111 protein-coding genes (2 of these 111 cut by a window edge) are annotated in these 114091 nt (G+C 46.8%); 58 read left to right on the top strand and 53 right to left on the bottom strand.

Translation table 11 applies throughout. The annotated features are described in order from the left end of the window. On the bottom strand, positions 1 to 961 hold the 5' portion of the coding sequence (locus L4C35_RS10450; RefSeq protein WP_428462807.1) for a glycosyltransferase family 9 protein. 101 nt of this gene lie to the left of the window's left edge; 961 of the gene's 1062 nt are visible here — the first part of the coding sequence; the start codon lies at positions 959 to 961; its stop codon lies off the left edge, out of view. A gap of 78 nt (positions 962 to 1039) precedes the next feature. On the opposite strand from L4C35_RS10450, the gene L4C35_RS10445 reads away from it, so the two are divergent. Then, entirely contained in the window at positions 1040 to 1741 is a 702-nt protein-coding gene (locus L4C35_RS10445) for a 3-deoxy-D-manno-octulosonic acid kinase (RefSeq protein ID WP_428462899.1), read from the top strand. A gap of 9 nt (positions 1742 to 1750) precedes the next feature. Here L4C35_RS10445 and waaA read toward each other — a convergent pair whose 3' ends face one another. The 6 genes from waaA to waaF all read right to left on the bottom strand — a co-directional run bounded on the left by waaA (position 1751) and on the right by waaF (position 7760). Beyond that, entirely contained in the window at positions 1751 to 3022 is a 1272-nt protein-coding gene (gene waaA, locus L4C35_RS10440; RefSeq protein ID WP_428462898.1) for a lipid IV(A) 3-deoxy-D-manno-octulosonic acid transferase, read from the bottom strand. Positions 3023 to 3098: 76 nt separating this feature from the next. Beyond that, the gene (locus L4C35_RS10435) at positions 3099 to 4403 is read right to left on the bottom strand and encodes a 3-deoxy-D-manno-octulosonic acid transferase (RefSeq protein WP_428462806.1); all 1305 of its coding nucleotides are present in this window, start codon (positions 4401 to 4403) and stop codon (positions 3099 to 3101) included. A gap of 27 nt (positions 4404 to 4430) precedes the next feature. Then, complete coding sequence (locus L4C35_RS10430; protein ID WP_048898836.1) at positions 4431 to 4841, bottom strand: GtrA family protein; 411 nt, start codon at positions 4839 to 4841, stop codon at positions 4431 to 4433. 5 nt (positions 4842 to 4846) lie between these two features. Beyond that, on the bottom strand, positions 4847 to 5650 hold the full coding sequence (locus tag L4C35_RS10425; protein ID WP_428462805.1) for a ChbG/HpnK family deacetylase: 804 nt from the start codon (positions 5648 to 5650) through the stop codon (positions 4847 to 4849). Continuing rightward, positions 5650 to 6660, bottom strand: a complete 1011-nt coding sequence (locus L4C35_RS10420) for a glycosyltransferase family 2 protein (protein ID WP_428462804.1) — start codon at positions 6658 to 6660, stop codon at positions 5650 to 5652. Before L4C35_RS10420 ends, L4C35_RS10425 begins: the two co-directional genes overlap by 1 nt. A gap of 71 nt (positions 6661 to 6731) precedes the next feature. Then, a complete protein-coding gene (gene waaF, locus L4C35_RS10415; protein WP_428462803.1) occupies positions 6732 to 7760 on the bottom strand; it encodes a lipopolysaccharide heptosyltransferase II in 1029 nt (342 codons plus the stop codon). Positions 7761 to 7900: 140 nt separating this feature from the next. Between waaF and L4C35_RS10410 the strand changes: the two genes are divergently transcribed. Continuing rightward, positions 7901 to 8968: a glycosyltransferase family 9 protein gene (locus tag L4C35_RS10410; RefSeq protein WP_428462802.1), complete on the top strand. Its 1068-nt coding sequence runs from the start codon at positions 7901 to 7903 to the stop codon at positions 8966 to 8968. 25 nt (positions 8969 to 8993) lie between these two features. On the opposite strand, the gene L4C35_RS10405 is transcribed toward L4C35_RS10410, so the two are convergent. From L4C35_RS10405 to rfaD, 6 genes are all read right to left on the bottom strand, one after another. After that, a complete protein-coding gene (locus L4C35_RS10405; RefSeq protein WP_428462801.1) occupies positions 8994 to 9797 on the bottom strand; it encodes a glycosyltransferase in 804 nt (267 codons plus the stop codon). Then, complete coding sequence (locus L4C35_RS10400; protein ID WP_428462800.1) at positions 9790 to 10479, bottom strand: glycosyltransferase family 25 protein; 690 nt, start codon at positions 10477 to 10479, stop codon at positions 9790 to 9792. The genes L4C35_RS10405 and L4C35_RS10400 overlap by 8 nt, the downstream gene beginning before the upstream one ends. A gap of 1 nt (position 10480) precedes the next feature. After that, complete coding sequence (locus L4C35_RS10395) at positions 10481 to 11683, bottom strand: O-antigen ligase family protein (RefSeq protein ID WP_428462799.1); 1203 nt, start codon at positions 11681 to 11683, stop codon at positions 10481 to 10483. A 2-nt stretch (positions 11684 to 11685) separates the two neighbouring features. Further along, a complete protein-coding gene (locus tag L4C35_RS10390) occupies positions 11686 to 12807 on the bottom strand; it encodes a glycosyltransferase family 4 protein (protein ID WP_428462798.1) in 1122 nt (373 codons plus the stop codon). Positions 12808 to 12814: 7 nt separating this feature from the next. Continuing rightward, positions 12815 to 13744 carry a lauroyl-Kdo(2)-lipid IV(A) myristoyltransferase gene (gene lpxM, locus L4C35_RS10385; RefSeq protein WP_428462797.1) on the bottom strand — a complete coding sequence of 310 codons (930 nt, stop codon included), beginning with the start codon at positions 13742 to 13744 and terminating at the stop codon, positions 12815 to 12817. Between the two features lie 64 nt (positions 13745 to 13808). Then, complete coding sequence (gene rfaD / locus L4C35_RS10380; protein ID WP_428462796.1) at positions 13809 to 14753, bottom strand: ADP-glyceromanno-heptose 6-epimerase; 945 nt, start codon at positions 14751 to 14753, stop codon at positions 13809 to 13811. A gap of 118 nt (positions 14754 to 14871) precedes the next feature. Between rfaD and L4C35_RS10375 the strand changes: the two genes are divergently transcribed. Beyond that, positions 14872 to 15519, top strand: coding sequence for a TetR/AcrR family transcriptional regulator (locus tag L4C35_RS10375; protein WP_428462795.1), 648 nt, complete (start codon positions 14872 to 14874; stop codon positions 15517 to 15519). 7 nt (positions 15520 to 15526) lie between these two features. On the opposite strand, the gene L4C35_RS10370 is transcribed toward L4C35_RS10375, so the two are convergent. Genes L4C35_RS10370 through gpmM form a run of 3 tightly spaced genes read right to left on the bottom strand, consistent with a single transcriptional unit; the run spans position 15527 to position 18968 of the window. Beyond that, entirely contained in the window at positions 15527 to 16237 is a 711-nt protein-coding gene (locus L4C35_RS10370) for a divergent polysaccharide deacetylase family protein (RefSeq protein ID WP_428462794.1), read from the bottom strand. A 23-nt stretch (positions 16238 to 16260) separates the two neighbouring features. Further along, positions 16261 to 17412 (bottom strand): peptidoglycan DD-metalloendopeptidase family protein, encoded by a 1152-nt coding sequence (locus L4C35_RS10365; RefSeq protein ID WP_428462793.1) that lies wholly within the window; start codon positions 17410 to 17412, stop codon positions 16261 to 16263. A gap of 17 nt (positions 17413 to 17429) precedes the next feature. Next, a complete protein-coding gene (gene gpmM / locus L4C35_RS10360) occupies positions 17430 to 18968 on the bottom strand; it encodes a 2,3-bisphosphoglycerate-independent phosphoglycerate mutase (RefSeq protein WP_428462792.1) in 1539 nt (512 codons plus the stop codon). Positions 18969 to 19451: 483 nt separating this feature from the next. Here gpmM and L4C35_RS10355 point away from each other — a divergent pair, with 483 nt between their 5' ends. The 4 genes from L4C35_RS10355 (at position 19452) to cysE (ending at position 22547) form a co-directional block, all read left to right on the top strand. After that, positions 19452 to 19892 carry a rhodanese-like domain-containing protein gene (locus L4C35_RS10355; RefSeq protein WP_428462791.1) on the top strand — a complete coding sequence of 147 codons (441 nt, stop codon included), beginning with the start codon at positions 19452 to 19454 and terminating at the stop codon, positions 19890 to 19892. 104 nt (positions 19893 to 19996) lie between these two features. Next, complete coding sequence (secB, locus tag L4C35_RS10350) at positions 19997 to 20467, top strand: protein-export chaperone SecB (protein WP_428462790.1); 471 nt, start codon at positions 19997 to 19999, stop codon at positions 20465 to 20467. Between the two features lie 18 nt (positions 20468 to 20485). Next, the gene (gene gpsA / locus L4C35_RS10345) at positions 20486 to 21502 is read left to right on the top strand and encodes an NAD(P)H-dependent glycerol-3-phosphate dehydrogenase (RefSeq protein WP_428462897.1); all 1017 of its coding nucleotides are present in this window, start codon (positions 20486 to 20488) and stop codon (positions 21500 to 21502) included. Positions 21503 to 21725: 223 nt separating this feature from the next. After that, on the top strand, positions 21726 to 22547 hold the full coding sequence (gene cysE / locus L4C35_RS10340; RefSeq protein WP_428462896.1) for a serine O-acetyltransferase: 822 nt from the start codon (positions 21726 to 21728) through the stop codon (positions 22545 to 22547). A gap of 78 nt (positions 22548 to 22625) precedes the next feature. Here the strand turns inward: cysE and trmL are convergent, their stop codons facing one another. From trmL to L4C35_RS10325, 3 genes are all read right to left on the bottom strand, one after another. Further along, positions 22626 to 23090 carry a tRNA (uridine(34)/cytosine(34)/5-carboxymethylaminomethyluridine(34)-2'-O)-methyltransferase TrmL gene (gene trmL, locus L4C35_RS10335; protein ID WP_428462789.1) on the bottom strand — a complete coding sequence of 155 codons (465 nt, stop codon included), beginning with the start codon at positions 23088 to 23090 and terminating at the stop codon, positions 22626 to 22628. Positions 23091 to 23186: 96 nt separating this feature from the next. Beyond that, positions 23187 to 24548 (bottom strand): envelope stress sensor histidine kinase CpxA, encoded by a 1362-nt coding sequence (gene cpxA, locus L4C35_RS10330; RefSeq protein ID WP_428462895.1) that lies wholly within the window; start codon positions 24546 to 24548, stop codon positions 23187 to 23189. Positions 24549 to 24600: 52 nt separating this feature from the next. Next, complete coding sequence (locus tag L4C35_RS10325; RefSeq protein ID WP_428462788.1) at positions 24601 to 25287, bottom strand: response regulator; 687 nt, start codon at positions 25285 to 25287, stop codon at positions 24601 to 24603. A gap of 216 nt (positions 25288 to 25503) precedes the next feature. Between L4C35_RS10325 and L4C35_RS10320 the strand changes: the two genes are divergently transcribed. Next, complete coding sequence (locus tag L4C35_RS10320; protein WP_428462787.1) at positions 25504 to 25986, top strand: CpxP family protein; 483 nt, start codon at positions 25504 to 25506, stop codon at positions 25984 to 25986. 570 nt (positions 25987 to 26556) lie between these two features. Beyond that, the gene (pfkA, locus tag L4C35_RS10315) at positions 26557 to 27519 is read left to right on the top strand and encodes a 6-phosphofructokinase (protein ID WP_428462786.1); all 963 of its coding nucleotides are present in this window, start codon (positions 26557 to 26559) and stop codon (positions 27517 to 27519) included. Positions 27520 to 27715: 196 nt separating this feature from the next. Here the strand turns inward: pfkA and tpiA are convergent, their stop codons facing one another. Beyond that, positions 27716 to 28486: a triose-phosphate isomerase gene (gene tpiA, locus L4C35_RS10310; protein WP_428462785.1), complete on the bottom strand. Its 771-nt coding sequence runs from the start codon at positions 28484 to 28486 to the stop codon at positions 27716 to 27718. Between the two features lie 378 nt (positions 28487 to 28864). On the opposite strand from tpiA, the gene L4C35_RS10305 reads away from it, so the two are divergent. After that, positions 28865 to 29212 (top strand): 5-carboxymethyl-2-hydroxymuconate Delta-isomerase, encoded by a 348-nt coding sequence (locus L4C35_RS10305; RefSeq protein WP_428462784.1) that lies wholly within the window; start codon positions 28865 to 28867, stop codon positions 29210 to 29212. Between the two features lie 63 nt (positions 29213 to 29275). Here L4C35_RS10305 and L4C35_RS10300 read toward each other — a convergent pair whose 3' ends face one another. The 4 genes from L4C35_RS10300 to glpX form a co-directional block, all read right to left on the bottom strand. After that, a complete protein-coding gene (locus tag L4C35_RS10300) occupies positions 29276 to 29641 on the bottom strand; it encodes a DUF3135 domain-containing protein (protein ID WP_428462783.1) in 366 nt (121 codons plus the stop codon). A 116-nt stretch (positions 29642 to 29757) separates the two neighbouring features. Further along, the gene (locus L4C35_RS10295) at positions 29758 to 30501 is read right to left on the bottom strand and encodes a ferredoxin--NADP reductase (RefSeq protein WP_428462782.1); all 744 of its coding nucleotides are present in this window, start codon (positions 30499 to 30501) and stop codon (positions 29758 to 29760) included. Between the two features lie 15 nt (positions 30502 to 30516). Continuing rightward, positions 30517 to 31134, bottom strand: coding sequence for a helix-turn-helix transcriptional regulator (locus tag L4C35_RS10290; RefSeq protein ID WP_428462781.1), 618 nt, complete (start codon positions 31132 to 31134; stop codon positions 30517 to 30519). Positions 31135 to 31340: 206 nt separating this feature from the next. Then, positions 31341 to 32348: a class II fructose-bisphosphatase gene (glpX, locus tag L4C35_RS10285; RefSeq protein WP_428462780.1), complete on the bottom strand. Its 1008-nt coding sequence runs from the start codon at positions 32346 to 32348 to the stop codon at positions 31341 to 31343. A gap of 188 nt (positions 32349 to 32536) precedes the next feature. Here glpX and L4C35_RS10280 point away from each other — a divergent pair, with 188 nt between their 5' ends. Then, positions 32537 to 32710 carry a hypothetical protein gene (locus L4C35_RS10280; protein WP_428462779.1) on the top strand — a complete coding sequence of 58 codons (174 nt, stop codon included), beginning with the start codon at positions 32537 to 32539 and terminating at the stop codon, positions 32708 to 32710. Positions 32711 to 32828: 118 nt separating this feature from the next. Here L4C35_RS10280 and glpK read toward each other — a convergent pair whose 3' ends face one another. Together glpK and L4C35_RS10270 are read right to left on the bottom strand one after the other, a co-directional pair. After that, positions 32829 to 34352, bottom strand: a complete 1524-nt coding sequence (gene glpK / locus L4C35_RS10275; protein ID WP_428462778.1) for a glycerol kinase GlpK — start codon at positions 34350 to 34352, stop codon at positions 32829 to 32831. Positions 34353 to 34469: 117 nt separating this feature from the next. Then, complete coding sequence (locus tag L4C35_RS10270) at positions 34470 to 35321, bottom strand: MIP/aquaporin family protein (RefSeq protein WP_428462777.1); 852 nt, start codon at positions 35319 to 35321, stop codon at positions 34470 to 34472. 742 nt (positions 35322 to 36063) lie between these two features. Between L4C35_RS10270 and zapB the strand changes: the two genes are divergently transcribed. Beyond that, entirely contained in the window at positions 36064 to 36306 is a 243-nt protein-coding gene (zapB, locus tag L4C35_RS10265; RefSeq protein ID WP_428462776.1) for a cell division protein ZapB, read from the top strand. Between the two features lie 146 nt (positions 36307 to 36452). Here zapB and rraA read toward each other — a convergent pair whose 3' ends face one another. From rraA to priA, 7 genes are all read right to left on the bottom strand, one after another. Next, entirely contained in the window at positions 36453 to 36938 is a 486-nt protein-coding gene (gene rraA, locus L4C35_RS10260; RefSeq protein WP_428462775.1) for a ribonuclease E activity regulator RraA, read from the bottom strand. 192 nt (positions 36939 to 37130) lie between these two features. Continuing rightward, positions 37131 to 38039 carry a 1,4-dihydroxy-2-naphthoate polyprenyltransferase gene (locus L4C35_RS10255; protein ID WP_428462774.1) on the bottom strand — a complete coding sequence of 303 codons (909 nt, stop codon included), beginning with the start codon at positions 38037 to 38039 and terminating at the stop codon, positions 37131 to 37133. 275 nt (positions 38040 to 38314) lie between these two features. After that, complete coding sequence (hslU, locus tag L4C35_RS10250) at positions 38315 to 39646, bottom strand: ATP-dependent protease ATPase subunit HslU (protein ID WP_428462773.1); 1332 nt, start codon at positions 39644 to 39646, stop codon at positions 38315 to 38317. 10 nt (positions 39647 to 39656) lie between these two features. Then, the gene (hslV, locus tag L4C35_RS10245; RefSeq protein WP_048898862.1) at positions 39657 to 40184 is read right to left on the bottom strand and encodes an ATP-dependent protease subunit HslV; all 528 of its coding nucleotides are present in this window, start codon (positions 40182 to 40184) and stop codon (positions 39657 to 39659) included. Positions 40185 to 40348: 164 nt separating this feature from the next. Beyond that, on the bottom strand, positions 40349 to 40948 hold the full coding sequence (locus L4C35_RS10240; RefSeq protein ID WP_428462772.1) for an SPOR domain-containing protein: 600 nt from the start codon (positions 40946 to 40948) through the stop codon (positions 40349 to 40351). A gap of 174 nt (positions 40949 to 41122) precedes the next feature. Beyond that, positions 41123 to 42127, bottom strand: a complete 1005-nt coding sequence (gene cytR / locus L4C35_RS10235) for a DNA-binding transcriptional regulator CytR (RefSeq protein ID WP_428462771.1) — start codon at positions 42125 to 42127, stop codon at positions 41123 to 41125. Between the two features lie 172 nt (positions 42128 to 42299). Beyond that, on the bottom strand, positions 42300 to 44501 hold the full coding sequence (gene priA, locus L4C35_RS10230) for a primosomal protein N' (RefSeq protein WP_428462770.1): 2202 nt from the start codon (positions 44499 to 44501) through the stop codon (positions 42300 to 42302). Positions 44502 to 44771: 270 nt separating this feature from the next. Between priA and rpmE the strand changes: the two genes are divergently transcribed. Next, the gene (gene rpmE / locus L4C35_RS10225) at positions 44772 to 44984 is read left to right on the top strand and encodes a 50S ribosomal protein L31 (RefSeq protein WP_048898866.1); all 213 of its coding nucleotides are present in this window, start codon (positions 44772 to 44774) and stop codon (positions 44982 to 44984) included. A 402-nt stretch (positions 44985 to 45386) separates the two neighbouring features. Next, on the top strand, positions 45387 to 46634 hold the full coding sequence (locus L4C35_RS10220; protein ID WP_428462769.1) for a malic enzyme-like NAD(P)-binding protein: 1248 nt from the start codon (positions 45387 to 45389) through the stop codon (positions 46632 to 46634). 123 nt (positions 46635 to 46757) lie between these two features. On the opposite strand, the gene L4C35_RS10215 is transcribed toward L4C35_RS10220, so the two are convergent. Then, on the bottom strand, positions 46758 to 46904 hold the full coding sequence (locus L4C35_RS10215) for a hypothetical protein (RefSeq protein WP_428462768.1): 147 nt from the start codon (positions 46902 to 46904) through the stop codon (positions 46758 to 46760). 809 nt (positions 46905 to 47713) lie between these two features. Between L4C35_RS10215 and L4C35_RS10210 the strand changes: the two genes are divergently transcribed. Next, positions 47714 to 50464: a cation-translocating P-type ATPase gene (locus L4C35_RS10210; RefSeq protein ID WP_428462767.1), complete on the top strand. Its 2751-nt coding sequence runs from the start codon at positions 47714 to 47716 to the stop codon at positions 50462 to 50464. 70 nt (positions 50465 to 50534) lie between these two features. Further along, entirely contained in the window at positions 50535 to 51698 is a 1164-nt protein-coding gene (locus tag L4C35_RS10205) for a cation:proton antiporter (protein WP_428462766.1), read from the top strand. 183 nt (positions 51699 to 51881) lie between these two features. On the opposite strand, the gene metJ is transcribed toward L4C35_RS10205, so the two are convergent. Next, a complete protein-coding gene (gene metJ / locus L4C35_RS10200; protein WP_048898870.1) occupies positions 51882 to 52199 on the bottom strand; it encodes a met regulon transcriptional regulator MetJ in 318 nt (105 codons plus the stop codon). Between the two features lie 270 nt (positions 52200 to 52469). On the opposite strand from metJ, the gene L4C35_RS10195 reads away from it, so the two are divergent. The 3 genes from L4C35_RS10195 to metF all read left to right on the top strand — a co-directional run bounded on the left by L4C35_RS10195 (position 52470) and on the right by metF (position 57317). Beyond that, positions 52470 to 53636, top strand: coding sequence for an O-succinylhomoserine (thiol)-lyase (locus tag L4C35_RS10195; RefSeq protein WP_428462765.1), 1167 nt, complete (start codon positions 52470 to 52472; stop codon positions 53634 to 53636). After that, positions 53637 to 56054 (top strand): bifunctional aspartate kinase/homoserine dehydrogenase II, encoded by a 2418-nt coding sequence (locus L4C35_RS10190; protein ID WP_428462764.1) that lies wholly within the window; start codon positions 53637 to 53639, stop codon positions 56052 to 56054. A gap of 357 nt (positions 56055 to 56411) precedes the next feature. Further along, positions 56412 to 57317, top strand: a complete 906-nt coding sequence (gene metF / locus L4C35_RS10185; RefSeq protein ID WP_428462763.1) for a methylenetetrahydrofolate reductase — start codon at positions 56412 to 56414, stop codon at positions 57315 to 57317. A gap of 83 nt (positions 57318 to 57400) precedes the next feature. Here metF and L4C35_RS10180 read toward each other — a convergent pair whose 3' ends face one another. Continuing rightward, the gene (locus tag L4C35_RS10180; RefSeq protein ID WP_428462762.1) at positions 57401 to 57964 is read right to left on the bottom strand and encodes a PadR family transcriptional regulator; all 564 of its coding nucleotides are present in this window, start codon (positions 57962 to 57964) and stop codon (positions 57401 to 57403) included. A 398-nt stretch (positions 57965 to 58362) separates the two neighbouring features. Further along, entirely contained in the window at positions 58363 to 60993 is a 2631-nt protein-coding gene (ppc, locus tag L4C35_RS10175; RefSeq protein ID WP_428462761.1) for a phosphoenolpyruvate carboxylase, read from the bottom strand. 628 nt (positions 60994 to 61621) lie between these two features. Here ppc and argC point away from each other — a divergent pair. From argC to argH, 4 genes are all read left to right on the top strand, one after another. Then, entirely contained in the window at positions 61622 to 62626 is a 1005-nt protein-coding gene (gene argC / locus L4C35_RS10170; RefSeq protein ID WP_428462760.1) for an N-acetyl-gamma-glutamyl-phosphate reductase, read from the top strand. A 12-nt stretch (positions 62627 to 62638) separates the two neighbouring features. Next, a complete protein-coding gene (gene argB / locus L4C35_RS10165) occupies positions 62639 to 63418 on the top strand; it encodes an acetylglutamate kinase (RefSeq protein ID WP_428462759.1) in 780 nt (259 codons plus the stop codon). Positions 63419 to 63524: 106 nt separating this feature from the next. Then, positions 63525 to 64733: an argininosuccinate synthase gene (locus tag L4C35_RS10160; RefSeq protein ID WP_428462758.1), complete on the top strand. Its 1209-nt coding sequence runs from the start codon at positions 63525 to 63527 to the stop codon at positions 64731 to 64733. A gap of 105 nt (positions 64734 to 64838) precedes the next feature. Next, positions 64839 to 66716 (top strand): argininosuccinate lyase, encoded by a 1878-nt coding sequence (argH, locus tag L4C35_RS10155; RefSeq protein ID WP_428462757.1) that lies wholly within the window; start codon positions 64839 to 64841, stop codon positions 66714 to 66716. 63 nt (positions 66717 to 66779) lie between these two features. On the opposite strand, the gene L4C35_RS10150 is transcribed toward argH, so the two are convergent. From L4C35_RS10150 to L4C35_RS10140, 3 genes are all read right to left on the bottom strand, one after another. After that, positions 66780 to 67028, bottom strand: coding sequence for a DUF3624 domain-containing protein (locus L4C35_RS10150; RefSeq protein WP_428462756.1), 249 nt, complete (start codon positions 67026 to 67028; stop codon positions 66780 to 66782). Positions 67029 to 67257: 229 nt separating this feature from the next. Beyond that, positions 67258 to 68721 carry a dihydrolipoyl dehydrogenase gene (locus L4C35_RS10145; protein WP_428462755.1) on the bottom strand — a complete coding sequence of 488 codons (1464 nt, stop codon included), beginning with the start codon at positions 68719 to 68721 and terminating at the stop codon, positions 67258 to 67260. Positions 68722 to 68792: 71 nt separating this feature from the next. Next, positions 68793 to 69524, bottom strand: coding sequence for a glutathione peroxidase (locus tag L4C35_RS10140; protein ID WP_428462754.1), 732 nt, complete (start codon positions 69522 to 69524; stop codon positions 68793 to 68795). Positions 69525 to 69704: 180 nt separating this feature from the next. On the opposite strand from L4C35_RS10140, the gene oxyR reads away from it, so the two are divergent. Then, a complete protein-coding gene (gene oxyR, locus L4C35_RS10135) occupies positions 69705 to 70604 on the top strand; it encodes a DNA-binding transcriptional regulator OxyR (protein ID WP_428462753.1) in 900 nt (299 codons plus the stop codon). A gap of 94 nt (positions 70605 to 70698) precedes the next feature. Here the strand turns inward: oxyR and L4C35_RS10130 are convergent, their stop codons facing one another. Then, positions 70699 to 73236 carry a penicillin-binding protein 1A gene (locus tag L4C35_RS10130; protein WP_428462752.1) on the bottom strand — a complete coding sequence of 846 codons (2538 nt, stop codon included), beginning with the start codon at positions 73234 to 73236 and terminating at the stop codon, positions 70699 to 70701. A 140-nt stretch (positions 73237 to 73376) separates the two neighbouring features. On the opposite strand from L4C35_RS10130, the gene pilM reads away from it, so the two are divergent. The 9 genes from pilM (at position 73377) to L4C35_RS10085 (ending at position 82146) form a co-directional block, all read left to right on the top strand. Next, a complete protein-coding gene (gene pilM / locus L4C35_RS10125) occupies positions 73377 to 74393 on the top strand; it encodes a type IV pilus biogenesis protein PilM (RefSeq protein WP_428462751.1) in 1017 nt (338 codons plus the stop codon). Next, on the top strand, positions 74390 to 74995 hold the full coding sequence (locus tag L4C35_RS10120) for a PilN domain-containing protein (protein ID WP_428462750.1): 606 nt from the start codon (positions 74390 to 74392) through the stop codon (positions 74993 to 74995). Before pilM ends, L4C35_RS10120 begins: the two co-directional genes overlap by 4 nt. Beyond that, positions 74992 to 75600: a type IV pilus inner membrane component PilO gene (locus L4C35_RS10115; RefSeq protein WP_428462749.1), complete on the top strand. Its 609-nt coding sequence runs from the start codon at positions 74992 to 74994 to the stop codon at positions 75598 to 75600. Before L4C35_RS10120 ends, L4C35_RS10115 begins: the two co-directional genes overlap by 4 nt. Beyond that, positions 75600 to 76133 carry a pilus assembly protein PilP gene (locus tag L4C35_RS10110; protein ID WP_428462748.1) on the top strand — a complete coding sequence of 178 codons (534 nt, stop codon included), beginning with the start codon at positions 75600 to 75602 and terminating at the stop codon, positions 76131 to 76133. Before L4C35_RS10115 ends, L4C35_RS10110 begins: the two co-directional genes overlap by 1 nt. Before the next feature lie 13 nt (positions 76134 to 76146). Further along, entirely contained in the window at positions 76147 to 77859 is a 1713-nt protein-coding gene (locus tag L4C35_RS10105; RefSeq protein WP_428462747.1) for a type IV pilus secretin PilQ, read from the top strand. 163 nt (positions 77860 to 78022) lie between these two features. Next, on the top strand, positions 78023 to 78541 hold the full coding sequence (aroK, locus tag L4C35_RS10100) for a shikimate kinase AroK (protein WP_048898886.1): 519 nt from the start codon (positions 78023 to 78025) through the stop codon (positions 78539 to 78541). Positions 78542 to 78562: 21 nt separating this feature from the next. Next, entirely contained in the window at positions 78563 to 79642 is a 1080-nt protein-coding gene (gene aroB, locus L4C35_RS10095; protein WP_428462746.1) for a 3-dehydroquinate synthase, read from the top strand. A gap of 47 nt (positions 79643 to 79689) precedes the next feature. Then, positions 79690 to 81219, top strand: a complete 1530-nt coding sequence (locus tag L4C35_RS10090) for an SPOR domain-containing protein (RefSeq protein WP_428462745.1) — start codon at positions 79690 to 79692, stop codon at positions 81217 to 81219. Between the two features lie 108 nt (positions 81220 to 81327). Further along, positions 81328 to 82146 (top strand): Dam family site-specific DNA-(adenine-N6)-methyltransferase, encoded by an 819-nt coding sequence (locus L4C35_RS10085; protein WP_428462744.1) that lies wholly within the window; start codon positions 81328 to 81330, stop codon positions 82144 to 82146. Positions 82147 to 82175: 29 nt separating this feature from the next. Here L4C35_RS10085 and L4C35_RS10080 read toward each other — a convergent pair whose 3' ends face one another. After that, complete coding sequence (locus tag L4C35_RS10080) at positions 82176 to 82373, bottom strand: DUF2970 domain-containing protein (RefSeq protein ID WP_428462743.1); 198 nt, start codon at positions 82371 to 82373, stop codon at positions 82176 to 82178. Between the two features lie 172 nt (positions 82374 to 82545). Between L4C35_RS10080 and rpe the strand changes: the two genes are divergently transcribed. The 3 genes from rpe to trpS all read left to right on the top strand — a co-directional run bounded on the left by rpe (position 82546) and on the right by trpS (position 85024). After that, on the top strand, positions 82546 to 83220 hold the full coding sequence (gene rpe, locus L4C35_RS10075) for a ribulose-phosphate 3-epimerase (RefSeq protein WP_428462742.1): 675 nt from the start codon (positions 82546 to 82548) through the stop codon (positions 83218 to 83220). A gap of 1 nt (position 83221) precedes the next feature. Beyond that, positions 83222 to 83911: a phosphoglycolate phosphatase gene (locus tag L4C35_RS10070; protein ID WP_428462741.1), complete on the top strand. Its 690-nt coding sequence runs from the start codon at positions 83222 to 83224 to the stop codon at positions 83909 to 83911. A 93-nt stretch (positions 83912 to 84004) separates the two neighbouring features. Continuing rightward, positions 84005 to 85024, top strand: a complete 1020-nt coding sequence (trpS, locus tag L4C35_RS10065; protein WP_428462740.1) for a tryptophan--tRNA ligase — start codon at positions 84005 to 84007, stop codon at positions 85022 to 85024. A 195-nt stretch (positions 85025 to 85219) separates the two neighbouring features. On the opposite strand, the gene L4C35_RS10060 is transcribed toward trpS, so the two are convergent. After that, entirely contained in the window at positions 85220 to 85606 is a 387-nt protein-coding gene (locus tag L4C35_RS10060; protein WP_428462739.1) for a RidA family protein, read from the bottom strand. A 429-nt stretch (positions 85607 to 86035) separates the two neighbouring features. On the opposite strand from L4C35_RS10060, the gene L4C35_RS10055 reads away from it, so the two are divergent. From L4C35_RS10055 to L4C35_RS10035, 5 genes are all read left to right on the top strand, one after another. Further along, positions 86036 to 86620 (top strand): aminodeoxychorismate/anthranilate synthase component II, encoded by a 585-nt coding sequence (locus tag L4C35_RS10055; RefSeq protein WP_428462738.1) that lies wholly within the window; start codon positions 86036 to 86038, stop codon positions 86618 to 86620. Positions 86621 to 87035: 415 nt separating this feature from the next. Continuing rightward, positions 87036 to 88253, top strand: coding sequence for an aspartate aminotransferase family protein (locus tag L4C35_RS10050; protein ID WP_428462737.1), 1218 nt, complete (start codon positions 87036 to 87038; stop codon positions 88251 to 88253). Positions 88254 to 88492: 239 nt separating this feature from the next. Continuing rightward, complete coding sequence (gene astA, locus L4C35_RS10045; protein WP_428462736.1) at positions 88493 to 89509, top strand: arginine N-succinyltransferase; 1017 nt, start codon at positions 88493 to 88495, stop codon at positions 89507 to 89509. Between the two features lie 15 nt (positions 89510 to 89524). Further along, positions 89525 to 91000, top strand: a complete 1476-nt coding sequence (astD, locus tag L4C35_RS10040; RefSeq protein ID WP_428462735.1) for a succinylglutamate-semialdehyde dehydrogenase — start codon at positions 89525 to 89527, stop codon at positions 90998 to 91000. A 100-nt stretch (positions 91001 to 91100) separates the two neighbouring features. After that, positions 91101 to 91895, top strand: a complete 795-nt coding sequence (locus L4C35_RS10035) for a DUF1338 domain-containing protein (RefSeq protein WP_428462734.1) — start codon at positions 91101 to 91103, stop codon at positions 91893 to 91895. 100 nt (positions 91896 to 91995) lie between these two features. Here L4C35_RS10035 and L4C35_RS10030 read toward each other — a convergent pair whose 3' ends face one another. After that, positions 91996 to 92190, bottom strand: a complete 195-nt coding sequence (locus L4C35_RS10030) for a hypothetical protein (protein ID WP_428462733.1) — start codon at positions 92188 to 92190, stop codon at positions 91996 to 91998. Positions 92191 to 92409: 219 nt separating this feature from the next. Further along, the gene (crp, locus tag L4C35_RS10025; RefSeq protein WP_068330579.1) at positions 92410 to 93042 is read right to left on the bottom strand and encodes a cAMP-activated global transcriptional regulator CRP; all 633 of its coding nucleotides are present in this window, start codon (positions 93040 to 93042) and stop codon (positions 92410 to 92412) included. Positions 93043 to 93314: 272 nt separating this feature from the next. Between crp and L4C35_RS10020 the strand changes: the two genes are divergently transcribed. After that, a complete protein-coding gene (locus L4C35_RS10020) occupies positions 93315 to 93719 on the top strand; it encodes an OsmC family protein (protein ID WP_428462732.1) in 405 nt (134 codons plus the stop codon). 94 nt (positions 93720 to 93813) lie between these two features. Here the strand turns inward: L4C35_RS10020 and L4C35_RS10015 are convergent, their stop codons facing one another. From L4C35_RS10015 to L4C35_RS10000, 4 genes are all read right to left on the bottom strand, one after another. Beyond that, the gene (locus tag L4C35_RS10015) at positions 93814 to 94683 is read right to left on the bottom strand and encodes a phosphoribulokinase (protein WP_428462731.1); all 870 of its coding nucleotides are present in this window, start codon (positions 94681 to 94683) and stop codon (positions 93814 to 93816) included. Between the two features lie 79 nt (positions 94684 to 94762). Continuing rightward, positions 94763 to 94981: a YheU family protein gene (locus L4C35_RS10010; RefSeq protein WP_428462730.1), complete on the bottom strand. Its 219-nt coding sequence runs from the start codon at positions 94979 to 94981 to the stop codon at positions 94763 to 94765. 88 nt (positions 94982 to 95069) lie between these two features. Then, positions 95070 to 96101 carry a hydrolase gene (locus L4C35_RS10005; protein ID WP_428462729.1) on the bottom strand — a complete coding sequence of 344 codons (1032 nt, stop codon included), beginning with the start codon at positions 96099 to 96101 and terminating at the stop codon, positions 95070 to 95072. Positions 96102 to 96111: 10 nt separating this feature from the next. Then, complete coding sequence (locus tag L4C35_RS10000; protein ID WP_428462728.1) at positions 96112 to 97515, bottom strand: aminotransferase-like domain-containing protein; 1404 nt, start codon at positions 97513 to 97515, stop codon at positions 96112 to 96114. Between the two features lie 156 nt (positions 97516 to 97671). On the opposite strand from L4C35_RS10000, the gene L4C35_RS09995 reads away from it, so the two are divergent. Continuing rightward, positions 97672 to 98289 (top strand): LysE family translocator, encoded by a 618-nt coding sequence (locus tag L4C35_RS09995; protein WP_428462727.1) that lies wholly within the window; start codon positions 97672 to 97674, stop codon positions 98287 to 98289. 65 nt (positions 98290 to 98354) lie between these two features. On the opposite strand, the gene L4C35_RS09990 is transcribed toward L4C35_RS09995, so the two are convergent. Both L4C35_RS09990 and L4C35_RS09985 read right to left on the bottom strand, forming a co-directional pair. Beyond that, on the bottom strand, positions 98355 to 98825 hold the full coding sequence (locus L4C35_RS09990) for a TIGR02444 family protein (RefSeq protein ID WP_428462726.1): 471 nt from the start codon (positions 98823 to 98825) through the stop codon (positions 98355 to 98357). Then, on the bottom strand, positions 98812 to 100737 hold the full coding sequence (locus L4C35_RS09985) for an ABC transporter ATP-binding protein (protein ID WP_428462725.1): 1926 nt from the start codon (positions 100735 to 100737) through the stop codon (positions 98812 to 98814). The genes L4C35_RS09990 and L4C35_RS09985 overlap by 14 nt, the downstream gene beginning before the upstream one ends. 302 nt (positions 100738 to 101039) lie before the next feature. Between L4C35_RS09985 and kefG the strand changes: the two genes are divergently transcribed. From kefG to slyD, 4 genes are all read left to right on the top strand, one after another. After that, positions 101040 to 101612 (top strand): glutathione-regulated potassium-efflux system ancillary protein KefG, encoded by a 573-nt coding sequence (gene kefG, locus L4C35_RS09980; RefSeq protein ID WP_428462724.1) that lies wholly within the window; start codon positions 101040 to 101042, stop codon positions 101610 to 101612. Continuing rightward, on the top strand, positions 101602 to 103440 hold the full coding sequence (gene kefB / locus L4C35_RS09975) for a glutathione-regulated potassium-efflux system protein KefB (RefSeq protein ID WP_428462723.1): 1839 nt from the start codon (positions 101602 to 101604) through the stop codon (positions 103438 to 103440). Before kefG ends, kefB begins: the two co-directional genes overlap by 11 nt. A 62-nt stretch (positions 103441 to 103502) precedes the next feature. Further along, entirely contained in the window at positions 103503 to 103712 is a 210-nt protein-coding gene (locus L4C35_RS09970; RefSeq protein WP_048898910.1) for a YheV family putative zinc ribbon protein, read from the top strand. 83 nt (positions 103713 to 103795) lie between these two features. Continuing rightward, entirely contained in the window at positions 103796 to 104377 is a 582-nt protein-coding gene (gene slyD / locus L4C35_RS09965; RefSeq protein ID WP_428462722.1) for a peptidylprolyl isomerase, read from the top strand. A gap of 107 nt (positions 104378 to 104484) precedes the next feature. Here slyD and L4C35_RS09960 read toward each other — a convergent pair whose 3' ends face one another. Continuing rightward, on the bottom strand, positions 104485 to 104706 hold the full coding sequence (locus L4C35_RS09960; protein WP_428462721.1) for a SlyX family protein: 222 nt from the start codon (positions 104704 to 104706) through the stop codon (positions 104485 to 104487). A gap of 16 nt (positions 104707 to 104722) precedes the next feature. Next, on the bottom strand, positions 104723 to 105700 hold the full coding sequence (locus L4C35_RS09955) for a WD40 repeat domain-containing protein (RefSeq protein WP_428462720.1): 978 nt from the start codon (positions 105698 to 105700) through the stop codon (positions 104723 to 104725). A gap of 129 nt (positions 105701 to 105829) precedes the next feature. Here L4C35_RS09955 and fkpA point away from each other — a divergent pair, with 129 nt between their 5' ends. The 11 genes from fkpA to nusG form a co-directional block, all read left to right on the top strand. Next, positions 105830 to 106636, top strand: coding sequence for an FKBP-type peptidyl-prolyl cis-trans isomerase (fkpA, locus tag L4C35_RS09950; protein WP_428462719.1), 807 nt, complete (start codon positions 105830 to 105832; stop codon positions 106634 to 106636). Positions 106637 to 106869: 233 nt separating this feature from the next. Continuing rightward, positions 106870 to 107592, top strand: coding sequence for a helix-turn-helix transcriptional regulator (locus tag L4C35_RS09945; protein WP_428462894.1), 723 nt, complete (start codon positions 106870 to 106872; stop codon positions 107590 to 107592). Beyond that, positions 107589 to 107981 carry a sulfurtransferase complex subunit TusD gene (gene tusD / locus L4C35_RS09940; protein ID WP_428462718.1) on the top strand — a complete coding sequence of 131 codons (393 nt, stop codon included), beginning with the start codon at positions 107589 to 107591 and terminating at the stop codon, positions 107979 to 107981. Before L4C35_RS09945 ends, tusD begins: the two co-directional genes overlap by 4 nt. A 96-nt stretch (positions 107982 to 108077) precedes the next feature. After that, a complete protein-coding gene (gene tusC, locus L4C35_RS09935; protein WP_428462717.1) occupies positions 108078 to 108434 on the top strand; it encodes a sulfurtransferase complex subunit TusC in 357 nt (118 codons plus the stop codon). Positions 108435 to 108441: 7 nt separating this feature from the next. Then, the gene (tusB, locus tag L4C35_RS09930; RefSeq protein WP_428462716.1) at positions 108442 to 108735 is read left to right on the top strand and encodes a sulfurtransferase complex subunit TusB; all 294 of its coding nucleotides are present in this window, start codon (positions 108442 to 108444) and stop codon (positions 108733 to 108735) included. Between the two features lie 179 nt (positions 108736 to 108914). Beyond that, positions 108915 to 109289: a 30S ribosomal protein S12 gene (gene rpsL / locus L4C35_RS09925; RefSeq protein WP_005417208.1), complete on the top strand. Its 375-nt coding sequence runs from the start codon at positions 108915 to 108917 to the stop codon at positions 109287 to 109289. Positions 109290 to 109382: 93 nt separating this feature from the next. Continuing rightward, positions 109383 to 109853, top strand: coding sequence for a 30S ribosomal protein S7 (gene rpsG, locus L4C35_RS09920; protein ID WP_303558049.1), 471 nt, complete (start codon positions 109383 to 109385; stop codon positions 109851 to 109853). 87 nt (positions 109854 to 109940) lie between these two features. After that, positions 109941 to 112037: an elongation factor G gene (gene fusA / locus L4C35_RS09915; protein WP_428462715.1), complete on the top strand. Its 2097-nt coding sequence runs from the start codon at positions 109941 to 109943 to the stop codon at positions 112035 to 112037. Between the two features lie 99 nt (positions 112038 to 112136). Further along, entirely contained in the window at positions 112137 to 113321 is a 1185-nt protein-coding gene (gene tuf / locus L4C35_RS09910; protein WP_428462714.1) for an elongation factor Tu, read from the top strand. 220 nt (positions 113322 to 113541) lie between these two features. After that, on the top strand, positions 113542 to 113919 hold the full coding sequence (secE, locus tag L4C35_RS09905; protein ID WP_107303052.1) for a preprotein translocase subunit SecE: 378 nt from the start codon (positions 113542 to 113544) through the stop codon (positions 113917 to 113919). Positions 113920 to 113930: 11 nt separating this feature from the next. Further along, positions 113931 to 114091 carry the 5' end (the start) of a transcription termination/antitermination protein NusG gene (gene nusG / locus L4C35_RS09900; RefSeq protein WP_048899793.1) on the top strand. It continues 385 nt past the right edge of the window, so only the first 161 of its 546 coding nucleotides appear in the window; the start codon lies at positions 113931 to 113933; its stop codon lies off the right edge, out of view.

Genomic DNA, 114091 nt, shown 5'->3' with positions numbered 1-114091 from the left:
AGCGCCATGATAGCTGCGTGATGTCTTTACCCGTTTCGGCTTCAATGGCTTCTTTATAGGCGCTGACCACATAATCACGGTATAAATAAGGCCCAGTTCGGGCTGGATTATGGTGCGCATAAAGGCCAATCACGGGGGTGTTCGCCGCGACAGCCATGTGGGCAGGGCCGGTATCGGGCGCAATAACCAGATCGGCTTGCTGTAGTAATGCCTGCATCTGGGTCAGTGAGCTGTTACCAACCAAATTAACGAGTGTGGCCTTAGAGTGTTGGCAAACTTGCTGCGCCAGTTCGGTTTCAACACTGGCTGGGCTGCCTGCTAACACGATATGAAAGCCTTTACTTTCAGCGTAATCGGCGACAGCTGCGTAGCCTTGTGCTGTCCAATTTTTGTAGGCTTTACTGGCACCTGGCACTATCACTAAATTCGGTTTGCTTGTGGACAGCTGTGCGTGTGCCCAGTCCATATCAACGGGTTGTGATTGAATGTTCCAGCTGGGTTCGCAGTGGGAAACTCCCAACTCAAAGGCAAACTGCATGAAACCATCAAGCACATGAGGTGATGTTGGGGATGGAACTGAGTGGTTAATAAAAAGCTGCTGTAGATCGCTACGGCGTGTTTTATCAAACCCTAATTTGTGGGTGGCACGGATCCCTATGCTCGCTATGCTGGCACGTAAGGCGGTTTGCATGTGTAGCAAGGCATCAAAACGTCGGCCCTTTAGGGTTTTCCACAGGGCTAGATAGCCTTTGAATCCGCTTTTTTTATCAAAAGGGATCACGGTGACATTCGGTAGATCGCCCAGTAATTTGGCCTCCATGGCACCCATCACCCAAGTAATGTGAGTTTTTGGCCACTGCTGTTGAATCGCATTTACCATGGCGCTGGCATTACATACATCACCAATCGCGGATAAGCGCAGTATACAAATAGAAGAGGGGGGAGAAGAAAATAAGGCCATGTTGGATTGCTCAATACCGAATTAACCTGCATTATGCAGCTGACACCTACAATTGTAAAATGGCGCTTTTTAAATACTATGCATGTGCTTTCTACCGCAAATAGCCGTATTTGGTTGAACCCAGATTTATTAATGACCCCACCAGAATCAAGCTTTGATGCTGAGTTTTGGCAGCAACGTGATGCTGTGATTGGTTCAGCGAAAGGGCGGGGTACAACTTGGTTTGTGAAAACCGATAAGCTTGAGATGGCGTTGCGTCATTATCGCCGTGGTGGCTTATTTGGCCGTGTGGTTGCCGATAGTTATGTATTTTTAGGGTGGGAGAAAACACGTTGTGCCCAAGAGCTTGCTTTACTGCAATTACTTGTTGATGGTGGTGTGAATGTTCCTCGGCCCGTTGCTGCCCGTGCAGTACGTCATGGTTGCTACTATCAAGCCGATATCCTGGTTGAAAAAGTCCCGAATGCGAGTGATTTGGTCGCAGTGTTAAAGCAACGTTCGCTCAGCCAAGATGAGTGGCTAAAAGTCGGCGCTCTGATCCGTCAGATGCACGATTTACAGGTGTGTCACACCGACTTGAATATCCATAATATTTTGATGGATGGTGATGGTGCATTTTGGTTGATTGATTTTGATAAATGCTATCAAAGTAACGGTGAAGGCTGGAAGGCGGGTAATTTACAGCGCTTACTGCGTTCATTGCATAAAGAGTTAAAGAAGTGTGGGATCCTCTGGCAAGAATCCCACTGGGCATACCTTGAGCAAGGTTATACGCGTTAAGCTTGTATGTTACTGACTGTATTCACCAAGGTAGGGGGTAATCTGCTCCAGTGTGCGTTGCACCGCCCCTTGGTTTTGTTTTACAACGGCGAGTGCGGCATTGCCTTGCTGTTGTTGTAATGCAGGTTGTGAGAATAGGCGAATAACGTGTTCTGCGATTTCTTGATCGTTATGACAAATAACGCATGCCTGCTGCGCCATTAATTGCTCAGTAATGATCTGAAAGTTATAAAAGCTTGGCCCTGTCAGTATCGGTTTAGCCAGCGCCGCTGGCTCTAGCATATTATGCCCCCCCACTTTATCACCGAGCAAACTTCCCCCCATAAAGGCAACATCCGCACAAGCAAATAGCAGCATCATCTCCCCCATGGTATCACCAAGATAGACTTGGGTTTGTGGGGTAACGGCTTCACTGTGGTGACGGCGACTTACTGTAAATTGCTGACTGATCAGATCGGCCACGCTATCGAAGCGTTCAGGGTGGCGTGGTACGAGCACGAGTAATGCGTCAGGGACTTGGCCAAGCACTTGTTGGTGAGCCTTGAGAATGATCGCATCTTCGCCACTGTGGGTGCTGGCGGCAATCCAAACGGGACGTTGGTTAAAGCTGGTTTTGAGCTCACTGGCTGCCGTGGTGATTGTCTCACTGACTGTGATATCGAATTTGACCGAACCGGCGATAGAGACTTTGTGTTGGTCAATGCCTAGTGCAATAAAGCGGTCTGCATCTTCTTTGTACTGGCAAATAACCTGATCAAGGTTGCTGCTGAGCAGATCAAACACGGTTTGAAATTGTTGATAACGCTGTTTGGAGCGTTCAGATAAGCGTGCGTTGAGTACGGTGATCGGCAGCCCGGCTTGATTCACGGTTGCTAGCGTATTGGGCCACAGCTCGGTTTCCATAATGAGCAAGGCGCGAGGCTGAATGCGTTTAAGAAAGCCACGCACCGTCCATGAAAAATCAATCGGCATATAGCGATGCTCAATCCCTTCACCTAACTGCATCGCTTGCTCTGCACCCGTTGAGGTTGTGGTGGTGATCAGCAGTGGCACACTAGGGTATTGTTCTCTGAGCGCTTTAATGATGGGTTTTGCTGCGATAACCTCGCCCACCGAAACGGCATGGATCCACAGTGGTTTTGACTGGCTTGATGTCGGGCTAAAGCCAAAGTGTTCAACCCATCGCTGACCAACACTGGGTTTGCCAGGCTTTTTCTTATAAAGGCCATACAGCAAAAAAGGCGATGCTAGGGCGAGAATGAATGTGTAGAGAGTACGTATCATGATGGTCTCTGTATCAATAAGCTGGATTCATTTTACGATCTAAATAAGAAGGGCTCCAATGGGAGCCCTTCGTTTATTTTATTAATTGTGCTTTATTTTGTTCGACATACTGTTCGACTTGTTGCGCGTAATCGACTTTGTATGAAAACTTATTGCTGTCATGGGCGGCAACAAGGTTGACCACTAATAAGAAGCCTGCCGCTATCATAAAGTACTGTTGGAACTTTTGTTGATTGCTTGGCGGCCATTGCTCGGCAAGGTACAAGATCGGTATTAGCCCAAATGGGTAAGCGATAATTAAGTGCCAGTACGAGAAGATAATTGGCGACAAAATAGCACTGATGAAAATACCAAAAATGGCGGAGAATGCAAAAAGCAGCAACCAAGTCATGTCATCGACTTTTTTACTATCACGCAGAATTTGCGGGCGGATCAGTTTCCAACAGCGCCAGTTGATCTTGGCTGAAACCACCACGGTTAAGCCGCCAACAACAAACAACACCGCTTGCCATAAATACTGCACTACCGTTTGTAGCCAGCCGACAGTGGTAAGCCAATCAAAGGTGGCATCAGTAATAATACGGTTAGAAAACAGGAATGAACCGTAGCGAACCCAATACAAAAATGCTTTTAAAACTGGGTAAACATGTACGCCACCCCAGCCAATATAGCGGTCACTTTCTTCTACTAGCGCTTCATTGGTCATCAACTCCGTCAGGTAAGGTACCAGTGACGCGATGATGACAACCATGGCGCTAATGATGCCAGCCCAAGAGACTTTAATAACACCGCGGTAGAACAGATACGATGACATTACCGCCAAAATTGGCCATGAGAAGTGCAGCTGCATCGCCATGCCGATCGACATGACATGAATAAAGCTGTAGATAAACGATGACTTATGGCGCATATGAAAGGCTGACCAAAAGTGCATGGATGCAAACAAACACAGATAAGCTGGGTTATACATCAAGGTATCGTACAGCAGCCAAGGGCTCAGCCAGTACAGCAACATAAAGAGTAAGCGAGTTGTAGAGCTAAAGACTTGCTTGATGATGCTATCAAACAAGAAAAACGAGACCACGCGTAATGCGATGATCAGCAGCATCGGCGCCCAAGGGGAGTCCCATACCATTAACGGCCAGCCAACTAGCCAAGCCGACAATGACCCCGGCAAGTTACCCACAGTACTGGCGAAGTTACCATAGTTAAGCCAAAGGTCGCTGTACGCACCCAAGTAGCCCTTAAAGAGCATTTGGGTTTGATCGCCACGCAGGATCTGGTGGTGGGCATAGATAATGGCTAACACAATGCCAAGAACAAAACCGAAACGGTAGAGCAAGGTGAAGTGTTTGGCTAAAAAGTGATTGGGTTTCATTCAAGCATCTCTGTAAGGGTTTTATTATCAATCAGCAGAATAGTCTGGTTTGGTCGAGTGAGAAAATGTCCACACTCTGTGTATGAGGTAAGTGATCATTGGAATAATGAACACAATCAAAACAATACGAATATAACTATTAATGTCAGCAAAGAGTTCACTCAAGAGCTGAGAAAGTAGCAGTGCTGAGAACTGCACCGTAAAAAAGCGTAAGGCATTTTTAAACGCAATCGGTGATTTGAATACGATTAATGACTGCGCAATATAGGAAAAAATAAACGCACAGCCAAATCCCGACAGGTTGGCAACAAAGACGTTATCAGCAATAAAGTGCAAGAAAAGGAATGCAACCGAGATATGGATACACGCCGCCATGCCACCAGTTAAGCCAAATCGAACAATACGAAACTGCAGCAGTTTATCTAAATAGTGACGCATTGTGATTATCCTTTGTGGGGCGTTGCGGTATCACTCGGATGATTAACCAAGTTGATATTTAGTTGATCGAGTGTGTCACCAAATTGATCACTGGCGAGGTATTGGTATTCACGAATGCGTGCCTGCGCGTGCTCATCTTGGCTTGTTTCGCTTGCTGGATGACACATGATTAATCCACCATGGGATAGCTGAGATAGCCACTGGACCATCATGGCAGGAAAATCAGCTTCAGGTGTTAACGAATACAGGCCTGCAAAAGAGCTGTTCGTATGGGTATGTTTATTCAGTGAGCGATGAAACCCGAGCTGCAGGGTACGTATGATAATGGCTTTGAGTAGTGAATCATGGCCTGTCAGCGGAGTGATAGGATCTCGAACCCAAGGCTGATTGTCACCGTAACGCTGCTGTAGCTCTGTCATGATAGCTGTTCGGATCCCTGGGAACGCGTGTACATGCTGGTGGCCATCAACAAATGTTGGCGCATAGCCTAGTGCATCTTCAAAGGCATCAAGCTGCTGGCGAAATGTCATCACGATATGATCGGTATTCATCTTGCCAGATAACGATTGCACTATTAAGCGATTGAGAGGCTGGCCGTGTTCCCCTTCAGTGAGGTTGAAGTGCAAGCCTATTGCTGCCTGGCTGCATTGATTATTTTTGAGTAGATGCGCCGCACTCTGCCAGTTTGGCATGGTGGTCATACAGCTTGTAGCTGAGAGTCGACCTAACTCAATCAGTTCAATAATGGCATGGTTGACGCTGTCAGACATGCCAAAATCATCAGCACAAAGGATGATCCCTTTTTTCATTATTCGCTCTCAGCGGACGTAGCTTGTTGCGGTTTGGCATCATGTTTCTGATGTTGTTCCACAATATACAGTGGACGCTTTTTCACTTCAGAGAAAACACGCGCTAGGTACTCACCCAATACCCCAATAGACAGTAATTGAATGCCGCCTAAAAAGAAGATACTGGCTGCAATAGTTGGCCAACCTGGGGTGTCGACGCCAAAAAAGAGGGTTTTAAAAATAATGCCGAGACCGTAAAGAAATGAGATGCCCGATGTGACAGCACCTACCACCATCCATACCCGTAATGGCACACTGCTAAATGCAGTTAAGCCCGTTAAGGCGAGTGATGATAGTTGTTTTAAGCCAAAGGTTGTCATGCCACTGAGGCGTTCATCAACATGGAAGTAAACAGGCTGACTTTTAAAGCCCACCCATGCATAGAGGCCTTTCATCATACGTGAACGCTCTGGTAGATCGCGCAGCGCAAGTACTACATTACGGCTCATCAAGCGGAAATCACCCGCATCTGGGTGGATATCAATATCCGCAATCTTATTCAGAATGCGGTAATACCATTTGGTGAAGTAGCGCTTCGCGGCAGATTCATTTTGGCGACAATCGCGCACGCCATACACCATGTCGTAGCCGTGACGCCAATGTTCGATAAACTCGCTGATCACATTTAATGGGTGCTGGCCGTCAGCATCCATAATGATAACCACTTCACCGTTGGCGTGATCAATACCCGCACTCAAGGCTGCTTCTTTACCAAAATTACGCGAGAACTTTACCAGTGATACAGGGTATTGCTCTGCGAGTTGTTGCGCGACTTCAACCGTGTTATCACGGCTACCATCATCGACCACCAGAAATTCAATCTCGCTACCAAATTGTAGGAGGTACTCGTACGCTTTCGGTATGACGACAGGTAAATTTTCGGCCTCGTTATAGGACGGTAAAATACAGGTAATAGACGCTGGGTTAGCCCGAGTAGTCGCGATAGGAGTACTGTTTGAGTTATCAGACATTGAATTTCTCTTCAAATACGGCTTATTAAATTATGTTTTTTATTTTGAACTGGGCATGATAGCAAGCCCTGCTAGTGCGTGAAACGATTAATCGCCGCAATAACTTGCTCTGGGGGTAATTCTTTTAAGCACTTCAAATGCTGATAAGGACACTCGCGCTTGAAGCAAGGTCGGCAATCAATATCGGTATGCACGATTTCGACCGTCTTTGACAGCGGTGGGGTATAGTCTGGTGATGTTGAACCATAGACGGCGACAACGTTGCACGATACGGCCGCTGCGATATGCATGAGACCTGAATCATTACTCACGACGGTTTCACATGCGGCAATCAAATCCACAGCCTCAATTAAATTGGTTTTTCCCGCCAAGCTATGGCAATGCTGTTGTTGCTCGGGGGCAACATGCTCAACAATTGACTGCGTTACAGCTTTGTCTTTTTGAGAGCCAAACAGCCAAACTTGATAACCTTGCTTAATAAAATGGGTCGCTACCTTGGCAAAGTATTGCTCAGGCCAACGCTTAGAGGGGCCAAATTCGGCGCCTGGACACATACCTATCACAGGGCGTTTTGTATCTAGAGATAGCCTTGCCAGCGCAGAGGCTTGCACTGCGTTATCGACAATCAGTTTCGGGTAGGGCAATTCTGGAATTTGATCACCATGCGTCATCGCTACTTTAGGGTAGGCAAGTGAACAGTAGCGCTCGATGACCAGGCCAAAGTCTTTTTTATTGGTACGAATGTCATTAAGTAAACCGTAGCGTGATTCCCCTTTCCAACCTGTACGAACAGGGATCTTAGCAAATAGCGGGATCAGAGCCGATTTCGCTGAATTTGGCATGATAATCGAGTGGGTGTATTTGGCTTCACGAAGCGATTTACCGAGCTGATAGCGACCTTTTAGGTTAAACGAACCATGGCCTATCGGCATTTCGATGGCTTGGTTAACCTCTGGCATACGCTCAAGAATCGGTTTGCACCAAGCGGGAGCCAATACATCAATCAGCGCGTTAGGGTGACGTTTTTTTAAAGAGATAAACAGTGATTGTGACATCACCATATCGCCAACCCACGAAGGGCCAATAATCAGAATTTTCACAATAAGCCTACGATTTACATGTCTAAAGATAACACTAGATACTCTAGCATAAAGTCAATCTAGGGTAACTTGTTAGGTGGTTATCAAAGCAATAAGTCAATATACTAAGTTAAGTGCACGAACAGGAAATGAGAATCGAGATGGGTTTTAAAAATATAATTCATAAAATAAGGCTAGGGCGTGATTTACTTCGTCGACGTATTGGTCTTTGGTTGTTTGATAAAAAAACAGTACCTGTATTTCAAAAAAAAGAACTAAAAGAAATTGTTGTCGTACGCTGGGATGCGAAAATTGGTGATTCTATAGTGTCTTCATTTTTCTTTCGTGAAATAAAAAAAATATTTCCGAATGTAAAAGTGAGTGTTATTACTACACCTGAAATGCAGGAAATGTATAAAAAAGACTTTCTTGTAGATAATGTTTATTTGAGTAAAAAAAGACCTTCATATTCAGATCTAAATGAATTAGCGAGAAAAACAAAAAACGCAGATCTTGTTGTTCATCTTTCTAAAATACTAAAAATGAAAGATTTGTTCTTTTTAAGTCGTTTTAAAAATGCAAACATTGCTGGACTTGATGATAGTGTCAACCTTGTTGATTTAAAACTAGGAAAAAGCACTGCGGGTGAGCATTTTTCTTATAAGTATAAAAAGCTTATTAATGCCTACTCAGATAGTAATGTCAGCGAGGAGTATATCATACCAAGCCGAAGTGACATTTATGACCGTTTATCAAGTCAGATTAAATGTGATAAAAAATTGATAGCCATTAATCCATATGGTAGCTCGACGGTTCGTCGATTATCAAATGATAGTATTAGGGAAATACTTAAATTACTTCAAGAAAATATTCATGATTTTAAAGTCGTGTTTATTTGCGCACCACAGGATAGGGTAAACTTGAAAGTAATTGTAGATGAATACCCAAACCTGTGTTTAGACGGTGAGTTTGGCGATTCAATTTATCATGCCATAGAGCTAGTAAGATTAGCAGATTATGTTATTACTGTTGATACATCTATAGTTCATATTGCGAGTGGTTTGAATAAGCATTTACTTAGTTTGTATAACCCGAACATGATCAATCACAAAGAGTGGTCGCCAAAATCAGAGAAAAACGTAACCTTATTTTCGTTACAAAATGATATTAATTCATTAGATGAAAGTGAGATAGGGAAAGTTATTTGTGAGCAGTTTAAAAAGAGGTAGAAACCTCTTTTTAATTGTTATGGCATTATCGATTAATGCCATTTTTACAATATACGATACCTGCATTCTTTTTTGATTCTATTAGTTGCAGAGACTCTTTACTTTCTTGTTTTACAGGGTGGTCTAAATGATAGAGCGCACAGCGACCTAAAACACATTTACTCGTTAGCCCCGACTTATGCAAACGCCACATTAAATCGGTTTCTTCAAAGCCATAGCCTTGAAAGTCATTATCAAAGCCATTCACATTGAGTAAGGCCGCGCGGCTGACTGCCATATTCGCGCCAATTGCCTCTCGGATCTTCTTATTCCATAATTTATAGACAAGAGAGGGTACTCGTAATCCCATCTCTGGGCGTTTCAGACCTTTAATATATGATTGATAAATCAACCAAACAGGATTTTCTAGTTGTTTTAAAGATAGTTCACTTTGTCGTAATGCATTAGAGACAGGCGAGTATAAATCAACTCGACGTCCAATGATTACTTTATCATGCTCTAATTCAAGCATGTAGTCTGCGATAAAGTGTCTCGAGGGTATGCAGTCATTGTCAGTAAAAATTATAAATTCAGCATTACTGCTCGATATTGCTTTGTTGATTATTTTTGCTCGTCTGTAGCCTTTATCTTCATGCCATAGATGGCGAATATTCAGACCTAACTCTTTGTAAGTATCAACAAGCGCTTTAACTGCTGGACGAGAGCCATCATCTGCAACGCAAAGTGAAAAGTTAGGAGCTGTCTGCTGTAAGTAGCCGTCAAGTACTAATTTCATGTCTCGGATGTTATTATAGGCCGCCATAATAACTTCAATTTTTGGTCTAGTCATTTGAATGTCCGCCATAATTACGTTTAGTGACACTATCGATATCGGATTTAAATCCAGCTAAAGATAGGCATGGTGGTTCTACACCATAGGTGTTTAGTTTATTAAATTGCAAACAGCCTAATAAATAATCTGCGGGTAGTCTGATCGGGTATGCAACCTGTAATAATTTTTTTGCACCTGATAGGGTTAAGATGTATGCCGCCGCATATATTATTAATCTTTTGGATGTTTCACTTTGCGGGATATATCTTGCCAGTTTGAAGTTATGGCCTATTTTTTTACGCCAAGGCCATGATTTAGCTTTACCATGATATAGGTAGGTTAACTCCATACTGTTAGGTGTTATATCTGCTAATTTTAATATGATATTTTTGAATTCACTATTAATGATAATGTCATCTTCCAAAATAATAGCTTTATCAATGTTATTTTTCACTATGTATTCATAAGCTTTCACATGACTAAACGCACATGCATACTCACCTTTATTCATTGGGTGATTGAAAGTCTTTGAGCAGTAATTATGGTCAAATATTTCGTTGTTAATATCTAATGTTGAACCATCAACCGCATCAAAAAAAGTGAAGTCTAGTCCATACTTTTCCATTTGTCGCGTAACACTTTCTCTTCGTTCGAGCGACCATTTTAAGCTAATGACAATAATCGGAGGTAAAGAGTTCATATTAATCGCTCGACTTATTAAATTTAACAATATAGGTTAGTGATACCAAATAGAGATATAGTGTTATATGGTGTTTAAAAGGCACATCGGTAAGAGAGAAAATCATAAATGATAAAATAATACTATACCCGAGTGATTTTAACTCAGGTGTGGCGTGAGATTTATTGATGGCAATGTAAGATGCCAGAAATAGAGCCAGAAATGTGAAAAGACCAACGCTGCCTCGAGTGACTGCTGTTTCGACATATTGATTGTGTGTGTGTACCCACTGGTTAATCATCGGCGGGAATAAGCCCTTATTGACTTGCTCTTTTCTATCGTCTTTATATTCATCACCGCGACCTATAATTGGTGAGGTTTTGAATATTTGGTATGAGCTATCCCACAGCATCAATCGGATACCAATGGATGTGATTGGGTTGCCACTATTATATTGGTTGATATCACTAATTGCTTGGTCATATCGACTAATGATTCTATCTTTAAATAAAGCAGTAGCAGGCAACGATATTAAGCAAAAAACTAATATTGATAGAGTAACTGCTTTTTTTGAATGATATTTATTTAAGTAAATAAGGAATACAATAATGTTTATTGGAATTGCAATCCAAGCTCCTCTTGAATCACTGAGTAACGTACATGTTAGTGCTGTGATAACGGCAATAAAGTGCAAAGTTTTTTCTGTTTTTATCTTTGACGTAAAAATAAAGTAAAGGTTAAAAAGAGCAATGACAATTGTGCCATAAGAATAAGGGATTGCATTGGTAAATGCATCTATTCTTAACTCTTTATTGATAATAAGCTGATACAGAGCAATGGCTAACATAGCAAAACTACCAATGATGGCAGAGAACTGTATTGGTTTAGTATTTGTAAATAAAGGTGTACATACTAAAAAAGTAAGACAAATAAAACCACCTCTAATTAACCCCTTGTCATCACCATGAAAGTAAACACTAAACATTCCCCATAGGAGATATACGAGTATTGAACCAATAAAAAGAGTAAGGCTTTTATTATTGAATAATGGATATATTTTCTTTCTAAAGAAAATCAGAAAAAGCAAACTTGAAATAACAAGTAATTTACTTTCGATAGATCTTCCATTTGGAAGGTTATATAATCCCAGCATAAGGAATATTACTGGAAGGTATATAATGATATTTTCCAGTTTGTTTTTATGTGAACTAAAGAATTTTATCATTTTCATTTCTTGTTGTAATAAATTTCACTTAACTTAGATAAGTGTACTTTTTGGCTGAAATTGTTCATTGCTCTTTGGTATGAAGCATCAGGAAGATCATTAATCGGCAGTGACTCCAAAATATGAGCAAGTTTTATCGCAATATTGCTCATATTTTGGGGATTCACAGTAAAAGGATACCCTTCTCCTAAGATCTCAGGAATCGCACCTGTATTTGATCCCAATATTAACTTACCTGCTGCCATGGCTTCAATTACCGTCAGGCCAAACGCTTCGTTGTGCGACAAAATAGCCACGATATCCATCGCGGCTAGCATGTTTTTGGTATCTCGACGAAAACCGCTGAAATGGACAAATTCACTCAGTTGATGTTGTTTGGTCAGTGATTGTAGCTTTTGCACTACGTCTTCATTTGAGCCCTCATCCTTGCTTAGTCCACCGACTATCAATAAATGAGCATCAGGGTGCGCGCCATCGGCTTTCAATTGAATGAAGGCTTCCAATAGCTCAAGCTGACCTTTTCCTGGGCCAATTCGCCCCAGTGTGCCAATTACTTTTGCATTTGCAGGTATCGACAATTCTTGCCGAATGCTATTAATCACCTGAGGGTCAGTAATCGGGGGGGTGATCTCAGTGCCTAACCAGAGGCGCTGAATTTTAGCCGCAGGAACTGGGAGTGCTTTTAGATTACGCGCTTTTGTTTCATCACTGATCGACAGTATTTTATCAACATGGCTGTAGACCCATTGATGATAAATATCTTTTTTCGGTCGAGTGACTCCCATATGCTCAGTAAAAATAATACGGTAGCTGGCGATAGTATCGAGCAGTGCCGCAAAAACAAGATCCCCTGACTTATGGGCGTGGATCAGCGTGGTATTATGTTCTTTAAGCCATGCGTTCACTTTGGTGATTTTTTTTAACAGATCCCATTTAGAGTCGACTTCAAATGTGATCATGCCAGCTTCTTTCATGCCCTGCGCGACACGGGTGCCTTTTAGGCATAGCCCCAGTACTTGCCAATGTTGCTCTAGCAGCGCTTTACCTGTGCGGATAGGGTACATCTCTAAGCCGCCCCAGCCGTCAGAAAGGCAGATGTGTAATACGGCGTTGTTCGTATTCATCGAATCGTTAATACCTTTGTGAGCCATCGGGATGCGAGCGTAGCAGATTCAGTATCCACATATATTGCGCGGGGTGGCGATGGACAAAAGATTCGATGCGCTCATTCATTTTTCTGGCATCGATATGCTCATCATTGCTTGGGAAGTCTGACAACTCAGGTTGTACTTCGATGGTGTAGATGCCCGTGCTGCGATCGTAATAAGGCAGCACAGGGATAACTTTAGCTTTGCTTAAACGAGCAAGTTTACCTAGACCAGCCAGCGTTGCTTTTTGCGTACCAAAGAAAGGCACAAAGACGCTATTGGTAGGGCCGTGGTCTTGATCGGGCAGGTAATAGCCTAGGTAGCCGTCACGAATTGATTTAATGAAAGGTTTGATACCATCATTACGTTCGTGGGTGCGGCCGCCATACTTGAGGCGCTGGACATTCATCAGCCAGTCAATGACCTCGTTACGCTGCTTTTTCATCATAGCAGCCACATGCATGCCTCGTGAGGCAAAAATAACCCCAGGGTAGTCAATCGCCCAAGTATGCGGTACTAGCAAAATAACATTTTGGCCTTGCTCGATGGTTGCCATCAGCTGTTCTTCACCATGAAAGGCGGAGCGCTTTTCAACGTAGTGGCGACTACGAACCAGCAAGGTCGCAAAGCTTAATATATTACAAGCAGCATTCACGTAGGTTTCAGCCAGAATATCGTCACGCTGTTGTGGCGTAAATTCTGGGAAGCATTCTTGTAAATTGATGATGGCGCGTTTTTTAGCACTGCTATTTATTTTGATTGCGACCTTGGCCAAGCCCACCGCTAACTTATCGCGCAGGCGGTAAGGCATGAAGGCGAGTAGCGTCGCAAAAAATACACCAATCCATACACCCCAATGTTTAGGATGTAAAAAGTGCAGTTTAAATTTTGGGTTATAAGTCTTTGCGCTCATAATCTAAACATTGTTAGGTATAGCTAACCTGTTTCAGTTAGCTATACAGAATTGGTGTCGACGGTTATTTATTAATAAGCGCCATGTACTCAGCAACGCCTTCAGCGACAGATTTGAAAGGTTCGTTGTAACCTGCTGCGCGAACTTTAGTCAGATCCGCTTGCGTATAAGTTTGGTAACGACCTTTTAGGTGCTCAGGGAAAGGTACGGTTTCTACGCCGCCTTTGCCGTGGTGTTTGATCACTGCATCAGCCACCGCTTGGAAAGATTCCGCGTTACCCGTACCACAGTTAAAGATGCCTGATACGCCGTTTTCTAAGAACCACAGGTTCATTTTAGCGACGTCACCCACGTAGACGAAATCACGCTGGAAGGTCTCAGAGCCTGCGAATAACTTAGCGTTTTCACCTTTGTTGATTTGGCTGTTTAGGTGGAAGGCAACGGATGCCATGCTACCTTTGTGCTGCTCACGCGGGCCATAAACGTTGAAGTAACGGAAGCCTGTTACTTGTGATAGTTTTTCGCCATGCTCTTCAGCATCTTGCCATACACGACGTACGTAGTTATCGAACTGTTGTTTCGAGTAACCGTAAACGTTCAATGCACCTTCGTATGCTTTTTCTTCGATGAAATCGTGATCACGACCACCGTAAGTGGCGGCTGACGATGCGTATAGGAATGGAATTTGACGCTCTAAACAGTAGTGAAGTAGCTCTTTTGAGTACTCGTAGTTGTTTAGCATGATGTATTTTCCATCCCACTCAGTGGTCGCTGAACACGCACCTTCGTGGAAAATAGCGTCAATTGGACCAAACTCGTCACCCGCCATGATTTGCGTGATGAAGTCTTCTTTGTCCATGTAATCAGCGATATCAAGATCAACCAAGTTGGCGAATTTGGTGCCATCTTTTAGGTTATCGACAACTAAAATGTCGTTACGACCTTGTTCGTTTAGTAGTTTTACGATGTTGCTGCCGATCATGCCGGCACCGCCAGTTACAATAATCATGAGTAGTCCTATTGCTAAAACGTTGATCTTACGGCCGCGATGTCGCCACCGTACAAGAATTCTGTCTATCTTATGATAACATCAACAGAGAGCCTAAGTGCGAAGGAAGTGAAGACAAATGAAGACCCGAGATCGAATCATCATGGCTGCGCTAGAGCTTTTTAACGAGCGCGGTGAGCCCAATGTAACTACCAACCATATTGCTGCGCATTTGGGGATTAGCCCAGGCAATCTCTATTATCACTTTCGTAATAAAGAAGAGATTATACACAGTATTTTTGATGAATACGCGAGTGATTTACGGATCCGCTTTCAACCCCAAGCTGAGTTTGATGCCACGGCCGAGAGCCTTTTGCAGTATCTCGATGCTGTCTTTATGTTGATGTGGCGTTACCGTTTCTTCTATGCCAACTTGCCTGACATCTTGCGTCGTGATGAGGGCTTACAAAGTAAGTACTTGGCTGCGCAGGAAAACTTACATCAGAACATGATGGCCTTGATGGAAAGTTTTAAGCAAGGCGGTCTGCTGGATTTAGATGATAGAGATCTATTGAGTTTAACCAATACCCTAAAGTTAGTGGCCTCAAGTTGGATTTGCTACCAAACCACCCAAGTACCAGGCGCTCAGATCACCAAAGCGGTGATCTACCAAGGTGTCCTTCAAGTGCTTAGCATTGTTCGTCCTTTAACGACAGAGAAAGGTCGTGAGCGGGTACTGCAACTTGAAACCCACTATGTTGACCAAGAGCGACAAGATATCGCGTAAAAACAACTTAAAACAAGGCTGATAGCGGCACCAGCTTAATGTCGGTGTCGAGCAAAGGAAGTTGCTGCTGCAATGTAGTTAATGTGACTGGGTAAGGGTGGCCAATTGCCACGGCATAACCATAACGTTGAGCGCGTTTGACTGCCATTTTAAGTTGTTGGGTGACAAACTCCTGGGTACGGAAGTGGTCGAGGAAAACATGGCGGCGCAAGGTTGGAAGTTGGTATGTATGTGCCCGTTGCTCTGCCACACTGTGGACACTGGTACGGCTATCTAGAAACCCCAAGCCTTGTTCATTTAATACCGTCATTACCCAATCCATACGGGTAACATCTTGAGTGAGCGCACTGCCCATGTGGTTGTTAATCGCAACAGCATGAGGCACCCGCAGCAGGGCATAGCGTAAGGTATGCTTAAAATCTTTTTCTGACATCTGCTTGGTCAGGGTGATGGGTTCGAGTGGTGCAATGCCTTGGGGTTGCATTGGCATGTGCAATAACACATCACGCTGTTGCTGATGAGCCAATTCTGCGGTGGCAATATCAAACGGCGTATCAGGTAGAATCGACAAGCTGATTTGTGAGGGCAGGGCCGATAACGCAGCAGGCATGGCGTTATAGCCCAGATCATCAATCACAATCGCCAGTTTAGCCGCGATTGTGAAGGGAGAGAGGAGTAGAAAAAGTACCCCTAGTGTGGAAGTTGCGATCCTTTGCATGCTTCACCTAGTCGATTATGGCGTTATTTTTTGAGCCAGGTTCTCGGATTGGTTGGGGTGCCTTTACGACGAATTTCGAAATACAACCCTGATTGGCTTTGACCGCCACTATCACCCACCAGTGCAATAGCTTCGTTTGCTTGCACATTGTCACCCACTTTTTTTAGTAAGGTTTGGTTGTAGCCGTAGAAAGTCATGTCACCTTTGCCATGGTCGATAGCGAGCATCAAACCATAACCCCGCAACCAATCGGCAAAAATCACTTTACCTGGATATACCGCGTTGACTTTACTGCCACTGGCTTTGGTGATCACCATGCCTTTCCAGCGCAATTCGCCTTGTTGTTTGGTGCCATAGTTGTGCAAGACGCTGCCTTTTACCGGCCAAGGGAGTTTACCGCGGTGTTTGGCTAAGCCGTCCATTGGCGCTTGGCGTGCAGCGCGTTCAGCTTCAAGTTTTGCTTTGGCAATTTCTTTGATCAAGCGACGTTCATTGACTTTGAGTTCGTTAATGTAGCTGCGATCATTGTTCATTTGGCCTTTAATACTCGCCAAAGTGCGCTTACGTTTGGTTTGTTCTTTAGCCCGTTTTTTATTTTCAGCTTGTAGTTCATTAACTAATGTTTGTTGCTGCTGACGTTGCTGGGCTAATTCATGTTTCTTTAATTGTAATTCGGTGTCGATTGCACTTAGTGCGGTCAGGGCGTTAATACGGGCTCTGCTGATCCGCTCGGCATACACAGTATAGCGATCTAAGGTATGACTATCTTGACCACTGAGCAGGTTGGCCAGCTGGCTGTCTTCACCTTGGCGATACTGGGTATTAAGCAGCTCACGTAACATCTCTTGTTGGCCAAGACGCTGTTGTTGAAGGTTTTGTTGTTCTTGGTTGAGCTTAGCGATTGAGGCGATGAGTGTTTTTAGTTTCTTTTCAGCCTGATGGATCTTCTTGGTCGCATTGGCAATGGTGAGCTCGCGCTGCTTGAGATCATTTTGCAATGCCACATAGCGTTTCTGCTTGTCTTGGAGTTGATCTTGCTGGCGTGATAACTCGTGCTTAACGCCATCGAGTTGATTATCACCCGAGGCATAGAGTGGCTGGCTAATGCACAGACATAACAAAGCGCCAGTGCATAAAGCACTGGCGCGGAAGGTCTTTGTGAGGTGTTTGATCATATCCCGCATGGGGTTGATTATTTCAGATCAAACAGCACCTGACCAGTCATCTCTGCAGGGATTTCGATATCAGACATTGCCAACATAGTTGGTGCAAGGTCAGATAGCTTACCGCCTTCTTTCAGCGTCAGAGATTTATTACCAACATAGATCAGTGGAACTGGCAGGTTGGTGTGCGCTGTGTGAACACCACCAGTCTCTGGGTTGATCATCATTTCAGCGTTACCGTGGTCGGCAGTGATCAGCAGTTGACCATCCATTTCACGGATAGCTGCAACAACCTGACCAATGCAGCTGTCTAGTGCTTCACAGGCTTGAACAGCGGCATCGTAAACACCGGTGTGGCCAACCATATCGCCATTCGGGTAGTTACAAATAATGGTATCGAATTCGCCAGATTTGATCGCTGCAACCAGTTTTTCAGTTAGCTCTGGTGAGCTCATTTCTGGTTGAAGGTCGTAAGTGGCGACTTTTGGTGAAGCAACCAGTGAGCGAGACTCACCGTCGAACTCGTCTTCTACACCACCGTTAAAGAAGAAAGTGACGTGCGCATATTTCTCTGTTTCAGAGATACGTAGCTGTTTCTTCCCTTTCTTCGATAGCCACTCACCTAGGGTGTTTTCTAGGCTTGCAGGTGGGAATGCCGCTGCTAAATCAATGTTAGCCGCGTATTGCGTTAGCATCACAAACTCAACCGCAGGGAACGTATTACGTTCAAAACCAGCGAAATCAGCAAGGAAAGCACGGGTGATTTCACGCGCACGGTCAGCACGGTAGTTCATAAAGATAACCGCATCGCCATCTTCCATCGCAGCAGACGCTTGGCCTTCAGCTCGGATTTCTGTTGCTTTAACGAACTCATCGTTTTCATCACGCGCGTACGCCGCTTCTAAGCCTTCAACAGCTGTTGCTGTTGTAAACTCAGCGTTCGCTTGAGTCAGTAGGTTGTAAGCAACTTCTACACGATCCCAGTTGTTATCGCGGTCCATTGCGTAGTAGCGACCAACCAGCGATGCGGTACGACCTTTGCCTAGTTCAGCAAATAGCGCATCGAAACGCTCAAGAGATGCTTGTGCACTGCGTGGTGGTGTATCACGACCGTCTAGGAAGCAGTGTAGGTAAATCTTTTCTGCGCCACGTTTTGCTGCCATCTCGATAGCGGCGGCAATGTGGTCTTCATGGCTGTGAACACCGCCTGGTGACATAAGACCCATGATGTGAACAGCTTTGCCTGCTTGGATTGCTTTATCCATTGCATTGACTAGCGCTTCAGTTTCAAAGAAGTCGCCGTCAGCAATAGACTTAGTGATACGAGTCAGGTCTTGGTAAACCACGCGACCCGCACCAATGTTGGTGTGACCCACTTCAGAGTTACCCATTTGACCATCTGGCAAACCCACATCCATGCCTGATGCAGAAATCAGCGTGTTCGCTTCATTTGCAATTAGGCTATCCATTACCGGTGTTTTTGCGTTTGCGATCGCGTTGTTTTGCGCGTCTTCGCGGTAACCCCAACCATCTAGAATCACTAGAGCCAATGGCTTCTTAGCAGACATAAGCTGTCCTCTTGTATGTCATAAGTGAAAAATCAAAACTAATCACCTTAACGCTTTGATTTGTCCAAAGTAATTAACGTCATGAGTTTTGAATGTTGGTAATTTTACTACAACTTCACCCGAAAACTGTAGGGTAAGATCAAACAATGCTGTAAATAAATTGTTAGCTTTTCCGTAAAATATATTCATTTATTGGTGAGAAGGTAAGTCTTTTTCCATTGTTTTTTACTATTTCAACGGTAGGTTAGCTCTTATAATAGCAAGTGAGTTATCACACGGATTATCTGTCTGTCGCTGTACTTGGCAGGCAACGTGGGTATACTCGGTTTCTTTGTTACGAACATGCACTTTGCCGCAGAGCCTTGCTTACCCCGCTGGAAACAGTGGCATGAGTGAAATCTGCATAACAAGAAGTATGGGCGTTTTTATATGAGCTTAGCGCCAATGGTGGGCTAAGGATTAAGCGAGAGTAGAGCGAAGGCCATGCAACAATACATTGAATTTCTGACAGGCAACCCAATTTTATCTTTAGTGTGGATTGGTCTGGTTGTCGCGATCATCACATCGTTTGTGAAGCAAAAAACCGCCGGCTACCAAATTGTTACCCCAACCCAAGCGACGGCATTGATGAACCGTGAAAACGGTGTGGTTGTCGATATTCGTTCACGTGACGAATACCGCCAAGGCCATATTGCGGGTGCACATCACATTTTGCCGAGCCAAATTAAAGAACATAACTTTGCTGAGCTTGAAAAGTACAAAGCTGCCCCAATCATTGTGGTATGTAAGACTGGTCAAACGGCGCAAGAAAGCGCAAATGAACTTAATAAGGCTGGCTTTGAAAACGTGAGCGTATTAAAGGATGGTTTGATTTCTTGGAACGAAGGCAACTTGCCACTTATCCGTAGTAAGGGTAAAAAATAAGTTTCAATTGTCGCAATTTCTGCCGAGTGGATGGCGATAACATCGGCTCGGTAACATGTTTTATTTCATCACTCGATGAACACGGTAAATAAAAGGATTCCAACATGGCTGAAGCAGCAAACAACGAAGCGCAACAAAACTTCCAAATCCAACGTATCTTTCTAAAAGACGTTTCTTTTGAAGCGCCTAACTCGCCAGACATGTTCCAAAAAGAATGGAACCCAGATGTAAAACTGGATCTTGATACGCAAAGCCGTGAACTAGGTGAAGGTGTATTTGAAGTTGTTCTTCGCCTAACTGTGACTGTTAAAAACGCAGAAGACACAGCATTCCTATGTGAAGTTCAGCAAGGCGGTATCTTCTCTGTTGACGGTATGGAAGCACCGCAACTTGCACATTGCCTAGGTGCATTCTGCCCGAACATCCTATTCCCATACGCGCGTGAAACAATTTCAAGCCTAGTGGTTAAAGGTACGTTCCCTCAACTGAACCTAGCACCAGTTAACTTTGACGCTTTGTTCATGAACTACCTACAAAACCAAGCTGAAGCGAACCAAGAGAACGCTGAAGCGTAATCAATGCGCGAAGTCGATATGAATCAGAATGCGAAACAAAATGTTAGCATGACAGTGTTAGGTGCCGGTTCATACGGCACCTCACTCGCGATTGCTTTGGCACGAACAGGGGCCAATGTGGTGCTGTGGGGCCATGAGCCTGAACACATTGCCCAGCTCGAAATTGATCGTGCTAACGAGGCTTTCTTACCCGGTGTTGCTTTTCCTGAGTCATTAATTTTGACCTCGGATTTAGCACAAGCCGTTGCTGCGAGCCGTGACTTATTAGTGGTAGTACCGAGCCATGTTTTTGGTGATGTGCTGACGCAAGTGAAGCCCCATTTACGTGAAGATTCACGTATTTGCTGGGCAACCAAAGGCCTTGAGCCTGAAACGGGACGTTTGCTTAAAGATGTCGCGCAAGAGGCGCTGGGTGACCAAGTGCCACTTGCGGTGTTGTCTGGCCCTACGTTTGCGAAAGAGCTGGCGGCGGGTATGCCGACGGCCATTGCCGTTTCATCGCCAAACCCTGAGTTTGTACGCGATCTGCAAGAAAAAATTCACTGCAGTAAGTCATTCCGTGTTTACAGCAATACTGATTTTATCGGCATGCAACTTGGCGGCGCGGTTAAGAATGTGATTGCGATTGGTGCAGGTATGTCTGATGGTATTGGCTTTGGTGCCAATGCGCGGACTGCATTAATTACCCGTGGCTTAGCGGAGATGTGCCGTTTAGGTGCTGCGCTAGGGGCTCAGCCAGAAACCTTTATGGGGATGGCTGGTCTTGGTGATTTGGTGCTGACATGTACTGATAACCAATCACGTAATCGTCGATTTGGTTTAGCCTTGGGCGAAGGCCAAACGGTTGATGGTGCGCAAGAAGTCATTGGCCAAGTGGTTGAAGGCTACCGTAATACCAAAGAAGTTTGGGTATTAGCGGAGCGTCATCAGGTTGAAATGCCAATCACAGAGCAAATTTATCAGGTGTTATATCAAGGTAAAGATGCCCGTGAAGCGGCTAAAGATTTGCTCGCCCGTGAGAAAAAAGATGAATAGTGTCAGTAATTAAGTGCAACTGAGCATATTTGCTGGATAGCACTAATCTGCTGATATTGATAACGCGAGCTTATGGCTCGCGTTGTTTTTTTTTGAGAGCGCGTTACAGTTAGAGCTATATAGTGTGACTAAATTCATTCGTTATCTTGCTATATCACAGCCCAAGATAACGAATGGAATGAGTCGATGGTTCATTTCTAATAAGAAAACAGCAGAGGGTGATGTGAAGGAGTGTAAGCAATATAGTCTTTGGCAATCGGTCAAGCAGGAAGCGAGAGATCAGTCAGAGCAAGAACCTATGTTAGCCAGTTTTTATCATGCCACGATTATCAAACATGATAATTTAGGCGCGGCGCTGAGCTATATTCTCGCGAATAAATTGGCAACACCCTCAATGCCTGCAATGGCGGTGCGTGAAGTGATTGAAGAAGCCTATGCGGCGGATTGTATGATCACTGAATCTGCGGCTTGTGATATCCAAGCGGTAGTTGAGCGCGACCCAGCGGTGGGCATGTATTCTGTGCCATTACTGTACCTGAAAGGCTTTCATGCGCTGCAAGGCTACCGTGTGGCTAACTGGTTGTGGAAACAAAACCGCATTGCACTGGCGGTGTATTTGCAAAACCAGATCTCAGTGAGTTGCCAAGTGGATGTTCACCCTGCGGCGAAAATAGGTCAGGGTATTATGTTTGATCATGCCACTGGGATCGTGATTGGTGAAACCGCCGTGGTTGAAAACGATGTCTCTATTTTGCAAGACGTGACCTTAGGTGGGACGGGTAAAGCTGGCGGCGATCGTCACCCTAAGATCCGTGAAGGGGTGATGATAGGCGCAGGGGCGAAAGTCTTGGGTAATATTGAAGTAGGCGAGGGAGCGAAGATAGGTTCCTGTTCTGTCGTACTCAATCCAGTACCGCCACACACCACCGTCGCGGGTGTACCTGCGAAAGTGGTTGGTCGGCCAAGTACCGAAAAGCCAGCCATGGACATGGATCAGCAATTTAACGGCAGCTCGCAAACTTTTACCGCGGGTGATGGCATTTAATATCTACCATACTGTCACCTAAATAGTAAAAAAGCAGCCATTGGCTGCTTTTTTCATTTTATGGCCCGTGAAGAGAGCTTACAGCGCGCCTTCAAAACCCAACTGACGCCATGCTTCATAACCGATGATAGCAGCAGCGTTAGAGAGGTTTAGGCTGCGGCTGTCAGGGTGCATTGGAATGCGCAGGCGCTGTTCTAGCGGTAAGCTTTCAATCAAATCAGCCGGTAGGCCGCGAGTTTCTGGGCCAAATAACAAGACATCACCTTGTGCAAATTGTGCATTGGTGTGGAAGTTAGTGGTTTTAGTGGTGCAGGCAAAAATGCGACGCTCACCAATGGCTTCCATAAATGAGGCAAAGTCTTTATGGCGATGGACGTGGGCAAGATCGTGATAATCCAAACCTGCACGACGCAGTTTTTTCTCTTCTAAATCAAACCCAAGTGGTTCAATCAGGTGTAAGTTGGCACCACAGTTAGCGCACAGGCGAATAATGTTGCCAGTGTTTGGGGCAATTTCAGGCTCGTATAACGCAATATCAAACATAATCACTTCGGTCTGCAAAGATAAACTGAGGGTATTGTAACGAATATCCCCCACACTGTTCTAATTTCTTCTGCGCTTGAACGATAGGCTTGAGTATTACGTATCGAGCGGCAAAGTGATGCTCATGCGTAACCCGCCCAGTGGACTGCGGCTGGCGACTATCGTACCGCTGTGCTGACGAATTGCACTTTCCGTAATCGCTAGCCCTAAACCTGTGCCACCACTGCTGCGATCACGCGCGGTCGAAACCCGATAGAAAGGCCTGAAAATGTCATTCAATTCATCATCAGGCACGCCTTCTCCATTATCATCGACAGTAATTAGAAGTTGGCATCCTTTAGGTTCTATCTGTACCTGAATCACATCGTCACCATACTTGATGGCATTACGTACCACATTCTCAACTGCGCTGATTAACAGATTAGGGTTGCCACTGATTGGCCATGCTTGCAGTGGATTGTAGCTAAGGGTCTTTTGACATTGCTCTGCTTCAAACTGGGCATCTTCTAACATCTCGAACCACAGTGTATAGGCATCGGACGTTTCACGCAGCTGGTGGCTGTTTACTTGCATCCGTGACAACTCAAGCAACTCGCTGATCATCTGCTCTAAGCGCTCAGCCTCAGTATCGATACGTGACAGTTCTTTGCTTTCGCCTTGTTTGCGCTTTGCAAGCGCGGTGGCCATGCGTAAGCGAGTGAGTGGCGAACGCAATTCATGAGAGATATCGGATAGCAGCCGTTGTTGGCCACCAATCATCTGATTGATTGCCTGTACCATTTGATTAAAGCTAGCGCCAGCTTGTTGAAATTCAACTGAGCCCTGTTCTAGCTTGGGGTCGGGAGCGAATTGCCCCGTGGCCACACGTTCAGCAGCTTGTTGTAAACGGCGGGCAGGACGACTAATCGCCCAAGCGAGCCATAGCAGTAGCGGGGTACTCACCAGCATGGTTAGTAACAGTAATTGGAAGGGTTTATCCAATATTTGAATAAAGAAAGGCGGTTTTTCACGCCAGAATCGGCCGACATACATCAAGGCTTGTTGGTCATTATCGCTAATGGCAAAGGGCCCCGCCATCATCCAGCGACCATAGAGTTTTTGCCGTGGCGTGTCGGGGCTATCGGCAATGGTCACAAAGTTTCGTAGTGCTTTATTGCGACCGTGGGGCGCGATCACTTCGCCCTCAAGGGTGGTGAAGTAGACGCGGGCACCATCGTGGCGTTCATGACGGGTGATCGGTTTTAACTTACGGCTCAGATCGCCGGGCATGGTGCTAATGCGGTCTGATATTCGGGCGGCAACTTGGTTGAGTTTAACTAATTGCACCTCAGGGATCGTATGTTGCGCTCTCGGGTCGAGGTTGGGCAGCAATAGCAGCGTAATAACAACTAAAAACAAAGTAAGCCAAAATACGGCAAAGATCCGACCATATAAGCTGGAAAATAATGGACGACGCATAAAGCCACCTTTCATCGTAGTTAAGCCTGTTGCTGGTGAAACAGTATGATGGTTACTGATCATCAACCAGTAAATAACCTTTGCCACGCAATGTTTTTATTCGCGCTTTGCCGTCTTCGCGCTCGGGAAGCTTCTTGCGTAAATTCGACACATGCATATCAATGGCGCGATCAAAAGGCGCCAAGCGTTTGCCGAGCACTTCTAGGCTGAGCTCTTCCTTCGCGATGATTTTGCCTGGGTGCTGAATTAAATAGCTAAGCAGTGCCAGCTCCGTTCCCGTCATCTCAATCAATTGGCCTTGGCAAACCACTTCCTGACGACCAGGGTAGACTTCAATCCCTTGGCTACGTAAGCAATCAGACTGAACGTGTGCGGTGTTAGTTTGGGTACGGCGCAAAATAGCCCGCATACGCGCAAGCAGTTCGCGGTCGCTAAAAGGTTTAGGTAGGTAGTCATCTGCGCCAAGCTCTAAGCCAATAACCCGATCTATCTCTTCGCCTTTGGCGGTGAGCATCATGACTGGAATGGCGTAATTCTCTCGCAAGCGGCGCAGCATCTCTGTGCCATTGAGTTTAGGCATCATGACATCCAGCAAGATCAGGTCGATGCTGTCATCCACCTTGGCCAGCCCTTCTTCACCATTATTGGCTTCGCACACCTCAAAGCCTTCCAGTTCTAGAATATCGGTGAGTAGGGAAGTCAGTTCAGTATCGTCATCAACCAGTAGAATTTTTGCCATCGTTATCAGCCTTCTCTGAAGCAGTGTCCTGCAAGTCAAAATGGTAAGCAAACACTCAACAAACAATAAAGTGCCTAACCTTAGTATCTCTAAACCCTTCGCAACAGCCAAGTTCTCAGATCTTGATTTACGCAGCTTTACGTTAGCAAGACAGCACTTTACCTTGCGCGAGTTATGATTAAGTCATACCGAGAACGGCATACCTGGAGAAGACAAATGAAAAGCTTTAAGAAAACCTTAGCCATGGCAATCGTACTTCCTTTAGCGCTGGGCTCTGCATCAGCAATGGCTTACGGTGGCGGTAAAGGTCATCACGGTGGCAAAGGTGGTTGCGGTATGGATGGTGGCAAAAAAATGTTCCGTGAATTGGATCTGACCAGTGAACAAAAAGCGCAAATGAAAACATTGCGTGAAAGTCACCGTGAACAGCGCCAAGCTAACAGCGATAACCGTGATGCACGTCGAGCATCCCATCAACAAATGCAGCAACTGCTACTGGCTGATAGCTTCAACGAAGCCGAAGTACGTCAGCTAGCACAGCAAATGTCAGAGCAGCAGCTGGATCACCGTGTCGCTATGCTAAAAAACCGTCATGATATGTTGAACATCCTAACGGCAGATCAAAAGGCTAAGCTGCAAGAATTGCAAAGTGAGCGTATGGCGAAGTGTGAAGCTTACCGTGACGCTAAAACGAACTGATTGAAGGTTCTATAAATTCGTTATACAAGCCGTAGTTATCGCTACGGCTTTTTCATTTTTTCAACATATCAAAACATTTTTGTTATTAATTTTCGTCGCAAAACAGCTATACTCCCGACTAAGAAAATCATTGGTTGCTAAACTACAAGAGTGAACCAATGCGCAAGGTAGCCTTGCACCACGTTGTAGGACACAATTTGTTGGGATTATCATGGACGACAATTCATCTTAGCCACGGTTATCACCTAAAAATTGTGCGTATTTGGTAGCAATGAACGCTACAAACAGATATCTACATATTCATGGCAACAGCGACAACCGCATTGCGGCTGAGCTGGCGCGATGAATGTTTCGTATTACGCCTTGTGTACGGCTTGTTGAATAATGTGAAGTCACAAGCGTTCGTGATGTGAATCAACGAATTTTTTTATCAAGATTGTAATACTCCTACATTAGTAGGAAAGTTACAGTTTTCGCGAGCATAGGTTTTGACCTGTGGCGCCGAGAGGGGGAACCTCGGCAACTCGTGTCTGGATTTGATTTTTCAATTCCCAAAGTCAGAGGGTAACCATGATTAAGAAGATTGGTGTTTTGACCAGTGGTGGTGACGCACCTGGTATGAATGCAGCGGTTCGCGGTGTTGTTCGTGCAGCGCTATCGGAAGGCCTAGAAGTATATGGTATTTACGACGGCTACCAAGGCCTTCACCAAAACCGTATCGAGCAATTAACACGTACTAGCGTTTCTGATGTGATCAACAAAGGCGGTACATTCTTAGGCTCAGCACGATTCCCTGAGTTCAAAGATGTGAAAGTTCGTGAGCAAGCCATTGAGAACTTGAAACTACACGGTATTGACGCTTTAGTTGTTATCGGTGGTGATGGTTCGTACATGGGGGCGAAGAAGCTAACAGAAATGGGCTACCCATGTATCGGTATTCCAGGCACCATCGATAACGATGTTGCGGGCACGGATTACACTATCGGTTACTTAACAGCACTTAACACTGTTATTGACGCGATTGACCGTCTACGTGATACATCGTCTTCTCACCAGCGTATTTCGATTGTAGAAGTCATGGGCCGTCACTGTGGTGACCTAACCCTAATGTCTGCGATTGCAGGTGGTTGTGAGTACATCATTACCCCTGAGACGGGCCTAGATAAAGAAGCTTTGATTGCTAAAATCAATGAAGGCATCGCAAAAGGTAAAAAACACGCTATCGTTGCACTGACAGAACTGATGACAGATGCCAACGAGCTGGCTAAGTACATTGAAGATCAGACTGGCCGTGAAACACGAGCAACAGTGCTTGGTCATATTCAACGTGGTGGTCAGCCAACAGCCTTTGACCGTATTCTTGCATCACGCATGGGTGCTTACTCGGTTGATCTGTTGCTTCAAGGCGAAGGTGGTCGTTGTGTGGGTATTCAAAACGAACAAATGGTTCACCACGATATCATCGATGCGATTGAAAACATGAAGCGTCCAGTACGTACAGATCTTTACGCAGTGGCAGACAAACTGTTCTAAATTGCGGATTGATATCACTCAGGTTTAGCGTGCTGGATGTGAGTGAAGAAATGAAAGCCGACATACGTGTCGGCTTTTTTATGACGGTTATTTGACTTCTAAAGTGGGGCAAATGCTCTTTGCCACGATTAGATAGCGGGTACAAAAAAGGCCACCTAAGTGACCTTTTATTAAGCTAATCTGTGATTACACGAGATTATGCTTTAGCTTCAGCAGCTGCTTTAGCGATAGCGGCAAAGCCTTTCGCGTCAAGTGCTGCACCACCTACTAGCGCACCATCGATGTCTGGTTGTGCGAAGTATGATGCTGCGTTTTCTGGCTTAACAGAACCGCCGTATTGGATAACAACTTTCTTCGCGATTTCTTCAGATTTCTCTGCGATGTGAGCACGAATTTGCGCGTGGATGCGTTGTGCATCTTCAGCTGTCGCTGCTTTACCAGTACCGATCGCCCAGATTGGTTCGTAAGCGATGATAGCACCTTCAAGAGCTTCAACGCCTTGTGTGTTGATCACAGCGTCGATTTGGCGTGCACATACTGCAACTGTTTCGCCAGCTTCGTTTTGTGCTTCAGACTCACCGATACAAAGAACAGGTGTTAGGCCGTTTTCTTTTAGGAAAGCGAATTTCTTAGCAACGAACTCATCAGATTCAGCGTGGTATTCACGACGCTCAGAGTGACCGATGATGATGTGGCTTGCACCGAAGTCTTTCAGCATTGCTGGAGACATATCACCAGTGAAAGCACCGCTGTTGTTTAGATCAGTATTCTGTGCACCAAGAATGATCTTGTTACCGCCCGCTGCGATTTCACGCTCAGCTAGGTCGATGTATAGCGCTGGTGGAGCAACGGCTACGTCAACACCTTCAACACCTTCTAATTCAGCGTTAAGGCCTTTAAGAAGGTCAGAGACCATTTCCTTGCTACCGTTTAGCTTCCAGTTACCCATAACTACAGGATGGCGCATAGCATTTCTCCAAATTTAATAGATGTAAATTAAAACAAATCGGTTTAAGTAACCGCGAGTATTGGCAGGTTGCCAAGATAAATTACTTAATTCGATTGGTCTCAATTACGTAAAAATATAACAGAATTCTGAATAATTTTACTGTCCAAAATCATTATCGAGCTTGGTTGTACCTTTTTCGTGAAGAAAAGTGAACAGTGAAAGCGTAATTAATCATAAATTCAGCGTAAATTCTATTTTTGAACGGTAAATTAGACAGTGATCTTTGGTTGAATTTTCACCTATGTAACTCGCCTTGGCTGGTCAAATATCGTACTGTGATGGCGAGGTGTTAGCAGATTGTGCTGGCGCTAAGGATGGAATTTTTAAGGAGGAAAAATGCCAAATCTTGTGGTGGAGTATGCCGATCCTGTTGCTGAACGCGTCAATGTGGCCGGCTTGCTGGATGATTTACACAGGGTAATGTTGGCCAGTGGTTTATTTGAGGCCGATGCCGTTAAAACGCGCGCCTATCCTTGCCATAACTGGTTGATTGGTGAAGATGGTGTTAAACAAACGTTTATTCATATCGAGCTCAGCTTGCTCTCTGGACGAACGGTTGAGCAAAAGCGGGTGTTAACACGGGAGGTGATGGCAGAGCTGGAAAAGCATGCTGCTGATATCAATAGCCTAACGATTGATGTGCGTGATATGGATCCCGAGACTTTCTTAAAAGTCAGCGCATAAGCTTTGCTGAGCACCAAGGGAGCGGTTTAAGCTGAGCTTTTCCCCTTAATCGATGAGTAAACGCTAAGATGATGAGCTTGGGCGGCAGAACGGCTTAATGTCGGCTTGCTGACATGTGATTGTCTCTGGTGCTGTTAGGGCTTGTGAGAAGCGAATAAATTGCTTGTGGAGTTCTTTTCGCAGCAGCACATTGACATGATTGGGGTTTTTACCTGATGCAATTACTTGATTGATGTGGCTGAGTTGAGCTTGTAGGCGAGGTTGCATCGCTGAGCTCGCGTTATCAATAATATGTTGGCTCATGGTGATACGCAGGGCTTCTAATGCCTCAGGATCTTGCTCGGCCATGGCTTTGAGTTCATCAAAACTGGGCAGGGATTGTGAAGTATTGGTTGAGCAAGTGGAATAGTTGGGTGTATGGACTGGCATTATCGACCTCCTTTTATCACCGTCTCTTCTTACCCTAGCCAGTCAGTTGAGATATTGACTGGCTCAGAGTTGAGACAAGCGTGATAAAAGGGATCGACTTCCACGCTGTAATGCAATTACCAGTAATGTTCCATCGTAATTTGCCCAGGCGCTCGACGTAAATTTTTCGCTAAGCCTTTTTGTTCCAATGCGGCTTTGGTATCTCGTACCATTTCTGGATTACCGCATAGCATGACTTGGCTTTGTTCGGCATTGAGGGTTAACCCGACATGGCGTTCAAGCAGTCCATCCGCAATGGCCATCGGGATCCTGCCTGGGAGCGATAGCATTGCGGGCTCACGGCTCACAAAAGGCTGTACGATCAATTGGTCGGGGTATTGCTCTTTTAGTGCGTTAATTTCAGCTTGGTAACTCAGATCAGCGGCATAGCGGACCGCATGAACCAGTACAATTTTACGAAAGCGTTGCCAGACTTCTTTTTCTCGCAGCATCGATAGGTAAGGGCCAATGGCAGTGCCTGTGGCCAGCAACCACAGATGTTCACCTGGTGGGACTTCATTTAAGGTGAAGTAGCCAGTGGCTCGGGCTGAAATATAGACTTGGTCACCCGCTTCAAGTTGGTGGAGGCGGGGAGAGAGTAAGCCATCAGCGACGCGCGTGGCGTAAATTTCGATGGTATTGTCGCTGGGTGGATTAACAAAAGAATAAGCTCGCTGGATCATCTTTCCTTCGATTTCTAAACCGAGTTTTGTAAATTGCCCCGCTTTAAAGGGCTCGATATTTGCACGCAGCGTTAGACTAAACAAATCGTTATTCCAATGACGATTGTTGACAACTTCCGCGGGGATCCAGTCAGCCATAGTTGGCTCCTTATTCTAATTGTTCATGATTCGATAAGCGCAACGCCTCTCTCCGGCGATAATGTGGTCGTTCCTTTCGACAAGGTATTCATTTCCCAATAAACGTTGGAAGACATTCAATTCTGACTGGCACAGCGATGGACAGCGTTTTGCCGCGTGACAAATAGGGCAGTGGTTTTCAACCAACAGGTAGCCTTGCTCATCGTGTAGCAGCTCAGCCATGTAGCCTTCCTGCTCCCTGAGTGTAGTCAGTAATTCGAGTTTTTCTTTTAAATTTTCACACTGTGCTAATGCTTGTTGGTATTGCACAAAGGTGTGTTGTTCACGTTGGTTGATCACTTTTTCTAAACCGCTTGCACCAAATAATGCTTCAACCGAGTCCAGCATTTGAATGATTAAATTGCCATGGCGATCGGTGAATTGGCTGTGGCCTTGCGGGGTTAAACGCCAATGACGAGTGGGGCGTCCCACTTTGACTTTGACATCGTGAAAATCAACCAGACCAGATTCTTCTAGCCCTTGGAGGTGCTGGCGCACGCCCATGGTTGTTAGGTTGAGTTCTTGTGCCAGCTCCTTGGCAGTGACATCACCTTCACGCTTCATTCGTTGAAGAATTTTATCGATTGTTTTCATAGCAGCATCTTCCTTTGTCATTACTATTATGTAATCAGTGAGCTAAATAAAGCAACGACTTTACAAATTAAGCATAGAGGATGAATAATGCTTTAGGTGAGAAATGCGGCAGGATGTTTGATCGCGGTAAGCGGTGGTACGGGGTGCAATAAAAAAGCGCACCGAAATAGGCGCGCTTTGATGATTGGGGTAACCCCATAATCGACTTAGATGATGTGACCTTTAATCGCATCGTCTTTACGTGATAGGTAGTGCGTTGATTTAATACGGCGAATGGTACGGCACTTACCACGGATCAATAGGGTTTCTGTGGTTGCCATATCACCTTGACGGCTGATGCCTTCAAGTAGATCACCTTTGGTGATACCTGTGCCAGCGAAAATCACGTTGTCGCTTTGCGCCATGTCTTCCATACGCAGTAACTTGTTCGGCTCGATACCCATTTCACCACAACGGTCAATTTCAATTTGACCAAGACGACGATTTTCTTCGTTGTCTTCTTTCACTTGATGACGTGGGATCAAGCGACCGTGCATGTCACCACCCAGCGCGCGGATAGCAGCGGCTGAAACAACCCCTTCAGGTGCACCACCAATGCAGTACATCACATCAACTTCGCTGTCTGGCATACAAGTTAGGATTGAAGCTGCTACGTCGCCATCAGGGAAAGCGAAAACGCGGACACCCATAGCTTGCATGTCGGCAATCACTTGATCATGACGAGGCTTAGCCAGCGTAGTGACAACTAATGAATCCAGTGTTTTACCTAATGCCGCAGCAATGTTCTCTAGGTTTTCTGCTAGTGGCTTATCAAGATCAATCGCGCCTTTCGCGCCAGGGCCAACAACCAGTTTTTCCATGTACATGTCAGGCGCTTTTAGGAACGTGCCTTTTTCGCCCGCAGCAAGCACTGCTAATGCGTTGTTTTGACCCATGGCTGTCATGCGAGTGCCTTCGATTGGGTCAACGGCGATATCGACAGCATCACCACCTAAACCGACTTTTTCACCAATGTAGAGCATAGGTGCTTCATCGATCTCACCTTCACCAATAACGATTTCACCTTCAATCTCAGTTTGATTAAGAAGGGTACGCATAACTTCAACTGCTGCGCCATCGGCAGCGTTTTTGTCACCACGGCCAAGCCATTTGTAGCCAGCCAGTGCGGCACCTTCAGTGACACGGGAAAATGCCATCGCTAAATCGCGTTTCATGGTTACTCCGGAAATAGAAATCAGTGGGCTTTTGAACTGGCGGGGATTTTATCACAGCTTGAGTGAAACGTTTGCGTTAATTTAATTCTGTGCACTATCAAGTAGTAGGCGTGAAAAAGATCACGATAATAAATATGGCTTTAGGTCAAAATATCAGCATAAAAATATAACAGAAATAGAGAGATACGATGCATAGGTTGATTAAGCGCTTTCGCCGCGAGGTAGAGCAAGAAAACCAACAATTGAATAAGCGCCAGCAACACCGAGCCCACAATCAATTACTGCGGCTTGAGTATGGCTTGTTAATTTTACTGATAGCGATCATCGTGGTGCCGATCTTGTGGCACAGTTTAATTGCTTAACCTTTGCAGCATGCGTCTGTAGTGGACGAGAAAATAAAGATTTAGGAAAAGAAAAGGTCTGCGTGTGCAGACCTTTTTTGAGGGGGAACCTTTAAAGAGGGGGCGTGATCACTGAGGATTATTCGTCGTCATAATCTTCGTCGATAGCCCAGCCTTTGGCACATTCCACCGCACGTTGCCAGCCACGGTAGCGGCGATCACGTTTTTTGTCGTTGGCGCAAGGTGAGAAGTTACGATCGAGTACCGCTTTGTCTTGTAGCTCATCGATACTGTCCCAGAAACCCACCGCAAGGCCAGCAAGGTAAGCTGCACCCAGCGCTGTGACTTCGGTGACGACAGGGCGGTGTACTTCAGTGTTAAGGATGTCTGATTGGAACTGCATCAAGAAGTTGTTAGCAACGGCACCGCCATCAACACGTAGGCTTGCGAGCTTGATGCCTGAATCCGCCTGCATCGCATCCAGTACGTCACGAGTTTGGTAGGCCACACTTTCTAGTGTGGCACGAATGATGTGGTTTGAGTTAACACCACGTGTTAGACCCACAATCGCACCACGCGCATACGGGTCCCAGTAAGGGGCGCCTAATCCTGTGAAGGCTGGTACTACGTACACGCCATTTGCACTGCCCACTTTCTCTGCAAAGTATTCAGAGTCGCTAGCATCGCTCAGAAGTTTCACTTCATCACGTAGCCACTGCACCGATGCACCGCCCATAAAGACCGCCCCTTCCAATGCGTAAGCCACATCGCCTTTCGGTCCGCAGGCGAGCGTTGTCAGTAGACCATTGTGCGAGGTTACTTTTTCTTTGCCTGTATTCATCAGCAAGAAACAGCCTGTCCCATAGGTGTTCTTTGCTTGGCCTTGTTCCACACACATTTGACCAAATAGTGCGGCTTGTTGGTCACCAGCAATGCCTGAGATTGGAATACGGGTACCGCCTTTACCACCAATGTTGGTTTGGCCATAGACTTCAGAAGATGGTTTCACTTCTGGCATCATAGACAATGGAATGTCGAGTGCTTTGAGTAGTTTTTCATCCCACTGTAGGGTATTAATGTTGAACACCATGGTGCGTGACGCATTGGTGTAGTCAGTCACGTGAACACGTCCCTGAGTCATCTTCCAGATCAGCCAAGTATCCACGGTACCGAACAATAGGTTGCCAGCTTCTGCTTCTTCGCGTGCACCTTCAACGTTATCTAAGATCCATTTGATCTTGGTACCCGAGAAATACGGGTCAACCACCAGGCCGGTGTTTTCACGGATATACTCTTCTAACCCTTCACCTTTCAGGCCTTCACAAATATCAGCTGTACGGCGGCATTGCCATACAATCGCATTGTAAACAGGCTTACCTGTATTCTTATCCCAAACAATGGTGGTTTCACGTTGGTTAGTGATACCGATACCCGCGACTTGGTCGGAACGGATACCCGCTTTGGCTAGCACTTCCACTAAGGTTGAGCTTTGGGTTGCGTAGATCTCGAGTGGATCGTGCTCAACCCAGCCCGCTTTAGGGTAAATTTGAGTGAATTCACGTTGGGACGTACAGACGATATTGGCGTTGTGATCCAGCACAACCGCGCGGGAACTAGTCGTACCCTGATCAAGTGCAACAATGTACTTTTGCTCAGTGGTCATAACATTTTCCTCGATATATTTTTATAGGGTAGTAGAGATGGACGCTATCTTCAGCCCGAGCACAGACGCAGAGTCGGGCTGGCATCCTATTTTTATGTTTGTTGCATGCGAATGCGTTTAAGCACTGGCCGTTTCTTGCTCGGCATCGCCTTCGCATTTGTTTGGTAACGTACAGTTGTTGCCCGGTAGGTAGGTACCAATCACTTTAGGGTATAACCAGCCACCAAAACATGCACCGAAGATAGGCGCTAGAATTGGGACTATCATGTATGGGATATCTTTACCGCCCGTGAGCGCCATGTCACCCCATCCCGCCATAAAGGCAAAGAATTTAGGGCCAAAGTCACGCGCTGGGTTCATTGCAAACCCAGTTAGTGGACCTAAAGAGCCACCGATAACGGCGATTAGAATACCAATCAATAGTGGGCCCATAGCGCCACGTGGTGCACCGTTCTTATCATCGCCAATCGCCAGAATGGCAAACATCAGTACGGCGGTGATCACGAACTCAACCGCAAATGCGCCACCAAAAGACAGGGCTGCATGCGGGTAAGTTGAGAAAACCCCTGCGGTTGCTAGGCTGGCTTCACTGCCTCGGACGATCTGATTCGCGGCTTCGAATTCTGTAAAGAGGTTGCTGTAAAGTGCGTAGATAAGCGCCGCCGAACAGAAAGCACCAAGAACTTGGGCCACAATGTACGGACCGACTTTGCGTTTATCAAAGCCGTGGAAGAGTGCAAGTGCGATGGTAACTGCTGGGTTGATATGAGCACCGGAGACACCTGCTGTACAGTAGATAGCAAGTGCAACCCCAAGGCCCCACATGATACTGACTTCCCACTGGCCGAATTCCGCACCAGTTAACACAAGTGCTGCGACACATCCGACGCCGAAGAAGATCAGCAAACCTGTTCCTATAAACTCAGCGATACACTCTCCGAGGAGGGTGTGTTGTTTTGAGTTGGTCATCTTTCAGTCCTTTTATCGATATGTTGTAGGGGTATCGTTTTTTATAGTTATTTCACAGCCAGGTGCTGTGTGCCGATATTATGAAAATATTTCCGCGCGAATAATGTGCGTTCGAGCATAAAAGGAAGATAGCAATGCGTAAACGCGCAAGCGTTTGCGTGTTTTATGATTGAAATCTCATTTTGACTAAATGAGTATTTAAATGCGCGAAAAGCAACATTACAAACTACCACTTTGTGGGTATGTGGTTGAATTGACATAAAAAATCCGACCTAAAGTAGGTCGGATGTGCCAGAGAGGGCAAATCTTGGATAAATCCAAGAGAGATACGATCAAGATAAAAAGTAGCATGGTGAGGCTGCATGAAAATAGATTGAGATCGCAATTCTACGCATTGTTTAAGCGACTTAGACTGAATTATTACACTGGCCTGCCTGCCTATTCATGCAGGTTAGAGCCATTTGGGGTGAGCGAAAGGCGCGGATGAACATTCAGAACCATGTCACCTGTGGATTGCACAAAGGTGCACAGTTAATGACAGAGTGAATAACACGGCAGCGGTATGCAAAATGATCATCAAAATTGTTCTTTTTTTAATCACTTGCAAAAAAGCACAGTATTAGGGGATGCTTGATAGCCTCTGCGTGGTTAGAATAGATTTCAACATCGCATATTAAACACGCTCGTGCCGCGTCTTATAAGGGTTTAGGCGAAGGGGCGAGCCTACAATCAGGTGAACTTTATGTCATTAGAAATGTTGGAAAAGCTAGAATCAAAAGTACAGATGGCGGTTGATACAATTTCTCTGCTACAAATGGAAATTGAAGAACTAAAAGAACAAAAAGATAGTCTAGCAATGGAAGCGCAGGAACTACGTTCAGGCCGTGAAGAGCTAATGCAAGATAACGAAAAACTTCGTAACGATCACAATGCTTGGCAAGATCGCGTGCGTAACCTACTAGGTAAAATGGAAGGCGTAGAGTAATTGATTACCAATCTTCCCCAGATTGGAATAACTCTAGCTTTGACATGCAGCCCAGCTGGCTGAGCTGCATCTTGTGATCACGATGGAGGGTGTCACTCACCATCGTGATAGTTTCACTAACGGCTGTTGTCCCGCTAGTGGTGCAGTTAGTCGATATCGAGCGGGTCTTGCGATAAGATCACACCGGTATTATCGGCATAGATATGATCTTCGGGTAAGAAGGTAACGCCACCAAAGTTCACTGCCACATCCACTTCACCCACACCTTGCTCATCTGCTCCCACTGGAATAGACGCTAATGCGTGGATGCCTAAATCGAGCTCATCAAGTTCATCGACATGGCGAACACTGCCATACACAATAATACCTTCCCACTCGTTATCCGCTGCCAGTTGGGCCAGCTCCGCATCAATCAACGCTCGGCGTAATGAACCACCACCATCGATCAGCAGCACGCGACCTGCGCCTTCTTGCTCTAATACGGTATGGATCAGCGCATTGTCTTCAAAACATTTTATGGTGGTGACTTGGCCGCCAAACGAGCTGCGGCCGCCGTAAGAGCTGAACATCGGCTCTACTACATCTACTTTATCGAGGTAGATATCGCATAGCTCTGAGGTGTTGTATTCCATAAGTTCACTTCTTGTTGTGGCGAATGGTGCGAAAGGCTGATTGGGTCAATCAGGTGATCAATAAAGGATTATCAATATTGTTCTAACGTGTTGAAAGTATAACCAGCTAGAAGGGCATTGCAATAAGTGACTAACGGCCAAAACGCACTTTGAAGGCGCGATCTCACCGTTAGTTATATACGGTGTGATGCACTAAGACAGCATAACCCCTGCCGCAAATAAGATATTGGTTAGCAGGGCACATTTAACCATGGTTGCCATCATAGGGCGAAGGGCTGCACCATCAGCAGATTGCAGGACTTTCTTACCGTGGCTAAACAGCAGGGGTGTACTTAATACGAAGAGCCAGCCAAACGGAGAATGCATCTCTAGTAAGGCAAATAAGGCTAAACAAAGTACACTACCACTCAGTAAAAATAAGTGATATTTGCGGCCCCATTCTGGCCCCATGCGTACTGCCAACGTTAGTTTGCCGCAAGCGCGATCGTTGTCGATATCGCGCAGATTGTTAATATTGAGCACGCCCACCGCCAGTAAACCACAGGCTGTCGCGGGTAGCATGATCACTGAATCGATTTGTCCAGCTTGAAGGTAGTAAGTGCCAGCGACACCCAGCCAACCAAAGAACATTAAAACCGATAAATCGCCCAGTCCACGGTAGCCATAAGGCTTATTGCCAACGGTATAGGCGATAGAAGCGGCAATCGCCATTAAGCCCAGTAGCATAAAGCCAAACATGTCTTGTAAATTATTACAGGCTAAAAAGATCAAGGTTAACCCGCTAACAACGGTTAACACGATATTTAAACCCATGGCGGTGCGCATGGCTTGTGGCGTGACAAGACCTGACTGAATCGCGCGCTGAGGCCCAAGGCGGTCATCGTTATCTGTCCCTTTGACCGCGTCTCCGTAGTCATTGGCCAGATTGGATAAAATTTGTAGTAACAGCGCTGTCAGTAGTGCCAGTGCTGAGATTGATGCAGAAAAACTTCCTTGCCATCCTGCCACTGCGCTACCACAAACTATGGATGCAATCGCTAACGGCAGTGTTTTCGGCCGAGCTGCATCTAACCAAATCGCGAGTGAAGAAGATGATTTCATAATGTCGTACTTAGCTATGTATCGAATGGCTATTATGGCGCAATTCGCTCGTTGGGCAAATTTATCGCAACAATGTTTGTTTCAGAACAAAAATTGTGAGCTATATATGACATTCATTCCATGTGCTCTCCCTGTATTTTGTGGGTAAAAGAGTGGGCTTAGTGTCGTGATAGATTCGGCCTAGGGGAGTGTGGTGAGGTAAATAAATTTCGGATAAAAAAACGGCGCAGTCAATGCGCCGTTGGGTGTGGTATTACGTGTCGTGTGAGACGGTATTATAAAATGAAGCGGCTTAGATCTTCGTCTTCAACCAATTCACCTAAACGCTCAGTCACGTAAGCTGCATCGATCACCATGGCGTCACCGGCTTTTTCAGAGGCATCGTAAGATAGCTCTTCCATCAAACGCTCCATCACAGTGTGTAGGCGGCGAGCACCGATGTTTTCAGTGCGCTCATTCACCTGCCATGCCGCTTCTGCCAGTTTATCGATGCCGTCTTCAGTAAACGAGATCTCAACCGATTCTGTCGCCATCAGAGCACGGTATTGCTCGGTAAGCGATGCATTTGGCTCCGTCAGGATACGCTTGAAGTCATGGCTTGTTAGGGCTTCTAACTCAACACGGATCGGTAGACGACCTTGCAGTTCAGGGATCAGATCTGAGGGTTTTGCAACTTGGAATGCACCCGAAGCCACAAACAGGATGTGATCGGTTTTTACCATGCCGTGCTTGGTTGATACTGTGCTGCCTTCAACAAGTGGCAGTAGATCGCGCTGAACACCTTCACGTGACACATCTGGGCCTGATGATTCACCACGCTTACAGATTTTGTCGATCTCGTCTAAGAACACGATGCCATTGTTCTCCACCGCGAAGATAGCCTGTTCTTTTAGCTCTTCTTGGTTGACCAACTTGGCCGCTTCTTCTTCGGTTGCGGCTTTCATCGCGTCTTTGATTTTCATCTTACGCTTTTTCGAGGTGTTACCCGCCAGGTTTTGGAACATACCTTGCAGTTGGTTGGTCATGTCTTCCATACCTGGAGGCGCCATGATTTCCACACCCATTTGCGGCGCAGCAATATCAATTTCAACTTCTTTGTCGTCAAGTTTACCTTCGCGCAGTTTCTTGCGGAAAGATTGACGAGTGGCCGAGTTGCTATCGCCTTCTTCATTTTGTCCCCATGCATCGCGAGCAGGTGGCAGCAAGATATCAAGAATACGATCTTCAGCTTGTTCTTCAGCGCGGAATTTTACTTTTTCCATCGCTTGCTGGTGAGTCATTTTTACTGCAACGTCGGTTAAGTCGCGGATAATGGTTTCCACTTCTTTACCTACATAGCCCACTTCGGTGAACTTGGTTGCTTCAACTTTAATGAAAGGGGCGTTTGCCAGTTTGGCTAAACGACGGGCGATTTCGGTTTTACCGACACCTGTAGGACCTATCATTAGAATGTTTTTTGGGGTGACTTCAACACGCAGCTCTTCTGGAAGCTGCATGCGACGCCAGCGGTTACGCAAAGCAATAGCGACTGCGCGTTTCGCTTTATCTTGACCGATAATGTGGCGATCAAGTTCGTGAACAATCTCGCGTGGAGTCATCTCAGACATGGCAACTTCCTTACTTGGTCTCTAGTTCTTCAACGGTATGGTTATGGTTGGTGAATACACAGATATCGCCAGCAATGTTGAGCGATTTTTCTGCGATTTCACGCGCACCTAAATCGGTGTTTTCAAGCAGTGCGGTTGCGGCTGCCTGTGCAAAGTTACCACCAGAACCAATCGCAATCAGATCGTTTTCAGGCTGAACCACGTCACCGTTACCCGTGATAATTAATGAGCCGGTTTCATCGGCCACGGCCAATAAGGCTTCAAGTTTGCGTAGCGCACGATCGGTACGCCAGTCTTTTGCAAGTTCCACCGCCGATTTCAGCAGGTGGCCTTGGTGCATTTCCAGTTTGCGTTCAAAGCGCTCAAATAGCGTGAATGCATCAGCAGTACCGCCAGCAAAACCTGCCAGTACTTTATTGTTATATAAACGGCGGACTTTGCGCGCGTTACCTTTCATCACAGTATTGCCCAGGGAAACCTGACCATCACCTGCGATAACGACTTTTCCGTTTCGACGTACAGATACAATAGTTGTCACGGGGAAACCTCTTTGGTTTGCGCCGGCCTTCAGTGCCGGTTTCGATATCATTCTAATCTTGGGTTGGTGGTGGGAAATTTCAAGGTGGTCACGGTGCGGGGGATCAAAAAAGGATGCCGAAACATCCTTTTTTATTGTAAATCAGAGTGGGGAAATAGTGCCTATTACCACTCCCAATACCAAATGGCACAGGGCTCGATACCGCCACGACGTAGTTGGTTGCGGTCACTTTCCGCTTTACGTTTTTGTGGGTAAGGGCCAAGTACCACACGATACCAGTCACCTTTTTCGCCTTGTGCGACTTTTATTTGGCTGGTTAAGCCTTGGAAAGCGATCATCGCTTTACGTTCTTCAGCTTGTTTCAATGTGCGATAGGCGCCACATTGCATTAAGTAAGGGCGACTTGGTTTTTGCTCTTTTTTGGTTTCAACTTTCACTTCTTTGTTTTCAAGCTCTTCGATATAGCGCCATTTCTCTTCCGGTTTTGGCGGTAAATCAGCTTTCGGCTTGGTGGCTGATTTTGGGGTAACCACAGCAGGTTTGGCAACTTGTGGTTTCACCTTTTTCGGTTGGGTGATTTGTGGTTGAGCTGGCGCAGGATCGCTGGTTGCTAAAAAATATAAGCCATAGCCTAATGCGCCCACCAAAAGTATGGCAATGATTGCCCATTTGATAGGAAAAGAACGGGTCGCAGTTGATTTACGACGGTTATTAGCTGGCTTTTTTGGCGCGCGCCCGCGCTTTACATAATCTTTAGTGGCCACAATGCTGACAGTACAAAGAAATCGGTATCGCTATGGTACAAACTTGGGTGGATACTGACTAGTGGCAGAGTCAATTTAGGGCTGAAAGAGGGGGATAATTGACGTGATAACTGTGAGCTTATACGCAAAACGATAAGCTCACAGTGTTGAGTCTGCGGTTACGACAGGCTTGGCTTATGCCGGAGGTGGTGCCGCACTTTCGCGGATAACCAGTTTGGCATCCAATAAGCGTGAACCTGCTTGCACATCTTTACCTTTCAGTAACTCCAACAACATCAGCATGGCTTGGCGGCCAATTTCGTAGCGAGGCTGCGAGACGGTTGTTAGTGGTGGATCGCAGTATTCGGCAAATTGAATATCATCAAAACCGACAATCGAAATATCGTGAGGAACCCGTAAGCCGAGACGTTTAGCTTGCTGCATGGCACCAATTGCCATCACATCGCTGTGACAAAATAGCGCGGTAGGTGGCTCAGGTAACGATAATAGTGCGGTTACAGCGCGCGCGCCTGCGGCAAACGAAAAATCGCCTTTCACAGTATATGCTGGGTTAAGTTCAATCCCTGCTCGGCGTAGTGCTTGCTGATAGCCTTGCGAGCGGAAATGACACAGTGGTGCAGTGTCTGGCCCTGAAATTTGGGCGATACGATGATGCCCCATTTGCGTCAGGTAATTAACCGCCTCAAATGCTGCTGTTAGGTTGTCGATTTGTACGGTTGGCAGTTCGAGCTCAGGTGAGTATTCGCAGGCCATTACCAGTGGTGGCAAGTTTTTCTGTTCAGGTTTGCTGACATCAAATGGCAGGTCGGTGCCTAATAACAGCATCCCATCTGCTTGCTTGGTAAAGACCAGATTGACGAATGAATTTTCGCGGTTTTTTTGTTGGCCGCTATCACCCAATAAGACCAAATAACCATGCTCCATCGCCGCTTCTTCGATACCTCGAATGAGCTCGCTGAAATAAGGGTCACAAATATCAGGCACAATTGTGACGATGGTTTTTGATTCGTTACGACGGAGATTTCTTGCTAGTGAATTCGGTGAATAACCAGCTTCCATGACAGCTTGCTCAACTTTTTTACGGGTTGATGCCGACACTTTTTCCGGGTTCATTAAAGCACGGGATACCGTGGCTGTAGATACGCCGGCGAGCTGGGCAACATCCTTCATTGTCGCCATAGTTGCACTTCCTCTCTATGATTTCTCTCATAAAATTGTCGGAGGACCATAGCCAAAGCGGGCAGATACCTAAACCGACAAGCTCATTATTGTAGGCATTTCTACATAAATTAAACATGGCTATCATGGCATAAATTACATTCGGTATGTGATCTAGCTCGCATTGCCTATTTTAAGTCAAATCTTGAGGTTCAACATCTATCGACCACCGAACCTTTTTGGCTAGGGGTAATAATTGCACCATCGGCTTGGCAATACTGAGTAGCTGCTGCAAGGTTTTTCGATCGGGAGCTTGCAATAATAATTGCCAACGGTAACGCCCCGCGCGACGTGCTAATGGGGCTGGGTTGGGGCCCATAATGCATACATCTTGATTAAACCTCGGGCTTGCTTCAAAGGTGTTTCGGACTTGCTGCAAGAACTGAAGTACTTGATCATTATCGTTAGATTCGGCCCGCATCAAGGCTAAGTAGGTATAAGGTGGCAACCATGCTTGTTTGCGTTCATTAAGCGCGGCAGTAGCAAAGCTGTCGTAGCCTTTGTGCAGTAAATCTTGTAACAAAGCATGGTCAGGGTGGTGAGTTTGCAGCATCACTTCACCTGGCTTGCTGGCACGGCCTGCGCGCCCTGCTACTTGGATGAACAGTTGGGCTAAGCGCTCGGAGGCACGAAAATCATTACTAAAAAGGGCGCTATCCACATCAATCAAAGCCACTAAGGTGACGTTAGGGAAATGGTGTCCCTTCGCCAACATTTGAGTGCCAATTAAAATTTGGTATTCGTTATTTTTGATCGCTTCTAAATAGTTCTCTAGTGCTCCTTTACGGCGAGTGCTATCGCGGTCAATCCGTACGGCTTTGTATTCAGGAAATAAGGTAGCAAGTTGTTGTTCAAGTTGCTCGGTACCGACACCGACAGGGATCAGCTGGGTTGAACCACAATCGCCACACTGCGGCATGATCGGACGTTGTCCACCACAGTGGTGGCAGCGCAATTCCCCCGTTTGCTGGTGGAAGGTGTAGTGAATGTCGCAGCGTTGACAGTCGGCGAGCCAGCCACACTCATGACACATGATGGCTGGTGAAAAGCCCCGACGGTTTAAAAATAGGATGACCTGATTACCTGCCTGCAGGTGTTTGCGCATTTGCGCGATTAACGGTGCCGATAGTCCTGACTCTAAATACAGCCCTTTGATATCCAGTACGCCGTGACGGGCTTTTTGGGCCGCTCCTGCACGTTGGGTCAGGGTGAGGTGGTGATACTTACCTGTTTTGGCATTATGCAGGCTTTCTAATGCGGGCGTCGCAGAACCTAACACCACTGGGATATTTTCTTTGTTGGCGCGGAGCACGGCAATATCACGGGCGTGATAACGCAAGCTATCTTGCTGCTTGTAAGAGACGTCATGCTCTTCATCCACAATGATGATGCCAAGGTTCGCAAAGGGGGTGAATAACGCAGAGCGTGTCCCTATGATGATACCTGCTTGGTTATCGCGTCCCGCTAGCCATGCTGATAAACGTTCGGTGTCATTGAGGCCAGAGTGGATAGTCTCTAATGGCACATTAAAGCGACGCTTAAAGCGGTTAATGGTCTGTGGGGTTAGGCCAATTTCTGGCACTAAAATCAACGCCTGTTTGCCTGCGGCTAAAATCGGTTCTAACAGGTTGAGATAGACTTCGGTTTTCCCTGAACCTGTCACCCCTTCCAGTAAATAACAGCCATAATCTGGATTGCAATTAACGGTCGCAATTGCCAGGGCTTGCTCTTCATTCAAGCGCGGCTTTTCTTCTGTCACTTCAAAATGTTTTAGCCAATGATTTTGCTTGGGTTGTTCAACTCTTTCTTCAATCCAGCCTTTCTCTGCCAAGGTTTTTAAGGTGGCGGAGCTAACTTCTTGCGCTAGCAGATCTTCATGGCTGGTCACCCCCTGTTGAAGCACAGTAAGCACTTGGACTTGGCGTGGGGCGCGTTTAAGGCTCGTGAACGGCTGGTTTTTCCCGGCTTCCGTTAATGCCCAACTCTTTAAGGCGGTAGGTGAGGCTTCACGACCTTTACGCAATAGGGCTGGCATCGCATTGGCTAGCGTATCGCCGAGCGGGTATTGGTAGTATTGGCTTGCCCACTTTAATAACCCAAACAGTGCAGGGGACCATAGCATTTCGCTGTCGATAACGGTGCCAAGAGGCTTGAGTTGCGCCCGTGGGAAGTCGGATTGGTCACTCAACGCCACCACGATACCAATCAAGTGCTGGCGGCCAAAAGGTACGCGTACGCGCCCGCCAATCACAGGGTAGGTATTAGGTTTGATGAGGTAATCAAACGTTTTGTCCAGAGGTACTGGTAGTGCCACTTTGGCAATATCGAGCGTCATCGTAAACTGCAAATCCGCATTAGTTTTAGCGTGAATAAGGTAGGCAGTGTACCTTGCCTAACGGGGTATCCCAAATGCTTGATGAGTAGGCTGTTAAAAGGGTAGTGCGACTTTTAGTGGGGAATAATCCATCATTAGTTGATCTGTGCGGTGCGATTGATTACTATACGCCGCCTGAATTATCGCCTTGTGCGGTAACTATTTTTTAACGCGTGTGGTGCCCGGCTTTGGATCGGGAGAGCGACACGGCCTTTATTTGAGGTTATCCCAATGAAAGTAGGTATTCACCCAGAATACAAAGCTGTAAGTGCTCGTTGCTCTTGCGGTAACACGTTTGAATTTAACTCTACAATGAACAAAGACATCAACCTTGATGTTTGTGACAAATGTCACCCGTTCTACACTGGTAAGCAACGTCAAGTTAGCACTGGTGGTCGTATCGACAAATTCAACAAGCGTTTCGGTGCGCTTACAAGCAAATAATTTTTGCTTGGATAATACCGCCAAAAGGGACGCGCAAGCGTCCCTTTTTGTTTTCTACGATACCTCTTTCCCCGCTGAACTATCACGTCGCACTGGTAATAATTTGATTACAAATGTGCAAACTTACCCCGAATAAAACCACACAGAAAGTAATGCTATCTATCGGTTTTTAGACGAAAAAACCAAGGTGGAGAATTTGTGACACGCTTTCTACCCCTTTTTTCAATCTTGTTAGCGAAATTCGTAATTCGATTGGCTCGACCAGCTTTGCTGAGCTAGGATTTTTACTCGCTATAGAATATGATCTGGCTCGCACGAATTCTAAACTGACGTATTATTATAACGTCAGGTAATTGTTCAGCATCGTATCTTTACCTCCATTATCATCAGGACCAGAACATCATGTCTGAAGATTTCCGCCAACAAGCACTTCATTACCACGCATACCCAGTTCCAGGTAAAACTGCTATTTCTCTGACGAAACCTGCCGATACGGTAGAAGACTTAGCATTAGCATACAGCCCGGGTGTCGCTGAGCCTGTGCGTGAAATCGCGCAGAATGCTGAAAATGTTTATAAGTACACAGGTAAAGGCAACATGGTTGCTGTTATTACCAATGGTACTGCGATCCTTGGCCTAGGTAATTTAGGTCCACTGGCATCTAAGCCAGTAATGGAAGGTAAGTCGCTACTATTCAAACGCTTTGCTGGCTTAGATTCGATTGATATCGAAGTGAAGCATCGCACTATTGATGAGTTTGTCGATACCGTTGCTAATATCGCCGACACCTTTGGTGGTATTAACTTAGAAGATATTAAAGCACCGGATTGTTTTGAAATCGAAAAACGCCTGATTGAGCGCTGTAATGTGCCTGTATTCCACGATGACCAACACGGTACTGCGATTGTCACCGCTGCGGGTATGTTGAATGCACTGGACTTGCAAGGTAAAACAATCGAAGAGTCTGTGATTGTTTGTCTCGGCGCAGGCGCAGCCGCTGTTGCTTGTATGGAGATGCTGATCAAGTGTGGTGCCCAGCGTGAGAAGATCTATATGCTGGACCGTAAAGGGGTGATCCATACCCGTCGTGATGACATCAACGAATACAAACAGTTGTTCGCGAACAACACAGACAAGCGTACCCTAGAGGACGTGATTGAAGGCGCGGATATCTTTGTCGGCGTTTCAGGTCCTGATCTACTGTCGCCAGATGCATTAAAACTGATGGCTGATAAGCCTGTGGTATTTGCATGTTCAAACCCAGATCCTGAAATCAAGCCAGCACTTGCCCATGCGGTTCGCGATGATTTGATCATGGGGACGGGCCGTTCGGACTACCCGAACCAAGTCAACAATGTGCTGTGTTTCCCATTCATCTTCCGTGGCGCACTGGATGTACGTGCGAGCCAAATTAATGATGAGATGAAACTGGCGGCGGTGAAGGCGATTCGTGAACTTGCGAAAGAGCCAGTGCCTGCTGAAGTGCTGGCGGCGGCAGGTGTTGAGAGCCTGAGCTTTGGTCCAGAATACATTATTCCAAAGCCAATGGATCCTCGTTTACTGCCTCGCGTAGCAAAAGCGGTGGCGGTGGCTGCGGTTGAATCGGGTGTCGCGCAAATTGACATGCCTAAGGGCTACATGGAAAGTTAATGTAACCCTGCTATACAAACGATAGACCATCGAAAGCCAGCGGCATGCAGTGTTGCTGGCTTTTTGCTTTTTGCTTTTTGCTTTTTGCTCTTTGTGCCTTGTGTAACGATTTATCCGTTTGGATCACTCTGCTGGCTGTACGCCTGGTACCATCATCAGCTCAAAACTTGCTGCGCCAGAAAAGAACGCCATACCTGCCAGGATGATCATTAGCATATACTTCCCGCCGATTAAGCACATTCCAATTGTATTAATAACAGAATCTAACATATACCACCTCTCTGAATGCCAAAAATAAAATAAATGATGAATGGATATTCGTATTGCATTTAGCTAATGCACTTATCATATAAATTAACAGCAGAGGGGAATTGATTACGATCACTTTTCTATCCAGCATTTAAATAATGGAGAGGATTAATATTTAAAATAATAAGTAAGTGTTGTTTTTACAATTTATAGCAAATTAAACAAATTTGAAATAACTGTTTCTTTGTGAATATCGATTATTAATTTATAACTAACGGAAAATAAAATGAGAGGTTATTTGTATTTTCTGATCTTTCTTACCTGGTGAAATCATATTTAATAAATGCAGATCTTTTGAAATATAAACTTACATTCAGTTGGGTTATGGAATGGTTGTCGTTTGGAAAGCAAATAATAGCACTTATCTACCGCTAAACGCTACTTATTGCTTGATTGGTAAGGGGAGGTTTGGCGAGCATCTCTTATGTGATGCATCTCGCTAAAAGCACCTTTAGATATGATAAAACCTACGTATTGGCTGTTATCTTTCGGTTTTTCCGATGTTTTGAGGTGGTTATCATTAGGTCTTGTTTATACCTATTTACATTGTTTTTAATAATCCGAGCTAATATCGGAATGAATGTTGATAATAATCAAAAAAAATCCCGAATAAGAATTTCCAATACCGAAAATAATTTCATCATTTATGTGAATATTATAATTTGGACGCGCTCTAACAATTCTGTTTGAGTGTCAGATATAAACAAAGTTTAGGTTTTGCTAATTATTTGGCTAGATTCGTTCGCCTTTATTTTGTTGGAGATTATTGTATGCGAAAAAAGTGGTTTACAAAGACAGCGGATAATACGCTTTCAGAATTAGAAACAACACGTTCTGGATTATCATCAAAAACAGTGAAAGATCGCCAGCAAGAATACGGCCCTAATGAATTGCAAGAGCAAGAAGGCAAATCTGCTTTAGCAATGTTTTTAGATCAATTTAAAAACCCTCTTATTTTTATTTTAGGAGTAGGCGCTTTAGTCTCATTCTTTACGGGTCACAATGTGGATGGCATTGCGATTACAGTGATCATTTTCATCAATGCTTTGATTGCGTTCTGGCAAGAAATGAAAGCCAAAAAAGGCATGGATGCCTTGAAAGAGATGGCAGCCCCCAGCGCCCAAGTAGTGCGGGATGGGGATGTATTATCGATACCTGCTCGCGAGTTAGTACCGGGTGACATTCTTAAAATCAACACCGGTGACATCTTAGCAGCCGATGTGCGGATCATTGAAGCCAATCGACTATCAATAGATGAAGCCGCGTTGACGGGGGAATCTGAGCCTGTTGATAAGCGCATTGCAGAGCTTGAAGGTGACAATATTGGCTTGGGAGATCAGGTCAATATGGGGTTCATGACTACAATTGTTACCTCTGGCAATGGCTATGGGGTAGTGGTTGGTACGGGAATGCAAACCGAAGTTGGCCACATTGCGGACATGATGACCAACACCGAAGAAACGAAAACACCAATGCAAGTGCGCATGGATACCATCGCGCATACATTGATGATTGCCGCCCTTTCCGTGGTTGCTGTGGTGTGTGCCATTGGTCTGTACCACGGTATGCCATGGTTAGAAATTTTAAATACGGGTATCTCGTTATCTGTTGCTGCTATTCCTGAAGGCCTACCTACGGTTGTGTCGATTGTATTGACCATGGGCTCGACCAAAATGGTGAAGAGCAACGCCTTGGCAAAACAACTTTCTGCCATTGAAACTTTGGGGTCAACCACGGTTATTTGTTCTGATAAGACAGGGACGCTGACCCAAAACCAAATGCAGGTGATGCAAGCCTATGATGCGGCTGGTCGTTATTGGAAAGTGACAGGTAAAGGCTTCGATCCTAAAGGGGAGTTTGAACCACAAAAACACCAAGTGGCCGTTACAGATAGCCCTGAAATGATGCGTGGCCTTACTGTTGCGACCTTATGTAACGATGCTCAGTACTTGCAAGAGAAAGGTCAATACGCTGTTCGTGGTAACCCAACTGAGGGCGCATTGATTGTTGCTGCTGCCAAAGCTGGCTTACAGCAGGGCAATATGCTGGCATCGGGTGAGTTTACGATTGTTGAAAAATTCCCGTTTGATTCTGGTCGTAAGATGGCTTCTGTCATTGTGCGAGATAAAGCAGGCCAACACTTCCTTGCTGTAAAAGGTGCACCCGATGTGATCCTGCGTAATGCATCAGGCTTTATGATTGATGGCACGGTTGTCGCACACGCTGAGCAAGAAATGCAAGGTAACCTCGCACTGGCAACCAGCCCAGCTGAGCGACACATCGCCAACTATCAACAAGCGATTAAAGAGTTCGCAGACCAAGCGTTGCGTACCCTTGCTGTGGGTTTCCGTCCATTAACCGCTGCCGATTTAGATCGTGACCATCACGAGCTTGAGCATGACATTACCATCCTTGGTCTCTACGGCATCATGGATCCGCCACGTCCAGAAGTGCGCGATGCGGTAAATAGCTGTTTTGATGCTGGTGTGCGTACCGTGATGATCACTGGTGACCATGCCTTAACGGCAGCTGCAGTTGCTCGTGATATCGGTATTATCCGCTCTGAAAACGACAAGGTGATCACGGGCGCTCAGCTTGATGAGATGGACGATGAAGCATTGCGTCGTATCTGTCCAGAGGTGGCGGTGTTTGCACGGGTTAGCCCTGAGCACAAATTGCGTATCGTGCGAGCGCAGCAAGACAATAATGAAGTACCCGCCATGACAGGTGATGGTGTGAATGATGCCCCAGCACTTCGCCGCGCAGATATTGGTGTGGCAATGGGGATAGCGGGTACCTCGGTGGCCAAGGACTCTGGTGATTTAATCTTGTTGGATGACAACTTCAGCACCATAGTCAAAGCCGTACGCCAGGGTCGTCAGATTTTCGATAACTTACGTAAGTTTATCCGTCAGGCATTAACAGCCAACGTGGGTGAAGTGGCGGTGATCTTGATTGCCTTCCTGATGATGGGGCCAGAAACTATTTTGCCGCTGACGCCACTGATGATCTTGTGGATCAACTTAGTGTCAGATGGTTTACCTGCCTTAGCATTGGGGGTTGAACCTGAAGAAAAAGATGTGATGTCACGTAAACCGCGCAAACGTAATGAGGGTTTCTTTGGCGACAGCCTAGGCGCCAAAATTGTGATCCGTGGTTTGGCACTGGGTGGCATGAGTTACATGGCATTTAGCTGGGCATTGAATGCTGGTCATAGTGCGGAATACGCACAGACAGTTGCTTTTGCCATGCTGATCTTTGCCCAACTGTGGCACCTATTTGATTCACGTAGCTTTACAACGCTATACCGCAAAAATCCATTCACCAATAAGTACCTACTAGGCGCAGTCGCCTTGTCTGCAACCTTATCACTGAGCGTGATGTACACAGGCTTAGGTCAAATGATTTTTAATACCGAAGCCCTGTCGTTTAGTCACTTAGTGGCTGTGGTTATTGCCGCATCTGTACCGACCTTCGTACTGTCGGGTATCAAAGAAATCACGAAAGTGAAATTCGTCTAACCCAACTGTCAGCCCTCTTTTTAGGGGGCTGGCGATTTCTGATGAACAATGCAATCCAAGAGGTTATGACGTGAAAAAAATCATTATATATTCCGCATTACTGTTGGTGGGGCTAGTGTGCTCACAACTGCTGCCATCATTCATAGTCGGTTACGGCCAACTGCAACCGACCATTCTGTTACTGACCATGTCAGCGCTGGCCTACATCATGATCAATGTCGGTCGTGAGTTTGAAATTGATAAGAACAATTTAAAGCAATACCGCTGGGACTACGTGGTTGCAATGACAACGGCAACCTTCCCGTGGATAGGCGTTGTACTGTATTTCATTTTTGTCCTGATGCCGCCAGAGATGTGGAGCAACTTAGATGCATGGACGGAAACCTTAGTCATTGGTCGCTTCGCTGCACCAACCTCTGCGGGGGTGCTGTTTGCCATGCTGACGGCTGCGGGGTTAGGGGCGACCTGGATGTTTAATAAAGCCCGAGTGCTGGCCATCTTTGATGATCTCGATACTGTGCTCTTGATGATCCCACTGTCTATTTTAGTGGTGGGCTGGCAGCCCGCATTAGGTGTGACACTCGTTTTAATGTTTGGCTTGTTAGCGCTGGGTTACCGCTATTTACACCTTTGGTCTATTCCGTCATCTGCGGGCGCTGTGATGGGCTATTCCGTCATTATTGCGTTGCTGTGTGAGTTGTTTTATTTACGCAGTGGCGTCCATTTCGAAGTTTTGCTCCCCGCTTTCGTGCTGGGCTGCATGATGAAATCGCAGCATGAATCTAGCGCGGATCAGCAAGTCTCAAGCTTTGTGGCTGGGGTGTTCATGGTGCTGGTTGGTCTGAGCTTGCCACAAATCTTTGGGGGAGTAACAACCACCTCAACAGAGAGCGTCACTCTGGCAATGCCAGCGATGTCGTTAGCTGAAATTACTTACCACGTTTTGATCATTTCTGTGATTGCCAATCTCGGCAAGATGTTCCCACTGTTTTGCTATCGCAAACAAGCAACGTTGAAAGAGCGCTTGGCGCTGTCGATCAGCATGTGGCCACGTGGAGAAGTGGGTGCAGGGGTGTTGATGATCAGTATTGGCTATGGCTTTGGTGGGCCGATTGTCACCATCAGCATGCTGTCGTTAGCACTGAACTTAGTGTTAACCGGTGTGTTCATTATGGTGGTGAGAAAACTTATTTTGAGTGAGAAACAGCAAGGAGAGAGTTATGAAAAAGCGTGAACTTAAGTTACTTGGCATTGTTATTACGATTTTTCTTTTGACGCTGGTGGTAGGACGTACCGCATAAGACTGATGAAAGTAAAAGCTACCACTATAAAGATCTAGAAGTAGCGCGTTTCCATATTTACTGACTGTGGTTCCAATGTTGTCGCCACAGTCAGTTTTTTGCCCCTCGCGACGAGGTTACTCGTTGATGTCTTCGTAAGTAATACCCATCGCATCCATCAAAGCTTTCGCCTCGGCTGGGAGATCATCAGGGCGATCTTTACGAATATCGTCATCGGTGGGTAACGGTTGGCCAGTATATGCATGCAAAAATGCTTCACATAGCAACTCACTATTGGTCGCATGGCGCAGGTTATTCACCTGACGACGTGTACGCTCATCAGTCAGAATTTTTAAGACTTTTAATGGAATCGACACCGTAATTTTTTTTACTTGTTCGTTTTTCTTACCGTGTTCCGCGTATGGACTGATGTACTCGCCATTCCACTCTGCCATGTTTTACCTTCTCAGCGTTGTTGTTTTTACCGCCGCTCAGGTTATTTCACGCCATGACTATACTGAGAAAACCTCAGAAAATATGGGGTCATACGAAATAACTGCGAGTAGGGCAGTGAGTCATAATTAAAGTTTGGGTGAATTTTAGCGATATTTACCGCCATAAGCAAAGACATATAGACGTCTAGAAGTGTTGACGTCTCAGTTTAATGTGGTTAATGTTGATGAAGGAATTTTATTCGGCATTAAACCGAAACAAGGAAGGTTAATATGAGTGACAAGAAACTTGCCACTATTGCAGTTCGTACCGGCATTGAATCCGATTCTCAGCACCACGCTGTTGTCCCCCCTATCTATCTCACATCAACCTACAGTTTTCCACAGCTGGGTGAGGTGCCACAATACGATTATTCCCGTTCTGGTAACCCGAGTCGCAATATGCTGGCCGACGCACTGACAGAGCTAGAAGGTGGTGCAGGTGGTGTGGTGACAAGTTGTGGAACCGCCGCCATTAACCTTCTTGTTTCTGCATTACTAGGGCCCGATGATCTGATCATAGCACCGCATGATTGTTACGGCGGTACTTACCGTTTATTTAATACGCGCGCCAATAAAGGTGATTTTAAGGTTGAGTTTGTCGATCAATCTGATCCTCAAGCCTTAGCAGATGCCTTGGCAAAACAGCCTAAAATTATTTGGGTTGAAACCCCCTCTAATCCTCTACTCCGCGTGATTGACGTAGAAGCTTTGTGCCAGCAAGCCAAAGCGGCAGGGGCGCAGGTGGCGGTGGATAACACTTTCCTTTCGCCTGTCCTGCAGCAACCTATCGCACTGGGCGCTAACTTTGTGGTGCACTCGACCACCAAGTACATCAATGGCCATTCTGATGTCGTTGGCGGTATTTTGATTTCAGCGGATGCTGAACAAGCGGAAAACATTGCATGGTGGGCCAACTGTATTGGCGCAACTGGCGCTCCTTTTGATGCTTACCTAACCCTGAGGGGCTTACGTACCTTAGTGCCGCGCATGAAGATGCACGAAGAAAATGGGGCGCAAGTATTGGCTTTCTTAAAAGACCACCCGCAAGTTGCCGCGATTTATCACCCCAGTTTGCCGAATCACCCAGGCCATGACATCGCGAAGCGCCAGCAAAAAGGGTTTGGTTCTATGATTAGTTTTGAGTTGGCGGGGAGTTTCCAGCAACTTGAAGTGTTTGTGAAAGCCCTGAAATGTTTCTCGCTGGCGGAATCGTTGGGTGGCACTGAAAGCCTGATCGCCCATCCTTCGAGCATGACACACCGTGCAATGTCCGATGAAGCACAGGCAGAAGCTGGCATCAACACAGCACTACTGCGTTTATCTGTGGGGCTTGAAGACCCATCTGATCTTATTGCCGATTTAGTACAAGCTTTCCAGCAAGCAGCTGAGGTGGGATAAATGAGCCAAGTTCAACCGCGTCAATTACATAAATTTGGTGGCAGTAGCCTCGCAGATGCCGAATGCTATCGTCGTGTGGCGACAATTTTACAAGAGTACTCGACCGCCGAAGATCTGATTGTCGTATCAGCGGCGGGTAAAACAACCAACCGATTGATTGAATGGTTAACCCTGTTGGCGAAAGACGGCCGCCATGCGCATGAAGTGCTGCAAGAGCTACGTCAGTACCAACAAGAGTTGATCAATGATCTGCTACCTGAGCCCGCAGCGGACGAATTACAAACTCAGCTTCACCTGGAGCTGAGTGCCTTATCAGCGCTGAGTGAATTAGAACTTGATGAGGCGGCTCGTGCCAATGTATTAGGCCACGGTGAGTTGTGGTCGGCTCGGCTATTAGCCGCTGTGCTTAATGCCAATGCTTTGCCTGCTTGTGCGCTTGATTCCCGCCAGTTTTTACGGGCTGAACTCGCCGCGCAACCTGAAGTTGATTGCGCTGCTTCACGGCCTTTACTGCAACAACAACTGGTGCAGCATAGCCAGCATCGGATTGTTATCACTGGCTTTATGGCCCAAAACCAAGCAAGACAAACGGTATTGCTTGGGCGTAATGGCTCAGATTACTCGGCAACCGTCATTGGTGCATTAGCTGATGCCGCCCGAGTGACCATCTGGAGCGATGTGGCAGGGGTTTACAGTGCCGATCCGCGCCAAGTAAAAGATGCTTGCCTGCTACCCTTGTTACGTCTTGATGAAGCCAGTGAATTGGCACGTCTTGCTGCGCCTGTACTCCATAGTCGTACTCTTCAGCCTGTTGCCCAGAGCACTATTGATCTCACCTTGCGTTGCAGTCATCAACCTGAGTCGGGGTCGACGCGGGTGGAGCGCGTATTAGCTTCTGGCCGTGGTGCTAAAATTGTAACCTCATTAGATGATGTTTGTCTGATCGAGCTGGATGTCTCTCGTGCCAATGATTTTGAGCCCGTCCGTAAAGAGTTAGCACGCACCTTACTCCGTGCGCAGTTACCACCGTTGGCCCAAAGTGTGGATGTAGAACAAGGGCGTATTTTGCTGGCTTACACTGGCGAGGTTGTTAATGGCGTATTAGGTTTACTGCAAGATAGCGGTATTGCGGCCGAGTTGCGGTTACGTGATGGCTTTACCATGGTGGCAGTTGTTGGTGCGGGGGTGGTTAATAACCCCGTCCATTGTCATGGTTTCTATCAGCAACTGAAAGGTCAGCCGGTTGAATTTCTGGCAGAAGCCGAATCAGGCTTGAGCCTCGTGGCGATTTTACGCCATGTGAACCCTGAAACCTTGATTGGTCGTGTCCACCAAAGTTTGTTCCAAGCGCAGAAACGGATCGGATTAGTGCTATGCGGCAAAGGCAATATTGGTAGCCGCTGGCTCGAGTTATTTGAAACCGAGTGCGAACAACTGAGTAAACGCCATGGTAAAACATTTACCTTAATTGGTGTCGCTGACAGTAGCCGTCATTGGATTGATTATGAAGGTATCGCCCCTGCGCGTGCTTTAAATTGCTTTAACGATGAAGCGATTGAGTACGCCGAAGGTGAGTTGCTCACAACATTAGCGGCTCATCCATACGATGATGTGGTGGTGTTAGATGTGACGGCCAGTGCTGAGCTAGCGGCGAAATACCCACAGGTAGCAGAAAATGGCCTGCACCTGATTTCAGCCAATAAAGTGGCTGGCTCGGCATCGAGTGCTGATTACCATGCGGTACAAGATGCGTTTGCCAAAACCAGCCGCCATTGGTTGTATAACGCCACTGTTGGGGCTGGGTTACCCGTTAACCATACGGTGCGTGACTTACGAGAGAGTGGTGATGACATCATTGCAGTCTCTGGTATTTTCTCTGGCACCTTGTCATGGTTATTTCAGCAATATGATGGCTCGGTGCCGTTTTCAGCCTTGATTGAGCAAGCGTGGCAGCAAGGGCTCACTGAACCCGATCCTCGCCATGACTTAGATGGTAGTGATGTGATGCGCAAATTGGTTATTTTGGCGCGTGAGTCAGGGCTTAGCATCGAGCCAGAGCAGGTTAAAGTGGAAACTCTGGTGCCTGAATCTTTGGTTGATGTCAGTCTCGATACCTTTTTCGAACAAGCCGGAGAGCTCGATACGCGTTTGGAAGAGCGATTGGTGAAGGCGAACGCGGAAGAGAAAGTACTGCGCTATGTGGCTCGATTGGATAAAAAAGGCAAAGCGGTGGTTGGGGTAGAAGCCTTGCCCAAAGAACATGCCCTGGCGAACCTACTGCCATGTGACAATATTTTTGCGATTGAAAGTCGGTGGTATCGCGATAATCCGCTGGTGATCCGTGGCCCAGGCGCGGGGCGTGATGTGACGGCAGGGGCATTACTATCGGACATTAATCGTCTTGCCGCTTTGTTGTAAACAGGCCTTGGCGTCGGAGATCGCTGTCGTTGGCGATTGGTGGTGATTGTGAGATCGGCTGCTATGATTATTTATGGCAGTTGAATATAGCGGTATAAACCAAGCCAACTAGGATGATTAGTTAACGATGTTCTTATCGCTAGAAACATGCACTATTCCTTTTAAAACCTGCCTTTGGCAGGTTTTTTTATTGTGAAAATTATGCAATATGAACTTGAAAAAAATTCATGATTAGTAGGTTGACATTAAATTGGTATCACGACATTCTGTAGACATATAGACGTCTAAATGGTTATTTAAAGACGTTCACTTTTAAGGATAGATGGGCCACGGTGCCAGGATAGGAAGGGATGAACTATGGGGTATTCTCACGCAAGCCATTTAGATGCGCTAAACCAAAATATTGTGGACCTTAAAGGTGACCTCAATGTGTCATTTGAGTTTTTTCCGCCTAGCAGCGAGCAAATGGAAAAGACCCTGTGGGCATCTATTCACCGATTGAAAACACTGAAGCCAAAGTTTGTGTCTGTCACTTATGGTGCCAATTCCGGTGAACGAGATCGCACTCACTCGATCATTAAGGATATCAAAGATCAGACAGGCCTAGTGGCAGCGCCGCATTTAACCTGTATTGATGCCAGCCGTGATGAGTTACGTACTATCGCCCGTGATTACTGGAATAGCGGTATTCGCGATATCGTGGCATTGCGGGGCGATTTACCGCCACAAGGTGGTAGGCCAGACATGTATGCATCAGACTTGGTGGAATTATTACGCAAAGAAGCCGAGTTTGATATTTCTGTCGCGGCGTACCCTGAAGTACACCCTGAAGCCAAAAGCGCCCAAGCGGATTTGATCAACCTGAAACGAAAAGTGGATGCGGGGGCGAGCCGTGCGATTACCCAGTTTTTCTTCGATGTTGAAAGTTATCTGCGCTTTCGTGACCGTTGTGTCGCGGCAGGCATTGATGTTGAAATTGTACCTGGCATTTTACCCGTATCGAACATGACCCAAGCGAAGCGGTTCGCTTTGGCAAATAATGTCAAAATTCCTGGCTGGTTGGAAAAGCAGTACGAAGGGTTAGATGATGACTTGCTAAGCCGCCAAATGGTTGGAGCCAGTAATGCGATTGATATGGTTCGGGTACTGAGCCGTGAAGGGGTGAAAGATTTTCATTTTTATACCCTTAACCGTGCGGAATTGACCTACGCTATTTGTCACACCTTGGGTGTGCGGGCAGAAGTTGAGATTGCGACTTCGTAGAATATGTGAGAGCCAGTGCAGTTGACCTAGGCGCAACAAAAAAGCCGCTATTGGATAGCGGCTTTTTGATATGACAATGAAGCTTATAGTGCGATATCGCTACCTTCGCTATCCATGTCTTTTAGTTCAGCTAACACTTCTTCAGCCCAAACAATCCAAGCTTGACGGTTGTGCATGCCACGACGAAGCGTAAGGCGATCAAGGCGCTCTTGACGGCTCATTGCTTTGTAATCGCTAAAGTGTAGTTTCTCTAGCTCGTGGTAATGGCTCATTAAGCTGTGTGATTCATCGATCAATGCTTCAAGCTGCTGCTGCATAGGGAGTGAGTTATGCACTCCACAGACGAGTAGCTTCGCTGAGAATTCATCACGAATCGTTGGGTTACGTGCTGGTTCTTGGAACCAGTTAAACAGTGCCTGGCGGCCTAAATCGGTAATGGAGTACACCTTACGATCGGGCTTGCCATCTTGTGGCTCAAGGCGACAAGTTACTTGATCGTGAGTGGCCATTTTATTCAGTTCACGGTACACCTGCTGGTGGCTCGCTTTCCAAAAATAACCGATGCTGTGTGAAAATTCTTTGGTAATGTCGTAACCGGTTGCGTCGCGAGTGCTCAGCACGGTTAAAATAACGTGTGGTAGTGACATCTCTTCTATCCGTTAAAATACATCAAAATAAACCGATCAAACCAAGCTCACCCTTCCGCTCTTTGGCGTTATTATAATCAACTTGTTTCAGTGCCTGATCGAGATCACATAGAGTATCATCAATACACTCAATACGGATACCTCAATGGGGTAGTATTCACCTGAATAAGCTATAAATTGCTCATCTTGTGACATTAGTCCATTCAGTTATTCGCGCTTGCAGTGCAATTAGTTGTGATACATCCGCTTTCACAAGAGGATATAAACATCTTAATGCGTATTGTTTAATGAGGTTTGTCTCAAAACTGATAAAAGTAACAATGAAACCGAACGAGTATTTACTGTGCACATAAAAAAAGGCCGCAAGGCGGCCTTTTAGGTATCGATATAATGACGGATTAACCGGTATTGCGCATCCCAGTTGCAATGCCTGCAATGGTCACCATTAAGGCTTCTTCAAGCATCGGAGAGATCTCACCTTGCTCTCGAGTTCGATATAGCAGCTCAGCTTGCAGCATGTTGAGTGGTTCAACATAGATATTACGCAAGCGAATCGCTTCTGCACCCCAAGGATCTTGTTCCATCAGATGATCGTTATTATCAACATTCAGGACGGCTTTAATATCAGACTGCAGTTGATCACGCAGTTTCTGACCCAATGGCCATAGGGACTTATCTGTCAGACGTTGATCATAGTATTCCGCAATCTTAGTATTGGTCTTGGTAAAGACCATTTCCAGCATACCTAGGCGCGTTGAGAAGAATGGCCACTCGCGGCACATTTCTTCCAATAAGGCTTCATGGCCTTTATCAATCGAGTACTGAATGGCTTCACCTGCACCTAACCATGCTGGCAGTAGCAGGCGGTTTTGACTCCAGGCAAAGATCCATGGGATCGCACGTAAGCTCTCGACACCACCGTTTGGATTACGTTTAGCTGGGCGAGAACCTAATGGCAGTTTACCCAGTTCAAGTTCTGGTGTTGCTGCGCGGAAGTAAGGCACAAATTCTTCATTGCCACGTACCACGGCGCGGTAGGCTTCACACGATACTTCTGACAGTACTTCCATCAGGTCACGCCATTCTTGTTTTGGTGCCGGTGGTGGTAGTAAGTTGGCTTCCAAAATCGCACTGGTGTACAAGCTCAAGCTGTTGACGGCCACATCTGGAAGGCCCAGCTTGAAGCGGATCATCTCACCTTGTTCTGTTACACGTAGGCCGCCTTTAAGGCTACGTGGTGGCTGTGATAACAGTGCAGCGTGCGCTGGCGCACCACCACGGCCAATGGTACCGCCACGGCCATGGAACAGCGTAATATCAACGTTAGCGCTCTCACACACGTCAACCAAGGCTTCCATCGCGTGGTACTGGGCCCAACCAGCTGACATCACACCAGCATCTTTGGCTGAATCTGAGTAGCCAATCATGACCATTTGGTGGTTTTGAATAAAGCCGCGGTACCAGTCAATATCAAGCAGTTGCTTAATGACGCCTGCGCCATTGTTCAAATCTTCAAGTGTTTCAAACAGTGGACACACATCCATGCGGAATGGACAGCCAGCTTCTTGCAGCAACAAATGTACCGCCAGTACATCTGAAGCCGTACGTGCCATCGAAATCACATACGCGCCAAGTGCTTCACGTGGCTGCTCTGCAACTGCTTGGCAGGTATCAATAACTTCTTGTACTTCAGGTGACGGTTGCCAGTCACGAGGCAGTAGTGGACGTTTCGACGCCAGTTCACGAACAAGGAAAGCGACTTTGTCTTGCTCGCTCCATTGATCGTAGTCACCTAAGCCCAAATAACGGGTTAACTCAGAAATGACGTCTGAATGACGGGTACTTTCTTGACGAATATCCAAGCGAACAAGGTGAACACCAAAACACTTCACGCGACGCAGTACGTCAAGCAGAAGGCCATCAGCGATAATACCCATGCCACACTCATGCAGGGACTGGTAACACGCGTGTAATGGCTGCCATAGTTCGTCAGCGTCGTTAATGATAGCGCCAGCAGGTACATCAGTGCCTTTAATGCGCGCATCAAGTACATCACGTGTGTGGGTTAGCTTGCTACGTAACTGTTTAACGATAGCGCGGTAAGGTTCGTGCTCTTCACCGGCAAGCTCACGAACCTGGTCGTTGCATTTGACCATCGACAGTTCGCTAACTAACTCTTGGATATCGCCCAAGTAAAGATCGGCGGCTTTCCAGCGTGATAGTAGCAGTACTTCACGGGTGACCGCTGAGGTGACAAACGGGTTACCATCGCGGTCACCGCCCATCCAAGAGGAGAATTTCACCGGCGCAGCATCAAGCGGTAAGCCTTCACCTAAGTGATTGGTTAGCTTGTCATCAAATTGGCGCAAGAATTCAGGTACAGCTTGCCACAGTGAATTTTCAACCACAGCAAAGCCCCACTTCGCTTCATCGAGTGGTGTTGGGCGTTGCTGGCGGATCACATCGGAGTGCCATGCTTGTGCAATAAGCTGCTCAAGACGCTGCTCGACACGTTGGCGCTCAGCCGCTGAAAGCTCACTGAGTTCTAGGTTAGAAAGACATTTATTAATCTGTACCAGTTTGTGGATCATGGTACGGCGCGCAATTTCAGTTGGGTGCGCGGTAAGCACAAGCTCAATATTTAATTCGCGAACGGCTTGAATGGAATCAAGCTGGCTAATGTCTTTGTCTTTTAACTTACCAAATAGTGAGTCAATGGAGTCTGGGCTACAGATATGCTCGTCACAATGACGCGATACTGTGTGGTATTGCTCAGCAATATTGGTCAGGTTGAGGAATTGGCTAAAGGCACGGGCTACAGGAAGTAACTGGTCATCCGGTAGGTTCTGTAACTCATCAATCAGTTTGGTACGATCGTCTTCATTTCCGGCGCGAGCGGATTTAGACAGTTTCCGTATGGTTTCCACTTTATCGAGCAGTGGCTCACCGTGAGCGTCTTTAATGGTATTACCTAGCAAATGGCCAAGCATACTGACGTTACTTTTTAGCGCGCTGTACTTTTCATTCATATCGCATCCATCTCGTAATTTTTTTACATCCAGTGCATCAATGCTGACCAATAATCTAGCCGTGATCCCGCTTTCAGGTCAACTTTCATCATAACTGCGGGCAAAAATCCGATTCTACTTTGATTTTTATCATGTCCTTGACGCTATTTTGTAACAAATTTCCGTAATAAACCCGTCTTTTAGCACATTTACTGCGTGCTTTGTCAGCAGAAAGAGGTAAAACGCTTTAATTAAGCGCGATGTAACGTTATCGAGTTGTGATACTTGTTGCATTTAAGGCGAGCTGATAGTTTGGTTTAAGGGGGAAATAGCCAAATTTTAATTAAAACCAGGAAATGCCTGAGAAGTGTTGACAGCCATTCGATAAAACTGTAAACATAGAAATGCAGCTTTATTGAATAATAATTTATTTTCAATCTTTGGGTTAGGAAGACCGAAAGAAATCGAATTAAGCAGGAATTTGTTAACATGAACCAAGCGAACCTTTTAGTTTTACACTCCCTCCGACGACGCTAAGTCTCATCGCTTGGTGCCTCTGCTGCACCCTCATATTTTGGCTGCTTCAGCCAGCATGCTCTCTGACTATTCAGATTGATACTCCAAACAAAGCGTAAAATGGATTTACATTATGTTGAACACCCACATTATCGGTGCTAGCGGTTATACCGGAGCGGAACTCGCTAAAATTGTCCATAACCACCCATCTTTAAAGCTGGCAGGACTACACGTCTCCGCGCAAAGTGCAGATAGTCATACTGCTATCAGTGAATTGCATGGCCAGCTGAAAGGGATTGTTGATTTACCGCTATTACCGCTGACGGAACCACAAGCTGTCGCGCAACAAGCCGACGTGGTATTGCTGGCAACGGCCCATCAAGTGAGCCACGATCTGGCGCCAATCTTTTTAACTGAAGGTTGTCAGGTATTTGATTTATCGGGTGCATTTAGGGTTCAGAGCAATAGTTTTTATACCGACTTCTATGGCTTTGAACATCAACACAAAAACTGGCTGGAACATGCGGTCTATGGGTTAGCAGAGTGGAATGCTAGCGCCATTGCAGAGGCACAACTCATCGCGGTACCGGGTTGCTATCCAACGGCGTCGCAGCTAGCGCTTAAACCTTTAGTTGATGCCAATTTACTCGATGCCCAGCAATGGCCTGTTATTAATGCGGTGAGCGGCGTATCAGGCGCTGGCCGTAACGCGTCGATGACTAATAGTTTCTGTGAAGTCAGCCTTCATGCCTACGGTATTTTTAATCATCGTCATCAGCCTGAAATCGCGACTCATTTAGGCTGCGATGTCATCTTTACCCCCCATCTTGGTAACTTTAAACGCGGAATTTTAGCCACTATTAGCGCTAAATTGGCCCAAGGTGTCTCGGCGGATCAGATCACTCAGGTTCTGGAGAGCGCTTATGCTAACCAGCCTGCGATTCGTTTACTGCATAACAAAGCGGCTCAGCTTGATAGCGTGGTGAATACCTGTTTCTGCGATATAGGCTGGCAAGTACAAAACGGTCACATAATTTTAACCTCTGCGATTGATAATTTGCTGAAAGGCGCATCGTCGCAAGCGGTTCAGTGCATAAATATTCGTAATAATTTCCCGCCGTTATCTGGCTTGCTATGAGGATAAGTCACCATGAATAACATGCCTTTAGTAATAAAACTTGGCGGAGCGGTACTTTCTTGCCATGACACCCTGACTAAATTATTTGCTGCAATTAATCAATATCAGGCAAAAGCTGCGCGTCCACTGCTGTTAGTGCACGGCGGCGGCTATTTGGTTGATGAACTTTTGGCCAAGTTACAACTGGAAACGGTGAAAAAGGAAGGGCTACGCGTTACGCCACAGGCACAAATTCCGCTAATTACAGGGGCTTTAGCAGGAACAGCTAACAAGATGTTGCAAGGCCATGCAATTAAATCAGGCATCAGTGCTGTGGGTTTGTGTTTGGCTGATGGTGGCCTGTGTCAGGTGACAGAGCTAGATCCTGAGTTGGGAGCGGTGGGTAAAGCCGCGCCAGGAAATGGTGCACTGGTGAGTCAAATTATGGCGGCAGGGTGCTTACCGATTATCAGCTCGATAGGTTTAACTTCTGAAGGCGAAATGATGAACGTCAACGCGGATCAAGCGGCGGTAGCCGTGGCAGCAGCGCTCGATGCGGAATTGGTCTTGCTCTCGGATGTGAGTGGGGTCCTTGATGGTAAGGGGCATTTAATTCCAACCCTGACAGAAGCGCAGTCGGAAGCCTTGATCCAACAAGCGGTGATCACCGATGGCATGGTTGTCAAAGTACGGGCTGCGTTTGAAGCGGCAAAAGCATTAGGGCGCCCGATTGAAGTGGCGACATGGCGCTACCCAGAAAAACTCGCTGATCTATTTGATGGTAAGAGTATCGGCACTAAGTTTTCAGTATAGAGAGCGAAGGCGCTTTATATCTGGTTTCAGATTGAATTTTGATAGTACACCAATGACAGAAAAGCCAGTGCGGTGAGACCGCCGAAAGGGCAAGCAGGAGAGCAGTATGAGTAAGGTAACGAAAGTAGTTTTAGCGTATTCAGGCGGTCTAGATACATCGGCGATCATTCCATGGTTGAAAGAAAATTACGACTGCGAGGTGGTGGCGTTTGTAGCGGATGTCGGCCAGGGAGATGCCGAGTTGGACGGTATTGAAGCAAAGGCGATCGCATCGGGCGCATCTTCTTGTTACATCGCAGATCTGAAAGAGGAAATGGTCGCAGATTATATTTACCCAAGCTTAAAGACAGGGGCGATTTACGAAGGTAAATACTTACTGGGTACCTCCATGGCGCGTCCTATCATTGCCAAGGCACAGGTTGAGTGTGCACTTGAAGTTGGGGCTGATGCTGTGTGTCACGGCTGTACCGGTAAAGGTAACGATCAAGTCCGTTTTGAAGGCGCCTATGCGGCTTTGGCGCCGCAATTAACCGTGATTGCACCTTGGCGTGAGTGGGATTTGCGTAGCCGTGAAGCCCTCCTCGATTACTTAGCTGAACGTGATATTCCATGCACTGCCTCGTTGGAGAAAATCTACTCGCGCGATGCCAATGCGTGGCACATTTCAACGGAAGGCGGTGTGCTTGAAAATACCTGGAATCAACCGAACGACTTGTGTTGGGTATGGACCAAAGATCCTGAAAAGGCGCCAGAGCAAGCAGAAACGGTATCGATTGTGGTCGACAAAGGTGAAATTGTTGCGGTTGATGGCGAAGCCATGACCCCGTTTAATGCGCTCACTTACCTCAATGAGAAAGGAGCAGAGCACGGTGTTGGTCGTATTGATATCGTTGAAAACCGTTTAGTGGGGATCAAATCGCGTGGCTGTTACGAAACCCCAGGTGGCACCATTATGAACGAAGCGCTACGTGCGGTTGAGCAGTTGGTGCTGGATAAAGAATCTTACGAGTTCCGTGAAAGCATTGGCCTCAAAGCCTCGCACCTTATTTACGACGGTCGTTGGTTCACGCCCCTGTGTAAATCTATTTTGGCTGCCGCCGATGAACTTGCCCAAGATGTGAGCGGTGAAGTAGTCGTGAAGCTGTATAAAGGTCAAGCTACGGTGGTGCAGAAACGTTCACTTAATAGCTTGTACTCAGAAGAGTTTGCGACCTTTGGCGAAGATGAAGTTTACGACCACAGTCATGCTGGTGGCTTTATTCGTCTTTACTCGCTAGCGAGCCGTATCCGTGCATTAAACAGCCAGAAAAAATAATAATCATGATGTCTCGGCCTTTGCTGTTGTCTCCGAATAACAGCGCAGGTCGAGCAAGCCAACAAGCATTGAGCAAGTCGAGCAGTAAAGGACAGGAGAAAGACCATGGCATTATGGGGTGGACGTTTTAGTCAGGCAGCTGACACACGGTTTAAAGAATTTAACGATTCCCTACGTTTTGACTACCGCCTTGCGGAGCAAGATATCGTTGGTTCTATTGCATGGTCGAAAGCATTGCGCCAAGTCGATGTGATCACAGATGCTGAGCAGCAAAAGCTGGAATTAGCATTAAATGAACTGAAATTGGCAGTGATGGAGAATCCTGAGCAGATCTTACGCTCGGATGCTGAAGATATTCACAGCTGGGTGGAACAGCAGCTGATCAGTAAAGTGGGTGACTTAGGTAAAAAGTTACACACTGGCCGTTCACGTAATGATCAGGTCGCAACGGATCTGAAGTTGTGGTGTCGTCAGCAAGGCCAACAGCTGCTCCTGATGCTCGATAAACTGCAAAACCAAATGGTCATGGTCGCGCGTGACCATCAGGCGACGGTTTTACCTGGGTATACCCATTTGCAGCGGGCACAGCCTGTAACCTTTGCCCATTGGTGTTTGGCGTATGTCGAAATGTTTGAGCGTGATTACTCGCGGTTAACCGATGCATTGGCAAGATTAGATACTTGTCCGCTGGGTTCTGGGGCATTGGCGGGCACCGCGTATCCGATTGATCGTGAAGTGTTGGCCCATAGCTTAGGGTTTCATCGTGCAACCCGAAATAGCCTTGATTCGGTGTCGGATCGAGATCATGTGATGGAGCTGCTTTCAACCGCCTCCATCTCTATGTTGCACCTGTCGCGGATGGCTGAAGATTTAATCTTTTATAACTCAGGTGAATCGAACTTTATTGAGCTTGCCGATACGGTGACCTCGGGTTCGTCCTTGATGCCACAAAAGAAAAACCCCGATGCGCTAGAGCTGATCCGTGGCAAGTGCGGCCGTGTTTATGGCGCAATGGCAGGCATGATGATGACAGTCAAAGCCTTGCCGCTGGCGTACAACAAAGACATGCAAGAAGATAAAGAAGGCCTGTTTGATGCGCTAGACAGTTGGCATGACTGCATGGAAATGGCGGCACTGTGTTTTGATGGTATCCAAGTCAATAAAGACCGTACCTTGGAAGCAGCAATGCAAGGTTACTCTAACGCGACCGAGCTGGCTGATTACTTGGTGGCGAAAGGCATTCCATTTCGTGAAGCGCACCATATTGTTGGCGTGGCAGTAGTCGCGGCGATAGAAAAAGGCTGTGCACTGGAAGAGCTGTCACTGGCTGAAATGCAGCAATTTTCTACCGTGATAGATGAGGATGTGTATCCCATCTTAACCATCGACTCCTGCCTCGATAAACGTTGTGCCTTAGGTGGTGTGGCGCCGAATCAGGTTGATTATGCGATTGGCCAAGCCGAGAAGCGGTTAGAGAAGCGTTATTCGCCAAGTGTCAAAGTGCGTGGGGCGCGGCTAACTGATCTCGATGCGATTGAAGGCATGGTGTCGTATTGGTCGGGTTTGGGTGAAAACTTACCGCGTAAGCGTAATGAACTGGTGCGTGACATTGGCTCGTTTGCCGTGACTGAGCATCATGGCGTTGTCACTGGTTGTGCTTCTTTATATGTCTATGACTCAGGGTTGGCAGAGATCCGCTCGCTCGGTATTGAAGCGGGTTGGCAGAACCAAGGGCAGGGCAAAGCCATTGTTGATCACTTGATCGAGAAAGCATCCCAAATGGCGATCAAACGGGTATTTGTTCTGACGCGTGTACCAGAGTTCTTTATGAAGCAAGCTTTTGTGCCAACCTCGAAATCTTTGCTGCCTGAAAAAGTGATGAAAGACTGCGATCGTTGTCCACGGGTGCATGCCTGTGATGAAGTGGCGTTAGAAGTTCGAATGGACAATGAACAGCAAATTCCAACGGTAAACGTGGCTTAACCTATCCCCTCATTACCGAGTCGAACGATGAGTCGATGAGAAGCTAAAAACCTGATGCGTGCGTCAGGTTTTTTTATGGCTGAGCTTCAATTTTAGTGCGACCACAAAGTGTGCCAGTAACAATAGGCTGAAGCTACTCGCGGCAAAAATCAGAGTAATGGACTCCACTGACGTTGGATGTGCTTGATAGCGATAGCCCCAAACGGTCCAGCTAAACAAACTCAATAGGGTGAGTTGCCACATGCATTGGCGGCAACGTCCTAGCTTTTGCTTAAAGCGATTGTGTGTGTCGCGGCAGGTTGAGCAGGCCATGAGTTACCTTGAAGTTAAAGCGAGGGCAAACCTCTAATGTATCAGAGTGTACCGTGCAGCATCAGGTGTGAAAAGCGGGAATAAAAAAGCCCTCACGTGTGAGGGCAAAATGTAGGGGACGGTTCGGTGGAGAGTGAACCGAGTAGTGCATTGTTATTATTCTTGCTATTGGCGCGTAGCAATTTTATACGGATGTGCTCTTTTGTTTCTCTGTCAGTGCTTGGTGTTATTAACAACCTGGGCCACAGTCTAGACAGTGTTTAATCATTTCAGGGCCTAAGTGCAGTTTCGCATTGAGGTCACGCAGCGCAGTACGAACCCCTTCTTCGATCACTGGGTGGTAGAAAGGCATATCCAACATTTCTGAAACCGTCATCTTGTTTTGGTGTGCCCATGCTAATAGGTGCGCTAAGTGTTCTGCGTTTGGCCCCATCATTTCAGCCCCCAAGAAGCGACCTGTACCTTGCTCGCCATACACGTGCAGAATACCTTTGTTTCTTAGCATAACGCGTGAACGACCTTGGTTTTCAAACGATACTTCACCGGTTGCGAAACAACCACAGGTGCCTAAACGAGTGGTAATTTCTTTGTACGTTTCACCGACCATCGCAATTTGCGGGTCAGAGAAGACGGCTGAGATTTTAGAGCGGCGAAGGCCTGCACGGATCTCAGGGAAGCGGCCTGCGTTGTCACCCGCGATACGGGCTTGGTCGGCAGCTTCGTGCAGTAGTGGTAATTGGTTACTTGCATCACCGGCAATGAAAATGTTTGGCTGTGATGTTTGTAGTGTGTAGTGATCGGCTGTTGGTACGCCACGCTCATCTAATTCTAGCGAGGTATTTTCTAATCCAAGTTTGTCGGTATTAGGGCGGCGACCTGTTGCTGCCAGTACGTATTCAACTTCGATGGTTTCGAGTTCACCTTGTTTATTCATGAACTGGATTTCAACCATATCTTGGTCGCCAGAGGTAATGCGCTTCATGCTTTCGACTCTAACATCGGCATCAAGGTAAAACTCTTCATTGAATGCTTTGTTGGCATAAGCCATCACTTCAGGGTCAGTCACAGGACCTACTTGACCACCTAAACCAAACAGTTTGGTTGTTACACCTAAGCGGTGCAGTGATTGACCTAGCTCTAGGCCGATAACCCCCGGGCCAAATACGGCGACTGATTTTGGTAAATCATCCCAGTTAAACACGTCGTCGTTAATGATTAAGCGATCGCCAAGCTCGTTCCAAACACCTGGGTAGGCAGGGCGAGAGCCTGTCGCAATCACGATGCGTTCGGCGTTGATAACAGTATGATCATCAACTTGCAGCGTGGTGTCGTTTAAGAAGGTTGCGTAGCCAGCAATTTTATCTTCGGCTGGGATCTCATCGACACCTTCCAAAACAAAGCCAACGAAGCGATCGCGTTCGCGTTTTACTCGGTCCATCACTTCGCGGCCGTTGATAACAATTTCACCCTGTGGATGGACACCAAAAGCGGGCGCTTTTTCAATGTGGTGAACGCTTTCTGCTGCGGCAATTAGCAGCTTAGAAGGCATGCAACCAACACGGGCACAGGTTGTACCGTAAGGGCCGCCTTCAATCATCACAACGCTATCAGTATGTGCTTTTGCTGCACGGTAAGCGCCTAAACCTGCTGTACCACCACCGATCACAGCTACATCTACATTTAACGTTTTCATTGTTTCTCTCCACATCCACACGGTTGGTGGGGCTAGGCCCCACCTTTTGTTATCAGTTTTACTTTGCAGGCTTACTTGTTTAGGTAGATTTCTAGTTCTTCGCTGCCACCGATGTGCTTACCACCGATGAAGACTTGAGGCACGGTTGTGCGACCAGTAATTGCACGTAGGCTAACGGTTGTTGCATCTTTGCCTAGTACGACTTCTTCGTACTGCAGACCTTCATCAATCAGGTTTTGCTTCGCTTTTGCACAGAAAGGACAGCCAGGCTTAGTGAATACTGTGATTGATGCTTGTTCTTTGTGTTCTGGTGCGATGTGGTTCAGCATAGTGTCTGCATCAGAGACTTTGAACGGGTCGCCTGGTTCGTCGTTTTCGATGAACATTTTCTCAACTACACCGTTTTTCACTAGCATGCTGTAACGCCATGAACGCTTGCCGAAGCCGAGGTCGTTTTTGTCAACTAGCATGCCCATACCGTCGGTGAAATCACCGTTGCCATCTGGAATGAAAGTGATGTTTTCAGCTTCTTGGTCAGCTTTCCATGCATTCATAACAAAGGTGTCGTTAACTGATACACAAAGAATGTCGTCAACACCGTTTTCAGCAAATACCGATGCTAGCTCGTTGTAACGAGGAAGGTGGCTTGAAGAACATGTTGGAGTGAATGCGCCTGGTAGGCTGAATACAATCACAGTTTTATTTGCGAATAGCTCTTCAGTTGTTACGTTAACCCATTGGTCGCCTTGGCGAGTTGGGAAAGTAACTTGTGGAATAGCCTGACCTTCTTTAGATGCGAACATAATAAATTCCTTCATTTAAATATTTGATTCGTTGTTGGTTGTCTCTTTCAACCGGAAGCTTTCTTTGTCTTGTTCCCTGTTGATGTAGCTATTATGTATTTATTGCCTTGATAGCTCTAACTGTTTAAAGCTATAGTTTCGATAGTTTTCATCTATCAAACTGTGAGCTAAGGTGGTTTTATGAATATTCGTGATTTGGAGTATTTGGTTGCACTGTCGGAACATCTTCATTTTCGCAAAGCAGCGGAAGCGTGTTTTGTTAGTCAGCCAACGTTAAGTGCCCAAATTCGTAAGCTCGAAGATGAGTTAGGTGTATCACTGTTAGAGCGTACCAGCCGTCGCGTGTTGTTTACCGATGCCGGATTAAAGCTAGTAGAGCAAGCTCAGAAGGTACTGTTGGAAGTGAAAATCCTGAGTGAACTTGCCAGTCAGCAAGGCGATAGCATGGCTGGACCACTGCATGTGGGATTTATCCCAACGGTTGGGCCTTACTTATTACCCAAAGTGATTCCGTTACTTAAAGAAGCCTTTCCTCAACTTGAACTCTTCTTGCATGAAGCGCAGACCCACCAGTTAGTTGAGCAATTAGAAACGGGTAAGCTCGATTGCATTATTTTGGCGGCAGTCAAAGAAACAGAAGCCTTTGTTGAATTACCGCTGTACGACGAGCCTATGGTGCTGGCGGTACCTGAGCAACACGATTGGGCCAAGCAACCCGAACTCTCGATGCTTGCGTTGAACGGTGAAACCTTGCTGATGTTGGGGGATGGCCACTGTTTGCGTGATCAGGCGATGGGGTTTTGTTTTGCGGCAGGGGCCAATGAAGATGGCAGCTTTAAAGCGACCAGTTTAGAGACGCTTCGCAATATGGTGGCGGCAGGGAGTGGGATCACCTTATTGCCGAAACTAGCAACACCTAAAGAAGCAGTACGAGATGGTGTCAGTTACATTAAATTGCACGACCCAGAACCGACGCGCCTGATCACTTTGGCCTATCGGCCTGGCTCGCCATTGCGCGGTCGCTATGAAAAGATCGCGCAATCCATTAATGCGCATATGGGATCGTTGTTGCAAGCGTAAGATATTCTTTCAAATAGAAATAACCTTAACGATAGCCATCAGATACAAAAAGAGCGCCCTCAGGCGCTCTTCAGTTATTGGTCTGTGAATCGCGTTAGAACAACTCTTCGTCGCCACCAGATTCAAACACACTGCCTGCACTGCTTTGCGAAACGTATTCTTTCGGCTCGGTGCCACGTTTGAAATACTCAAACATTGAGGTGTAATCGGTCTTTTGGGTCAGTAAGCCTGAATCACGATCGATACGGACACGGACAATATCAGACGGCACTTGCTTGCGTTGTTGTGGCACATCTTCCAATGCAACCTTCATGAAGTTGACCCAGGCTGGTTGCGCTGTTTTTGCCCCCGCTTCACCCCCCGAGATCTGCTCTTTGCCGAGGTTGTTATTCCATGAGGCTTTGCCCAACTCACGGCTATGGTCATCAAAACCTACCCAAGCCGTTGCCACAATATTGGGACCAAAACCAGAGTACCAAGCATCTTTAGAGCCATTGGTTGTACCTGTTTTGCCACCGATATCGCGGCGTTTTAAGACCTGACCACGCCAACCTGTCCCGTTCCAACCGCTACCGTGCTTCCAGCTGCCGCCACCCCAAATGTTGCTTTCCATCATTTCACGAACAAGGAAAGCATTCTGCTCTGAGATCACTTGCGGCGCATAATGAACAGCTTGCTTATCATGGGGAAGGGCGTCGTCATTTGTGCCCAATGATTCTTCGCTGATCGTTATGTCATTGACGAACGCGCTTTGCGTTTGTGCTTTTTGGCTGTTTTGCTGTTGGCATTCACTGTTACACACCACGCTTGGGTTAGCCTGGAATACTAAATTGCCATAAGGGTCTTCAACACGCTCGATGAAATAAGGCTCAACGTAGTAGCCACCATTCGCAAAGACAGAGAAGCCTTGCGCCATTTCGAGCGGTGTTAGGCTACCCGCGCCCAGTGCAATCGCTTCAGCGCGTGGAATTTCGTCGCGTTTAAAGCCAAAACGGGTTAGGTAACTAATTGATTCATCCAGACCAACACTGCGTAATACGCGCACGGCCATGACGTTCTTAGACTGAGCTAAACCAAGACGTAAACGGGTAGGGCCGTTATAGGTTGGCGGTGAATTTTTTGGACGCCATGCAGTGCCTTGGCTTTCATCCCAACGGTTAATCGGCGCATCATTGACTAGGGTCGCCAACGTCATGCCATTGTCTAACGCCGCCGAATAAATAAATGGTTTGATGCTTGAACCGACTTGGCGAACGGATTGGGTAGCACGGTTAAACTTGCTATGCACAAAGTTAAAACCACCGACCATTGCTTGTACCGCACCATTTTGCGGTGAGACGGCAATAAAAGCGGTATTGGCATCGGGCACTTGGCTCAGTACCCAGTTATCTTCTTGCTGTTGTACCCAGACTTGCTGGCCCGCTTTTAAGATATCGCTCGCTTTCTTAGGTGTCGCACCTTGGCGAGTATCGGTCTTAAATGCGCGTGCCCACTTCATACCATCCCATTCAAGGGTGATTTTCTCGCCTTTACTGATCATCGCTTGGGCGGTTTTGTCGCTCACCGAGGTGATCACTGCCGCACGAAGTTGACCGTAGCTTGGTTGCTTTGCAAGGTGCGCTTCAATCTTAGCGTTATCCCATGCTTGGCTTTTGTTTTTCCATAAGGTCGCCACTGCACCACGATAACCGTGGCGTTGGTCATAGTTGAGTAGGTTATCAATAGCTGCTTGGTGAGCCGCGCGCTGCAGCTTAGCGTTCACTGTGGTGTAAATACGCATACCCGAGGTGTAGGCATCTTCCCCGTAGCGTTCTACCATCCATGCACGGGCGCGTTCTGCAAAATACGGCGCGCTAAGTTCTATCTCGGCCCCATGGTAGCGAGCCACAATCGCTTCAGAACGAGCCTGATCAAATTCAGATTGGCTGATGTAACGCTCATCCAACATTCGGCGCAATACCACATTGCGACGGTGGGTAGAGCGATCTAGTGAATAGATAGGGTTCATGGTTGACGGTGCTTTAGGCAAGCCAGCAATGACGGCGATTTCGCTTAAGGTCAATTGATTAACCTCTTTGCCAAAATACACTTGCGCAGCAGCCCCTACGCCGTAAGCGCGGTAACCTAGGTAAATTTTGTTCAAGTAAAGCTCAAGAATTTCATCTTTTGTCAGCAATTGCTCGATGTGAATCGCGATGAAAATCTCTTTAATCTTACGCATGATCTTCTTCTCATTAGAGAGGAAGAAGTTACGCGCAAGCTGCTGAGTAATGGTACTCGCCCCTTGCTTGGCTGAGCCCGAGGTTGCAACAACAAACGCCGCACGCGCAATACCGATTGGGTCAATCCCTGGGTGCTCGTAATAGCGACTGTCTTCCGTTGCAATGAATGCATTGAGCATTTGTGGCGGAATGTCTTTCAATGCCAGAGGGATCCGGCGTTTTTCACCAAACTGCGAGATCAATTGACCATCCGCACTAAACACCTGCATCGGGGTTTGTAGTTCGACATTCTTTAATGTAGCCACATCAGGTAATTCCGGTTTTACGTATAGATAAAAACCGAAAATTGTACCGACTCCAAGAATTATGCAAATTAATGCAAGTATTAGTAATCGCTTTATGAACTTCACTTGAGATTTCCCGTTACGCCATCATTCGACCGTTCAATATCTTACAACCAATAGTATAAAGATAACTTCATGAAAATTAATGCCATCGATGGTGTTATTTGAATTTATTTGCTTTTTCACTATCAGGAGCATAGCACGGTATGTTTCATAACCCTTTCAGCGTTGGTATTGATATTGGGCATCATAGTGTCAAAGCGGTGGCATTAGCTCAGAAAAAGGAAGCTGTTGAGCTGGCAGCTTTTGCCGAAGTTGTCCTGCCACCTTTGGTGATCAACGATCAGCATAACGTGAATGCAGAACACTTGTTGTCAGCGATGCGTCAAATCAAAAAGCAATTGCCACGCCCTGCGAGACACGTCGCACTAGGGCTGCCAGATAGCGCAGTCATTAGCAAAATTATTCAGCTCGACACAAATTTGAATAATGATGAACTGGAGTTCGCAGTAGCGCAAGCAATTGGCGCTTCGTCGCCCTTTCCGCTCGATGATCTCCACTTGGATTTTTTTCCACTGGATGGGACTGAAATGGCCCCCGCACTCGCGACCCAACCTTATCAAGTGTTTGCCTCTCGTAAGGAAACCATAGATAACCGCGTGGCTGTGTTGACCAAAACGGGCCTGAAAGCCACCGTTATGGAGTTGCAAACCCACGCTTTATTGTGGTTGGCAAAGCATAGCCGAGAGGCTGAGCGGTTAGAAGGGGTGTATGGGGTGATTGATATCGGTAAGCACCATACTGAGTTTTGTGTGGATCCACCTGATACGATGGCCTTTCACCGTGAAATTCCTTTTGGTTCATCATGGTCCGATAAAGAAAGTTCGGCTCGGTATTTAGAAGATGAACTGACGGTATTCCCAACGATAGATCATAGCGATGCCGAGCGTTTTACTCAGCAACTTGCCGATCAGCTGCGCCGTCAGATCCAGCTCTATCATTCGACTCATCCCCGTTTTCCTCTAGCAGGGTTATGGCTGTGTGGTGGTTGCCAGTCACAGATATTAGAAGATGTACTCGCTCGTATGCTCAATCTCGATATCCGCTGGTTGAACCCCTTCCAGCGTTTTGCCGTGAGTCGCAAGATCGCGCTTGAACCACAGCGACAGTATTGCCAGTTTGGTGTGGCAACGGGGCTAGCGCTGCGAGGTGCCTCGCGATGATTAAACAAATCAATTTACTGCCTTGGCGCGAACAGCAAAGATTACAGCACAAGAAACGCTTCATTGGCGGCATGGTGAGCACCTTGCTGTTGGTGCTTTTTGTCCAAGTGGGTGTCGCCCAATATTTTCTTGAGCAGCACAGCATTCAGCAAGCGCGCAACCAAACGTTGCATCAAGAGATCGCCGTATTAGAACACCGTCTTAGTATTTTACCTGAGCTAGATCGCCAGCGTGATGCGCTTAATAAACGGCTTCACGTGATTACCGATATTCAACGAGAGCGCAACCGAGTGACGCGTTTATTCAGCGTGCTGCCAGGTCTTATTCCACAAGGGGTGTATTTAGAATCTTTGGTGCTGAACCAAGGCACGGTTGATTTACACGGTTTAGGTGATTCTAACGGTCGATTGGCGACGTTTTTAGGCAATATTGAAAAAACGATTTGGCTTAATGATGTTGCGATGCACTCGATTGTGGCGACAAAAGGTGATGAACAGCAGGATTTGACTCGATTTAATGCCTCATTTTCGATGTTAGAGCGTGGGGCGATAAAGCAAGCTGACAGCTCCACTGCAGAACAATTGGTCAGGAGAAGACAATGAGTCAGTGGCAAGATCTCGAATTGGATGAAATCTTTGATTGGCCACTTGGACCTCAGTGTGTGGTCTTAGTGTTGGTGGCCGCTTTACTCTCTGCTGGTGGTCACTGGTATTGGCAGCAACCACTTAATGATGAATTAGAGCACCTTAAACAAACCGAAATAGAATTACGTACCAAAATCAGCAACCGAGCAGCGCAAGTGGCGGCGTTACCTAAAATGCAGGCGCAGGTTGAAGAACTGAATCGGCGTTACCAACGAGTGATTAAGCAACTGCCAGAAGAAGATGAATTGGCCAGCTTCTTGGCTGGGATCAACGATGTTGGGGTTCGAAATGGGCTTGAATTTCAACGCATCGAGTGGGCGCCTACGCGTGAAGACCAATGGTATTACGAACTCCCCATTAATATGGAAGTCACTGGCAACTACCAACAAATGGGGCGGTTTGCCTCATCGGTTGCCAAGTTATCACGGATTGTGACCTTGAAAGATATCGACTTGTCGGTGGTGTCATTGACTCCGAATGAGGAAGTCTTGTCGTTAAAGGTATCGGCAAGCACCTATCGTTTTAAGCCGCCGACAGACAGTGACGAAAAGGAGCAGCCGTAATGAAAAAAGGATTGCTGTACGCATCAATTGCCTTGTCATTAGTTGGCTGTCGAGCAAATACCGACTCACTCGACCAATTTATCAGTGATGCTCATACGCACGCCAAGATCCAGGTTGCCCCCCTGCCAGAGCCTTACCATTTTGTTGCCGATGACTTTGTTATGACCAGCGATCGTATTCCGTTTGTGCAACCTCAACCTGAACAAATTGATGGTCAAGAAGCGCAAGGTAAAGATTGTTGGCAGCCTGACAATAACCGACGGCCTCAATCGTTAGAGCGCTTTCCGCTCGATCAGTTGGCGATCAAAGGGATCATGGAAGGGGGGAAGCAACGCTGGGCATTGATTTATACCCCTGAGTCGAAGTTAGTCAAACTGCGCGAAGGGCAATATATCGGGCTTAATCATGGGCGGGTATTAAAGGTCACTCCACAATTTATAGATATTGAAGAAATTTTATCAGACGGCAAAGGGTGTTGGTTGAAACGTGAAACCCAACTGGCACTGAAAGCCGAAGATACACCTGTATTTTAAGGGAAATGTTGAGATGAGAAGGATGTTCATAAAGTTAGCGACCGAGAAGCGCTTTTCAGTCTTGTGGTATGGGGTTGCTTGGCTAATCTTGCTATTGATGTTTCCTCGATGGGCGTATGCAAGTAATCAAATTGCAGAGATCGATTTTCACCGAAGTGAAAAAGGGCAGGGCGTGCTCAGCGTTCAGTTAGCAAAAGCGCAGTCATTGATTGATATTCGGCAGTCGGGGCTACAGCTGTATGTGGAAGTTATCGATGCCACGATTACTGATGAAATGCTGTACGTACTTGATGTAAATGATTTTGCTACCGCGGTAAAAACAGTGGAAACGTTTCGCAGTGACAAAGGGGTCAAGCTATTACTGACCATGTCTGATCGATTTGATTACGATTATAAAACCAGTGGCAATCAATTGGATGTCATTGTAACGACTAAACCGAAATCAACCGAAGCCGATGAGCAAAGCATTACTTACAAAGGCAAACCGATTTCGATCAACTTTCAAGATGTTCCTGTACGTAATGTGTTGCAGCTGATTGCGGATTATAACGATTTTAACTTGGTGGTATCGGACACGGTTGAAGGGAATGTGACTCTGCGCTTGGATGATGTGCCATGGCCGCAGGTGCTCGATATTATTTTGCAGTCAAAAGGACTTGATAAGCGTATTAACGGAAAAGTTGTGCTGGTGGCGCCCAAATCAGAGTTGGATGGTCATGAACAACAAGCGTTAGCTGCGAAGCGTAAATCGGAAGAGCTGGCGGCACTGCGCTCTGAATTGATCCAAGTGAAATATGCCAAAGCCATCGATTTAGCCAATTTATTATTAGGGGATGAAGACGGTGTCAGTATGCTGTCTGCACGTGGTTCTTTGCACGTAGATGAACGCACTAACTCTCTCATTATCAAAGATCTTCCTGAGAGTATTGAAAGCGTGAAAGACATTTTGGGCGCATTAGATATTCCCGTGAAACAGGTTCAGATCGAAGCACGTATTGTGACCGTGAGTGAGGGTGATCTCGAAGAACTCGGTGTACGCTGGGGCGTGATCAGTAACAACGGTAACACCACGATTGGGGGCTCAATCGAGAGTAATTTACACAATGCCGGTTTGCTGGATAAAAAAGCCACCGTTGATGATTTCTTAAATGTAAACTTAGGGGCGACCACGGCGGGTGCATCAAGTATTGCATTTCAAGTGGCAAAACTGGGCGATATATTGCTAGATTTAGAACTGTCTGCGCTGCAGAAGGAAGAAAAAGCTGAGATTATCTCAAGCCCTCGCTTAGTGACGACAAATAAGAAAACAGCCTATATCGAACAAGGTACCGAGATCCCATACTTGGAAGGTTCATCCAGCGGTGCGGTAACCGTGAGTTTCAAAAAAGCGGTTTTGAGCCTTATGGTGACGCCACAAATTACCCCAGACAATAAATTGGTACTGGATTTAGTGGTCACCCAGGATAAAGTCGGTAAAACGGTCAAAACAGGTACAGGTGAAGCTGTTGCGATCGATACCCAACGTATTGGTACCCAGGTTCTTGTGAATAACGGTGAAACCTTGGTATTAGGCGGGATTTATCAACATGCGTTGTCGAATACTGTCGAACAAGTGCCACTTTTAGGGGATATTCCTTTGTTGGGGGCGCTATTTCGTCGTACAAAGGAAGATTTAGACAAGCGTGAGCTGTTGATTTTTGTCACTCCGAAGATTGTTTTTCAGTAATCTTGCTAATTGAAGGGATCTAGCTATTGCCAAGTGGCGGTGAGTCCTGAGATAATTTTCGGTCTTATCACGAATTAAATGTGAGGAAGTTGGCGCCTCGGGCTTATTTAGATAGAGCCTGCGGGCGGTGTCGTTTTATTAACCGCGCGTAAAATTGCTAAAAATGGCTGAAAAACGAAATATTTTCCTAGTCGGCCCAATGGGTGCCGGCAAAAGCACTATTGGTAGACACCTTGCACAGCAACTGCATATGGAGTTTTTAGACTCAGATACAGTTATCGAAGAACGTACAGGGGCTGACATTAGTTGGGTTTTTGATGTTGAAGGTGAAAGCGGTTTCCGCGTTCGCGAAGAAGGCGTCATTGACGATTTGACTCAAGAGCAAGGTATTGTACTTGCGACTGGCGGTGGCTCTGTAATGAGCAAAGAAAACCGCAATCGCCTATCTGCTCGTGGCATCGTGGTGTACTTGGAAACCACCATCGAGAAACAATTGGCGCGTACACAACGCGACAAAAAGCGTCCACTGCTACAAACTGATGCTCCACGTGAAGTATTGGAAGCGTTGGCAGAGGAACGTAATCCATTGTACGAAGAAGTTTCAGACTACGTCGTACGCACTGATGATCAAAGCGCAAAAGTTGTGGCTAATCAGATCATCAAAATGCTTGAAGAGCGTTAATTACTTGCAGAGAAGCTGACCATGGAACGGATCAACGTTAATCTTGGTGACAGAAGTTACCCAATCTCTATCGGCGCCGAGTTATTTGATAACCCGGCGTTGTTTTCGTCAGCAATTCAAAGTGGTCAGCGTGTTGTGGTTGTGAGTAACGAAACTGTTGCTCCTTTATACGCAGACCAAGTGATTGCAACGTTATCATCGCTTGAATGTGATGTGGCACTACTGTCTTTACCTGATGGTGAGCAGTACAAAACATTAGAAACCTTCAATCAAATCATGTCGTTCTTGCTCGAAGGCAATTACGGTCGTGATGTTGTGATTGTGGCGTTAGGCGGTGGAGTGATTGGTGATGTGGTTGGCTTTGCTGCTGCGAGCTATCAGCGCGGCGTCGATTTTGTGCAAGTACCGACAACTTTGTTGTCACAGGTTGACTCCTCGGTCGGGGGGAAAACCGCTGTCAATCACCCGCTAGGTAAAAACATGATCGGTGCGTTTTACCAACCTAAAGCGGTCGTGATTGATAATTATTGTTTACAGACCTTACCGGCTCGCGAATTTGCAGCGGGTATGGCAGAAGTGATCAAATACGGCATTATTGCTGATTATGATTTCTTCGTATGGCTTGAAGAGAACATAGAAAAACTTCAAGCGCTCGACAACGAAGCGCTTTGCTATGCAATTGCCCGTTGTTGCCAAATTAAAGCCGATGTCGTGGCCGCAGATGAGAAAGAATCGGGCGTACGTGCATTGCTTAACTTAGGCCACACCTTTGGCCATGCCATTGAAGCCGAAATGGGCTATGGCAATTGGTTACACGGTGAAGCCGTGTCGACGGGGACCGTCCTCGCGGCATACACAGCGCAGTTACATGGGCTGATGGCTGCCGAAGATGTTGCGCGCATTACTGCTTTATTGCAACGCGCTCAGCTTCCGACTCATATCCCTGACTCGATGGACTTTGATTGTTTTATCAAGCACATGATGCGTGATAAAAAAGTCCTATCTGGTCAACTTCGCTTAGTGTTACCGACCTCGATTGGTCGTGCTGAAGTCGTCGCGGATGTTACGGAAGCTACGTTACGTCATGTTATTAATGGTTAGTGTGGCGGTCGAGTATGGTCAGTGACCTGACTTTGAAAAGTTTGGATTTGGATAGTCAAATCCAGCTTTTGTCTCGCCTTCAATTTTTAACCCGTTTTAGCTCTAACCTGATCCAAGTTTCTGGCCATGAAGGCGCAGGAAAAACGTGGTTAGCACAGTGTTACCTCGAAACATGGGCAAAAGATAGCAAGCAAGCTTTGTTGTTATGCCACCCCAGCCAATCTGATGCCCAGCATCGTACTTTTATTCTCAATCAGTTAGTTCCTTCTCCGTTGTTCAATGAACAAGATCCGCTGCTGCAAAGCCTTGATCGCATGCTTGGGGATGACAAGGTGCAGTTGTTGCTGGTGATTGATGACGCCCATTTGCTGAGCCCAACCATGATTGCGGAATTATGGGCTTTGGTGGTGAAAGCGCAGAGTATGCCGCACTGGCAAGTTAACGTTCTGCTCTTTAGTCAAACTGGGCGTTTAAATAAGTATTTAAGCCAAGTGTCACATGGCCAAGGCCAAACCCCATTAGAATTAGAAATTGGCGACTTTAGCGAGGCCGAGGTCCAGATGTTTGTGGAAGTGATGTTCACATCATCGGGTCTGGATGCAACCGCGCGTCGTCAATTAAGAGAGCAAGCCATGCAGGTGGAGCCTCGCCCAGGGGCGTTAGTGCGGCTCAATGACAAGGAAGACCAAGGAATGGTGAAAACTGCAAATCGGAAGTTGTCTCCAGCTTTGTTGGTGACATTATTGGCTGTTGTTGTTGGTGCTGCCGCAGTCTGGCTATTTTTACCTGATTCAACCTCAACCTCACCATCGGTCGTTACTCATTCCGAGCCGACAACGGTGCCGCTTGAGTTGACTCCACTACGTGAAGTCTCTGATGCCGAGCCGCTATCGAGTCATGGCTTGTCGTCAATAGCGGTCTCAACCCCGCCGCCATCGCCTAGTGCAGGTGTCACGTTTGATGATTCATCCGCGTTACCTCCCGAAGTCAAAGTTGATGGACTGACTGTTGGGCGCCGCGATGAAGGTAAGCGTATTGTGGTGCCAGCAGAATTAGTCGATGGTCTGCTTGCTGAGCAAGCATTGGGGGGCAGTGGTGAAAAAGCTGTGCAAACTTTGTCGGCTGAACAAGCGAGCGAGACAGGGAATCCATCGCAGGATAGGTCTGTTCCGAGTGCACCAGCAGGCGTAACAACATCGCGCAGTGCAACGCCAGCAGTTGCTGAATTAACACCAAGACCTACGACGCCAGTCGCTCAACCCGCGGCCACGCCTAGTATTGTATTGGGCAGTGAATTAAAGCGAGTGCCTGCTCGTCAATACGCGTTACAGTTAGCGGCATTAAGGTCATTGCCAGCAGCTCGTAATTTCATTGCGGATCATGCGATTAGCAATATTGCACATATTTATGAAACCCGCCGTAGTAATGAGCCCTGGTTTATTGTGGTGACTGGCGAGTTCAATACGGTTGCCGCCGCGCGCCGTGCCGAGCAAAGCCTGCCAAATAGTGTAAAAGCTGGCCAACCGTGGGTAAAATCATACAGCCAGATCCACCGCGAGATAGACCGCGTAAAATAATCTAATGTGATGGCAAATAATTCCGCCAATTGGTATCAGGTTACCCATGAAATGGGGTACAATCCGCCACCTTTCGTAACATTCGTGCTATTGGTGGTGGCTAGCTAAATGAAAAAGCATCGTGCATTCCTGAAATGGGCTGGAGGCAAGTATTCTCTGGTCGAGGAAATCGAGCGCCATTTACCGCCCGCGCGTAAGTTGGTAGAGCCTTTTGTAGGCGCTGGTTCTGTGTTTTTGAATACAGATTTTGACCAGTACTTATTGGCGGATATCAATCCAGACCTGATCAACCTGTACAATATTCTCAAAGAGAACCCTGAACAGTACGTTGAAGATGTACGTCAGCTTTTTACGCCTGAATATAATCAGAAGGGCGCCTATCTTGAGATCCGTGCGGCGTTTAATGCGACGAATGATCCCTACTTGCGTTCTTTGTATTTCCTATACATGAACCGTCATGGTTTTAATGGCTTGTGCCGTTATAACAAAAAAGGTGGGTTTAATGTTCCGTTTGGTTCGTATAAAAAACCTTACTTCCCTGAAGCGGAAATGTACTACTTTGCTGAAAAAGCCAAACGTGCGACTTTTGTGTGTGAAGGGTATCAGCAGACATTTTCACGTGCCCGTAAAGGTAGCGTGATTTATTGTGATCCACCGTATGCGCCGTTATCAACCACTGCGAACTTTACCTCGTACGCGGGAAATGGCTTTAGCTTGGATGATCAAGCCGCGCTGGCGGATGCCGCTGAGAATGCCGCTAACGAACGTGGTATCTCGGTGTTGATTTCTAATCACGACACCACGTTGACTCGTCGCTTGTATCATGGTGCTGATTTATCTGTGGTGAAAGTAAAGCGTACCATTAGCCGCAATGGCAGTGGTCGTAATAAAGTCGATGAGCTGTTGGCACTGTTTAAAGCCAAGTAAGTCCGCTATTGCTGGCAACGCCCCTCCTTTTAGCGGGTAACTAACCAAGTTACCCCTAGTAAGATCCCCACCAAGCAACCGATAGCAATGATCCCCGCCAAAATGAAGGGCCAAGGGCTAGACTGCGCGAAATCTTGTTGGCGGTTACTGTCCGACTGCACCCCAAATAGCGCCGCAACCGCACTGGTAAATGCCTTCAAAATGGGTGGTTTATCCTGTTTCGCCATCTGACCTTCATTAATATTCTGCCAATACAATGAGCATAGCGTGAAATCGAACCAGTATTGATATAGGACAACGTTTGCGTGATCGGGTAGAATTGCGCCGATTTTCTCTTATTCGGTGGCGCGTGCTCTCGGTATCGCCATCGGCAATAACGTGTTTCTAATGAGGCTGAACATGAAGGACTTTTTGATCGCACCATCTATCTTATCGGCAGACTTTGCGCGTTTAGGCGAAGATGTAGAAAAGGTACTCGCAGCAGGTGCTGACGTGGTGCACTTTGATGTAATGGATAACCACTACGTACCTAACCTGACGTTTGGCGCACCTATCTGTAAAGCTCTACGTGATTACGGCATCACAGCTCCGATTGATGTTCACCTGATGGTGAAACCTGTTGATCGCATTATTCCTGATTTCGCGAAAGCGGGCGCAACCATGATCACTTTCCATGCGGAAGCGACCGAGCACCTTGATCGCACGTTACAATTGATCAAAGAAAATGGCTGTCAGGCGGGTGTGGTCTTTAACCCAGCAACACCATTACACCACCTTGATTATGTGATGGATAAAATCGACATGATCTTACTGATGTCGGTTAACCCTGGCTTTGGTGGTCAATCATTCATTCCTGCCACTATGGATAAATTACGTGAAGTGCGTAAGCGTATTGACGAGTCTGGCTACGATATTCGTCTTGAAATCGACGGCGGTGTGAAAGTGGATAATATCCGTGAAATCGCTGAAGCGGGGGCGGATATGTTTGTGGCGGGTTCTGCAATCTTCAGCCAACCTGATTACAAAGCCGTGATCGATGAGATGCGTGCTGAACTCGCGAAAGTAGAGCGTTAAGATGGCGCATATTGAAGGCATTCGTTTTATTGCTTTCGATCTAGACGGCACGTTACTGGATAGCGTGCCCGATCTAGCTGAAGCTGCAGATAAAACCATGCAAGTACTAGGGCGTGAACGCGTCACAGTAGAACAAGTGACGACTTGGATTGGTAATGGCGCTGATATTTTGATTGGTCGTTGTTTGAGCCAAAGCCTAGACGTCGATCCTAACCTCGACCCAGCGCTACACCGCGATGCACGCCAGCTGTTTGATCGCTTTTATGATGAAGGCGGTCACCAAAAAAGTGCGCTTTATACTGGGGTTAAAGACACACTGGCTGCTTTTCACCAAGCTGGCATCCCAATGGCGATAGTAACCAATAAACCGGCCCAATTTGTGCCGCATTTGTTGGCGCAGCATGGCATTAGCCAATATTTTGTTGATGTGATCGGTGGTGATACCTTCCCACTGAAAAAGCCGGATCCTTTTGCACTCAACTGGTTGATGGAAAAGCATCAACTCGCCCCAACGCAAATGTTGATGGTCGGTGATTCTCGCAATGATATTTTGGCGGCTAAGGCAGCATCGTGTTATGTTGTTGGGCTGACCTATGGCTACAACTATGGTCAACCTATCAGCGCAAGTGAACCCGATATTGTGCTGGATCACTTTAGTCTTTTGACAGAAGTGGTTAAACTAGACAGCTAGTACGAACAGCCTAGCTGATCATCGGAAATATATTCAGCGGCCATTTCGGCCGCTGCTTAGTTTGGTTAATGAGCAAATCAGGGAAATCCCATCATGAGTAAACCCATTGTATTAAGTGGCGTACAGCCATCTGGCGAATTAAGTATTGGTAACTACCTGGGTGCGCTGCGTCAGTGGGAACAGATGCAAGATGATTACGATTGTCAGTACTGTGTTGTCGACCTACATGCGATCACTGTGCGTCAAGATCCTAAAGCCCTTCATGAAGCAACATTAGATGCGCTGGCAATTTGTTTAGCGGTTGGCGTTGATCCGAAGAAGAGCACCTTATTTGTTCAATCGCATGTACCAGAGCATGCCCAACTAGGCTGGCTACTTAACTGTTACACCCAAATGGGTGAGTTAAGCCGCATGACCCAATTTAAAGATAAATCTGCCCGTTACGCCAACGATGTAAACGCAGGTTTGTTCGGTTACCCTGTGCTAATGGCGGCGGATATTTTGCTATACGGCGCGCATCAAGTGCCAGTGGGTAACGATCAGAAACAACACTTAGAGCTAGCGCGTGATATCGCGACCCGCTTCAACAACATCTACACGCCTGAAGCGCCGTTATTCCAAGTGCCAGAACCTTATATTCCAACTGTGAATGCACGTGTTATGAGCTTGCAAGACGCGACCAAGAAGATGTCTAAGTCGGACGATAACCGTAAGAATGTGATCACACTGCTAGAAGAGCCGAAGTCGATTCTGAAGAAAATCAAAAAAGCCCAGACTGATGCAGATATGCCACCGCGTATTGCACACGATGTTGAGAACAAAGCGGGTATCGCCAACTTAATGGGTCTGTATTCAGCGGCAACGGGTATGAGCTACGCAGAAATCGAAGCGAAATACCAAGGCGTTGAAATGTACGGCCCATTCAAGAACGATGTCGGTGAAGCTTTGGTTGCTATGCTTGAGCCGATTCAAGCGGAATATAAGCGTATCCGTGCTGATCGTGCTTACATGGATGAAGTGATGAAAGCGGGTGCAGCAAAAGCATCAGAGCGCGCAGCCGTGACCCTGAAAAAAGCCTACGAAGCGGTAGGTTTTGTTGCTCGCCCATATTAAGGTTTCATCTTGTTAGGCTGATTTGCGCGAACTGAACGCGTATTGATAGCTAAGCGATGGTAACGAATGAAGAAGCAGTCACCTTGGTGGCTGTTTTTTTTATCGCTAGGGTTTAGAGATGGCTGCTGAAATGAAATAACCCAGCCATGTGGCTGGGTTATCGCAAGAGGAAAGCTGTCAGAGAGAGTAGGGGGATTACTCTGCTACCGCAATTGCTTCAATTTCTACCTTTGCATCCATAGGTAGGCGCGCCACTTCAACACAGCTACGCGCAGGGTATGCGGCACACTCTTTATCAAAGAATGCACCGTACACTTCATTTACTTTGGCAAAGTCGTTGAGGTCTTTGACAAAAACAGTCGTTTTCACAATGTTACCCACGGTGAGACCGGCTTCTTCAACAATCGCTTTCACGTTCATTAAAGATTGAAGTGCTTGCTCGGCAACATCTTCAGGCATGGCTTTGGTTTCGTGGTTAATTGGAAGCTGACCAGAGGTGATTAGCATATTGCCAAACTTTTTCGCTTGTACGTAAGGACCAATTGCTGCTGGCGCTTGGTCGCTGGCGATAGTTGTTGTCATTTCGAACCTCAAAGTTATCAACAAATAGGTGTTCTAAATATCCCACAATGCTTTTCAAAGCGGGTATGACTTGTCTGACTTAGTTAAATCAGGCCAATGATAACCGCTGAAAAAAAAGCGCCATCAGTTGTGGAGCAAAAGAGGCGCAGCCTTGGGTTCCGTCTTTGCATGCCGCGCTAACGCCGCATACCGAAGAATTGGATACATTTTTATTATGCGGCGAAGTATCACATCAAATTTTGAGTGATGCAAATTTTTTCTAACTAAATTTGATATATTAAAAAATATTTAAGTTTGTGCGCAATTTTTAACTGGTGCTGATTGTTATCCTTAATGGATCTTTACAGAGGGCGGGTTAGGCTGCGAATTACCTTGCCTTTCAGCGCGGGATTTGCAAAATACCAACCAGCCAAGTAAGGATGTAACGCTATGCTGTTGATGATCGATAACTATGATTCGTTTACCTATAACCTGTATCAGTATTTTTCAGAGCTGGGTGCTGAGGTGAAAGTTGTACGCAACGATGAAATTGATATTGCAGGCATTGCCGCGTTAGCACCGAGTCACTTGGTGATCTCTCCAGGGCCTTGTACGCCAGATGATGCGGGGGTATCACTGGATGCCATTCGTCATTTTGCGGGTCAGTTACCTATTTTGGGCGTGTGTTTAGGCCACCAGTCTATTGCGCAAGTGTTTGGTGGTGATGTAGTGCGAGCACGACAAGTGATGCATGGTAAAACCTCGCCAGTTATTCATACTAATCGCAGTGTCTTTGAGGGGCTTAATAATCCACTGACGGTGACGCGTTATCATTCATTAGTGGTTAAAGCGGAAACCTTACCTGACTGTTTTGAAATAACCGCCTGGACCGAGTGTGATGGTGGGTTTGATGAGATCATGGGTATTGCTCATAAGACGCTGCCTATTGAAGGGGTGCAATTTCATCCTGAGAGTATTTTGACCGAGCAAGGTCATCAGTTATTGGCGAATTTTCTTCAACGAAAACTGAAATAATGATCAAATAAGTGGATGTGAGGTATCTCAAATACGAGATCTTTATCACTATTGTTAACATATATTTCATTTTTATCTGCATTTTTAGCGGCATGTGTTATTCGGTAGAATATTCGCCTGAATAATCTATGCTCAAACACCGTTTTTCATTCTTTCTTCCTAGATAGTCTACATTTCCCTTTTATCCGCCTTATGATACGTGGGGTGATGCTTGGCATCGTTCTGTTCTTTCCTTGAAGGAAAGACACCCTTTATTGCTGCCCTCTTCATAAATCTGCTTATTACACGCATAAATATCTACGGCTTATCCAATTTCAGGCAAACTTTTACGCGCAAAAAGAACTTTCTGCTATTGGAAATCGTTAATAAAATGTAAATACTATGCTTAAGGCGGTATACACAGAAGGAAAGTGTGATGGCAATGGAACAAAAAGTAGAACGTCAGCTATTTGATGAGGTCATGGTGCCTTGTTATTCCCCGATGCAGATTATTCCTGTGAAAGGGAAAGGTGCACGCGTGTGGGATCAGAATGATCGCGAGTATATCGACTTTGCCGGTGGTATCGCGGTGAGCTGTTTAGGGCATTGTCATCCCGTGATGGTTGACGCGCTAAAAGCGCAAGCCGATAAACTGTGGCATTTAAGTAATGTGATGACTAACGAGCCTGCATTACGTCTTGCTAAAAAGTTGACCGAGCACAGCTTTGCTGAGCGGGTCTTTTTTGCCAACTCGGGGGCAGAAGCGAATGAAGCCGCATTGAAATTGGCGCGTCGTTACGCTGCCGATACATTCAGTGCTGAGAAATCAGAAATTATCGCGTTTAAACAAGGCTTCCACGGGCGTACCTTCTTTACGGTAACGGTTGGTGGGCAAGCGGCTTACTCGGATGGCTTTGGTCCTAAACCAGGCGATGTGACCCATCTACCTTACAATGATCTTGCGACACTGGCGGATCATATCTCAGATCGCACTTGTGCCATTATGATGGAACCACTGCAAGGTGAAGGCGGCATTATCTCGCCAACGCCTGAGTTTATTCAGGGTGTGCGTGAGCTTTGTGACAAGCACAATGCATTATTGATCTTTGACGAAGTACAAACCGGTAATGGCCGTACGGGGGAGTTTTATGCCTATCAAGGGTTAGGGGTGACGCCTGATATTCTAAGTACCGCTAAATCACTGGGCGGTGGCTTTCCGATTGGTGCCATGCTCACTACGGCAGAGCTAGCCACGCACTTGAAAATTGGTACCCACGGTTCGACCTATGGTGGTAACCCACTCGCGTGTGCGGTGGCAGAAGCTGTGGTGGATGAAGTCTCCAAGCCTGCCGTGCTGGCAGGTGTCAAAGAGCGTGAGCAATGGTTCCGCGATGGTATCGCCACCATCAATGCTAAATACCCTATTTTTGCTGAAGTACGTGGAAAAGGCCTATTACTGGGCGCCGCTTTGAATGATGAGTGGCAAGGTCGTGCGCGTGATGTCTTGTTAGCGGCGGGTGAAGAAGGTTTGATGGTGCTTGTCGCGGGTACTAATGTAGTGCGCTTTACACCATCGTTAGTGATCAGCAAAGAAGAGGTTGATTTGGGTTTAGCCCGTTTAGAAGTGGCGATTGCTAAACTGTACAACGCGTAATGGGTGTCGAGGTCGTCGCCTCAAGGTAATTCAAAAATATGGTTAGACGCGTGCAGTGCCCATGCATTGCACGTCTTTTCTCTCTCGCTGAGCGAGAGCATAGCGGCTGGCCCGCTTATAACTGACTACAGCCATTGGCAGGAGCTTGATAGCTGTAACTTTTCGCCCCCTACATTGGCGAAGTTATTTCCAACACTAAGTTAGCGACATGATCGCTACCTGCATCAGGAGGGAGTTCGATGCTGGTTATTCGTCCTATTACTGCAACAGATTACCCGGCGCTTATGCGCTGCGCGGAAGAATCTGGTCATGGTTTTACTTCACTGCCTGTTAACGAAGGCATGCTTCGTAATCGTATTGCACACTCAGAAGAGAGTTTTGCAAAAGAGGTAACGGAAATTGGTACCGAAGGCTACTTGATGGTCGCGGAAGATACTGAGACGGGTGAAGTGGCAGGTACAACTGGGATAGAAGCTGCCATTGGTTTAGATACCCCTTTCTATACGTATCACTTGAGCACTGTGGTCCACGCTTCACGTCGTTTGGATGTTCATAACGTGGTGAAGTTGCTGACATTTGGTAACAACTACACAGGCAACAGTGAACTCTGTACGTTATTTTTACGTCCTGAGTGGCGTAAAGGTCTCAATGGTCGCCTGTTGTCTAAAGCGCGATTTTTGATGATGGCCGAACATGCTCACCGTTTCTCACCAACCGTGATTGCTGAGATGCGCGGCGTCTCTGATGACGAGGGACATTCTCCGTTTTGGGAGTGGCTAAAAGAGCATTTCTTTTCGATTGATTTTACCTATGCCGATTACTTAACGGGGATTGGTGCGAAAGGCTTCATTGCTGACTTAATGCCGAAGTTGCCGATTTACGTCAACTTGCTCAGCGAAGAAGCCCAAGCTGTGATTGGTAAAGTGCATGACAACACAGCCCCTGCATTGCGGTTACTCGAGCAAGAAGGGTTTACCTGCCGTGGCTATGTGAACATTTTCGATGCAGGCCCTATGGTGGAGTGTGAGGTTCGCAATATTGAATCGGTGCGCCATTCTTTACGCTGTCGCGTTGAAATTGGCGAGCACAGTAGCTCGCATGATTACTTGATCAGTAATACCTTGTTTGAAAATTTTCGAGCTACGGTTGGAAAAGTCGCGGTTGATGGAGAACGTAATATTGCGATTGTTTCACCTGCGATGGCGACAGCGTTACAGCTACAACAAGGCGACATGGTTCGCTTAATAGGACAATAAGATAAGGGGAATATCATGGCACAATCATTCGCAGTGAATTGGATAGCAGGGAAGTGGGTAGCGGGTCTTGGTGAGTCTTTTCAGTCGTTAAACCCCTTCAATTCAGAAATGATTTGGCAGGGACAAGCGGCAACCGCAGACCAAGTTGAACTTGCGGTGAAAAGTGCTCGTGAAGCCTTATTGAGTTGGCGCCATACCTCGCTTGACGCGCGTCAGGCCATTGTTGAAAAGTATGCTGAACTGCTCAAAGAGCACAGCGAAGATATTGCCACCACCATTGCGGAAGAAACGGGGAAACCCTTGTGGGAAACCCGCACCGAAGCCGGGGCTATGGTGGGTAAGATTGGACTGTCGTTACGTGCTTACCATGAGCGTACAGGCCATAAAGAAAAAGAAGTGGCAGGGGCGACAACGGCCGTGCTCCGTCATCGGCCATTGGGCGTGATGGCGGTCTTTGGGCCGTATAATTTCCCTGGCCATTTACCCAATGGCCACATCGTTCCTGCATTATTGGCGGGCAATACTGTGGTATTTAAGCCATCTGAATTAACGCCTAAAACGGCGGAAGTGGCCATGAAGCTATGGCAACAAGCTGGCTTACCCGCTGGTGTGATTAACCTAGTGCAAGGTTCGCGCCCAACCGGTGAAGCGCTGGCGAGTTCAACAGGGATTGATGGCTTGCTGTTCACGGGGAGTGCGAATACGGGGCACATTCTTCATCGCCAATTTGCAGGGCAACCCGGTAAAATGTTGGCATTGGAGATGGGCGGTAATAATCCCATGGTGATCTCAAATGCCCATGGGGATGTTGAAGCCACAGTTTATACCATTATTCAATCCGCGTTCATTAGCGCTGGCCAGCGTTGTACCTGTGCCCGTCGTTTGTATTTGCCGAAAGGTGAAGTGGGTGATGCCATTGTTGCGCGTTTAGTCAAAGCAACCGCGCAGCTACGCATTGATGGGCCATTTGCTGATCCTCAGCCTTTTATGGGGCCGCAAATCTCAACACAAGCCGCTGATGGCATTATTGCCGCGCAAGCCAATTTGGTGCGCCTGGGTGGGGAGGTCCTGCTTGAAGCAAAACGTGGTCAAGGGGCGATTGTCTCACCGGCTATCATTGAAGTGAGTGCCATTGCTGACTTGCCTGATGAAGAATACTTTGGCCCATTATTGCAAGTCGTGCGTTACGACGACTTAGCCCAAGCCGTTACCTTGGCAAATAATACCCGCTATGGCTTATCGGCAGGCTTGATCTCCACCGATGATAGTGAGTGGCAATATTTTATTGATCATATCCGAGCAGGCATAGTGAACCGTAACCGTCAGCTGACTGGTGCGAGCGGGGATGCGCCATTTGGGGGCCCTGGCGCATCAGGTAACTTACGTCCGAGTGCTTACTATGCTGCTGACTACTGTGCTTACCCTATGGCATCGATGGAGGGTGAACAAGCTGAGCTACCTGCACAGCTATCGCCAGGTATTACTTTGTAAGCAAGTTGTGCAGACACCATCAAACTAAAAAAGAAGTGCCATACTGATTAGGTCGAATCAGGGCACTTCTACATCTATCATCAGCGGGGAGCATCTCAACATGGAAAGAGTAGAGCAACTGTTTAACAACCTATGGCAAGACTATATTCAACGTCTGTGCCCGTCAGCCGATCAGGTGCATACGCTGCTGACGGAGGATGAGCCTTTACTGAATGACCATATTGCCTTGCGGACATTTAACTTGCCTAAAGTGGGGCTAGACGTGTTGGCGGCGCCGTTTATTGCGATTGGTTACAAACCTTGCGGTACCTATCATTTTGAATCTAAAAAACTCTACGCCGAGCATTTTGAGCACCCCAACCCTGAGGCGCCGAAAGTGTTTATTAGTGAGTTGTTGGTGGGTCAGTGTTCTTCGCTACTGCAGCACGCGGTGCGTGGACTGGTTGATCAAGTGCCTGAGCAAGCGATGAAAGATCCCGCTTTCTTATATGGCGGCCGCCTGTGGGACATTGATTATGATACCTATGAGATGTTAGCTGCAGAAAGTGAATATGCGGGTTGGTTAGCGGCGCATGGCTTTGGTGCTAATCATTTTACGGTTAGTATTAATCAGCTTGAACAATTTACCGAAGTGGCTGAGGTGAACCACTTATTGGCGCATAATGGCTTTGCGATCAATGCCTCGGGCGGTGAAGTGAAAGGCAGCCCAGAAGAGATGCTTGAGCAGTCTTCAACCATGGCAGATAAAGTGCCTGTGGCCTTTTTAGATGGTGTGAAAACGATCCCCGGTGGTTTTTATGAATTTGCCAAGCGTTACTCGCAACCCGATGGTGAAATTTATACCGGATTTGTTGCCGCATCAGCCGATAAAATATTTGAAAGTACAGACAGCTAAAGCGCGGTTTGACTGACAATGACACCACAGCAAAATCTGTATGGGTATCACGGCAAAAGGCCATGTTGATAGCATGGCCTTTGTGCTATCTGGCGTTGTATTAATACAGGCTTTCTAAGGGCGGTGACCACTGCGAGCCTTCTTGACGCTGTGGTGTATTCGCCAATGAAATGTGCTGCTCGAGAAAGTGACGCTGACCACTAAAGCCTGTCATTTCGACCGTGGTCGGTAATGGGGCAATCGCGGTTGGTGGTCGGGAACTGGTGTTGTACGGAGAAAAACGTTCGATATCCATATCGTAAAGTCCACTGTGCTTATTGTTCTGAATTCTTGGTGGTATCACCCTAACGCCTGTTATGCACAATGTAGCAAAGGTGGCGGGGTTAGCAAGTGAAGATTCAGTGACAAGGTTAGCAAATTTGGATTTAGATATACGTGAGAGGTATGGCTGCTTCAGATATGAAAAAAGCCGCAAAAGCGGCTTTTTCTTAGCGATATTCGATGAATCAACAGATTAACGAGTACCGTATACCACGATAGTTTTACCGTGTGCAGAAATCAGGTTCTGCTCTTCAAGCATCTTCAAGATACGACCAACGGTTTCACGTGAACAACCCACGATTTGACCGATTTCTTGGCGAGTGATCTTGATTTGCATGCCATCAGGGTGTGTCATTGCATCAGGTTGTTTCGCTAGGTTTAGTAGCGTCTGTGCAATACGGCCTGTCACATCTAAGAATGCAAGGTCACCCACTTTTTGGCTTGTTACTTGAAGGCGGTTAGCCATTTGTGCCGAAAGGCGCATCAAGATATCTGGGTTTACTTGAATAAGTTGGCGGAATTTCTTAAATGAAATCTCGGCTACTTCACAAGGTGTTTTAGCACGAACCCAAGCTGTACGTTCTTGACCTTCTTCGAAAAGACCAAGTTCGCCAATGAAGTCGCCTTGGTTTAGGTAAGAAAGGATCATCTCTTTGCCTTCTTCATCCTTGATAAGAACAGCAACAGAACCTTTTACAATATAGTAGAGAGTTTCCGCTTTCTCACCCGCATGAATCAAAGTGCTTTTTGATGGGTACTTGTGAATGTGGCAATGTGAAAGAAACCACTCTAGTGTTGGATCTGTTTGAGGTTTACCTGGAACCATATTACTAACTTCCTCTGCGTTTGTTGCCCAACAACGACATCCCTATAATTTCAGTCTGGGCTTAACAATAGAATTGCTCGCTGGTTAGGATATTAAGTCAGCCGCTGGGCTGCAAGCTCACTTGAATAATTAATTGAGAGTTTAACTTTTTTCGGTCGGCATTTCTTGATATTGATCTATCTGAAATCGTCATTTTGTACTCATAAGTGTGCACATGATCACACGGTTGTTAGATTATGCAGAATTGACGCCAAAACACTAAGGAGAAAGCAATGCAGTCACGTGTGAAATGGGTAGAAGGAATGACATTTCTTGCCCAATCAAATTCGGGTCACAGTGTGGTGATGGACGGCAACGGTGGCGAAAAAGCACCCAGCCCGATGGAGTTAGTTTTGATGGCTGCGGGGGGGTGTAGCTCGGTCGATGTAGTAGATGGGTTACAATCTGCCGATCAAGGTATCACGGGCTGCGAAGCACAAATTTCCTCGGTGCGCCGCGAAACGGCACCACGCATTTTCACATCGGCGAATTTGCATTTTGTCGTGACGGGACATGATCTTGATGAAGGTTTAGTGGCGCAAACGGTCGCCAATTCACTTGAGAAATATTGCTCGGTTTGTTTGATGCTAGGTGAGGGGGTTGAGCTGACCCATTCCTATGAAGTGATCGCGGCATAAATTGATGAATGCGCAAGGCGTTGATGCGTGATGAAACGGAGACGTGAATGTCTCCGTTTTTGTCGCCTATCGCTTCACGGGTTCTGATCTGACGCTAGCCGATTTTGCCTGTTTCAATCAACTGTTGGATCAGGGGCCGCATTATCAATTCCATCGCAAAGCTCATTTTCCCGCCCGGTACCACCAAGGTGTTGTGGCGTGACATGAACGAACCTTGGATCATCGACAATAAATACGGGAAGTCGACATTCTTGATCCCACGAAAACGGATCACCACAAAGCTTTCATCCAGACTCGGAATGCCTTTGGCACTGAGAGGGTTCGAGGTATCCACTGTGGGAACGCGCTGGAAGTTGATGTGAGTCCGTGAAAATTGTGGCGTGATGTAGTTAAGGTAATCATCCATTGAGCGGACGATTGATTCCATCACAGCTTCACGGGAATGACCACGGTCACGGGTGTCACGAACAATTTTTTGAATCCACTCTAAGTTGACGATTGGTACCATGCCAATCAAGAGATCAACATGCTGCGCAACATTGGTTTCACCGTCGACCACCCCGCCATGTAAACCTTCATAAAAGAGTAGATCGGTATTTTCAGGCAGTGCTTGCCATGGCGTGAAGGAGCCAGGCATTTGGTTATAAGGCACGGCTTCATCAAAGGTATGGAGGTAACGGCGGAATTTACCACTACTGTCTTCACCATACTGGCGGAAAAACTGTTCGAGTTGCGGGAAATCGTTCGCTTGGGGGCCGAAATAGCTGATATGACGGCCTTGCTCTTTGGCTTTACGAATTTCGACATCCATTTCAGGCCGTGTAAAGCGGTGGAAGCTATCGCCTTCGAGCCAAGCGGCATTGATGCTCATCATATTGAACATTTTGCGGAAGGCTTCTGAAGTGGTCGAGGTGCCCGCACCGGATGACCCTGTTACTGCAATGATGGGGTGTTTTGCAGACATGACAAACCCTGTCGTTAAGATTAACGATGAGTTATTAACAGGATGTTGCGATTAGATCAAGTGTAAGCGGGGTCGAGTATTAGAAATTGAGATCTCGACGAAGCTTAATATCGACGGATTCGTGCAATTCAGAAAACATCACAACCGCATCCCCTTGGGCCAGCTGCTGGCGCACATGTTGGACTTTTTGTTCTAAGGTTTTTTCGTGTTCACCGTAATCGGTGCCTTCGCGTAGAACAAAGTGCTCGATCAGGTTATCGAGGGTGTCGGGAGCGATGTCTTGCCAAGGAATAATCATAACAACCACTTACTGCTAGGGAGAGTTAACCACTGATAACATTATTATCAGTGGTTAAGGTTGTCGATGGCAAGTAAAGCTTGCCGTGTCAGGCGTTACTCGGCTCGCTGGTGCCTACGGTTGCCGTGGTATAGGGGGTAAACCAAGCGGGTACGGTTGCTTCAAGCCAGAAGGTGGGTTTGTGCCATGATCCCGTTAAAAAGCCAACATGGCCCCCATTAGGACTCAGGTGATAGTCAATGTGTGCTGGGAGCGGCTGTGAAGGGATAACATCATGGGTCATGAAAGGGTCATCTTTGGCATGAATGATACGCAGGGGCACAGTGACCTGATGCAAACGCTGTAAGCCACTGCAACGCTGGTAATAGTCACTGGCGTCTTGATAGCCGTGCAGCGGCGCAGTTACCAGATCATCAAACTGGCGCAGGGTGCTAATCGCATTGATACCAGATTGATCTAAAGGTAGCGCATCGGGCAACAGGTTCATCTTCTTGCTGATGTTCTTTTTCATCGAGCTGAGTAGGTATTGTTTATAGACTTTAGAGAAGCCTTGCTCAATACGCTCAGCGCAGGCGCCCAAATCTAACGGGGGCGAAATGACCTGTGCCGCGCATAGCTCGCTGTCATCACCATGTTCGGCAAGGTAGTTAACTAGCATGTTACCACCCAGTGACACGCCAACCGCAAATAGCGGTGAGTCAGGAAATTGTTGTCTAATCCATTGAATAAAAAAGCGCGCATCGCTGGTTTCACCTGAATGATAACTTCGGGCTTGGCGATTCATCTCACCACTACAGCCACGAAAGTGCATCATGACGCCCAACCAACCTTGCTGCATTGCGGCGTGCAATAAGCCGTTGGCATAGGGACTATTGAAGCTGCCTTCTAATCCATGGAACAGGATCATAATCGGCAGCCGTGGTGAGTGGTTGTGGGTTTTATTCACTTCTTGATGGTTACTTGGCACATCTGTCCATGCGATATCGAGAAAATCACCGTCTGGGGTTTCCAGCCGCTGAGTGTGTGGTGTGAATAGCGGTTTGCGACGAATAAAGCGTGGCAATAATGTTTGTAGGTGTGGATTACCTAATCCCGCAGCGGGAATAAATGCAGCCGTCATCGTAGCGTCCTTATAATGGAAAGTCAGAAACAGGGTCTGTGCGCAGTAACTCACCGAGGAGCTGTAGCCCTTGCTCCAGTTGTTGATGGTTCACTGGTGCACTGATCGCTAATCGTACTGCGGGCGGTGTGGTGCATCCCGGAGGCGTAAAGAGCTCGGCCGATTTAACCGTGACCTTGGCCTGTTCAGCTGCCGAGACAAAATCACTCAATCGCCAGTATTCAGGCAAGGTCAACCAAACATGAAAGCTGGCACTGTCATGAGCAAGCGTAAATGCTGACAGGTAATGGGCCACGAGCCGTTGCCGCGCCGCAATGTCATGTCTGATCTGTTGCAAGATACGATCCGCATCGCCTTGCTGGATCAATTCGCACGCCAAAGCACTCAGTAGGGGGCTGATCATCAAGCTGTGATTATGTAAGGCCATATTCAGGCGCTTTTGATGACGGGTCGGTACTTGAATATAGCCAAGACGTAGCCCAGGTGCGAGGCATTTGGATAATCCACCGATGTGGATCACTTGCTCGCTCTCAAGATTGACGAGCGGGCTTGGCCGATGAGTGGGCATTAAGCCATTGACGTCATCTTCAATGATCAGCACTTGGTGTTGTTGGCATACCGCCAAAATATCACGACGGCGTTGTTCGCTCATGGTCACGGTTGTTGGGTTTTGCAGCGTCGGGGTGCAATAAATTAACCGTGGCTGATACAGCTGGCAGGCTTTGTCTAAGCTAGCGGGGATCATGCCTTCGGCATCCATTTCAACACTTTTCACTGTGACTTGCTGTTGCTTAGCTAAGCTCAGAAAACCCGGGTACGAGACCGATTCCACTAATACTGTGTCGCCACTGTGGCAAAAAGCAGAAAGTGCTAATTGTGCAGCGTGCTGTCCACCCGAGGTGAAGTGCATGCGTTCTGCATCAATGGCGATGCTTTTTTGTTGAAGCCACTGGGCAACAAGCTGGCGATGCGCTGCAATGCCTTGTGGGTCTTGATACAGCATCAGTTGGTTTAGTCGTTGAGGATCTTGGCTAAGTGTCTGCATCGCTTGGGTTAGCATATCGGCCCGATCCAGCTGTGGCGGAATGTTATAGCCAAAATTACAGCCATCCGTCGGTGGTGTCTCTGAGTAGTTGTACACCCAGTTAGGTTTATTGGCTTGGCTGACAAAAGTCCCCGCGCCAATACGGGCTTCGACTAACCCTTGGCGCTCTGCTTCGGCATACGCACGGGTGACTGTGCCGACTGTCACTGAGAGGTGATCTGCAAGGGCACGGTGGGTGGGGAGCTTTTCGCCACTCGTTAAGGTGCCATTGAGGATCAACTGATTGATCTGCTGGGCTATCTGGCGATAAATAGGGTCACTTTTTGGGTGATCTGTGGTGCTTATAGGGCTGAATGTTTCGATTGTCATGGTGACAATAAACCTTTTGATCCAATAAAACGGCGCTGTTATGGTGTGATTGTGCGCAATTTGGCGCGAATTAACAACCTTAAGCTTAAATTGTATCGATACAATTTAAAGGGTGTTGATTCATTCACTCTGTATTGATGAAGGATGCAATTTACCATGTCACCGATATTGTCTTTTGAATGGTCATTTATTGTGTCGTTGATCACTTTTGCGGTGACCATGACAGGTACGCCTGGGCCGAATAACTTGATGGTGACCGCATCGGGCGCGAACTTTGGCTATCGGCGTACTGTGCCGCATATGCTGGGAATTGGCTGTGGTTTGGTGTCGATGATCTTATTGGTTGCCGCTGGGCTTGGGGTTATCTTCGTGCAGGTTCCTATTCTGCATGATGGATTGCGTTGGCTTGGTAGTGGTTATCTCTTGTATCTGGCGTGGAAGATAGGGGTCTCAAGCAGTGGTTTGACGGATACAGAGCAAGAAGCGAAGCCGATGAGTTTTATGGCTGCGGCTATCTTTCAATACGTTAACCCGAAGGCATGGATGATGTCGGTCACCGCTATCAGCACTTTCACCTTTAGTGGGGAGCTGTATTGGTACTCGGTCATGGCAATTGCGGCTATTTTCTTCTTCGTTTGTTACCCCTGTGTCTCGCTATGGGCTGGCTTTGGCCTTTTTATTCGGCGCTGGTTGGCACAGGCGAAAACACGGAAAATATTCAATGGCCTAATGGGCGTATTAACGGCGGGTTGCGTGGTGATGATTTGGCAATAGAGCTAGCAGGATAGAAAAATAGAGGAGAAACACTCCTCTATTTGAAGATGAACCATGAAATGGCGTTAGCGCGCTTGCAGTTTTTCAACCAAAGAGAGCGCATCCAGTGACTGGCAGTAGCGTACCAAGTTGGTTGTAACAGCTGTTGGATACCCTTGCTCTGTCAGTGTCGACAGTGACAGGGTGTTGAGTAGGGCGATCAAGTCGTGTTGCTGCTGACGTTCTACTGCTAGCTCAAAATCCATTAACTGCTGGTAGCCCGCTTGGTCAAGTTGTGGCTTTAACGCACGGCGCATAGTGCGGTACTGCTGCAACAAGCTATCGGTCGGTGCTAAAGCCAAGGTTAATTGGCTGCGTTGTTCACTCGTCAGTAAGTAGCCTTGTTCATCCAGCCATAGCATCAGCAGCGCCATATTGACGCTGCCATGGTGAAAGGTTTGTAAACACAAGCAGGTGGCTTCAACATCGGCTTTAAAATAGTGCGCATAGCTAAACTGCCAAAAGGCATCGTGATTGAAAAGATTAGCTGTCGGCATTGAGTGCCTGCTCCATTTCTTCGAGTTGCTCGTGCAGATCCATCCACGTCATTTCTACATCCTCAAGCGTGGATTTTGCATCAGCCTGACGCTTTAGCTGCTCGGTTAAACGCGCTTTATTTTCTGCTTCATAAATACTGGCGTCGCTTAGCTGTTCTTCCGCTTCGGTGATAGTCGCGTTTAGTTTGTCCATTTGCTCATCGAGCTTGCTAATTTGCTTGCGCAAAGGGGCCGTTTTTTTACGAAGTTCAGCTTCAAGCCGCTTTTGTTCTTTGCGTGATGCGGCACTGTTGTCTTTAGTGACTTCAGGTTTGCTCGCTTGCTGTTCACGGCGTTCGTTGCGTTGCTGCTCGGTCAGCCATTTATGGTAATCCTCGAGATCGCCATTAAATGGCGCCACTTGACGATCGTGGACTAGGTATAAGTCATCGGTGGTGGCACGCAGTAAGTAACGGTCGTGACTCACGATGACCATGGCCCCTTCATAAGATTGCAGCGCAAACGTCAGTGCTTGGCGCATGTCTAAATCAAGGTGGTTAGTTGGTTCATCGAGGAGTAGCAAGTTAGGCCGTTGCCATACAATCAGTGCTAATACCAAACGGGCTTTTTCACCGCCAGAGAACGGGCCTACCTTTTCAAGCGCTTTATCACCTAAGAAACCAAAGCTCCCCAAGTAGTCACGTAGCTGCTGTTCCGTCGATTGTGGCGCAATACGTGCCATGTGCTGAACAGGCGTGTCATCAAGGTACAGGGTTTCAAGCTGGTGCTGGGCAAAGTAACCAATTTTAACCCCTTGCGAGTAGGTGAGATCGCCCGCTTTGGCCGGAAGATCGCCCGATAACATTTTGATCAGGGTAGACTTACCCGCACCATTACGACCGAGTAGACCAATACGGCTACCTGGTACCAGGTTCAATCGGATTTTTTCTAAGATCAGGTTATCGTCGTAACCTGCTGCCACTTCATCCATCATCATGATTGGGTTCGGCAGCGCACTTGGCTCGCGAAATTCAAAACTGAACGGGTTATCAAACTGTGCCGGTAGCACTTTTTCCATGCGCTCTAACGCTTTGATGCGGCTTTGCGCTTGGCGGGCTTTGCTCGCTTTATAGCGGAAACGGTCGATGTACGACTGCATGTGCGACATTTGTTTTTGTTGCTTTTGGTACATGGCTTGTTGCAGTACCAGCTTTTCCGCACGTTGGGTCTCGAACGACGAGTAGTTACCTGTGTACTCGTTCAGTGTTTGGTTCTCAACGTGAATAATACGGTTGACGACAGGGTCAAGGAAATCTCGGTCATGGGAGATCAGAACCAGCGTACCACGGTAGTTCTGTAGCCATTTTTCCAGCCACATCACAGCATCTAAATCTAAGTGGTTGGTTGGCTCATCGAGTAGCAGTAAATCAGAACGACATAATAGTGCTTGAGCGAGGTTCAAGCGCATACGCCAACCACCCGAAAATTGGGTCAGGTGCCATTGCATTTGTTCTTGTGAGAAGCCAAGGCCATCAAGCAGTTCGGCGGCGCGGGCGTTAATGCTGTAACCACCGATGGTTTCTAGTTTGCCGTGTAGCTCGGCAACTTTATGGCCGTTATCAGCGGCTTCTGCTGCGACTAAATCTCGCTCGAGTTGGCGGTATTCGCGATCACCATCGATGACATAGTCTAATGCGCGGCGCTCTAGCGCTGGGGTTTCTTGGGCAACCCAGGCAAGTTCCCAGTTAGACGGGAAGCGACAATTACCCGCATCGAGGCTTAATTCATCTTTGAGCAAAGCAAACAAGGTAGATTTGCCGCAGCCATTTTTACCCACCAGACCGACTTTATCGCCTGGGTGAATGGTTGCTGTGGCTTGATCGAGCAGGACTTTCCCGCCACGTAATAGTTGGATATCTGAAAAGGTAATCATCGAACTGTCTCGGGGACGGATCCCGCTCCGCGTTAAACTGCCATAAACCTGCGGCAGTCTATACCAATCTCAAAGGGATACCAAACTCGTCCCGCCTTGTTGCTAGTGGGGAGTCAAGCGCAAACATTGGCCTGAAACATAAAACAGAGGCCGAGAAACGCTAGGTGAAGGAAAATCAGTAGTTTGGATTAGGTTATAATTAGGTATGATGCTGTTAGCGCGGTAATACACTGTGCGACTACCTCTCATGCTATTAACGTATCGTGTGCCAAAGAATTCAATAACACAGGGAAAGGAGTGTTATGACATTACAAGCACCCCCGAAAATATTGGTGATCTATGCTCACCCCGATCCGCAAGCTTCACTCGCCAATGCGGAAATGATCCGAGCCATTGCCGGATTACCTCACGTCACCATTCATGATCTTTACGGCACTTACCCCGATTTTTTTATCGATGTGACGCGCGAACACGCCTTGATCGCCCAGCACGACATTGTCGTTTTCCAACATCCGCTTTATATGTACTCCTGCCCATCACTCTTAAAAGAGTGGATCGATGTGGTGCTAGGCAAAGGCTATGCCCATGGCGAAGGGAATGCTTTGCAAGGCAAATATTGGCGCTCGGTGATCACCACTGGGGGCGCGGCAGAAGCTTACACTCCTGATGGTTATAACCGCGTTAATATCGACGCGATCCTCAAACCTTTTGAGCTTACTGCTGATTTGTGTCAAATGCACTGGCTGCCGCCTATGGTGCTGCACTGGGCCCGCCGTATCCCCGAAAAGGAGCGTCAATACCATGCCAAGTTGTACCATGATTGGCTGATTAACCCCATGGGCGTTCAGCAAGCTGAGGTGATGCATGGCGAATGATTTACTCTCGGTCAGTGTGATCTTTTTGGCTTCGGCTGTGGTGGCGGTGCCGATTGCGCAGCGATTAGGGCTTGGCTCGGTGTTAGGGTATTTGTTGGCTGGTATTGCGATTGGCCCGTGGGGACTCGGGTTGATTTCGGATGTTGATGCCATTTTGCATTTCTCCGAATTTGGGGTGGTGTTGCTACTGTTTTTGATTGGTTTAGAGCTGAACCCGAAAAAATTATGGCAAATGCGCAAACCTATCTTGGGGTTAGGCGGAGGCCAAGTCATTCTCACCAGTTTAGTGATCACCGCAGTGATGATGCTAGGGGCTTACGGTTTTGCATCATTGCATTTGGGCCCTGAAATGGGGTGGTTGGCTGATATGCACTGGCAAGATGCCCTTGTGGTTGGGATGGGGTTGGCGCTGTCATCGACTGCGATTGCGCTACGCGTGATTGAAGAGCAAGGCTTAGGTGGCAGTGAAACGGGCCAGTCGGGTTTTGCGGTGCTGCTGTTTCAAGATATCGCGGTGATCCCTATGTTGGCGATTTTACCGATACTTGCGGGTGGTGGAGGCGGAAGCTGGTTAGATTTTGCGTGGATGCTGGGCGGCATTGCCGCGTTATTGGTTGGCGGGCATTTTTTATTACGGCCACTTTTTCGTTGGGTGGTACTCAGCGGCGTACGAGAGTTATTCAATGTTGCTGCGCTCTTATTAGTGATAGGCATTGCGGTTGGCATGCAGTCGTTGGGACTATCGATGGCGTTAGGTACCTTCCTTGCGGGGGTACTATTGGCAGAAAGCGAGTATCGTCATGAACTCGAAATTGCGATAGAGCCATTTAAAGGGCTACTGTTGGGATTGTTTTTCATCTCTGTTGGCATGGCGGTGAACCTTGGCTTGTTAGTGCAATATCCGTTATTGATCCTTGCTGCTGTGGTCGCCTTGGTCTCCCTTAAAGGTCTCATTCTTTATGGATTGGCGCGGTTATTTGGCACTCGGGCCAAAGCACGTAGCCAGATGGCGGCCATTTTGAGTCAAGGTGGTGAATTTGCCTTTGTGCTATTTACCGCCGCGCAAGGCGAGGGGCTATTAGGTCAGCAACTCACTAGCATGTTGCTGGTGGTGGTGAGCTTGTCGATGATGACTACGCCGCTATTGCTTGTGCTACAAAATCGCTGGTTTGCGTATCGCTTTAAAGCAGAAGGCAGTGATTTAGAAACCGATGTCATTAACCGTGAACCACGAGTGATTATTGCGGGCTTTGGGCGATTTGGCCAAGTGGTTGGGCGTTTACTGTTTGCCAATAAAATTCGGGTGACTGTGCTTGAGCGCGATCCGAGCCAAATCCAATTTTTGCGCAAGTTTGGCTACAAAGTCTATTACGGCGATGCAACTCAATTAGATTTACTGCGCGCAGCTGGGGCCGATAAGGCGGAAGCCATTATTATTTGTACCGATGAACCGGGTGAAGTGATGGAAGTAGTCGAATTGTGTCAGCACTATTTCCCCAACTTAAAAGTCTTGGCGCGTGCTCGTAGCCGTGTAGAGGCACATCAGCTGCTAAATCATGGTGTTGAAAGCTTCTCGCGTGAAACCTTTGCAGGTGCCCTTGATTTAGGCCGCCAAGCCCTTATATCTCTTGGCATGCACCCGTATCAAGCTAAGCGCGCTGAGGCGCACTTTAGTAAGCTCGATGATGTGGCGTTACACGATTTACTGCCACAACACTCAGAAGATGTGCATTTAGCGACGCGTGCGAAGGAAGCTCGCAAAGAGCTAGAAGACATTTTTGATCGCGAGATGCGTGGTGAACGTGAACGACATAACGGTTGGGACTGAACCTGATTGTGTCTTCTTACCCAATACGGTGGAATACACTCGCGTGCTATAGGGAAGGTAACATGGCGAAGAAACGTTTTATTGCAGGTGCTATTTGCCCTGCATGCAAGCAACAAGATACGTTGCGCTGGTGGCAAGAAAACAACATCGAGATGGTTGAGTGTGTCGCTTGCGACCATACTGACCGCCGTTTGCCGCAAGCTGCAGAAAACAGTGAACATATTGCTGATGATAAGCCAGAGCAAGTCATCGGTATTTTTAAGCCAGAGTGATAGCGTAAAAAATCCGCTGTGCTTATGAGACCAATTTTAGGTATCATGCCCACTTTGCACCCCGCTCATATTTTGGAGTAAACATGAAAGTCACTAAAGACATCGTAGTAAGCTTGGCTTATCAAGTAAAAACAGAAGAAGGTGCAGTAGTTGACCAATCAACGACTGAAGCGCCACTAGATTACCTACACGGTCACAATAACCTAATCGTAGGTCTTGAGAAGGCACTTGAAGGTCGTGAAGCTGGCGACAAATTTGAAGTGACAGTTTCTCCTGAAGAAGCCTATGGCGAGCACATGGACGAAATGGTTCAGCGTGTACCTGCTGACGTATTCCAAGGTGTTGATGAAATCACTGTTGGTATGCGCTTCCTTGCGGATACAGACCAAGGTCCGATCCCTGTTGAAGTAACAGAAGTTGATGGCGACCACGTTGTTGTTGATGGCAACCACATGCTTGCTGGTCAAACACTGTCTTTTGATGTTGAAATCGTAGCACTACGTGAAGCGACTGCGGAAGAAGCTGAGCACGGTCATATCCACCAAGGTGGCGGCTGTTGTGGTGGCGGTAGCTGTGGCGACGACCACGGTCACGACCACGAGCACGGTGAAGGCGGCTGTTGTGGCGGCGAAGGCAAAAGCGAAGGCGGTTGCTGCTCTCACTAAGTCGAACTTCGCTAAGCATAGTGCTTAGGCAAGGTTTCACTTAGCTGAAAAGAATATAAAAACGGGAAGCCAAGGCTTCCCGTTTTTGATCCTGCATCATTAAAATATTAATAATGCGGTGGTGGTGTTTCTTCTGATTCGTCTGCAAGGTTAGACGTTTGGCTGCTTTTTTGTTTCTCAACCAAGAATTTCATTTGTACTTGCATGCGCTCAATTAAGAACTGTTGAGCGGTTAGCGCTTCATTCAGTTCTTCAATCGTTTGCTCTTGGAAGGCTTGCTTCATTTCCAATTCATCGACTTGCGCACGTAGCTGTTCAATTTCTGTCATAGCAATCAATACTTTCTCAATCGGTTGTCCATGCCTGAGCAATGCCAGAGGAACTCCCTGATATTACCTGCCCAGTAGACGTAATGGCCACATCATACACGACTGCGGATGGCGGTCGAGCATCTTGCTGGGTTGCCGCTTCCCAGCGGCCTAAGTTTTTGCCTGTGGTGGTATCCCACAGTTCAACCCGTTTAGCTGGCGTTCCAGTGGCTAATGTTTTGCCATCATCAGAGAAACGGGCGCTCGATAGGTTCTGTTGGCGTAAGCGCACCGATAGCTGAGCTTGTTGTTCGCCTGTGGTCAGATCCCAAATGTATGCCTCGTTGGTACCATCGGCAGTCAGTGCTAACAAGCCATCACGTTGTAGTGCAACTCGACTGATCCGCGAGCTATGTTCAAAGCGGTTACGAATTTGACCGGTTTGGGTATCCCAAAAATACGCCATGTAGTCATTACCGCCCGACAACACATATTGGCCATTTGGTGAAATGGCGACAGAATTGACTTTTTCTCGGTGGGCAAGGAACTCTAAGCGTCGTCCGGTGCCCAAGTCGATATAAAGTGCTTTGCCATTTGATAGCCCGAGTACAACATGCTGGCCATTATTTGCGATATCAACATCTCGAATAATGCCATCTGAAATCGACCATAAGCCATCAGATTGGCCCCAAGCAAGATCCCAAACGGCAAAGTTTTGCGCCGTGGCGGTAATGGCGTAACGGTTATTATCGGAAATTGCACTGCTTATTACCGTATTGTGCGCTGGATCTTGTGAGCCAAACTTTGCTAAGTTTTTGTTTTGCTGTAGATCCCACAGTACGATACCTTGTGCATTAGTGTAATACAGCGCAAAACGGCCATCACGGCTAAGGCTGAAACTGGTGGCGCCATCAGTGGCGAGTTGCCAACGTTGTACTTCTGAGCCTGTGAAAAAACAGCCGCTTAGGACTATAACTGTCAGGATTAAGCAAATTCTTTGCGAAATTGAACGCATTAAGCTTGAGTTCCGGTTGTTTTATCGGGAAAGAGATTAGTATATTGATATGGCATGCTTTTCACACCTTCTAGATGAAAAGCTAAGCATAAAAAATGAGGGACACCCTCGGTGAGAATGGAGAATTACATGAAACCTGTTCTAAAGATGTCAGTTTTGGCTGCAACAATTTTGCTTGCAGTGGGCTGCCAAGATGAAAAAGCGGCGGAAACAAAACCGGCAGAGCCAGCAAAAGTAGAGCAGGTTGCAGCTGAAGCAGCACCAGCCACTTTCGCAACTGAAGATGAAAAAGCAGCATACGCGATTGGTGCATCACTAGCGCAATACCTAGCCGCTAACCTAGACCAGCAACAAGAGCTTGGTTTAAACCTAGATCGTGAAAGCGTACTGGCAGGTGTTAGCGATGTATTTGCAGACAAGAGTCGCCTAACACCAGAAGAAACACAACAAGCGCTACAAGATCTAGACAAGCGTGTTTCTGACATCGTTGAAGCAAAAGCAAAAGCAGAAGCTGAGAAAACAGTGAAAGCGGGTGAAGAATACCGTGCTGACTTCGAAAAATTGGAAGGCGTAACAAAAACTGAATCAGGTCTACTTTACCAAGTAGAAACTGCTGCCGATGGTGAAAAGCCAGCGGCGACCGATACCGTTAAAGTACACTACAAAGGTATGCTAACTGACGGTACTGAGTTTGATAGCTCGTACAAGCGTAACCAACCTGCGACTTTCCCACTAAACCAAGTGATCCCAGGTTGGACGGAAGGCGTACAGCTTATGCCTGTTGGTTCTAAGTTTAAGTTTGTTATCCCGCCTGAGCTTGCTTACGGCGCACAAGCAAATCCAACGATCCCTGCTAACTCAACGCTTGTTTTCGAAGTTGAGCTACTAGAAATCGTAAAAGCAGAAAAACCTGCGACAGACGCTCAAACGCAGTAAAGTTACATGCGTTAATTCGCAAAATCTGCAATGACTTTGATAAGACCCGACTATTGTTGGGTCTTTTCATATCAATTTTCTGATAAACTTGCCACCAACAGTTGAATTTATGCTCATACTATTGCTATCGCCATACTTGAGAGGCGTAGCTATTGATACCAATCGGCATAATATCGTGCACACGATACCCTTGTGCCGATTGGTATATGAGTATTAGCAAGGAAGAGTTGATAGTGGTATCTACAGATAATTTTGGTCCTGAAGTGATGGTGGAAGGTGAGGTGGTAAAAACTCGCGTTTTCACTGAGCACGACTACATTATTTTACGTTCATACGAAGCCGTGGTGGATGGCCTAGCCGCACTGATCGGTCCTTTTTGTGAAATCGTATTACACTCACTCGCCGATATTAATACCTCTGCCATTAAGATTGCCAATGGTGAGAATACCGGTCGTAAAGTGGGGTCACCAATCACCGATTTAGCATTGCGTATGCTGCGTGATATCGAAGGGTCTGAGCGTAACTTCTCTCGCGCTTACTTTACTCGCGCGAAAGGTGGCAGCTTAATGAAATCGATCACGATTGCGATTCGCAATGGTGACAATGTGATTATTGGTTTACTGTGTATTAACGTAAATCTTGATGCGCCTTTTGCTCAAATTCTGCAATCTTTCATGCCAACCGATGAAGCAAAACAAGCTGCATCTACGGTTAACTTTGCCAGTGATGTCGATGAGTTGGTTGACCAAACGGTCGAGCGCACCATCGAAGAAATCAACGCGGATAAAAATGTCTCGAATAATGCTAAGAACCGCCAAATCGTCATGGAGCTGTTCGATAAAGGTATTTTCGACATTAAAGATGCGATTAACCGTGTTGCGGATCGTTTGAATATCTCAAAGCACACTGTGTACCTCTATATTCGTCAACGCAAAACCGAGGATGGCGACAAATGACATTGAAGTATGTCTTGGTCGTTGATGGTCCTGCCTATGGAAGCCAAGCAGCACGTTCGGCTTACCAGTTTGCACTCGCTCTTTTCGCGGCAGGCCATCAGCTTTCTCGGGTGTTTTTTTATCAAGACGGGGTCTATAACGGCTCTGCCTTAACGGCTCCCGCGTCAGATGAATTTGACTTAGTGTCGGCATGGCAAACATTAGCGAAGCAACACAATATCGAGTTACAAACTTGTGTGGCGGCAGCGCTTCGGCGTGGCATTGTTGGTGAACAAGAAGCCACGCTGAATGCTTTACCAAGTCAAAACTTGGCACAAGGCTTTGAACAAGCGGGGCTAGGGGGCTTGGCAGAAGCACTGCTTAGCGCCGATCGCGTTATTCAATTCTAAGTTCGGTTACTCAGAGAGACGGCGAATAAACCAGTGCGGCCACTTTTTTTATTACGTCTCTCATATTGATAACTACCTGTCATGATAGAGAAAAACATGAAACCACTCGGATTTGTATTTCGAACAGCCCCACACGGTGTCGCAGCTGGACGCGAAGGGCTTGATGCAGTGTTAGCAACATCGGCTTACAGTGAAGATTTACACCTATTTTTTATTGGCGATGGTGTTTTTCAGTTATTGAAAAATCAGCAGCCTAAAGCCATTCTCTCCCGTGATTATATCGCGACGTTTAAAATGCTTGAGTTGTACGATATTGAAAACGTCTATGTCTGCCAGCAGTCATTAGCTGAGCGTGGCATCATCGAACAAGACATCTTAATTGATGTTTCAGTACTATCGTCTGAGGCGCTTACTGAGCGTCTGCAAACTTGCCAACGTGTACTAAGCTTTTGAGGTCGAGATGCTCCATACTGTCACAACATCACCATTTCAAACAGCAGCACTTGCTGATTGCTTACGCTATAGCAGCCAAAATGATGCAATTTTATTGCTACAAGACGCCGTTATTGCCGCGATAGATGAAAATAACTGGTGCCAAGCATTAAAAAATTCAGGGCAAAAAATTTATGTTCTTCATGAAGACGCGCTTGCTCGTGGCTTAATTGAAAAACTAACAGCTGGCTTTGAAGTCATTGATTATAATGGATTTGTTTTGCTTTCTAGCAAATGTGAAACACAAATGAAATGGGCGTAATTGGCGCACGATACCCCTATTCATTGCACGGAATGCAGATTGTTTAAGAAATGATCACCTTATTGATCGCTGGTTAGATCTTGACACCCTCTAGTGCGACGCCTAAAATTTCGCGTCCTCCTGTTGTTGGGAGGCAGATTTTTCACATTTACGAAAGTAATATTTTCAGGAGCTATTTAATGGCAACTATTAACCAGTTGGTACGCAAGCCACGTGCAAAGCAAGTTGTTAAAAGCAACGTGCCTGCGCTAGAAGCGTGTCCACAAAAACGTGGTGTATGTACTCGTGTTTACACTACTACACCTAAAAAACCGAACTCAGCACTACGTAAAGTATGTCGTGTTCGTCTAACTAACGGCTTTGAAGTTACTTCATACATCGGCGGTGAAGGTCACAACCTTCAAGAGCACAGTGTTGTTCTTATCCGTGGTGGTCGTGTTAAAGATTTACCAGGTGTGCGTTACCACACTGTTCGCGGTGCACTTGACTGTGCAGGCGTTAATGACCGTAAGAAAGGTCGTTCTAAGTACGGTGTGAAGCGTCCTAAGTCTTAATGGATTCCGTTAAGTAAGGCCAAACACTCAATTTAATTATTTGAAGAAACTGTAAAGTTTTGGATAACCTGAAGAAGACAACGGAGAATATCCATGCCACGTCGTCGCGTAATCGGTCAGCGTAAGATCCTTCCAGATCCTAAGTTCAAATCTGAACTGCTGGCAAAATTCGTTAACATCCTAATGGTTGACGGTAAAAAATCTACTGCTGAAAAAATCGTTTACACTGCTCTAGAAGCAATGGCTGAAAAGTCTGGTGAAGAACACCTATCTGTATTCGAAAAAGCTCTTGAAAATGTACGCCCATCGGTGGAAGTTAAATCTCGCCGTGTTGGTGGTTCAACTTACCAAGTACCTGTAGAAGTACGTCCGGTTCGCCGTAACGCACTTGCTATGCGTTGGTTGGTTGAAGCTTCGCGCAAGCGTGGTGAAAAATCTATGGCTATGCGTCTTGCAGCTGAAATGCTAGATGCGGCTGACAACAAAGGTTCTGCTGTTAAGAAACGTGAAGACGTTCACCGTATGGCAGACGCGAACAAAGCGTTCGCACATTACCGCTGGTAATACCGCTGGTAATAAGAATGGCGCGACAGGCTTTTGCCTGCCGCGCCTATTTTACTCTAAGGACTCCCTTAGTAAGAGGATACAATCGTGGCTCGTAAAACTCCTATTGAGCGCTACCGTAATATCGGTATCTGTGCTCACGTAGACGCCGGTAAAACCACTACTACTGAGCGTATCCTGTTCTACACTGGCCTTTCTCATAAGATCGGTGAAGTACACGACGGCGCAGCAACCATGGACTGGATGGAGCAGGAGCAAGAGCGTGGTATCACTATCACATCTGCTGCTACGACTACCTTCTGGCGTGGTATGGAAGGTCAATTTCCAGAGCATCGCGTAAACATCATTGACACCCCTGGACACGTTGACTTTACTATTGAAGTAGAACGTTCTTTGCGCGTACTCGATGGTGCTGTTGTTGTATTTTGTGGCTCTTCGGGCGTTGAACCTCAGTCTGAGACTGTATGGCGTCAAGCTGATAAATACGAAGTTCCACGTATGGTTTTCGTAAACAAGATGGACCGCACAGGTGCTGACTTCCTACGGGTTGTTGAGCAGATTAAAAACCGTCTTGGCGCAAACCCTGTCCCTATTCATTTGAATATTGGTGCAGAAGAAGAATTTAAAGGCGTTGTTGACCTGATCAAGATGAAGGCAATCAACTGGAATGAAGATGATCAGGGTATGACATTTACCTATGAAGACATTCCAGCTGACATGCAAGACTTGGCAGATGAATGGCGTGAAAACTTAGTGGAATCAGCAGCTGAAGCTACTGAAGAGCTAATGGAAAAGTACCTGGAAGAAGGCGAACTGTCTGAATCTGAAATCAAAGCAGGTTTACGCCAGCGTACTTTAAACAACGAAATCGTCCTAGCGACTTGTGGTTCTGCATTCAAGAACAAAGGTGTTCAGGCAGTACTAGACGCGGTTATCGAATTCCTACCATCACCAACGGAAGTAAAAGCTATCCATGGTGAAGATATGGACGGTAACACAGTAGAGCGTCACTCTAGCGATGAAGAACCTTTTGCGGCTCTAGCATTCAAGATCGCAACTGACCCATTCGTTGGTAACCTTACGTTTATGCGTGTTTACTCTGGTGTGGTTAACTCAGGTGACACCGTCTATAACCCAGTTAAAGAAAAACGTGAGCGTTTTGGTCGTATCGTACAGATGCATGCAAACAAGCGCGAAGAAGTAAAAGAAGTTCGTGCTGGTGATATCGCTGCTGCTATCGGTCTTAAATATGCGACGACAGGTGACACACTATGTGACCAAGATAATAAAGTTATCCTTGAGCGCATGGAATTCCCTGAACCAGTTATTCAGATCGCGGTAGAACCGCGCTCTCAAGCGGATCAAGAGAAAATGGGTGTTGCGCTAGGTAAACTAGCAGCAGAAGACCCATCTTTCCGTGTAGAAACAGACGATGAATCAGGTCAGACGTTAATTTCTGGCATGGGTGAACTTCACCTAGATATCATCGTTGATCGTATGAAGCGTGAATTCAGCGTCGAGTGTAATGTTGGTAAACCTCAGGTTGCTTATCGCGAAACTATTCGTGGTAACACTGAAGTGGAAGGCAAGTTCATTCGTCAATCTGGTGGTCGAGGTCAATACGGACACGTATGGCTGAAAATCGAACCGTCAGAACAGGGTGAAGGCTTCATATTCGTTGATGAAATCGTGGGCGGCACTGTACCTAAAGAATACATTAGCTCGGTTGCTAAAGGTATCGAAGAGCAGATGAACAACGGTGTACTAGCGGGTTACCCGGTACTCGATGTGAAAGCGACGCTATTCGATGGCTCTTACCACGATGTTGATTCAAACGAAATGGCGTTTAAGATCGCAGGTTCAATGGCATTCAGGAAAGGTGCTCTTGAGGCAAACCCTGTAATTCTTGAACCTATGATGAAAGTTGAAGTAACCACACCAGAAGACTGGATGGGTGATGTTGTTGGCGACCTTAACCGTCGTCGCGGCATGATCGAAGGTATGGATGATGGCCCTGCTGGCCTTAAAATCATTCGTGCACAAGTGCCACTATCTGTGATGTTTGGTTACGCAACTGACTTACGTTCTGCAACGCAAGGTCGTGCATCGTACTCTATGGAATTTAGCGAATATGCTGAAGTCCCTAAGAACGTTGCTGACAGTATTATTGCAGATCGCACGTAATTGATATTGCGTCAACTTGCGTTGGCGCATAAAATACAAACTTCAGACGCGCTCCCTAACCTAGTAGGGGGCGTATCTTAACTAGGAAGGAACACGATTGTGTCTAAAGAAAAATTTGAACGCGTAAAACCGCACGTTAACGTTGGTACTATCGGCCACGTCGACCACGGTAAAACAACTCTAACTGCTGCTATCTGTACTACACTTGCAAAAGTGTACGGTGGTGTTGCTAAAGACTTCGCATCTATCGATAACGCTCCTGAAGAGCGTGAGCGCGGTATCACAATCTCAACTTCTCACGTTGAGTACGATACTCCAACTCGTCACTACGCACACGTTGACTGTCCTGGACACGCCGATTACGTTAAAAACATGATCACTGGTGCTGCTCAAATGGACGGCGGTATCCTAGTTGTTGCTGCAACTGATGGCCCTATGCCACAGACGCGTGAGCACATCCTTCTTGGTCGTCAGGTTGGTATCCCTTACATCATCGTATTCATGAACAAATGTGACATGGTTGATGATGAAGARCTACTAGAACTAGTAGAAATGGAAGTTCGTGAACTTCTTTCTGAATACGAATTCCCTGGTGATGACTGTCCAGTAATCATGGGTTCTGCACTTGGCGCTCTAAACGGCGAGAAAGAGTGGGAAGACAAGATTGTTGAACTAGCTGAAGCKCTAGATTCTTACATCCCAGAGCCAGAGCGTGCTATCGATCTACCATTCATCCTTCCAATCGAAGATGTATTCTCAATCCAAGGCCGTGGTACTGTTGTAACTGGTCGTGTTGAGCAAGGTATCATCACTGTAGGTGACGAAGTTGCTATCGTAGGTATCAAAGAAACTACGCTAACTACTTGTACTGGTGTTGAGATGTTCCGTAAACTTCTTGACGAAGGCCGTGCTGGTGAGAACGTTGGTGTTCTTCTACGTGGTACTAAGCGTGAYGAAGTTGARCGTGGTCAAGTTCTTGCTAAGCCWRRYTCAATCACTCCACACACTACTTTCACTTCAGAAATCTAYGTTCTTTCTAAAGATGAAGGCGGTCGTCACACTCCTTTCTTCAAAGGTTACCGTCCACAGTTCTACTTCCGTACAACTGACGTAACAGGTACTATCGAACTACCTGAAGGCGTAGAAATGGTAATGCCTGGTGATAACATCTCTATGACTGTTACTCTAATCGCGCCAATCGCGATGGACGAAGGTCTACGTTTTGCTATCCGTGAAGGTGGCCGTACAGTTGGTGCTGGTGTTGTTGCAACTATCGTTGAATAATATTTGACGACACGGTACTAAAAAGGGCATCATTTGATGCCCTTTTTCTGCGTTAAATGTCTAAATTGCATGTTTTTTAGCCATTTGACGTAGAGAGAAATTTTGCAGAGATGAAATTTTCTGTTCGTTAATTAATAAGTTAGCGATTGATTTCATTTTCTTTGCCTCGCTTTTGCGGGGTAATTTTCGTCTATATTGAGACTAGTTACAGGTTGGTTGTATGAAAGCGAATGCCGAAAACCCAAGCAGCTCAAGCAATATGGATGGCCTTAAATGGGTTGTCGTAATTGCGCTGCTCGCTGCCGCTGTGGTTGGTAATTACCTGTACAGTGATGTTTCTGTAGTGTTTCGCGCTGCTGCTGTTGTAGTCCTTGTGGCTGCTGCTGGTGGTATTGCTGCACTTACAGCGAAAGGTAAAACCGCGATTACGTTTGCTCGTGAGTCGCGCATGGAAGTCCGCAAGGTAGTATGGCCTACTCGTCAGGAAGCTACGCAGACAACCTTTATCGTTCTAGCTGTCACTGTTGTTATGGCGTTAGCCCTATGGGGCATTGACGGCATTATGGTCCGTCTAGTCCGCCTAGTTACCGGTGTGTGAGGTAAAAGTTCATGAGCGAAGCTCCGAAAAAACGATGGTATGTGGTTCAAGCCTTCTCTGGTTTTGAAGGTCGTGTGGCACAATCACTACGTGAACATATCAAAATGCATGGTATGGAAGACCTATTTGACGAGGTTTTAGTACCTACGGAAGAAGTGGTTGAAGTACGTGC

It is taken from the genome of Photobacterium kagoshimensis, from assembly GCF_050337045.1.
Lineage (GTDB): Bacteria > Pseudomonadota > Gammaproteobacteria > Enterobacterales > Vibrionaceae > Photobacterium > Photobacterium kagoshimensis.
This window is presented reverse-complemented; position numbering and strand designations above follow the sequence as displayed.

Excerpts from the sequence above, each read along its gene's own strand:
- fkpA (WP_428462719.1), top strand. The coding sequence starts at position 105,830 with ATGAAACCTGTTCTAAAGATGTCAGTTTTGGCTGCAACAATTTTGCTT.
- L4C35_RS10110 (WP_428462748.1), top strand. The coding sequence starts at position 75,600 with ATGAAAAAAGGATTGCTGTACGCATCAATTGCCTTGTCATTAGTTGGC.
- L4C35_RS10060 (WP_428462739.1), bottom strand. The coding sequence starts at position 85,606 with ATGACAACAACTATCGCCAGCGACCAAGCGCCAGCAGCAATTGGTCCT.
- tusD (WP_428462718.1), top strand. The coding sequence starts at position 107,589 with ATGACATTGAAGTATGTCTTGGTCGTTGATGGTCCTGCCTATGGAAGC.
- metF (WP_428462763.1), top strand. The coding sequence starts at position 56,412 with ATGGGGTATTCTCACGCAAGCCATTTAGATGCGCTAAACCAAAATATT.
- secE (WP_107303052.1), top strand. The coding sequence starts at position 113,542 with ATGAAAGCGAATGCCGAAAACCCAAGCAGCTCAAGCAATATGGATGGC.
- L4C35_RS10365 (WP_428462793.1), bottom strand. The coding sequence starts at position 17,412 with ATGATCAAACACCTCACAAAGACCTTCCGCGCCAGTGCTTTATGCACT.
- L4C35_RS10425 (WP_428462805.1), bottom strand. The coding sequence starts at position 5,650 with ATGAAAAAAGGGATCATCCTTTGTGCTGATGATTTTGGCATGTCTGAC.
- astD (WP_428462735.1), top strand. The coding sequence starts at position 89,525 with ATGGCACAATCATTCGCAGTGAATTGGATAGCAGGGAAGTGGGTAGCG.
- L4C35_RS10070 (WP_428462741.1), top strand. The coding sequence starts at position 83,222 with ATGGCGCATATTGAAGGCATTCGTTTTATTGCTTTCGATCTAGACGGC.
- argB (WP_428462759.1), top strand. The coding sequence starts at position 62,639 with ATGAATAACATGCCTTTAGTAATAAAACTTGGCGGAGCGGTACTTTCT.
- L4C35_RS10015 (WP_428462731.1), bottom strand. The coding sequence starts at position 94,683 with ATGTCTGCAAAACACCCCATCATTGCAGTAACAGGGTCATCCGGTGCG.
- L4C35_RS10220 (WP_428462769.1), top strand. The coding sequence starts at position 45,387 with ATGTCTGAAGATTTCCGCCAACAAGCACTTCATTACCACGCATACCCA.
- L4C35_RS10020 (WP_428462732.1), top strand. The coding sequence starts at position 93,315 with ATGCAGTCACGTGTGAAATGGGTAGAAGGAATGACATTTCTTGCCCAA.
- L4C35_RS10445 (WP_428462899.1), top strand. The coding sequence starts at position 1,040 with ATGCATGTGCTTTCTACCGCAAATAGCCGTATTTGGTTGAACCCAGAT.
- priA (WP_428462770.1), bottom strand. The coding sequence starts at position 44,501 with ATGACGCTCGATATTGCCAAAGTGGCACTACCAGTACCTCTGGACAAA.
- rpsG (WP_303558049.1), top strand. The coding sequence starts at position 109,383 with ATGCCACGTCGTCGCGTAATCGGTCAGCGTAAGATCCTTCCAGATCCT.
- L4C35_RS10080 (WP_428462743.1), bottom strand. The coding sequence starts at position 82,373 with ATGGCGAAACAGGATAAACCACCCATTTTGAAGGCATTTACCAGTGCG.
- aroK (WP_048898886.1), top strand. The coding sequence starts at position 78,023 with ATGGCTGAAAAACGAAATATTTTCCTAGTCGGCCCAATGGGTGCCGGC.
- L4C35_RS09955 (WP_428462720.1), bottom strand. The coding sequence starts at position 105,700 with ATGCGTTCAATTTCGCAAAGAATTTGCTTAATCCTGACAGTTATAGTC.
- crp (WP_068330579.1), bottom strand. The coding sequence starts at position 93,042 with ATGGTTCCAGGTAAACCTCAAACAGATCCAACACTAGAGTGGTTTCTT.
- L4C35_RS10030 (WP_428462733.1), bottom strand. The coding sequence starts at position 92,190 with ATGGATATCGAACGTTTTTCTCCGTACAACACCAGTTCCCGACCACCA.
- L4C35_RS10150 (WP_428462756.1), bottom strand. The coding sequence starts at position 67,028 with ATGGCCTGCTCAACCTGCCGCGACACACACAATCGCTTTAAGCAAAAG.
- L4C35_RS09970 (WP_048898910.1), top strand. The coding sequence starts at position 103,503 with ATGGCGAAGAAACGTTTTATTGCAGGTGCTATTTGCCCTGCATGCAAG.
- trmL (WP_428462789.1), bottom strand. The coding sequence starts at position 23,090 with ATGTTTGATATTGCGTTATACGAGCCTGAAATTGCCCCAAACACTGGC.
- argH (WP_428462757.1), top strand. The coding sequence starts at position 64,839 with ATGGCATTATGGGGTGGACGTTTTAGTCAGGCAGCTGACACACGGTTT.
- L4C35_RS10375 (WP_428462795.1), top strand. The coding sequence starts at position 14,872 with ATGAAGACCCGAGATCGAATCATCATGGCTGCGCTAGAGCTTTTTAAC.
- L4C35_RS10160 (WP_428462758.1), top strand. The coding sequence starts at position 63,525 with ATGAGTAAGGTAACGAAAGTAGTTTTAGCGTATTCAGGCGGTCTAGAT.
- L4C35_RS10435 (WP_428462806.1), bottom strand. The coding sequence starts at position 4,403 with ATGAAACCCAATCACTTTTTAGCCAAACACTTCACCTTGCTCTACCGT.
- L4C35_RS10010 (WP_428462730.1), bottom strand. The coding sequence starts at position 94,981 with ATGATTATTCCTTGGCAAGACATCGCTCCCGACACCCTCGATAACCTG.
- metJ (WP_048898870.1), bottom strand. The coding sequence starts at position 52,199 with ATGGCAGAGTGGAATGGCGAGTACATCAGTCCATACGCGGAACACGGT.
- tusC (WP_428462717.1), top strand. The coding sequence starts at position 108,078 with ATGAAACCACTCGGATTTGTATTTCGAACAGCCCCACACGGTGTCGCA.
- L4C35_RS09960 (WP_428462721.1), bottom strand. The coding sequence starts at position 104,706 with ATGACAGAAATTGAACAGCTACGTGCGCAAGTCGATGAATTGGAAATG.
- tusB (WP_428462716.1), top strand. The coding sequence starts at position 108,442 with ATGCTCCATACTGTCACAACATCACCATTTCAAACAGCAGCACTTGCT.
- L4C35_RS10400 (WP_428462800.1), bottom strand. The coding sequence starts at position 10,479 with ATGAACTCTTTACCTCCGATTATTGTCATTAGCTTAAAATGGTCGCTC.
- aroB (WP_428462746.1), top strand. The coding sequence starts at position 78,563 with ATGGAACGGATCAACGTTAATCTTGGTGACAGAAGTTACCCAATCTCT.
- slyD (WP_428462722.1), top strand. The coding sequence starts at position 103,796 with ATGAAAGTCACTAAAGACATCGTAGTAAGCTTGGCTTATCAAGTAAAA.
- L4C35_RS09990 (WP_428462726.1), bottom strand. The coding sequence starts at position 98,825 with ATGCCGACAGCTAATCTTTTCAATCACGATGCCTTTTGGCAGTTTAGC.
- rraA (WP_428462775.1), bottom strand. The coding sequence starts at position 36,938 with ATGGAATACAACACCTCAGAGCTATGCGATATCTACCTCGATAAAGTA.
- L4C35_RS10320 (WP_428462787.1), top strand. The coding sequence starts at position 25,504 with ATGAAAAGCTTTAAGAAAACCTTAGCCATGGCAATCGTACTTCCTTTA.
- L4C35_RS10210 (WP_428462767.1), top strand. The coding sequence starts at position 47,714 with ATGCGAAAAAAGTGGTTTACAAAGACAGCGGATAATACGCTTTCAGAA.
- L4C35_RS10190 (WP_428462764.1), top strand. The coding sequence starts at position 53,637 with ATGAGCCAAGTTCAACCGCGTCAATTACATAAATTTGGTGGCAGTAGC.
- L4C35_RS10035 (WP_428462734.1), top strand. The coding sequence starts at position 91,101 with ATGGAAAGAGTAGAGCAACTGTTTAACAACCTATGGCAAGACTATATT.
- trpS (WP_428462740.1), top strand. The coding sequence starts at position 84,005 with ATGAGTAAACCCATTGTATTAAGTGGCGTACAGCCATCTGGCGAATTA.
- L4C35_RS10195 (WP_428462765.1), top strand. The coding sequence starts at position 52,470 with ATGAGTGACAAGAAACTTGCCACTATTGCAGTTCGTACCGGCATTGAA.
- L4C35_RS10000 (WP_428462728.1), bottom strand. The coding sequence starts at position 97,515 with ATGACAATCGAAACATTCAGCCCTATAAGCACCACAGATCACCCAAAA.
- glpX (WP_428462780.1), bottom strand. The coding sequence starts at position 32,348 with ATGAAACGCGATTTAGCGATGGCATTTTCCCGTGTCACTGAAGGTGCC.
- L4C35_RS10085 (WP_428462744.1), top strand. The coding sequence starts at position 81,328 with ATGAAAAAGCATCGTGCATTCCTGAAATGGGCTGGAGGCAAGTATTCT.
- gpmM (WP_428462792.1), bottom strand. The coding sequence starts at position 18,968 with ATGTCTGCTAAGAAGCCATTGGCTCTAGTGATTCTAGATGGTTGGGGT.
- L4C35_RS10145 (WP_428462755.1), bottom strand. The coding sequence starts at position 68,721 with ATGAAAACGTTAAATGTAGATGTAGCTGTGATCGGTGGTGGTACAGCA.
- L4C35_RS10390 (WP_428462798.1), bottom strand. The coding sequence starts at position 12,807 with ATGAATACGAACAACGCCGTATTACACATCTGCCTTTCTGACGGCTGG.
- L4C35_RS10300 (WP_428462783.1), bottom strand. The coding sequence starts at position 29,641 with ATGCCAGTCCATACACCCAACTATTCCACTTGCTCAACCAATACTTCA.
- L4C35_RS10115 (WP_428462749.1), top strand. The coding sequence starts at position 74,992 with ATGAGTCAGTGGCAAGATCTCGAATTGGATGAAATCTTTGATTGGCCA.
- L4C35_RS10410 (WP_428462802.1), top strand. The coding sequence starts at position 7,901 with ATGGGTTTTAAAAATATAATTCATAAAATAAGGCTAGGGCGTGATTTA.
- L4C35_RS10120 (WP_428462750.1), top strand. The coding sequence starts at position 74,390 with ATGATTAAACAAATCAATTTACTGCCTTGGCGCGAACAGCAAAGATTA.
- L4C35_RS10180 (WP_428462762.1), bottom strand. The coding sequence starts at position 57,964 with ATGTCACTACCACACGTTATTTTAACCGTGCTGAGCACTCGCGACGCA.
- L4C35_RS10430 (WP_048898836.1), bottom strand. The coding sequence starts at position 4,841 with ATGCGTCACTATTTAGATAAACTGCTGCAGTTTCGTATTGTTCGATTT.
- L4C35_RS10215 (WP_428462768.1), bottom strand. The coding sequence starts at position 46,904 with ATGTTAGATTCTGTTATTAATACAATTGGAATGTGCTTAATCGGCGGG.
- L4C35_RS10105 (WP_428462747.1), top strand. The coding sequence starts at position 76,147 with ATGAGAAGGATGTTCATAAAGTTAGCGACCGAGAAGCGCTTTTCAGTC.
- hslU (WP_428462773.1), bottom strand. The coding sequence starts at position 39,646 with ATGTCTGAGATGACTCCACGCGAGATTGTTCACGAACTTGATCGCCAC.
- zapB (WP_428462776.1), top strand. The coding sequence starts at position 36,064 with ATGTCATTAGAAATGTTGGAAAAGCTAGAATCAAAAGTACAGATGGCG.
- L4C35_RS10395 (WP_428462799.1), bottom strand. The coding sequence starts at position 11,683 with ATGATAAAATTCTTTAGTTCACATAAAAACAAACTGGAAAATATCATT.
- secB (WP_428462790.1), top strand. The coding sequence starts at position 19,997 with ATGGCTGAAGCAGCAAACAACGAAGCGCAACAAAACTTCCAAATCCAA.
- L4C35_RS09985 (WP_428462725.1), bottom strand. The coding sequence starts at position 100,737 with ATGATTACCTTTTCAGATATCCAACTATTACGTGGCGGGAAAGTCCTG.
- L4C35_RS10255 (WP_428462774.1), bottom strand. The coding sequence starts at position 38,039 with ATGAAATCATCTTCTTCACTCGCGATTTGGTTAGATGCAGCTCGGCCG.
- oxyR (WP_428462753.1), top strand. The coding sequence starts at position 69,705 with ATGAATATTCGTGATTTGGAGTATTTGGTTGCACTGTCGGAACATCTT.
- L4C35_RS10355 (WP_428462791.1), top strand. The coding sequence starts at position 19,452 with ATGCAACAATACATTGAATTTCTGACAGGCAACCCAATTTTATCTTTA.
- astA (WP_428462736.1), top strand. The coding sequence starts at position 88,493 with ATGCTGGTTATTCGTCCTATTACTGCAACAGATTACCCGGCGCTTATG.
- L4C35_RS10270 (WP_428462777.1), bottom strand. The coding sequence starts at position 35,321 with ATGACCAACTCAAAACAACACACCCTCCTCGGAGAGTGTATCGCTGAG.
- kefB (WP_428462723.1), top strand. The coding sequence starts at position 101,602 with ATGGCGAATGATTTACTCTCGGTCAGTGTGATCTTTTTGGCTTCGGCT.
- glpK (WP_428462778.1), bottom strand. The coding sequence starts at position 34,352 with ATGACCACTGAGCAAAAGTACATTGTTGCACTTGATCAGGGTACGACT.
- rfaD (WP_428462796.1), bottom strand. The coding sequence starts at position 14,753 with ATGATTATTGTAACTGGCGGTGCCGGCATGATCGGCAGCAACATCGTA.
- gpsA (WP_428462897.1), top strand. The coding sequence starts at position 20,486 with ATGAATCAGAATGCGAAACAAAATGTTAGCATGACAGTGTTAGGTGCC.
- tpiA (WP_428462785.1), bottom strand. The coding sequence starts at position 28,486 with ATGCGCCATCCTGTAGTTATGGGTAACTGGAAGCTAAACGGTAGCAAG.
- ppc (WP_428462761.1), bottom strand. The coding sequence starts at position 60,993 with ATGAATGAAAAGTACAGCGCGCTAAAAAGTAACGTCAGTATGCTTGGC.
- L4C35_RS10280 (WP_428462779.1), top strand. The coding sequence starts at position 32,537 with ATGCATAGGTTGATTAAGCGCTTTCGCCGCGAGGTAGAGCAAGAAAAC.
- L4C35_RS10005 (WP_428462729.1), bottom strand. The coding sequence starts at position 96,101 with ATGACGGCTGCATTTATTCCCGCTGCGGGATTAGGTAATCCACACCTA.
- argC (WP_428462760.1), top strand. The coding sequence starts at position 61,622 with ATGTTGAACACCCACATTATCGGTGCTAGCGGTTATACCGGAGCGGAA.
- cpxA (WP_428462895.1), bottom strand. The coding sequence starts at position 24,548 with ATGCGTCGTCCATTATTTTCCAGCTTATATGGTCGGATCTTTGCCGTA.
- L4C35_RS10290 (WP_428462781.1), bottom strand. The coding sequence starts at position 31,134 with ATGAAAACAATCGATAAAATTCTTCAACGAATGAAGCGTGAAGGTGAT.
- L4C35_RS09995 (WP_428462727.1), top strand. The coding sequence starts at position 97,672 with ATGTCACCGATATTGTCTTTTGAATGGTCATTTATTGTGTCGTTGATC.
- rpmE (WP_048898866.1), top strand. The coding sequence starts at position 44,772 with ATGAAAGTAGGTATTCACCCAGAATACAAAGCTGTAAGTGCTCGTTGC.
- kefG (WP_428462724.1), top strand. The coding sequence starts at position 101,040 with ATGACATTACAAGCACCCCCGAAAATATTGGTGATCTATGCTCACCCC.
- L4C35_RS10325 (WP_428462788.1), bottom strand. The coding sequence starts at position 25,287 with ATGGCAAAAATTCTACTGGTTGATGACGATACTGAACTGACTTCCCTA.
- L4C35_RS10140 (WP_428462754.1), bottom strand. The coding sequence starts at position 69,524 with ATGTTCGCATCTAAAGAAGGTCAGGCTATTCCACAAGTTACTTTCCCA.
- lpxM (WP_428462797.1), bottom strand. The coding sequence starts at position 13,744 with ATGAGCGCAAAGACTTATAACCCAAAATTTAAACTGCACTTTTTACAT.
- L4C35_RS10420 (WP_428462804.1), bottom strand. The coding sequence starts at position 6,660 with ATGTCTGATAACTCAAACAGTACTCCTATCGCGACTACTCGGGCTAAC.
- L4C35_RS10405 (WP_428462801.1), bottom strand. The coding sequence starts at position 9,797 with ATGACTAGACCAAAAATTGAAGTTATTATGGCGGCCTATAATAACATC.
- L4C35_RS10050 (WP_428462737.1), top strand. The coding sequence starts at position 87,036 with ATGGCAATGGAACAAAAAGTAGAACGTCAGCTATTTGATGAGGTCATG.
- pilM (WP_428462751.1), top strand. The coding sequence starts at position 73,377 with ATGTTTCATAACCCTTTCAGCGTTGGTATTGATATTGGGCATCATAGT.
- L4C35_RS10305 (WP_428462784.1), top strand. The coding sequence starts at position 28,865 with ATGCCAAATCTTGTGGTGGAGTATGCCGATCCTGTTGCTGAACGCGTC.
- cytR (WP_428462771.1), bottom strand. The coding sequence starts at position 42,127 with ATGGCGACAATGAAGGATGTTGCCCAGCTCGCCGGCGTATCTACAGCC.
- L4C35_RS10370 (WP_428462794.1), bottom strand. The coding sequence starts at position 16,237 with ATGCAAAGGATCGCAACTTCCACACTAGGGGTACTTTTTCTACTCCTC.
- rpsL (WP_005417208.1), top strand. The coding sequence starts at position 108,915 with ATGGCAACTATTAACCAGTTGGTACGCAAGCCACGTGCAAAGCAAGTT.
- L4C35_RS10295 (WP_428462782.1), bottom strand. The coding sequence starts at position 30,501 with ATGGCTGACTGGATCCCCGCGGAAGTTGTCAACAATCGTCATTGGAAT.
- rpe (WP_428462742.1), top strand. The coding sequence starts at position 82,546 with ATGAAGGACTTTTTGATCGCACCATCTATCTTATCGGCAGACTTTGCG.
- pfkA (WP_428462786.1), top strand. The coding sequence starts at position 26,557 with ATGATTAAGAAGATTGGTGTTTTGACCAGTGGTGGTGACGCACCTGGT.
- L4C35_RS10055 (WP_428462738.1), top strand. The coding sequence starts at position 86,036 with ATGCTGTTGATGATCGATAACTATGATTCGTTTACCTATAACCTGTAT.